The organism is Cellulomonas sp. P22 (assembly GCF_044392165.1).
Genome location: NZ_JBISBW010000009.1, coordinates 1 through 112,100, shown reverse-complemented (window position 1 = coordinate 112,100; position 112,100 = coordinate 1). Strand labels below are relative to the sequence as shown.

109 protein-coding genes, 4 tRNA genes and 1 pseudogene are annotated in these 112,100 nt (G+C 72.2%); 55 read left to right on the top strand and 59 right to left on the bottom strand.

The genetic code is table 11. From position 1 onward, the window contains the following. Window positions 1-9: 9 nt before the first annotated feature. Entirely contained in the window at window positions 10-387 is a 378-nt protein-coding gene (locus tag ACGIF2_RS12390; protein WP_396047039.1) for a VOC family protein, read from the bottom strand. Window positions 388-542: 155 nt separating this feature from the next. Between ACGIF2_RS12390 and ACGIF2_RS12385 the strand changes: the two genes are divergently transcribed. After that, window positions 543-1,682, top strand: a complete 1,140-nt coding sequence (locus ACGIF2_RS12385) for an RDD family protein (protein ID WP_396047037.1) — start codon at window positions 543-545, stop codon at window positions 1,680-1,682. 66 nt (window positions 1,683-1,748) lie between these two features. Here the strand turns inward: ACGIF2_RS12385 and ACGIF2_RS12380 are convergent, their stop codons facing one another. Beyond that, window positions 1,749-1,961: a hypothetical protein gene (locus ACGIF2_RS12380; protein ID WP_396047035.1), complete on the bottom strand. Its 213-nt coding sequence runs from the start codon at window positions 1,959-1,961 to the stop codon at window positions 1,749-1,751. A 118-nt stretch (window positions 1,962-2,079) separates the two neighbouring features. Continuing rightward, window positions 2,080-2,484 (bottom strand): hypothetical protein, encoded by a 405-nt coding sequence (locus ACGIF2_RS12375; RefSeq protein WP_396047033.1) that lies wholly within the window; start codon window positions 2,482-2,484, stop codon window positions 2,080-2,082. Between the two features lie 67 nt (window positions 2,485-2,551). Between ACGIF2_RS12375 and ACGIF2_RS12370 the strand changes: the two genes are divergently transcribed. Continuing rightward, complete coding sequence (locus ACGIF2_RS12370; protein WP_396047031.1) at window positions 2,552-4,015, top strand: wax ester/triacylglycerol synthase domain-containing protein; 1,464 nt, start codon at window positions 2,552-2,554, stop codon at window positions 4,013-4,015. Window positions 4,016-4,193: 178 nt separating this feature from the next. Next, window positions 4,194-4,427, top strand: a complete 234-nt coding sequence (locus ACGIF2_RS12365) for a hypothetical protein (protein WP_396047029.1) — start codon at window positions 4,194-4,196, stop codon at window positions 4,425-4,427. A gap of 91 nt (window positions 4,428-4,518) precedes the next feature. On the opposite strand, the gene ACGIF2_RS12360 is transcribed toward ACGIF2_RS12365, so the two are convergent. Both ACGIF2_RS12360 and ACGIF2_RS12355 read right to left on the bottom strand, forming a co-directional pair. Next, a complete protein-coding gene (locus tag ACGIF2_RS12360) occupies window positions 4,519-4,803 on the bottom strand; it encodes an acylphosphatase (protein WP_396047027.1) in 285 nt (94 codons plus the stop codon). 54 nt (window positions 4,804-4,857) lie between these two features. Beyond that, entirely contained in the window at window positions 4,858-5,523 is a 666-nt protein-coding gene (locus ACGIF2_RS12355) for a TetR/AcrR family transcriptional regulator (protein ID WP_396047025.1), read from the bottom strand. A 70-nt stretch (window positions 5,524-5,593) separates the two neighbouring features. Between ACGIF2_RS12355 and ACGIF2_RS12350 the strand changes: the two genes are divergently transcribed. Further along, window positions 5,594-6,967 (top strand): glycosyltransferase, encoded by a 1,374-nt coding sequence (locus ACGIF2_RS12350; RefSeq protein ID WP_396047023.1) that lies wholly within the window; start codon window positions 5,594-5,596, stop codon window positions 6,965-6,967. A gap of 24 nt (window positions 6,968-6,991) precedes the next feature. Here ACGIF2_RS12350 and ACGIF2_RS12345 read toward each other — a convergent pair whose 3' ends face one another. Beyond that, window positions 6,992-8,446 (bottom strand): MDR family MFS transporter, encoded by a 1,455-nt coding sequence (locus ACGIF2_RS12345; protein WP_396047021.1) that lies wholly within the window; start codon window positions 8,444-8,446, stop codon window positions 6,992-6,994. Window positions 8,447-8,559: 113 nt separating this feature from the next. Here ACGIF2_RS12345 and ACGIF2_RS12340 point away from each other — a divergent pair, with 113 nt between their 5' ends. Beyond that, a complete protein-coding gene (locus ACGIF2_RS12340) occupies window positions 8,560-9,162 on the top strand; it encodes a TetR family transcriptional regulator (protein ID WP_396047019.1) in 603 nt (200 codons plus the stop codon). A 38-nt stretch (window positions 9,163-9,200) separates the two neighbouring features. On the opposite strand, the gene ACGIF2_RS12335 is transcribed toward ACGIF2_RS12340, so the two are convergent. The 11 genes from ACGIF2_RS12335 to ACGIF2_RS12285 all read right to left on the bottom strand — a co-directional run bounded on the left by ACGIF2_RS12335 (window position 9,201) and on the right by ACGIF2_RS12285 (window position 20,199). Next, window positions 9,201-9,467, bottom strand: coding sequence for a type II toxin-antitoxin system RelE/ParE family toxin (locus ACGIF2_RS12335; protein ID WP_396047017.1), 267 nt, complete (start codon window positions 9,465-9,467; stop codon window positions 9,201-9,203). Further along, on the bottom strand, window positions 9,467-9,739 hold the full coding sequence (locus tag ACGIF2_RS12330; RefSeq protein ID WP_396047015.1) for a type II toxin-antitoxin system Phd/YefM family antitoxin: 273 nt from the start codon (window positions 9,737-9,739) through the stop codon (window positions 9,467-9,469). Before ACGIF2_RS12330 ends, ACGIF2_RS12335 begins: the two co-directional genes overlap by 1 nt. Window positions 9,740-9,870: 131 nt before the next feature. After that, the gene (locus tag ACGIF2_RS12325) at window positions 9,871-13,335 is read right to left on the bottom strand and encodes an FUSC family protein (protein WP_396047013.1); all 3,465 of its coding nucleotides are present in this window, start codon (window positions 13,333-13,335) and stop codon (window positions 9,871-9,873) included. Between the two features lie 38 nt (window positions 13,336-13,373). Continuing rightward, the gene (locus ACGIF2_RS12320; RefSeq protein ID WP_396047011.1) at window positions 13,374-14,300 is read right to left on the bottom strand and encodes an urea transporter; all 927 of its coding nucleotides are present in this window, start codon (window positions 14,298-14,300) and stop codon (window positions 13,374-13,376) included. Window positions 14,301-14,357: 57 nt separating this feature from the next. After that, the gene (locus ACGIF2_RS12315) at window positions 14,358-15,428 is read right to left on the bottom strand and encodes an urease accessory protein UreD (RefSeq protein WP_396047009.1); all 1,071 of its coding nucleotides are present in this window, start codon (window positions 15,426-15,428) and stop codon (window positions 14,358-14,360) included. Continuing rightward, window positions 15,395-16,030, bottom strand: coding sequence for an urease accessory protein UreG (gene ureG / locus ACGIF2_RS12310; protein ID WP_396047007.1), 636 nt, complete (start codon window positions 16,028-16,030; stop codon window positions 15,395-15,397). Before ureG ends, ACGIF2_RS12315 begins: the two co-directional genes overlap by 34 nt. A 46-nt stretch (window positions 16,031-16,076) precedes the next feature. Continuing rightward, window positions 16,077-16,802 (bottom strand): urease accessory protein UreF, encoded by a 726-nt coding sequence (locus tag ACGIF2_RS12305; protein WP_396047005.1) that lies wholly within the window; start codon window positions 16,800-16,802, stop codon window positions 16,077-16,079. Window positions 16,803-16,810: 8 nt separating this feature from the next. Then, complete coding sequence (gene ureC, locus ACGIF2_RS12300; protein ID WP_396047003.1) at window positions 16,811-18,535, bottom strand: urease subunit alpha; 1,725 nt, start codon at window positions 18,533-18,535, stop codon at window positions 16,811-16,813. Next, a complete protein-coding gene (locus ACGIF2_RS12295; RefSeq protein ID WP_396047001.1) occupies window positions 18,535-18,951 on the bottom strand; it encodes an urease subunit beta in 417 nt (138 codons plus the stop codon). The genes ureC and ACGIF2_RS12295 overlap by 1 nt, the downstream gene beginning before the upstream one ends. Window positions 18,952-18,994: 43 nt before the next feature. Continuing rightward, entirely contained in the window at window positions 18,995-19,891 is an 897-nt protein-coding gene (locus ACGIF2_RS12290; protein ID WP_396046999.1) for a sirohydrochlorin chelatase, read from the bottom strand. A 2-nt stretch (window positions 19,892-19,893) separates the two neighbouring features. Beyond that, complete coding sequence (locus ACGIF2_RS12285) at window positions 19,894-20,199, bottom strand: urease subunit gamma (protein ID WP_396046997.1); 306 nt, start codon at window positions 20,197-20,199, stop codon at window positions 19,894-19,896. Between the two features lie 223 nt (window positions 20,200-20,422). Between ACGIF2_RS12285 and ACGIF2_RS12280 the strand changes: the two genes are divergently transcribed. Both ACGIF2_RS12280 and crcB read left to right on the top strand, forming a co-directional pair. Next, window positions 20,423-20,962 carry a fluoride efflux transporter FluC gene (locus ACGIF2_RS12280; RefSeq protein ID WP_396046995.1) on the top strand — a complete coding sequence of 180 codons (540 nt, stop codon included), beginning with the start codon at window positions 20,423-20,425 and terminating at the stop codon, window positions 20,960-20,962. Further along, window positions 20,959-21,336 carry a fluoride efflux transporter CrcB gene (crcB, locus tag ACGIF2_RS12275; protein WP_396046993.1) on the top strand — a complete coding sequence of 126 codons (378 nt, stop codon included), beginning with the start codon at window positions 20,959-20,961 and terminating at the stop codon, window positions 21,334-21,336. The genes ACGIF2_RS12280 and crcB overlap by 4 nt, the downstream gene beginning before the upstream one ends. A 332-nt stretch (window positions 21,337-21,668) precedes the next feature. On the opposite strand, the gene ACGIF2_RS12270 is transcribed toward crcB, so the two are convergent. The 4 genes from ACGIF2_RS12270 to ACGIF2_RS12255 all read right to left on the bottom strand — a co-directional run bounded on the left by ACGIF2_RS12270 (window position 21,669) and on the right by ACGIF2_RS12255 (window position 26,207). Continuing rightward, window positions 21,669-22,715: a DUF2776 family protein gene (locus tag ACGIF2_RS12270; protein ID WP_396046991.1), complete on the bottom strand. Its 1,047-nt coding sequence runs from the start codon at window positions 22,713-22,715 to the stop codon at window positions 21,669-21,671. Between the two features lie 427 nt (window positions 22,716-23,142). Continuing rightward, the gene (locus ACGIF2_RS12265; protein ID WP_396046989.1) at window positions 23,143-23,586 is read right to left on the bottom strand and encodes a hypothetical protein; all 444 of its coding nucleotides are present in this window, start codon (window positions 23,584-23,586) and stop codon (window positions 23,143-23,145) included. After that, window positions 23,583-24,524, bottom strand: a complete 942-nt coding sequence (locus ACGIF2_RS12260; protein WP_396046987.1) for a cold-shock protein — start codon at window positions 24,522-24,524, stop codon at window positions 23,583-23,585. The genes ACGIF2_RS12265 and ACGIF2_RS12260 overlap by 4 nt, the downstream gene beginning before the upstream one ends. Before the next feature lie 204 nt (window positions 24,525-24,728). Beyond that, window positions 24,729-26,207, bottom strand: coding sequence for an OmpA family protein (locus ACGIF2_RS12255; protein WP_396046985.1), 1,479 nt, complete (start codon window positions 26,205-26,207; stop codon window positions 24,729-24,731). A gap of 347 nt (window positions 26,208-26,554) precedes the next feature. On the opposite strand from ACGIF2_RS12255, the gene ACGIF2_RS12250 reads away from it, so the two are divergent. Beyond that, a complete protein-coding gene (locus ACGIF2_RS12250; RefSeq protein WP_396046983.1) occupies window positions 26,555-27,130 on the top strand; it encodes a TetR/AcrR family transcriptional regulator in 576 nt (191 codons plus the stop codon). A 32-nt stretch (window positions 27,131-27,162) separates the two neighbouring features. Further along, a complete protein-coding gene (locus tag ACGIF2_RS12245) occupies window positions 27,163-28,338 on the top strand; it encodes a GDSL-type esterase/lipase family protein (protein WP_396046981.1) in 1,176 nt (391 codons plus the stop codon). 500 nt (window positions 28,339-28,838) lie between these two features. Here ACGIF2_RS12245 and ACGIF2_RS12240 read toward each other — a convergent pair whose 3' ends face one another. Further along, window positions 28,839-29,387, bottom strand: coding sequence for a helix-turn-helix domain-containing protein (locus tag ACGIF2_RS12240; RefSeq protein ID WP_396047046.1), 549 nt, complete (start codon window positions 29,385-29,387; stop codon window positions 28,839-28,841). 435 nt (window positions 29,388-29,822) lie between these two features. Between ACGIF2_RS12240 and ACGIF2_RS12235 the strand changes: the two genes are divergently transcribed. From ACGIF2_RS12235 to ACGIF2_RS12215, 5 genes are all read left to right on the top strand, one after another. Further along, a complete protein-coding gene (locus ACGIF2_RS12235) occupies window positions 29,823-30,005 on the top strand; it encodes a hypothetical protein (protein WP_396046979.1) in 183 nt (60 codons plus the stop codon). 350 nt (window positions 30,006-30,355) lie between these two features. Continuing rightward, window positions 30,356-31,627: a hypothetical protein gene (locus ACGIF2_RS12230; protein ID WP_396046977.1), complete on the top strand. Its 1,272-nt coding sequence runs from the start codon at window positions 30,356-30,358 to the stop codon at window positions 31,625-31,627. Further along, complete coding sequence (locus ACGIF2_RS12225; RefSeq protein ID WP_396046975.1) at window positions 31,624-32,199, top strand: hypothetical protein; 576 nt, start codon at window positions 31,624-31,626, stop codon at window positions 32,197-32,199. Before ACGIF2_RS12230 ends, ACGIF2_RS12225 begins: the two co-directional genes overlap by 4 nt. Then, window positions 32,196-34,127 (top strand): hypothetical protein, encoded by a 1,932-nt coding sequence (locus ACGIF2_RS12220; RefSeq protein WP_396046973.1) that lies wholly within the window; start codon window positions 32,196-32,198, stop codon window positions 34,125-34,127. The genes ACGIF2_RS12225 and ACGIF2_RS12220 overlap by 4 nt, the downstream gene beginning before the upstream one ends. A gap of 426 nt (window positions 34,128-34,553) precedes the next feature. Continuing rightward, window positions 34,554-34,697, top strand: coding sequence for a hypothetical protein (locus ACGIF2_RS12215; RefSeq protein ID WP_396046971.1), 144 nt, complete (start codon window positions 34,554-34,556; stop codon window positions 34,695-34,697). A 728-nt stretch (window positions 34,698-35,425) separates the two neighbouring features. On the opposite strand, the gene ACGIF2_RS12210 is transcribed toward ACGIF2_RS12215, so the two are convergent. Beyond that, the gene (locus ACGIF2_RS12210) at window positions 35,426-36,181 is read right to left on the bottom strand and encodes a DUF4145 domain-containing protein (RefSeq protein ID WP_396046969.1); all 756 of its coding nucleotides are present in this window, start codon (window positions 36,179-36,181) and stop codon (window positions 35,426-35,428) included. Window positions 36,182-36,507: 326 nt separating this feature from the next. On the opposite strand from ACGIF2_RS12210, the gene ACGIF2_RS12205 reads away from it, so the two are divergent. The 4 genes from ACGIF2_RS12205 to ACGIF2_RS12190 all read left to right on the top strand — a co-directional run bounded on the left by ACGIF2_RS12205 (window position 36,508) and on the right by ACGIF2_RS12190 (window position 41,850). Next, window positions 36,508-37,332, top strand: coding sequence for an abortive infection family protein (locus ACGIF2_RS12205; RefSeq protein WP_396046967.1), 825 nt, complete (start codon window positions 36,508-36,510; stop codon window positions 37,330-37,332). Between the two features lie 21 nt (window positions 37,333-37,353). Further along, entirely contained in the window at window positions 37,354-38,880 is a 1,527-nt protein-coding gene (locus ACGIF2_RS12200) for a ribbon-helix-helix protein, CopG family (RefSeq protein ID WP_396046965.1), read from the top strand. 748 nt (window positions 38,881-39,628) lie between these two features. Next, entirely contained in the window at window positions 39,629-39,871 is a 243-nt protein-coding gene (locus ACGIF2_RS12195; RefSeq protein WP_396046963.1) for a hypothetical protein, read from the top strand. 695 nt (window positions 39,872-40,566) lie between these two features. Beyond that, window positions 40,567-41,850, top strand: a complete 1,284-nt coding sequence (locus ACGIF2_RS12190; RefSeq protein WP_396046961.1) for a hypothetical protein — start codon at window positions 40,567-40,569, stop codon at window positions 41,848-41,850. A 206-nt stretch (window positions 41,851-42,056) separates the two neighbouring features. Here ACGIF2_RS12190 and ACGIF2_RS12185 read toward each other — a convergent pair whose 3' ends face one another. The 3 genes from ACGIF2_RS12185 to ACGIF2_RS12175 all read right to left on the bottom strand — a co-directional run bounded on the left by ACGIF2_RS12185 (window position 42,057) and on the right by ACGIF2_RS12175 (window position 45,243). Further along, window positions 42,057-42,452: a hypothetical protein gene (locus ACGIF2_RS12185; protein ID WP_396046958.1), complete on the bottom strand. Its 396-nt coding sequence runs from the start codon at window positions 42,450-42,452 to the stop codon at window positions 42,057-42,059. 407 nt (window positions 42,453-42,859) lie between these two features. Further along, window positions 42,860-44,335 (bottom strand): hypothetical protein, encoded by a 1,476-nt coding sequence (locus tag ACGIF2_RS12180; RefSeq protein WP_396046956.1) that lies wholly within the window; start codon window positions 44,333-44,335, stop codon window positions 42,860-42,862. Beyond that, window positions 44,332-45,243: a hypothetical protein gene (locus tag ACGIF2_RS12175; RefSeq protein ID WP_396046954.1), complete on the bottom strand. Its 912-nt coding sequence runs from the start codon at window positions 45,241-45,243 to the stop codon at window positions 44,332-44,334. The genes ACGIF2_RS12180 and ACGIF2_RS12175 overlap by 4 nt, the downstream gene beginning before the upstream one ends. A 160-nt stretch (window positions 45,244-45,403) precedes the next feature. Between ACGIF2_RS12175 and ACGIF2_RS12170 the strand changes: the two genes are divergently transcribed. The 3 genes from ACGIF2_RS12170 (at window position 45,404) to ACGIF2_RS12160 (ending at window position 48,667) form a co-directional block, all read left to right on the top strand. After that, window positions 45,404-47,083 carry a hypothetical protein gene (locus tag ACGIF2_RS12170; RefSeq protein ID WP_396046953.1) on the top strand — a complete coding sequence of 560 codons (1,680 nt, stop codon included), beginning with the start codon at window positions 45,404-45,406 and terminating at the stop codon, window positions 47,081-47,083. Window positions 47,084-47,204: 121 nt separating this feature from the next. After that, the gene (locus tag ACGIF2_RS12165; protein WP_396046951.1) at window positions 47,205-48,182 is read left to right on the top strand and encodes a hypothetical protein; all 978 of its coding nucleotides are present in this window, start codon (window positions 47,205-47,207) and stop codon (window positions 48,180-48,182) included. Between the two features lie 412 nt (window positions 48,183-48,594). Next, window positions 48,595-48,667 (top strand) — tRNA-Lys (locus ACGIF2_RS12160). A 55-nt stretch (window positions 48,668-48,722) separates the two neighbouring features. On the opposite strand, the gene ACGIF2_RS12155 is transcribed toward ACGIF2_RS12160, so the two are convergent. Then, on the bottom strand, window positions 48,723-49,676 hold the full coding sequence (locus ACGIF2_RS12155) for a zinc-binding dehydrogenase (protein ID WP_396046949.1): 954 nt from the start codon (window positions 49,674-49,676) through the stop codon (window positions 48,723-48,725). 88 nt (window positions 49,677-49,764) lie between these two features. Between ACGIF2_RS12155 and ACGIF2_RS12150 the strand changes: the two genes are divergently transcribed. After that, entirely contained in the window at window positions 49,765-50,400 is a 636-nt protein-coding gene (locus tag ACGIF2_RS12150; protein ID WP_396046947.1) for a TetR/AcrR family transcriptional regulator, read from the top strand. Between the two features lie 77 nt (window positions 50,401-50,477). On the opposite strand, the gene ACGIF2_RS12145 is transcribed toward ACGIF2_RS12150, so the two are convergent. Beyond that, window positions 50,478-51,665: a GNAT family N-acetyltransferase gene (locus ACGIF2_RS12145; protein WP_396046945.1), complete on the bottom strand. Its 1,188-nt coding sequence runs from the start codon at window positions 51,663-51,665 to the stop codon at window positions 50,478-50,480. Window positions 51,666-51,856: 191 nt separating this feature from the next. Next, entirely contained in the window at window positions 51,857-52,459 is a 603-nt protein-coding gene (locus tag ACGIF2_RS12140) for a hypothetical protein (RefSeq protein ID WP_396046943.1), read from the bottom strand. A gap of 201 nt (window positions 52,460-52,660) precedes the next feature. Between ACGIF2_RS12140 and ACGIF2_RS12135 the strand changes: the two genes are divergently transcribed. Then, entirely contained in the window at window positions 52,661-55,303 is a 2,643-nt protein-coding gene (locus ACGIF2_RS12135) for an LPXTG cell wall anchor domain-containing protein (RefSeq protein WP_396046941.1), read from the top strand. A 79-nt stretch (window positions 55,304-55,382) separates the two neighbouring features. Here ACGIF2_RS12135 and ACGIF2_RS12130 read toward each other — a convergent pair whose 3' ends face one another. Together ACGIF2_RS12130 and ACGIF2_RS12125 are read right to left on the bottom strand one after the other, a co-directional pair. Beyond that, window positions 55,383-55,655, bottom strand: a complete 273-nt coding sequence (locus tag ACGIF2_RS12130; protein WP_396046939.1) for a DUF2277 domain-containing protein — start codon at window positions 55,653-55,655, stop codon at window positions 55,383-55,385. Window positions 55,656-55,702: 47 nt separating this feature from the next. Continuing rightward, window positions 55,703-56,143 carry a nitroreductase family deazaflavin-dependent oxidoreductase gene (locus ACGIF2_RS12125; protein ID WP_396046937.1) on the bottom strand — a complete coding sequence of 147 codons (441 nt, stop codon included), beginning with the start codon at window positions 56,141-56,143 and terminating at the stop codon, window positions 55,703-55,705. 290 nt (window positions 56,144-56,433) lie between these two features. Between ACGIF2_RS12125 and ACGIF2_RS12120 the strand changes: the two are divergent. From ACGIF2_RS12120 to ACGIF2_RS12100, 5 genes and pseudogenes are all read left to right on the top strand, one after another. Further along, window positions 56,434-58,059, top strand: a pseudogene (locus tag ACGIF2_RS12120) (ABC transporter substrate-binding protein); the annotation flags it as partial. A 31-nt stretch (window positions 58,060-58,090) separates the two neighbouring features. After that, the gene (locus tag ACGIF2_RS12115; protein WP_396046935.1) at window positions 58,091-59,206 is read left to right on the top strand and encodes an ABC transporter permease; all 1,116 of its coding nucleotides are present in this window, start codon (window positions 58,091-58,093) and stop codon (window positions 59,204-59,206) included. 1 nt (window position 59,207) lies between these two features. Continuing rightward, a complete protein-coding gene (locus ACGIF2_RS12110) occupies window positions 59,208-60,266 on the top strand; it encodes an ABC transporter permease (protein ID WP_396046933.1) in 1,059 nt (352 codons plus the stop codon). Then, entirely contained in the window at window positions 60,263-62,053 is a 1,791-nt protein-coding gene (locus ACGIF2_RS12105; protein WP_396046931.1) for an ABC transporter ATP-binding protein, read from the top strand. The genes ACGIF2_RS12110 and ACGIF2_RS12105 overlap by 4 nt, the downstream gene beginning before the upstream one ends. Before the next feature lie 101 nt (window positions 62,054-62,154). Continuing rightward, window positions 62,155-62,400 (top strand): GlsB/YeaQ/YmgE family stress response membrane protein, encoded by a 246-nt coding sequence (locus tag ACGIF2_RS12100; RefSeq protein WP_396046929.1) that lies wholly within the window; start codon window positions 62,155-62,157, stop codon window positions 62,398-62,400. Window positions 62,401-62,506: 106 nt separating this feature from the next. Here ACGIF2_RS12100 and ACGIF2_RS12095 read toward each other — a convergent pair whose 3' ends face one another. Both ACGIF2_RS12095 and ACGIF2_RS12090 read right to left on the bottom strand, forming a co-directional pair. After that, window positions 62,507-62,788, bottom strand: a complete 282-nt coding sequence (locus tag ACGIF2_RS12095) for an adhesin (RefSeq protein ID WP_396046927.1) — start codon at window positions 62,786-62,788, stop codon at window positions 62,507-62,509. A gap of 129 nt (window positions 62,789-62,917) precedes the next feature. After that, window positions 62,918-64,528, bottom strand: a complete 1,611-nt coding sequence (locus tag ACGIF2_RS12090) for a mechanosensitive ion channel domain-containing protein (protein ID WP_396046925.1) — start codon at window positions 64,526-64,528, stop codon at window positions 62,918-62,920. 105 nt (window positions 64,529-64,633) lie between these two features. On the opposite strand from ACGIF2_RS12090, the gene surE reads away from it, so the two are divergent. Then, window positions 64,634-65,395 carry a 5'/3'-nucleotidase SurE gene (surE, locus tag ACGIF2_RS12085; protein WP_396046923.1) on the top strand — a complete coding sequence of 254 codons (762 nt, stop codon included), beginning with the start codon at window positions 64,634-64,636 and terminating at the stop codon, window positions 65,393-65,395. Window positions 65,396-65,417: 22 nt separating this feature from the next. On the opposite strand, the gene ACGIF2_RS12080 is transcribed toward surE, so the two are convergent. Genes ACGIF2_RS12080 through ACGIF2_RS12055 form a run of 6 tightly spaced genes read right to left on the bottom strand, consistent with a single transcriptional unit; the run spans window position 65,418 to window position 70,632 of the window. Next, complete coding sequence (locus ACGIF2_RS12080; protein WP_396046921.1) at window positions 65,418-66,287, bottom strand: prenyltransferase; 870 nt, start codon at window positions 66,285-66,287, stop codon at window positions 65,418-65,420. Next, window positions 66,284-66,628 (bottom strand): lycopene cyclase domain-containing protein, encoded by a 345-nt coding sequence (locus ACGIF2_RS12075; RefSeq protein ID WP_396046919.1) that lies wholly within the window; start codon window positions 66,626-66,628, stop codon window positions 66,284-66,286. The genes ACGIF2_RS12080 and ACGIF2_RS12075 overlap by 4 nt, the downstream gene beginning before the upstream one ends. Next, window positions 66,625-66,960, bottom strand: coding sequence for a lycopene cyclase domain-containing protein (locus tag ACGIF2_RS12070; protein ID WP_396046917.1), 336 nt, complete (start codon window positions 66,958-66,960; stop codon window positions 66,625-66,627). Before ACGIF2_RS12070 ends, ACGIF2_RS12075 begins: the two co-directional genes overlap by 4 nt. Next, complete coding sequence (gene crtI, locus ACGIF2_RS12065; RefSeq protein ID WP_396046915.1) at window positions 66,957-68,621, bottom strand: phytoene desaturase family protein; 1,665 nt, start codon at window positions 68,619-68,621, stop codon at window positions 66,957-66,959. Before crtI ends, ACGIF2_RS12070 begins: the two co-directional genes overlap by 4 nt. Then, entirely contained in the window at window positions 68,618-69,511 is an 894-nt protein-coding gene (locus ACGIF2_RS12060; RefSeq protein WP_396046913.1) for a phytoene/squalene synthase family protein, read from the bottom strand. The genes crtI and ACGIF2_RS12060 overlap by 4 nt, the downstream gene beginning before the upstream one ends. Next, the gene (locus ACGIF2_RS12055; protein WP_396046911.1) at window positions 69,511-70,632 is read right to left on the bottom strand and encodes a polyprenyl synthetase family protein; all 1,122 of its coding nucleotides are present in this window, start codon (window positions 70,630-70,632) and stop codon (window positions 69,511-69,513) included. Before ACGIF2_RS12055 ends, ACGIF2_RS12060 begins: the two co-directional genes overlap by 1 nt. Before the next feature lie 130 nt (window positions 70,633-70,762). Between ACGIF2_RS12055 and galE the strand changes: the two genes are divergently transcribed. Continuing rightward, window positions 70,763-71,722 (top strand): UDP-glucose 4-epimerase GalE, encoded by a 960-nt coding sequence (gene galE / locus ACGIF2_RS12050; RefSeq protein WP_396046909.1) that lies wholly within the window; start codon window positions 70,763-70,765, stop codon window positions 71,720-71,722. On the opposite strand, the gene ACGIF2_RS12045 is transcribed toward galE, so the two are convergent. Further along, entirely contained in the window at window positions 71,693-72,676 is a 984-nt protein-coding gene (locus tag ACGIF2_RS12045; protein ID WP_396046907.1) for an LLM class flavin-dependent oxidoreductase, read from the bottom strand. The genes galE and ACGIF2_RS12045 overlap by 30 nt on opposite strands. A 64-nt stretch (window positions 72,677-72,740) precedes the next feature. Further along, the gene (locus tag ACGIF2_RS12040) at window positions 72,741-73,094 is read right to left on the bottom strand and encodes a metallopeptidase family protein (protein WP_396046905.1); all 354 of its coding nucleotides are present in this window, start codon (window positions 73,092-73,094) and stop codon (window positions 72,741-72,743) included. A 145-nt stretch (window positions 73,095-73,239) separates the two neighbouring features. Between ACGIF2_RS12040 and ACGIF2_RS12035 the strand changes: the two genes are divergently transcribed. The 5 genes from ACGIF2_RS12035 to ACGIF2_RS12015 all read left to right on the top strand — a co-directional run bounded on the left by ACGIF2_RS12035 (window position 73,240) and on the right by ACGIF2_RS12015 (window position 75,107). Continuing rightward, window positions 73,240-73,312, top strand: a tRNA-Glu gene (locus ACGIF2_RS12035). A 34-nt stretch (window positions 73,313-73,346) separates the two neighbouring features. Beyond that, window positions 73,347-73,420: transfer RNA gene (locus ACGIF2_RS12030), tRNA-Asp, on the top strand. A 41-nt stretch (window positions 73,421-73,461) separates the two neighbouring features. Beyond that, window positions 73,462-73,534, top strand: a tRNA-Phe gene (locus ACGIF2_RS12025). A gap of 266 nt (window positions 73,535-73,800) precedes the next feature. Then, a complete protein-coding gene (locus ACGIF2_RS12020; protein WP_396046903.1) occupies window positions 73,801-74,847 on the top strand; it encodes an iron-containing redox enzyme family protein in 1,047 nt (348 codons plus the stop codon). Beyond that, window positions 74,844-75,107, top strand: coding sequence for a CDGSH iron-sulfur domain-containing protein (locus ACGIF2_RS12015; protein WP_396046901.1), 264 nt, complete (start codon window positions 74,844-74,846; stop codon window positions 75,105-75,107). Before ACGIF2_RS12020 ends, ACGIF2_RS12015 begins: the two co-directional genes overlap by 4 nt. Window positions 75,108-75,138: 31 nt before the next feature. Here ACGIF2_RS12015 and nrdI read toward each other — a convergent pair whose 3' ends face one another. Both nrdI and ACGIF2_RS12005 read right to left on the bottom strand, forming a co-directional pair. After that, a complete protein-coding gene (gene nrdI, locus ACGIF2_RS12010; RefSeq protein WP_396046899.1) occupies window positions 75,139-75,576 on the bottom strand; it encodes a class Ib ribonucleoside-diphosphate reductase assembly flavoprotein NrdI in 438 nt (145 codons plus the stop codon). A 162-nt stretch (window positions 75,577-75,738) separates the two neighbouring features. After that, complete coding sequence (locus ACGIF2_RS12005; RefSeq protein ID WP_396046897.1) at window positions 75,739-76,284, bottom strand: DUF1269 domain-containing protein; 546 nt, start codon at window positions 76,282-76,284, stop codon at window positions 75,739-75,741. A 350-nt stretch (window positions 76,285-76,634) separates the two neighbouring features. Between ACGIF2_RS12005 and ACGIF2_RS12000 the strand changes: the two genes are divergently transcribed. From ACGIF2_RS12000 to ACGIF2_RS11990, 3 genes are all read left to right on the top strand, one after another. After that, window positions 76,635-77,072, top strand: a complete 438-nt coding sequence (locus ACGIF2_RS12000) for a phage holin family protein (protein WP_396046895.1) — start codon at window positions 76,635-76,637, stop codon at window positions 77,070-77,072. Between the two features lie 93 nt (window positions 77,073-77,165). Next, a complete protein-coding gene (locus tag ACGIF2_RS11995) occupies window positions 77,166-77,576 on the top strand; it encodes a phage holin family protein (protein WP_396046893.1) in 411 nt (136 codons plus the stop codon). Continuing rightward, window positions 77,573-77,842, top strand: a complete 270-nt coding sequence (locus ACGIF2_RS11990) for a DUF3618 domain-containing protein (protein ID WP_396046891.1) — start codon at window positions 77,573-77,575, stop codon at window positions 77,840-77,842. Before ACGIF2_RS11995 ends, ACGIF2_RS11990 begins: the two co-directional genes overlap by 4 nt. Here the strand turns inward: ACGIF2_RS11990 and ACGIF2_RS11985 are convergent. Both ACGIF2_RS11985 and ACGIF2_RS11980 read right to left on the bottom strand, forming a co-directional pair. Continuing rightward, window positions 77,826-78,812: a DNA-3-methyladenine glycosylase 2 gene (locus tag ACGIF2_RS11985; protein ID WP_396046889.1), complete on the bottom strand. Its 987-nt coding sequence runs from the start codon at window positions 78,810-78,812 to the stop codon at window positions 77,826-77,828. The two genes, ACGIF2_RS11990 and ACGIF2_RS11985, sit on opposite strands and share 17 nt — an antisense overlap. Before the next feature lie 131 nt (window positions 78,813-78,943). Next, window positions 78,944-79,153 (bottom strand): BldC family transcriptional regulator, encoded by a 210-nt coding sequence (locus ACGIF2_RS11980; protein ID WP_066586452.1) that lies wholly within the window; start codon window positions 79,151-79,153, stop codon window positions 78,944-78,946. Window positions 79,154-79,610: 457 nt separating this feature from the next. Between ACGIF2_RS11980 and ACGIF2_RS11975 the strand changes: the two genes are divergently transcribed. Beyond that, window positions 79,611-79,817, top strand: a complete 207-nt coding sequence (locus tag ACGIF2_RS11975) for a DUF3073 domain-containing protein (protein ID WP_396046886.1) — start codon at window positions 79,611-79,613, stop codon at window positions 79,815-79,817. 167 nt (window positions 79,818-79,984) lie between these two features. On the opposite strand, the gene purM is transcribed toward ACGIF2_RS11975, so the two are convergent. From purM to purL, 9 genes are all read right to left on the bottom strand, one after another. Further along, a complete protein-coding gene (gene purM, locus ACGIF2_RS11970; protein ID WP_396046884.1) occupies window positions 79,985-81,109 on the bottom strand; it encodes a phosphoribosylformylglycinamidine cyclo-ligase in 1,125 nt (374 codons plus the stop codon). Next, window positions 81,106-82,653 carry an amidophosphoribosyltransferase gene (gene purF / locus ACGIF2_RS11965; protein WP_396046882.1) on the bottom strand — a complete coding sequence of 516 codons (1,548 nt, stop codon included), beginning with the start codon at window positions 82,651-82,653 and terminating at the stop codon, window positions 81,106-81,108. Before purF ends, purM begins: the two co-directional genes overlap by 4 nt. Before the next feature lie 67 nt (window positions 82,654-82,720). Next, window positions 82,721-83,086 (bottom strand): histidine kinase, encoded by a 366-nt coding sequence (locus ACGIF2_RS11960; protein WP_396046880.1) that lies wholly within the window; start codon window positions 83,084-83,086, stop codon window positions 82,721-82,723. Between the two features lie 77 nt (window positions 83,087-83,163). Further along, complete coding sequence (locus tag ACGIF2_RS11955) at window positions 83,164-83,547, bottom strand: sterol carrier family protein (RefSeq protein ID WP_396046878.1); 384 nt, start codon at window positions 83,545-83,547, stop codon at window positions 83,164-83,166. Between the two features lie 67 nt (window positions 83,548-83,614). After that, window positions 83,615-85,060 carry a glycoside hydrolase family 6 protein gene (locus ACGIF2_RS11950; protein WP_396046876.1) on the bottom strand — a complete coding sequence of 482 codons (1,446 nt, stop codon included), beginning with the start codon at window positions 85,058-85,060 and terminating at the stop codon, window positions 83,615-83,617. A 221-nt stretch (window positions 85,061-85,281) separates the two neighbouring features. After that, the gene (locus tag ACGIF2_RS11945; RefSeq protein ID WP_396046874.1) at window positions 85,282-86,634 is read right to left on the bottom strand and encodes a glycoside hydrolase family 6 protein; all 1,353 of its coding nucleotides are present in this window, start codon (window positions 86,632-86,634) and stop codon (window positions 85,282-85,284) included. A 166-nt stretch (window positions 86,635-86,800) separates the two neighbouring features. Beyond that, entirely contained in the window at window positions 86,801-87,829 is a 1,029-nt protein-coding gene (gene rsgA, locus ACGIF2_RS11940) for a ribosome small subunit-dependent GTPase A (protein WP_396046872.1), read from the bottom strand. A 72-nt stretch (window positions 87,830-87,901) separates the two neighbouring features. Continuing rightward, window positions 87,902-89,242, bottom strand: a complete 1,341-nt coding sequence (gene gdhA, locus ACGIF2_RS11935; RefSeq protein WP_396047045.1) for an NADP-specific glutamate dehydrogenase — start codon at window positions 89,240-89,242, stop codon at window positions 87,902-87,904. 153 nt (window positions 89,243-89,395) lie between these two features. Next, window positions 89,396-91,807 carry a phosphoribosylformylglycinamidine synthase subunit PurL gene (purL, locus tag ACGIF2_RS11930; protein ID WP_396046869.1) on the bottom strand — a complete coding sequence of 804 codons (2,412 nt, stop codon included), beginning with the start codon at window positions 91,805-91,807 and terminating at the stop codon, window positions 89,396-89,398. 212 nt (window positions 91,808-92,019) lie between these two features. Here purL and ACGIF2_RS11925 point away from each other — a divergent pair, with 212 nt between their 5' ends. From ACGIF2_RS11925 to ACGIF2_RS11890, 8 genes are all read left to right on the top strand, one after another. Further along, window positions 92,020-92,865 (top strand): DUF2599 domain-containing protein, encoded by an 846-nt coding sequence (locus ACGIF2_RS11925; protein ID WP_396046867.1) that lies wholly within the window; start codon window positions 92,020-92,022, stop codon window positions 92,863-92,865. Window positions 92,866-92,961: 96 nt separating this feature from the next. Continuing rightward, window positions 92,962-93,984: a DUF2804 domain-containing protein gene (locus ACGIF2_RS11920; RefSeq protein WP_396046865.1), complete on the top strand. Its 1,023-nt coding sequence runs from the start codon at window positions 92,962-92,964 to the stop codon at window positions 93,982-93,984. Then, window positions 93,981-94,778, top strand: a complete 798-nt coding sequence (locus ACGIF2_RS11915; RefSeq protein ID WP_396046863.1) for a phosphotransferase — start codon at window positions 93,981-93,983, stop codon at window positions 94,776-94,778. Before ACGIF2_RS11920 ends, ACGIF2_RS11915 begins: the two co-directional genes overlap by 4 nt. A gap of 412 nt (window positions 94,779-95,190) precedes the next feature. Continuing rightward, window positions 95,191-96,693: an ABC transporter substrate-binding protein gene (locus tag ACGIF2_RS11910; protein WP_396046861.1), complete on the top strand. Its 1,503-nt coding sequence runs from the start codon at window positions 95,191-95,193 to the stop codon at window positions 96,691-96,693. A gap of 3 nt (window positions 96,694-96,696) precedes the next feature. Then, the gene (locus ACGIF2_RS11905; RefSeq protein ID WP_396046859.1) at window positions 96,697-97,662 is read left to right on the top strand and encodes an ABC transporter permease; all 966 of its coding nucleotides are present in this window, start codon (window positions 96,697-96,699) and stop codon (window positions 97,660-97,662) included. Beyond that, window positions 97,659-98,567: an ABC transporter permease gene (locus ACGIF2_RS11900; RefSeq protein ID WP_396046857.1), complete on the top strand. Its 909-nt coding sequence runs from the start codon at window positions 97,659-97,661 to the stop codon at window positions 98,565-98,567. Before ACGIF2_RS11905 ends, ACGIF2_RS11900 begins: the two co-directional genes overlap by 4 nt. Continuing rightward, complete coding sequence (locus ACGIF2_RS11895; RefSeq protein ID WP_396046855.1) at window positions 98,564-99,364, top strand: ATP-binding cassette domain-containing protein; 801 nt, start codon at window positions 98,564-98,566, stop codon at window positions 99,362-99,364. Before ACGIF2_RS11900 ends, ACGIF2_RS11895 begins: the two co-directional genes overlap by 4 nt. Further along, a complete protein-coding gene (locus tag ACGIF2_RS11890) occupies window positions 99,361-100,149 on the top strand; it encodes an ABC transporter ATP-binding protein (RefSeq protein WP_396046852.1) in 789 nt (262 codons plus the stop codon). Before ACGIF2_RS11895 ends, ACGIF2_RS11890 begins: the two co-directional genes overlap by 4 nt. A 135-nt stretch (window positions 100,150-100,284) precedes the next feature. Here ACGIF2_RS11890 and ACGIF2_RS11885 read toward each other — a convergent pair whose 3' ends face one another. From ACGIF2_RS11885 to ACGIF2_RS11875, 3 genes are all read right to left on the bottom strand, one after another. Beyond that, entirely contained in the window at window positions 100,285-100,638 is a 354-nt protein-coding gene (locus ACGIF2_RS11885) for a UBP-type zinc finger domain-containing protein (protein WP_396046850.1), read from the bottom strand. 151 nt (window positions 100,639-100,789) lie between these two features. Continuing rightward, complete coding sequence (locus tag ACGIF2_RS11880; RefSeq protein WP_396046848.1) at window positions 100,790-102,937, bottom strand: acyl-CoA dehydrogenase; 2,148 nt, start codon at window positions 102,935-102,937, stop codon at window positions 100,790-100,792. Then, entirely contained in the window at window positions 102,934-103,824 is an 891-nt protein-coding gene (locus tag ACGIF2_RS11875; RefSeq protein WP_396046846.1) for a TetR/AcrR family transcriptional regulator, read from the bottom strand. Before ACGIF2_RS11875 ends, ACGIF2_RS11880 begins: the two co-directional genes overlap by 4 nt. Before the next feature lie 161 nt (window positions 103,825-103,985). On the opposite strand from ACGIF2_RS11875, the gene ACGIF2_RS11870 reads away from it, so the two are divergent. The 4 genes from ACGIF2_RS11870 to ACGIF2_RS11855 are packed head-to-tail and all read left to right on the top strand — an operon-like array spanning window position 103,986 to window position 108,232. Then, a complete protein-coding gene (locus tag ACGIF2_RS11870; RefSeq protein ID WP_396046844.1) occupies window positions 103,986-105,362 on the top strand; it encodes an acetyl-CoA C-acetyltransferase in 1,377 nt (458 codons plus the stop codon). Next, entirely contained in the window at window positions 105,359-106,732 is a 1,374-nt protein-coding gene (locus ACGIF2_RS11865; RefSeq protein ID WP_396046842.1) for a 3-oxoacyl-ACP reductase, read from the top strand. Before ACGIF2_RS11870 ends, ACGIF2_RS11865 begins: the two co-directional genes overlap by 4 nt. 47 nt (window positions 106,733-106,779) lie before the next feature. Then, a complete protein-coding gene (locus ACGIF2_RS11860) occupies window positions 106,780-107,748 on the top strand; it encodes a MaoC/PaaZ C-terminal domain-containing protein (RefSeq protein WP_396047044.1) in 969 nt (322 codons plus the stop codon). A gap of 40 nt (window positions 107,749-107,788) precedes the next feature. Further along, window positions 107,789-108,232, top strand: a complete 444-nt coding sequence (locus ACGIF2_RS11855) for a VOC family protein (protein ID WP_396046841.1) — start codon at window positions 107,789-107,791, stop codon at window positions 108,230-108,232. Window positions 108,233-108,271: 39 nt separating this feature from the next. On the opposite strand, the gene ACGIF2_RS11850 is transcribed toward ACGIF2_RS11855, so the two are convergent. Beyond that, window positions 108,272-108,640, bottom strand: coding sequence for a cupin domain-containing protein (locus tag ACGIF2_RS11850; protein ID WP_396046839.1), 369 nt, complete (start codon window positions 108,638-108,640; stop codon window positions 108,272-108,274). A gap of 139 nt (window positions 108,641-108,779) precedes the next feature. On the opposite strand from ACGIF2_RS11850, the gene ACGIF2_RS11845 reads away from it, so the two are divergent. The 3 genes from ACGIF2_RS11845 to ACGIF2_RS11835 all read left to right on the top strand — a co-directional run bounded on the left by ACGIF2_RS11845 (window position 108,780) and on the right by ACGIF2_RS11835 (window position 111,096). Then, window positions 108,780-109,568: a DUF1206 domain-containing protein gene (locus ACGIF2_RS11845; protein WP_396046837.1), complete on the top strand. Its 789-nt coding sequence runs from the start codon at window positions 108,780-108,782 to the stop codon at window positions 109,566-109,568. Window positions 109,569-109,640: 72 nt separating this feature from the next. Next, window positions 109,641-110,414: an LLM class F420-dependent oxidoreductase gene (locus ACGIF2_RS11840; RefSeq protein ID WP_396046835.1), complete on the top strand. Its 774-nt coding sequence runs from the start codon at window positions 109,641-109,643 to the stop codon at window positions 110,412-110,414. A gap of 31 nt (window positions 110,415-110,445) precedes the next feature. Continuing rightward, the gene (locus tag ACGIF2_RS11835) at window positions 110,446-111,096 is read left to right on the top strand and encodes a pentapeptide repeat-containing protein (protein WP_396046833.1); all 651 of its coding nucleotides are present in this window, start codon (window positions 110,446-110,448) and stop codon (window positions 111,094-111,096) included. Window positions 111,097-111,126: 30 nt separating this feature from the next. Here ACGIF2_RS11835 and ACGIF2_RS11830 read toward each other — a convergent pair whose 3' ends face one another. After that, a complete protein-coding gene (locus ACGIF2_RS11830) occupies window positions 111,127-111,588 on the bottom strand; it encodes a VOC family protein (protein ID WP_396046831.1) in 462 nt (153 codons plus the stop codon). A 110-nt stretch (window positions 111,589-111,698) separates the two neighbouring features. Here ACGIF2_RS11830 and ACGIF2_RS11825 point away from each other — a divergent pair, with 110 nt between their 5' ends. Then, the gene (locus tag ACGIF2_RS11825; RefSeq protein WP_396046829.1) at window positions 111,699-111,995 is read left to right on the top strand and encodes a hypothetical protein; all 297 of its coding nucleotides are present in this window, start codon (window positions 111,699-111,701) and stop codon (window positions 111,993-111,995) included. Window positions 111,996-112,100: the final 105 nt, after the last annotated feature.

The following is a 112,100-nucleotide window of genomic DNA, read 5'->3' as shown; positions in this document are numbered from 1 at the left end:
GGCAGCCGCTCAGGTCGTGGCGTCGGGCGTCGCCGTGGAGCCCTCGTACAGCCCGATCTCGTTGCCGTCGGGGTCCACGACCACCGCCCACCAGCTCGTCGAGTCGATCTGCAGCTTCGGGGCCCGGATCTGGCCGCCGAGCGCGAGGACCTGCCCCAGCACGTCGTCGATCGAGTCCACCTCGACGTAGCTGCGCGGCGCCGTGAAGTCGTCGGACCGCGGGGCCAGGCCACCGCCGCTGATCTTGTTGGGGGCCTGCCACATCGGGTAGCCCTCGAAGCCGACGACCTGCTGAATGTCCCACCCGAACAGGCCGTTGTAGAACGACGTCGACCGCCCGAAGTCCCCGACGGGGATGTCGATGTGCGTGATGTCACCGTGCGCCATGACCGCTCCTCCCGAAGGCCCGGCCACCGGTGCGACCGAGGCATCCTTCGCACGGTAGGTCCACCCGCGGCCGACCGCACCCCGCGGCCCGAGCGGAGTGGTCACGATCGCCTGAACCGCTGCGGGGAACGCGCACGCCGCGCCAAGATGTCCGGATGAGCGCACCGCCGCCCGCCCCCACCCCCACCCAGCAGTGGGACCCGGCGACGGACGACGCCCCGATCCCCGTGCCGTTCGCGACCTGGCCGATGCGGGCGCTCGCGCTGCTGCTCGACGGAGGGCTGCTCGCGGGTGTGGCCTTCCTCGCGGACGGCGGCCCCGGGTTCGACGGCCCGACGCTGCACCCCGGGCTGCCGACGTTCACCACGCCCGCGCCGGAGACCGTCAACGCGTCGGGCTGGGTCCTCGGGACGCTGGTGCTGATGGCCCTGCTGCAGGCCTACCTCGGTGCGACACCGGGCAAGTGGCTCGTGGGCATCGTCGTGGTGAGGACGTCGACCGGCCGACCGGCCGGCGCGCTGCGCACCGCCCTCCGCACGGCGGCGCACCTGCTCGACTCGATCCTGCTGATCGGGTACCTGCGCCCCCTGGTGAACCGCGAGCGCCGCACCTTCGCCGACAGCATCGCGGGGACGTACGTGCTCGGCACGCGACGCCCGCTGACCCTCCCGTGGGTGGCCTGGCTCGCGGACCCGCGTGGAGCCCCGCTCGAGCCGACCGGTCCCCCGCCGCCGTGGGAGGAGCCGTTCGAGCCCCGCTGGCGCCGCGTCGTGGGCGCGGTCGTCACCTCGGCAGGCGTCCTCGGCGTCGCCTACGGCTGCGCACCGCCCACTCAGACGATGAGCGGCACCGGCACCCTGACCTGCCGGCCGGTCTCCTCGGACGTCACCGGCAGCACCACCGACCCCACGCTGACGGAGGCGCAGGTCACGGCGTCCCTCCCGGCCGAGTGGACGCGGCTCGGGGTGACCCGCGTCGACCACGTGGCCCCCCGACTGGATGTGACGTGGCAGCTCACGGACTACGCCGCCGACGACGAGTCGTTCGCCGCGGACCACGGCTCCTGGTGGGCCACCGTGCGCGACGCGGACGGCACCCTGCTCCAGACGGTCAGGGTCAGCTCCGCACAGGCGGTCGAGGGCCTGGCCGGCGCCACGTACACCGGGGGCGCGGTGACCGCGACGGTCCCGTGGGAAGCGGTCGAAGCGGTCGACGGGCTCGACGTCGGCGACTGGACCCTCGAGGCGGGCCAGACCCGAGACGGGCGGACCGTCGCGAGCTGCAGCTCACCCTGACCGGGGGTCAGGCTCCCGCGGGCCCATCGAGTCGTCGAGCACGCTGCCCGGGGTCGCGCCCGGGTGTCACCCCGCCAGTGAGAGCAGCGCAGCCACGAGGGCGTTGCACGCCAGCCCGACGACCATCCAGCCCACCATGCTCGCCGCGACGTAGCGGACGTGCCGCGCCCGGTTTCCGCGCTCCCACGCCGGAGCCGGCGTGTACCGGAGCCTGTCGAACGCGGTCGGTCGGCGCCGGTCGCGGGAGGCGAACAGCGGCGAGGGCGTGAGGGTGGTCATGGGCTCTCCTCGTGGGTGAGACGCGATGCGGCCGGGGTTTCCGGCAGACCCACTCTGGCCGCCCAGCCACGACCATGTCTGGGCACAACGGCCCAAATCCGCTCGCCGGCGAACGCGCTCACCGTCGTCGCGAAGAACGCCGACGCAGCACCGCACAGGACGCCCCCGCGAGCGCCAGCACCAAGCCGGTCAGCCAGAGCCCGCTGACGAGCGACACCACCGCGCCGGCGCCGACCAGGGCCACGACACGGCCCAGCACCCATCCCCGCGTCCTCCCCGATGCACCGAGGGCGCCGATCCAGCCCAGCCCGATCGACAGACCCGCCAGCACCGCGGCGCGAGCGCCCGCCAGCCGTCCGCGCTCGAGCAGGTCGCCCGGCGTGAGCGGCTCGTCCATGACCTCGAGCACCCCGGACAGACGGAGCGGCACGGCCACGATGGCGAGTGCGACCGCGACGACGAGCAGGCCGACCGACAGCTGGCGCGCGGGAGCAGACGTGCTGGTGACGGCCCCGGCCTCCATCACTGCATGCTAGGGGCACCAGCCCTCGACGTCGGGGGTCGTCACCGACGAGGAGAGGAGCGGGATGGTGAGCACGCGGCGCACGATCGAACGGCTGAGCGGAGGCGACCTGGTCGAGCTCCGCTCGGACGTCGGCCCCGCGCCGAAGAACGTCGGCGCGCTCCTGGTGCTCGACGACGCGGACCTCGCCACCGTCGAGCGGGTGCTCAGCCGCCGGCTCGCGGGGATCGACCGGCTACGTCAACGGCTGGTCGCGCCGCCGTGGGGGCTGGGCCGGCCGTACTGGCTCGAGGATCCGGCGTTCGACGTCGCGGCCCACGTGACGCACGTGCGCTGCCCCGCACCCGCCGACCACGACGCCCTGCTCGACGTCGCCGCGGACGCGCTCACGCAGCCGCTCCGCCGCGACCGGCCGCTGTGGCGGGCCGTGCTGGTCGACGGGCTGCCGGGTGGTGCGGTGGGCGTCGTCCTCGTGATGCACCACGTGCTCGCTGACGGCGTCGGCGGCCTCGCGGTCCTCGCCGCGCTGGGTGATCCGGGGACGCCCGCACCCCGACCCCTCGGGCCGGCATCCGCCATCGCTGCTTCCACCGTCGCCGCGGCCGCCGTCCCCGGGGCCCCCGTCCCCGCGGTTGCCGTCCCCGCGGCCGGGCCGACGGTGACGGCGCTGCTCGCCGACCACGTCGTGCGGCTCGTCCGCGCCGCCGCCGCGCTGCCCGCGGGCCTGGCACGGGTGGGGCGTGGGCGCGTCGAGCTGCGCGGCCGCGACCGCGGGCGCGACCACGGGCACGGGCACGACCAGGGGCGGGGAGCGCCGCGGTGCTCGCTCAACGTGCCGACCGGTGCCCGTCGACGGCTCGCGACGGTCGACGTCGACCTGGCCGAGGTGCGGGCGGCCGCGCGGCGGCATGGCGCCACGGTCAACGACGTGCTGCTCGTCGCGGTCACCGCGGCGATGGGCACCGTGCTGCGCGCACGCGGCGAGGACGTGTCCACGCTCGTCGTGTCCGTGCCCGTGTCGGCGCGGCGGCCGACGGGGAGGGCGGGGACGGCGGGGACGGCGGGGACGGCGGGCCGCACGAGAGGCGGCGAGCTCGGCAACCAGGTCGGCGTCATGCAGGTCCGGGTCCCCGTGCGCGGCCCCCTGCCCGAGCGGCTCGCGCGGGTCGCGGCCACCACCAGCGCCCGCCGGCACGACGACCGTGGTGCGTCGGCGGGGCTCGTGGGGCCGGTGTTCCGGCTGCTGGTGGCGGTCGGCGCGTTCCGGTGGTTCATCGACCACCAGCGGCTGATCAGCACGTTCCTCACGAACGTGCGCGGACCCGCGGAGGCCGTCTCCGTGGCCGGGGCGCACGTCCGGGAGATCGTCCCCCTGACGTCGGCACCGGGGAACGTGGCGGTCACGTTCGCGGTGCTCTCCTCGGGAGGGCGTCTGGTCGTGACCGTGGTCACCGACCCGGACGTCGTCGCCGACCCGACCGCTCTCGCGGCCGGTACGGACGAGGCGCTGCGCGGGCTCGTCCGGGACTGAGCCCCGCCGGGAAGACGCCGGGCCCGCAGCACGCGGCGGCCCGGTGTTTCCCGCTGGGCGAACAGGTGCGCACCTGAGGAATGCGGGTGGTGGGTCCACCGTTCTCGATGGCATCGCCCGCCCCGGGAGCCTCCCGGGGTCGGACGAGCACCGATCACCGCAGCGAAACGAGGTCCCCATGACTGCATCCACCCTCGAGGGTTCCGCCCCCACCACAGAGCTGTCCCGCCACGACCGCTGCGACCGCTGCGGGGCGCAGGCCTACGTCCGGGCGACGCTCGCGGCCGGCGACGGCCTGGAGCTCCTCTTCTGCGGCCACCACTTCCGCACCTTCGAGCACGGTCTCGTCGCGTCCGGCGCGACCATCCACGACGAGCGTCACCGCATCGAGGCTCAGTCCACGGACGACTGAGCCGTGTGGTTCACCGGCACCCGCGGCAGCGTCGCCCGGGAACGTCGGGGACGCGCGCGCGGGACGCAGACCGGCAGCAGGTCGACCCGGATCAGCGCTCGACCGTGAACACCGAGCTGGTGAACGCCGGGCTGCCGTCCGGCGTCGCGTCCCGCACCTCGACGCTGCTCACCGAGGCGAACCGTGGGCCGCGGTGCGCCCACCCGACCAGGGCATCGACGGGCTCCCGGCCTCCGACCACGAGCGCCTCGACAGCGCCGTCGGCCCGGTTGCGCACCCATCCGGTCACACCGAGCCGCCGGGCCTCGGCGACGAGCGCCGCACGGAACCCGACCCCCTGGACGACGCCGCGCACGACGACCTGGCGAGCGATCACGGGTCCAGTCTGCGTCGTGTCACGCGAGTCCTCGCGCTGGGCGGCGCCGCTGCCTCAGGCCCGGACGGCCAGCCGCCGGACCGTGCTCCCCAGCCAGTCCTCGTAGTGCTCCATGGTCCAGCCCGACCGCCGGACGAGCTGGTCGTGGCCCTCCGGGGACATCAAGAAGGACAGCGCGTCCGCGAGGTCGTCGCGATCGACGTCGACCGGGACCATGTCGCGTTCGACGAGCGCCTCGACGGCGCCCCGGTAGTCGGCCCGCCGCCGCTCGAGCAGCTCGCTGAGCGCCGCCCCGACGTGCGGGTCGGACGCCCCGGCGCTCACGAAGCCGACCCACAGCGCGCTGGTGCGCGCGTTCGCCTGCGCGACCCAGTGGACCAGTCCGTCGAGGAACCGCTCGCCGTCGGTGAGGGTCAAGATCTCGGCGGCGGACTCGCGCGCTGTGACGCTCTCGGGTCCCTCCGTGCCGGTGAACGCCTGCTCGAAGGCTCCGAGCAGCAGGTTGCGCTTGGGTCCGTTGAGCTTGACCGTCTCGACCGACACCGAGGCCCGGGTCGCGATGTCGCCCAGCGAGGTGCCGGCATAGCCACATTCGGCGAAGCAGTCGGCGGCGGCCTCGAGGATCCGTCGTCGGGTGTGGGCGGCCTGCTCGGCCCGCAACGTCGAGCGGTACGGGCGGGACGGCGCAGAGGCCGACGGGGAAGACGACGAAGCAGACATATTGACCACCATGGCAGTGTGATGAATACTCGGGACCAGTAACCAATACTAGCCACTGGTGAGGAACCCGATGTCATCCCTGCTGATCTGCGCCACCCCCGTCCACGGGCACGTCACCCCGCTGCTCGCCGTCTCGAGGTTCCTCGTCGGCCAGGGGCACCACGTCCGGTTCCTGACCGGCGCCCGCTACCGGGGCGCCGTCGAGGCGACGGGAGCCACCTACCTGCCGCTCCCCCTCGAGGCCGACTACGACGACCGCGACATGGACGCCGCGTTCCCCGGGCGGGTGGGCCGCAGCGGCGCCTCCGGCATCCGGTACGACATGAGCACGATCTTCATCGCGCCGGTGCCCGCACAGGTTCGCGCCGTCGACCAGGCGCTCGCCGCCGAGCCGACCGACGCCGTGCTCGTGGAGAGCATGTTCTTCGGCGCGGCCGCGCTGCTCTCCCGGTCCCGCACCGCCCGCCCGCCCGTCATCACGCTCGGGATCATCCCCCTCGGGCTGGCGAGCACCGACACCGCACCGTTCGGGCTCGGGATCCCCCCGGTGCCCGGGCTCGCGGGACGCGTGCGCAACGCCGCCCTGCGGGTCGTCGCCGAGAAGATCGTCTTCGGCCCCGTCCAGCGCGACGCCGAGCAGGCGGTCCGTGAGGCGACCGGCTGCGAGCTGCCCGGCTTCTTCATGGACTACGGCAGGCTCGCCGACGCGCTCGTGCAGTTCACCGTGCCCGGCTTCGAGTACCCGCGCCCGGACCTGCCCTCCTCGGTCCGGTTCGTCGGGCCCGTGTCCCGCACCACGCCGTCCGACACGCCCGTCCCCTCCTGGTGGGGCGACCTCGACGGCACACGCCCGGTGGTCCACGTGACCCAGGGCACCGTCGCCAACCGGGACTACGACCAGCTCATCACCCCGACGATCACGGCCCTTGCCGAGGAGGACGTGCTCGTGGTCGTCAGCACGGGAGGCCGCGACGTCACCACGCTGCCGCCCCTGCCGGCCAACGTGCGGGCCGCGGAGTACCTCCCCTACGACGCGCTGCTGCCCCTGACCGACGTCTACGTCAGCAACGGCGGGTACGGCGGCGTGCACTTCGCGCTCGAGCACGGGGTGCCGCTCGTCGTCGCCGGAGCCACCGAGGACAAGGTCGAGGTCACGGCCCGCGTCGCATGGTCGGGCGCGGGCCTCAACCTCCGCACCCACCAGCCGACGCCCGCAGCCGTCCGCACGGCCGTCCGCACGGTCCTGGCCGACCACAGGTACCGCCGCGCCGCCGCCCGCCTGGGCTCCGAGATCACAGCGTCGCCCGGCCTGGCCGGCCTCGAGGCAGCGCTCGGCGACGTCCTGCACGCCCGGGCGACGACCCCGGGCATCCCCGCGGGACGTCGCCGGCAGGCCCGTGCCGCGACAGCGCCCGAACCGGCCGACCGCCGTCGCGGGCGGTGACCGGGGGACGCTGTTCCCGACGGGTCAGGCGTCCGTGCGCAGCCGCTTGACGAACGGGGCGGTGATCACGGCGATGAGGCCGATGCAGCTACCCAGGATGAAGGCGTGCCGCGTGCCGACCGTCTGCATCTCGGCGTCGCTGCCGCTCGCGGCCGCGGCCCCGATGGTCAGGGCCGCGACGAGCAGTGCGGTGCCCGCTGCACCGGCGAGCTGCTGCAGCGTGTTCAGGATCGCTGAGCCGTGCGCGTAGAGCTCACGCGGCAGGGCGCTCAGCGAGATCGTCATCAGCGGGGTCATCAGCAGGGACAGACCGAGGCAGAAGACCACGTGCCAGGCCACGACGACGCCCAGCGAGGTGTCGGCCCCGATCGTGCTCAGCAGCAACTGCCCACCGCAGAGCAGGATCGCGCCGGGGATGACGATCGGGCGCGGGCCAACCTTGTCGTAGATGCGGCCGACGAACGGCGCCAGCACCCCCTGGGCGAGGCCGCCCGGAAGCATGAGCAGCCCGGTGGTGAGGACGCTCACGCCCATCCCCATCTGCAGGTAGATGGGCAGCACCACGACGGTGCCGAGCAACGTGGCCATGACGACCATCAGGATGATGACGGAGTTCCGGAACGCGGGGACGGCGAACGGCCGCAGGTCCAGCAGCGACGATCCGGTGCGCTGCAGACGCGTCTGACGACGCACGAATGCCACCAGCCCGAGGACGCCGATCACCAGCGCCACGACGGGCGCCGCGGCCCCGTCGAGCAGCGCCTCGATCGAGGACAGCCCGTACACGATGCCGCCGAAGCCGAACACCGAGAGCACGACCGACCCGACGTCCAGGCGCGGGCGCGTCACCTCGTGGGTGGCCTTGATCATGAACAGGCCGCAGACGAACACGATCGCCCCGAGCGGGAGCATGAGCCCGAAGACCCAGCGCCAGCTGAGCGCCTCGACGACGATGCCCGAGATGGTGGGGCCGATGGCCGGCGCGACGGAGATCACGACGGAGTTGAGGCCCATGACCGCGCCGCGCTTCCACGCGGGCACGGTCGTCAGGGTGGTGGTCATCAGCAGCGGCAGGATGATCGCCGTGCCGCAGGCCTGGACGATGCGGCCCAGCAGGATCAGGGCGAAGGTGGGCGCGATGCCGCAGAGCGCGGTGCCCACGATGAAGAGCAGGAGCGCGGCGCTGAACAGCGTCCGGGTGGTGAAGCGCTGCAGCAGGTAGCCCGTGGTCGGGATGACCACGGCCATCATGAGCATGAACCCGGTGGTGAGCCACTGGGCCGTGCCGGCCGTGACCTCGAAGTCGCCCATGATGCTGGGCAGCGCGACGCTGAGCACGGTCTCGTTGAGGATCATGATCAGCGCGGAGAACATCAGGACGGCGATGACCGGGCCGACACGGCCGGTGGCCTTCTCCGTCTCGATCGCCGGCGAGAACGCGCCCGCCGGGGTCTCCTCGCGGAGCTGGACATCAGACATGGGACCTTCTTCCTAGACACAAGCGAAGGCAATTCTGTCACACTGTGACAAGATGGCAGCCACCGCCAGAGTGGTGTCTCTGGTCACACGTGTGCTCGTGCTAGGAAGGCCCCATGGACGACGTCCCCACCGACCTCCGCGCCCGACGCCGCCTCGACACGGCCGAGCAGATCCACCAGGTGGCCCTCGAGCTCTTCGAGAAGCAGGGCGTCCGAGAGACCACGGTCCAGCAGATCGCCGACCGCGCTGGCATCTCGTCGCGCACCTTCTTCCGGTACTTCGCCTCGAAGGAGCAGGCCGCCCTTCCAGGTCAGCAGCGGCTGCTGCAGGTGATCGACACGCTCGAGCTCTCCCCCGGCGACTCGCCGGCGACCGTCCTGCAGAAGGCCGAGAAAGCCGCCGAGTCGGCCATGTCCGGAGAGAACGACCCCGGCCTCGCGGAGCACCGGCGCATCGCGCGCCTCCTCGGCGAGCCGGAGCTCCAGGCGCTCGCCGCCGCACAGGAGCGGACCTTGACCATGCACCTGCACGCCCGGCTGAGCGCCCAGCTCGAGAGCAGCGACCCGACCACCGTGCGGCTCATCGCCGAGCTCGTTGTGGCGCTGTGGCGCACCAGCTGGGAACGCTGGGGCGAGCTCGCGCTGGAGGGCCACATGACGGACCCGGTGGAGGTCTACCGGCACTGCCGCAGGGAGCTCCGCCGCGTCGTCGAATGAGGGCATCGTCGACCGGGCGAACCGTCGACTGCGGCCGGTCAGTGCGGCCGATACACGTCTCGCCGATGGGCGATCGACAGGACGTAGACCGTGACCACCCGAGCGTTGATCGCGTAGATGACGCGATACTCCCCACGCCGGGCAGACCACTTTCCCTCGAGCTCGTTGCGCAGCGGCTTGCCGACCTTGAAGGGGTCCTCGGCCAGCGGCCCGGAGAGGAACTCGATGACGGCAACGGCAACCGCCGCGGGCAGCTGCGAGGCGAGCGCACGCTTCGCAGCGGGGGCCAGGGAGATCTCGTACATCAGACGTCGCGGCGCAGCTGCTCCAGCACCTCGCTGAGCGGCGTCACGTCACCTGCGGCCACGGCGGCGTCACCCTCGCGGATCTCGGCCATCAGCCGCGGGTCCGACAGCACGGCGATGGTCTCCTCCAGCGAGGCCAGGTCGTCGGGCGAGACCAGGACTGCGGCCGGCTCGCCGTGACGCGTGATGGTGACCCGCTCGTGGGTGCCGTGGACGGAGTCGACGTACCGCGACAGGTGCGCCTTCACATTCGCGAGCGATGTCGTCGTCATGACCCGAATCATAGTCATCACCGATCGGGCAGGGAAGCGGAACGATCGACGCTCACGCAGCGGACTGTCTCGGTTGGCGCCGATGAACCGGCATGTCCTAGATGGACGTCTCCACCGTGTCGGGCGGTGCGTCAGACGCCCGCGGGCGACGCCTCCTGACGCTGCTGCTGCTCGGCCGCACCGGGAGAGACCTCGCCGACGAGCAGCACGAGCGTGTCGTTGATCCGGTCGAGGTGGCGCAGCACGGCGGCCTGCGGACTGTCCGATGCGCCGCGGACGCCGTCGTCGAGGACCAGCGGCAGGTCCGGCTCGACCGACGTCGGCAGCCGGTCGGCGAGGACGTCGAGCAGCGCCGTGAAGTTGGTGCGCAGCGTGGTGCGCACGGCGGACCAGTCCTGCGCGCTCGGATCGGCACCGGCGTCGACCGCCTGCTGGGCGGCCCGCACCAGGTGCCGGGTGTCGTAGGTGAGCGACCACAGCGCCGTCAGCCTGCCCTCGACGCCGTCGGCGCCCGAGGCGCCCGCGGCCCGCCGCAGGGGCGCCGCGGTGGAGTTGACCGCCCGAGCCTCGCGCTCCACGACGAGCAGCCGGTCGCGCACCGACGCCGTCGAGACCGAGGTGCTGCCCTCGAGGCGTCCCACGGTGGTCGTCACGACCGTCGCGACGTCGCGCACGAGGGTCGCGGTGTCCTTGTTGAGCACGGTGCGGATCCGCGTCGGCAGCACGAGCCAGGCGACCAGCAGCGCGGCCGCCGCCCCCAGCAGGGTCTCCACGACGCGCAGCTCCAGCGCGACCGGCGTCAACCGGCCGAGGAACTCGTAGATGACGGCGAACAGCATCGTCGTCCACAGCGTCGACACCGCCGGGGACACGGGGCGGAAGTAGGTCGAGGCGAACACCGTGAGGGCGAGCAACGGCACCAGGACCCACGGCTCGTGCCCGGTGCCGATCGCGATCGCGAAGCCGACCGTGGCGCCCGCGACCGTGCCGGCGACCCGTTGCGCGCCCTTCATGAACGTCTCGGCGTCGGTGCCGCCGAGCACCTGGTACGCCGCGAGCGTCGCCCAGTACTGGTCGGTCGACGACACGGACTCGCCGACGCCCAGCGCCGCGCCCACCGCGACGCCGGCCTGGACCGCCCGGCGGCTCGTCGGTGAGAGCCGGTGCTGCGAGCCAGCCGGAGAGCCGTCGGCGCTCCAGGTGAGCTCGTCGAGCGCCTGGGCGTCCTCGTCGCCGTCGTCCGACGGCGCGGGCGGCGCCGACGGGTCCAGGGCCGCCGTCCGCGCCTCGGCGAGCGCGGCCGCCGCGCGGTACAGCTCGTTGGTCGCCACCTGCAGAGCGCGGGCGGCACGCGGCCAGTCCGCAGGCGGTGGGTCCGCGTCCCACGGCTCGAGGGTGGCGGGTGTCGCGTCGGCCGGGCCCGGCGCCGCATCCGAGCCCGGCACGGCCCCGGGACCCGCGGCGGCGAACCGCTCCAGGTGCGCCTGCAGGAGCTCGAGCCGCCCCGCGAGCCGGCCGCGCAGCTCGAGCGACAGGGTGGTACCCGTGGCGTCCTCCACGGTCCCGACCAGGTGCGCGGTCGCGAGCGTGGTGTCGAACAGCCGCAGGCGCAGCTCCACGGCCCGGACCGGGTCGACACCGGTCGCGTCGGCCTCGCCCGCCAGCTGCCCCGCGAGGAAGGTGCCGCCGCGCTCGAGGCGTCGCTGGTCCACCTCGACGCGGTGGCGGACGTCCGGGTCCCAGCGCGCCCACGACACGGCGTCGACGAGCGCGTCCATCGAGGCCACGAGCTCGCGGCCGTAGCCGGCGAGCCCCGCGCGCAGGACCCGCGCCGGGCGCTCCGGCAGCACGACGTAGTTGAGCAGGAAGCCCCAGGCGATGCCCACGGCGCCGGTCGCGACGTACAGCGTCACCTCGGACAGCTCCAGCTGAAGGATGAGCGCGAAGTAGTAGACCATGAACGTCACGCCACCGAGCGCTGCCCAGCGCGGGCCGAAGCGCCCGACCCAGGCGCCACCCGCCGCGACGGCGACGACGAGCACGCCCGTCCACACGGGCGACCCGGACACCAGTGCGCCCAGCACGACGACCACGCAGACCGGCACGATCAGCAGGACGCTCGTGAGCTTGCGCCCGCGCGCCGTCTTGTCGGCCGAGAGGCCCGTGCTGAGCATGGCCACGAAGGCGCCGAAGAGTGCCGGCCGCAGCTCGTCCCGGCCCAGTGCGTGCAGCAGGACGTACCCGGTCACCCCCGCGGCAACCACGGCCAGCAGCGCGCGGGCCGCCGCCCGCAGGCGCGCGAACCCCGGGTCGACCTGGGCGACGTGAGCGTCGACGAACGTCCGCCAGCGCGAGAGCCGGCCGTGGCCTGTCGCGGCGGCGTCCGGCGGCTGCGTCGGCCCTGGCAGGAAGAACTCCTCGACGTCACGCAGGGCGACCGCACCCTGCGGGTGCAGCATCGACACGGGCTGGTCCGTCACGATGATGGGCTGGTAGTCCAGGTCGCGACTGACGGCCAGCGTGACCTGGTGCGCCCGGTACGCGAACGGCAGCCACGCGACGTACCGGCGGTAGGTGTCGTCGACGTCGGTCAGCGGTTGGACGTCCACCAGGGCGGCCGTCTCGCGGTCGAGCTGCAGGAACCGGTTGACCCACTCGTCGCCCTCGTCGCGGTGCGCCTCACCCTGCGCGATCCGTGCGAACCGCTGGGGGTCGACCACCGAGGGCACGTCCACGCTGGTCCAGCGCACCCGGCCCTGCAGGTACTCGCCGAACTGGAGGAACTCGAACGTCAGCGGGACCAGGCGCGCCGTGGCGGTGGCCGGATGCCCGGTGGGCAGCCCCCAGCGCAACGCCCCGATCGTGCCGCCGATCATGCGCAGCGCGTACGGCAGCGCGAACCGGTCGCGTCCGCTCTGGAAGTAGTACGCGGCGTGGTGCAGGCGCAGCCCGTCGGTGTACGAGGAGAACGTGTCCCCCACGGCGTCGAGGTGGCCGTCGAGGTCGTTGGGCTGACCGTCGCGGAAGTACGGCGTCAGGCTCGCGACGGGTGAGCCGGCACCGCGCTCGGCCGTGAAGAACTGCGTGCACAGGCTGCTGAGGTCGCTGATCACCCCGTACACGCCGAGCAGGAACGTCAGGATGAGGGACAGCAGCAGCACGCCGGTGAGCGTCTCCGCGATGCTGAGGAAGCGCAGGACGTCGGTCTCCGCGGTCAGGGACGACCCGCCGACCGTGGCGAGCTGCGCGGCGCTGAAGTACAGGCCGTTGAACAGGTCGAGGTCCGCCCCGGTGCCGGAGACGGAGAACGACGTCGGTGTCATCAGACCGCGGTAGATGAGGCCGTAGCCGAGGATCGTCCCGCACACCCACAGCACGATGCTGAGCACGAGCTGCATCCCGGTCACCTGGCGCAGCGCTGCGGGCCGCCAGCGTCGCGGCAGCCGTCGCGTCACGCGCCGCAGCGACCGCCACTGCAGCCGCGTCAGCGGCCCGGCGAGGAAACCCGACTCGTCGTAGTTGAGCGCGGTGAGGAAGACGTCGAACAGCGTCGCGGCGAGGACGACGACGCCCAGCAGCAGCCACACGGTGTCCACGGGCGTCTCCTTCTACAGCACGAGCTCGGGCTGCAGGGTCACGGCCGTCGCAGAGCGCGGATGCCCGTGGCGATGATCAGCAGGACCCAGGTCGTCAGGATGTAGGGCCACGTGTAGTGCGGGGCGTCGGTCGCGTCGTTCATGGCCAGCGTGACGACCGCCGTCACCGCTGTACCGACGACCGCGTACAGCCAGGACGCGACGTTGCTGCGCAGGAAGACGACGGACAGCGCGATCGCGGTCAGCACGCCGGAGTAGCCGGCCAGCCCTTCGGCGACGTCCGCCTCGGCCCAGCCCAGGGCGAGCGCGCACAGGCTGCCGACCGCGCTGCCCATCACGGCCGCGAGCCCGACCTTCCACGACGCGATGAACAGGCCCAGCAGGATCAGCGCGCCGGACCACACGCTGCTGATCAGGACGACCTCGGACACGTTCGTCAGCAGCGACTGGAGGTACGTCACGCCGGTGTCCTCCACGACGTGCACGGCCGGGGACCTGACCTGCAGGCCCGAGGTGGTCGCGTGCATCACGCCGGCGACCACGCAGAACGGTGCGGTGGTCGCCGGAAGCCCGAACCGGGCGAGGGGATGGGTGGCGAACAGCCACACGAAGAACCAGGTCACGGGTGCGCACAGGATCCCGCCGAGCGCGGCGATCGGGTAGGCCCAGCCCTGGGAGCCGAGCGCGGTGTAGACGGCGGCGCCGAGCAGGGCGCCGCAGAACCCCTGCATCCCCAGCCGCACGTTCTGCGCCCCCATGAGAGCGCCCGTGAGGGTCGACGCGACGGTGCCGATCGCGACCAGCAGCGCCATCCGCCAGTCGGCCACGACGAACGCGGCCAGGATGAGCAGACCCGTCCACACGTTGCGCTGGAAGAAGATCTGCGAGAGGCCGTCGGAGAGGGAGCGCACGTCCAGGGCGGCACCGACCCCTCCGGTCGGCGTTGTGGCGTCTGTCGCTGCCATCGAGCTCTCCTGTCCGTGCTGGTGGTGCCGGCGGGCTCACCGTGGGCGGCGCCCGGTTCAGGTCTTGCGCACGACAGGTGCCGGCCGGCCTGTGAGCCGCAGGCGCAGCGCCCGCCACGCGAGAGCGGTGGCGTGCGCGACGGGTTCGGTCGCGTCGCCGAGGATCCGTACCCAGACGCCGACGTCCCCCGGCAGGGCGCTGACGCCCAGCACGACACCCTCGGCCCCGGCCAGCTCGGCGTGCAGCAGGTCGGCCAGGTCCGCGGCGGACGCGAGCGGGGTGACGACGTACAGCATCGCCAGCACGTCGTGGTCGGCGAGCACGGCGAGACCGCCCGTGCCGCGGTCCGTCGGGGTGAGCCGTACGCGGTCCACCGCGAGGCACGTCCCGTCCGGTCGGCTGATCTCGAGGTCGGCGGCGAGCGCCGCGTACCGGTGCCGTTCGCCGTGGGCCAGCCGCCCGGCGACGAGCGTCTCGCCCGCGACGACGGTGGCGGACTCCGCGACCGTCAGGCGCGTGCGCTGGTACAGGCGCGAGTCGACGAACAGGACGAGAGGTTCCGGCATGTACTCCACGTACGCGTGCTCGGCGGCGTCGACGTCGATCAGCGCGACGGCGTAGTCCTGCTCCATCCGCAGCACGCGCGTGTAGGCCGTCGTGGTGACGTACGCGCTCGTGCCGGGGCCGAAGCTCAGGTCGGTCCGCAGCCTGTCTCCCTGCAGGATCCCGGCGCCCGTCGACATCAGGTAGACGTACGGCATGTCCTGCCGCAGCGGGTCGTAGTACAGCGGCCGCATGATCTGCAACGGCGACTTCTGGTAGTGCGCCACCAGCTCCGTGCCGTTGGTTGTCCGCTCGAACCGCAGGTCCAGGATGCCGACCTTCCCCGGGCTCCCCGCAGGCAGCATGTCGGGCACGCCGGCGTACCGGGCCACCTCGGCCGGGACGTGGTCCGGCAGGTAGTAGGCCGGCTGGAGCCGACGCCCGCCGTACGCGGGTGCCACCTGCCCGGCGACGTCCGGCGGCGCGTCGGACGGTCCGGTCGCGCGGACCGCGGGGACCCCAGGGTCCGTCACGACGTCGGCGCTCACGATCACGAGACCAGGGCGCGCGTGCGGCCGTCCCACGCGGCGAGGATCTGGTCCTGCAGCGCGTCGACGCCCTCGCCGGTCAGGCAGTTGGTCAGCACCACGGGCCTGCCCTCGCGCACCCGGTGCGCGTCGGACTCCATGACGCCCAGGTCCGTGCGCACGTACTGCGCGATGTCGATCTTGTTGATCACGAGGATGTCGGAGTCCGTGATGCCCGGACCACGCTTGCGCGGCATCTTCTCGCCCTCGGACGTGTCCAGGACGAAGACGAACACGTCGACGAGCGCCGGGGAGAACGTGAGGGTGAGGTTGTCACCGCCAGACTCGTAGAGGAGCGTGTCGACGTCGGGGAACCGCTCGAGCATCTCGGCACCCGCCGCCAGGTTCATCGTCGGGTCGTCCCGGACGGCCGTGTGCGGGCACGCGCCGGTCTCCACCCCGATCACGCGCTCGGGGTCCAGCACGCCGGCCAGCTCGCGGCGCACGTGGTGGGCGTCCTCCTGCGTGTAGATGTCGTTCGTGATCACCGCGGGGTGCCTGCCGGCGGCCATCAGCCGCGGCACCAGGGCCTCGGTCAGCGCCGTCTTGCCGGATCCCACCGGTCCCCCGATGCCGATCCTCAGCACGTTCTCGCTCATCGCTCTCCCCTTCTCGTCCGGCGGTGCGTCCCCGCGCCGGTGCGTGCTAGCTCGTGAACAGACGCGCCTCGGCACGCTCGTGCTGGGCCGACATCACGTCCGCCATCGGGACGCAGCCCCCCAGGTCGGCCAGGTCGCGGGCGACGGCCTCCTCGGCCGCCTGCGCGATGACCGGACCCACGGCGTGCAGCATGACCTGGACCTGCCGGTGGTCGGCGAGCCGGAGCCGCAGGGCGGCACCGAGGACGCTGACCGCGAACGCCGACAGGTCCGACGCGACGGCCTGGGCCGTCCCGACCCCCGCGGCGGCGTAGGCCACCGCCGTGGCGACCGGCTGGCATCCCGGCGACTCTTTCGCCGCCAGGATCCGCGCCCACTCCGCGAGCACCGGCCCCCCGAGGGCCGCACCCGCCACGTCGGACAGCTGGTGGCCGCTGCGCACCGACGCTCGCCGCATCTCGGCGTTGAGCTTGGTGGCGTACAGCAGGTGATCCACCTGTCGGACGCGGTCCCAGTCGCCCACGGCCGCCGCCTCGTGGGCCCGAGCGAGCGCGGTCGCGTCGCCCGGGCCCACGGAGTGCAGCAGCAGCCCCCGCAGCAGGCCCTCGACGCCGCCCCGATCGACCAGCCGTGCCTGGCTGAAGCCCTCCAGCCCGTGCGACATCGTGTAGAAGCCGCTCGGGAACGCGGAGTCCGTCAGCTGCAGGCTGACGAGCAGCGCGCGCAGGTCGCTGCTCGGCAGGTCGGTCGTCGGCACGGCTGTCGTCGGCACGGCGCTCCTCAGGCCAGGAAGAACAGCTGGGTCATGGGCAGCGACTTCGCGGGCTCGATGTGGGCCGGGACCCCGTCGAGCGTCACCTTGTACGTCTCCGGGTCGACGTAGACATCGGGTGCCCGGTCGTTGCGGACCATGTGCGCCTTGCCCAGCTGGCGGGTACGGCGCACAGGCAGCACGGTGCTGCGCAGACCGAGCTGCTCGGGGACCCCGGCGTCGATCGCGGCCTGCGACATGAACGTCACACGGGTGCTCTGCTGCGCCCGGCCGTACGCCCCGAACATCGGACGGTAGAAGACGGGCTGCGGGGTCGGGAGCGACGCGTTCGGTTCTCCCATGAGCGCCCACTTGATGACGCCGCCCTTGATCACCATCTTCGGCTTGGCCGCGAACGAGCCCACCGGCCAGAGCACGATGTCAGCCAGCTTCCCGGCCTCCAGCGACCCGTAGTAGTCGGAGATGCCGCACGTGATCGCGGGGTTGATCGTCACCTTGGCCAGGTAGCGCAGCACCCGGAAGTTGTCGTGACGCTCGGTGTCCTCCGCGAGCCTGCCGCGCTTGTCCTTGTTGTGGTGCGCGGTCTGGAAGGCGCGCATCACCGACTCGCCGATGCGACCCATCGCCTGCGAGTCGGACGAGAACATCGAGATGACGCCCTCGTCCTGCAGCACGGTCTCCGCGGAGATCGTCTCGGCGCGCACGCGCGAGTCCGCGAACGCGACGTCCTCGGGGATGTCGTGCGACAGGTGGTGGCACACCATCACCATGTCGAGCAGCTCGTCGACCGAGTTGACCGTGTACGGCAGCGTCGGGTTGGTGGACGACGGCAGCACGTTGGGGTAGCTCGCGAGCTTCATGATGTCGGGGGCGTGCCCACCGCCTGCGCCCTCCGTGTGGAAGGTGTGGATCGTGCGCCCGTTGATCGCCGAGATCGTGTCCTCGACGAAACCGGATTCGTTGAGGCTGTCGGTGTGGACCGCCACCTGCACGTCGTACTCGTCGGCGACCGACAGGGCGTCGCTCAGCGCCGCGGGTGTGGCGCCGAAGTCCTCGTGCACCTTCAGCCCGGCGGCGCCGGCCTTGAGCTGCTCGATCAAGGCCTGGGGCAGCGACCCGTTGCCCTTGCCGTAGAACCCCATGCTCACCGAGACGTCCTCGGCGGCCTCGATCATGCGGTGCAGGTACCAGGCGCCGGGCGTGGTGGTCACGCCGTTGGTCGCGTCGCTGGGGCCGGTCCCGCCGCCGAACAGCGTGGTGATGCCGTTGCTGAGGGCGGCCTCGGCCTGCTGCGGCGAGATGTAGTGCACGTGGGGGTCGATGGCACCAGCGGTCGCGATGAGGTGCTCGCCGGCGATGAGCTCCGTCCCGGTGCCCACGACGAGACGCGGGTCGACGCCGTCCTGCAGGTGCGGGTTGCCGGACTTGCCGACGCCCGCGATCTTGCCGTCCTTGACGCCGATGTCGCCCTTGATCACGCCGAGCACCGGGTCGAGGATGATCGCGTTGGTGATGACGAGGTCCAGCACGCCCTGCGGGGCTGTCGCACGCGGGTCGGCGCCCATCCCGTCGCGCGCCGTCTTGCCGCCGCCGTAGACGATCTCGTCGCCGTAGTGCCCCTCGTTGTAGTCCTTCTCGATCTCGATGACGAGGTTCGAGTCGGCCAGGTGGATCCTGTCGCCCCGCGTGGGGCCGAACAGGTCGGTGTACTGCTTGCGTGACAGGATCGCCATCAGTGGTCCCCCCCATGGGTGGCGTCGGGCTTCGGCGTGCTCGGCGCGCCGTCCTTGAACTCGCACTCCGCCAGACGGCGCAGGGCGTCGAGCCGCGTCTGGCGGGCGTCGAGACCACCGTCGACGAGGTTGTTGAACCCGATGACGCGACGTCCGCCCCCGTAGGCGGCCAGCGTGACCTCGCGGGTGTCGCCCGCCTCGAGCCGCACCCCCGTGCCAGCCGGCAGGTCCAGGTGCATGCCGTACGCCTTCTCGCGGTCGAACAGCAGGGCGCGGTTGACCTCGAAGAAGTGGAAGTGCGAACCGATCTGGACGGCGCGGTCGCCGGTGTTGGCGACCTGCAGCGTGACCTTCGCGCGGTCGGCGTTGATCTCGATGTCCTTCTCGTTGTGGTCGTACTTGGGGCTGCCTAGCATCGTGTGTCCCTCCACGTGGTGGTTGGGGTCGGGGCGTGCGGCGTCACAGGTGCGCCGGCGCGGGTGCGTCGGCGCGCGTCGGGCCCGGTGCGACGGGCGCGAGGGCCGCCGCGACATCGTGGTGCTGGTGCTGGTGCTGGTGGCCGTGGGTGTGCGGATGAGCGCCCGAACCCGGCACGCTCTCGTGCGAGTGGGCGTAGCCGTGCCCGTGGTCGGCCTCCAGCCCCTCGTCGATGCCGTCGCGGCCGTGGTCGAGCTCGTGCACGGCCGTGGCCACGCGCTCCTCGACGATCCGCGCCATCGCACGGTCCGACAGCAGCGGGCCGTAGAACGACGCACCGTCGAGGGCAGCGGGAGCCGGGCTCGACTCGGCGAACCCCGCCGGGACCACCACCACGCCGTCGGCGCCCAGGAGCCGTTCGCGCCCGACGGCATGCGCGAGGTCGGCGTCGGTGTCGACGCACGCGACGGCCACCTCCAGGCCGGCGCCATGGGTCCGCACCAGGTGCGCGACGCGGTGCAGCTCGGCGTCGTCGAACGGGTCGGCCCGCGGGGCCGCGATCACCAGAGCGGCGTCGGGCTGCGCGGCCACGGTCCGTGTCGCCGCCATCCGCAGCAACGCGACGAGGTGGTCGATCGTGCCGAACGGCTCGCACAGGGCGAGCCGCCCACGGGCGGCGTCCGTGCCCGTGCCCGTGCTCAGCCAGTGCAGGGTGCGGGCCGTGTCGGCGACCGCCACCGGGTCCCGCCCCCAGGTCATCGGCAGGACCGCGATCGGCCCCGCACCCGACTCCAGCAGGGCACGCACCCGGTCGTGCAGGGCCCTGCCGGGCGCGGTCACCAGGGCACCGGGCAGGACGGCGAGCAGACGTTCCAGGTCCGCCCCCTGCCGGCTCTCGTGACCGCCGACCAGCACGGGTCGGAGCTGCGGCATCGACACGGTCACACCGCGACGGGGTCGTGACAAGACACGAGCTTGCTGCCGTCCGGGAACGTGGCCTCGACCTGCAGCAGGGCGATCCGCTTGCGGACGCCGGGCATGCAGTCGTGCTCCGAGACGACGTGCTTGCCCAGCTCCATGCACTCGGCGACCGACTTGCCGTCGCGGGCGGCCTCGAGGATGGCCTCGGAGACCAGCGCCTGCGCTTCGCTCACGTTGAGCTTGGTGCCGCGCTCGCGGCGGCGCCGTGCGAGGTCTGCGACCTGGTACACGTACAGCTTTTCCAATTCACGCGGGGTCAGATCCATGTCCTGGGACCTTTCGTGATGACGTGGCACCTCGGCTGTGACTGCGTGCTCGTTTTGACGATACGCCGAACCCCATTGACGACAACTCGTGGGCATATCCGCAGGTGGGCGGCGGATTCCCCGTGCGCGGGCTTTCTGAACGGCTGTACAAATGAATCGTTCTCGACGCCCGGCCCGGGCTCTAGTCGCGCGCGCGACGGCATTCCGGCCTAGCGTCAGAGACATGGCATCCGACAGCCACCACGAGCCAGGGCGTGCGCACGCGGCACCGCGCAGGCCCCACCGAACACCGCTGCACTGGTCCGGGCTCGGCCTGGTCATGATCGGCGGCATCCTGGGCGTCGCGGCGCGCGAAGGCCTGATGCAGGCCATCCCGAACGTCGACCAGGTGCCGGTGGTCGTGCCGGTGGTCAACCTGCTCGCCGCGTTCGCCCTGGGCTACCTGTACGAGGCACTCGCCCGCACCGCGCCCGGCACCGCGCTCACCGGCCGGCTCAAGCTGCTGATCGGTACGGGATTCTGCGGCGGCCTGAGCACGTACAGCTCGCTCGCGACCGACACGGCCGTCCTGCTGCACGATGATCGCGCCAACGTCGCGGTCCCGTACGCGCTCGGCACGGTGCTGATCGGCGCGCTCGCGACGCTCGCGGGCATCGCCCTGGGCACGCGGCTGCACCCGCACGAGCCGGACGAGGACGAGCTGCGTCACATCGAGGGGCACGCCCAGAAGACGACACCTGCGGCTCCCGGAGGTAAGTCATGACGCCCGGAGTGTTCGTCCTCGTGGTCCTCGCGGGCGGCCTCGGCGCCTGCACGCGCTACGTCGTGGACGCCCAGATCCGGAGCCGCGTCAGCTCGTCCTTCCCCTGGCCCACCGCGATCATCAACCTGACCGGCTCGTTCGTCCTGGGGCTGCTCACGGGGCTGGTCGCCGCCAACGTCGCCTCGCCCGTGGTCAGCGCCACGGTCGGCATCGGGTTCCTCGGCGGCTACACGACATTCAGCACCGCGAGCTACGAGACGGTCCAGCTGGTCCGGAAGAAGAACTACGGCGTCGCGCTGGCCTACGGGATCGGGATCCTCGTCGTGACCGTCGCGCTGGCCGCTGTCGGATATAGCTGGGGACTCTCGCTGTAGCAGCAACCCGAAGCTCCAGGAATGGTCCCAGCGAGGTTGTCGGCATTCTTCGCCGGCGACACGTCAAGCGCACGTCACGCGCATAATGCGACTCATCTGCCGCTGGCCCACGAACCCCCTCACGCCTGGGGACATGGTCGAAGCCCGCGCGAAGCAGGTTGTTCAGACCTGGCGCACCGACCAGGTGGACATTCCGCGATCAGATGGAGGCGAGATCGCGACAAACGGGTTCACCGGCCTCAAGAGCGTCGCGACCGAAGAACTCCCCGGCACCGAAGAGACCTCCAGCTCACCGGGGCCGACGAGACGACCCCCCAACGCGTTCCTGCGGGCTACGACGACGACGTCCCGGCCTCGAGGATGGACACGATCGAGAACAGCGTGAAGCAGACGGCCCCGAGCCCGACGAGGACGTGTGCGCCGACGAAGAAGCCGGGCTGTCGCGCGGTCGCCTCGAACAGGAACGCCGCGAAGAACAGGCAGGTGAGCGCTGTGCCCACGGGGATGATCGGGATGCGGTTGGCCAGTGGGAACACCTGGCGCCACACGAGCGCGAGCAGCACGACCTTGGACACGATGCTGAAGCAGATGAGCCCGAGCCCGATCAGCACCACGCCGGGGGCGAGCCGCGCCGGCTTGTCCGAGGCCAGGAGGACCCCGAGGCCGAGGAGGACGTTGATGGTCCCCATCGCCACGACCCACCACGTCCAGCGGTAGCGCTCGCCTTCACCGAACTCGTTGCGGACCTGGCGCACGATGCTGGCGACCAGCGCGACGAGAGCGGAGCAGACCAGGGACAGCCCGGTCACCACGTGCCCGGCGACGACCTCGGGCGTCGAACCGCGCGCGTACAGCGTGCCCGCGATCACCAGACCGATCACCGCGAGAACAGCCGGTACCGCGATGAGCACGGCGCGGACCCGCGATGAGTACGCCTCGGGAGGTGGACCGCTGCCGACGTCGCGCGCGGCGCTGGTCTGGATGAGCGTGAACCTGGTCGAGGCCGTGGCCACGGTGCTCACGCTCGCGGCGATGAACCCGATGCCGATCATCACGTACCCGGCGACGATGAACTGCGGCTCGTCGCCCCGCCGCACGATCGTGACGCCCCAGATCATCGTGGCCAGCGCGACCGCGTACCCCAGCACGGGCAGCAGGATCTCCCACACCCTGCCGTACCTGTGCACGAGCTGGCGGATGATCGTCGCGGCCGTGGAGAACAGCGCGATGCAGATCGCCGTGAGCGCCACGTTGACGTGGCCTGCCACGAAGTGGTTCGTGTCGTCACCGCCCGACAGGACGTACAACCCGAACGCGAGACACACCGCCCCCATGGCCAGCGGGATCGCCCGGAAAAGAATGCTGATCGTCAGGTTCATTCGTCCCCCCCACGTCGCTCCCCACAGTAAGGACAGCGAACGAGATCGGCGCGTCGAGCCGGCTCCCCGGCTGCTCACCGCGTTCCACCTGGCGGCCGTCGCCGGTGCGCAGCACGACGCCCACTCGTACGGGCCGTCCGTGCTCGACGGCGGCCGCGGTCACAGAGCAGAGAGCACGAAGCGTCCGATGAGGAACCATGCGGCCCCTACCCCGAGACCCCCCGATCAGCCTGCGCGACCGGGCCGGCCCTGGGGCGAGAACAAAACCACCGACGAGCGCAGCTCCAGAGAGCGCCCACAGGGCAGTCCCCTCGCCCGGGTGGGGCTCACCACCAGCCACAGCCGGTGTCCAGAGCCATCCCGCGAACGCGAGGCCGAGCGCCACCGGCAGCGAGATCACCGTCGCCACGGCCACCCAGCAGCAAGCTCAAACAGTGCGGAGCACGAGGAGGAACTGCCCACCGCCCGGTTCGACGGCGGCGGTCACGCGAAGGTCGGGGGCGAATCGCGAGAGCCGGTCCACGAGCCAGGCGGCGGCCTTCTCACCGTCCGCCTTGGTCGGGCAGCGGGCCACGACCTCACGCCCGCCCTTGCGGGTCAGCCGCTCGACGGTCGCCACGATCGGTGCCGGCTCCACGACGAACAGCGACGACGACCAGGCCACGACGGGCTTGACCGCACCCTTGCGCGTGTTGCAGGCCCGATGCGCGAGCCGCTCGGAGCCCGGTGCTGCCTTCTTGCCCTTGGGCGTCGCGCCGCCATCGATGCTCGGTCCGCGGTCGGAGTTGACGGACGCGTCGGGGTCGACCGGCTCGTCGCACAGCCAGCATCGCCAGGCGTCTCGCGTGCCGACCTCGTCCAGGGTGCTCACAGCAGCTCGACGCGGTCGGCCTGCGGGCCCCGGTCGCCCTGGCGCACGTCGTACCGGACCCGATCGCCTTCCTCCAGCGCCTCGGTGCCCCTGATGACCGACACGTGCACGAACAGGTCCGCGCCCCCGGCATCGGGGGTGATGAAGCCGAAGCCGCGCTCCGCGTCGTAGCGCGCGACCACGCCCTCGCCGCCGCGCACAGGCGCGTCGGAGGACGACCGGCCGCCAGGCCGCCCGGCCGGCGCCCACGCCGGCGCCGCCTGAGGCGCCGAACCGCGCACGAGCTGCACGTCGCGGGCCTGCGGGCCCCTCTCGCTCGGGGCGACGTCGTACGTCACCCGGTCGCCCTCGTACAGCTCGGCGAGCCCACCGGCCAGAGCGCGGTGGTGGACGAAGACGTCCGCGCCGCCGGAATCGGGGGCGACGAAGCCGTAGCCCTTGTCCACGTCGTACCAGGACACGGTGCCGTCTGCCCCGTCGGACCCGCCGGCCTGCGCGGCGGCGTCGGCGCCGAGCGGCAGCAGGTGGTCGGCCTGCGGCCCCTTCTCGCCGTCGACGACCATGAACGCGACCCGCTGCCCTTCGGAGACGACACCGCCGCCCACGATGGCCGAGCTGTGCAGGAAGATCTCCGCGCCGCCACGGTCGGGCGTGATGAAGCCGTACCCCTTGGCCGGCTCGTACCAGGTGACCGTGCCGAGCACGCCGACCGGCGCGTCAGCGGCCTGGTCGCCGGTGACCCGGACCCGGCGCGCCTGCGGGCCGCGGTCCCCCTCGCCCAGCTCGAACTCGACCGTCTGCCCCTCGCGGAGCACCTTCGGCCCGTCCTCGCCGACGATCTCGGACGCATGCACGAACAGGTCCTCGGCCTCGTCCCCGAGGGCGATGAATCCGAACCCCCGATCGGTGTCGAACCAGCGGACAGTCCCCTGGGGCACGTTTGACTCCTCGTCGAAACTACGGTTGATCTCCCTAGTGTCCCTGACGGAACCGCCGGCGGGTGTCCGCGGGCGACTCTCGGACGGTAGTTCCATGCCCCCGCGAGACCCAGGGCGGCCTGACCTGCGCCGGCACGACAGGCAGACACCTCGTCTCGTGCAAGGAGTCCGATGCGCGCATCGCCGCGATGCAGGGGGTCCGCCCTACTCTGCGTCCACGACAGGGACGTCGGTGAGCCGGAACGCCGCCCCGCCCACGGTGACTCCGCCGAACGCCGAGATCTGCCGCGGGGCGACCTCCACCGCGACGGACGTCGTGCCGGTGTCCGGCCACACGACGGTGACCACGCGCGTCGTGCCCGCGTCGACGGTGACCCCCCGGTCAGCCAGCGGCTCCCGCATGTCGACCGCTGGCCGCACGTAGTCGACCGGGTAGACGCGGCTACGGCCGACGAGCAGGCTCACGTTCGTAGCCGCCAGCTGGAGGCTGGGGTCGAACTGCCCCCTCGTGTCGGACACACCAGAGGCGAGCACTCCATCGGTCAGGTCCTTGGGCCCCAGGTTCGTCAACTCGAGCTCGCCCACCAGGTACGGACCGACCCGGCGCACCTGCGGGAGTCGCACCGAGTAGTTGTTCTTACCGTCCTGCACCGTCACGCCGGCAGGCCCGGTAGCGGCAGGCCCGGTGGCCTCGGGCAGCGCCGCGGAGTCACCCGGCGCCGCGGGCGCGGGCGCGGCCTCCTCTGCGGGCACCAACGTGATCGTCACCCGGCGGTTCAGCGCTCGCGCTTCGTCGCTCGTCCCGGCCATGGCGGGTTCGCTCTCGCCGCGCCCCTCGACGGACACGTCGAACCCCGAGAGGTCGACCAGAGTGCTCAGCTGCTGCTCCACGCTCGCGGCCCGGCGCTGCGACAGGTCGAGGTTGTGGGCCTCGTCGGCGACGTCGTCGGTGTGCCCCACGATCGTGATCTGCCCGCCGGAATACGTGCTGACCTGCGCGCCGGCCGCGGCAAGAGCCGCCTGCGCATCGGCACCCAGCTCGGCGGAGTCGACTGCGAAGAGCACGTCAGAGGCGATGTCGAGGGTGACCTCCGTGGGGGTCTGCCGCGCCCGCACCAGCCCGTCGACCTGCTCGGTGTAGAACTCCAGCGGGAACGGCGCCTGGTCCGTGATGTCGTTGTCCGTCAACTCGGCCGGAGGGACGGTCAATGCCCCGGCTGCCGCGGCGTCCACGACGGGGACGCCCTCGAACCAGCCCGCCTCGGGCAGGAGGACGTCGACCGTGTCACCGTCCGGAACGGTGAATGCGGCGTAGACCACCTCGGTGTCCTCTCCCGCGGCCTGCTGCGCGGCCTCGGTTGCGGGACCCTCCGGGCTGCCGTTCCTGCTCGTCACTGCGAGGTCTCTGCTGTCGCGCAGGGTTGTCATCACGGTGCCCTCGGCGACGTCGATCAGTCGGGCGCCGTTCGGGCCTGGGGTGCTGATGCCCTCGAAGGCCTCCCAGAAGGCCATGCGCAGAGCGGGCGGATCGGTGGGCGCCGCGAGCCGCAGGACCGCGACGTCCCCGTGGACGGCCACCGGGCCGACCGCGAGCTCGACTTGGTCGCCGCCGATCGTCACCGTGCGCACCACGGGCGCGACCACCGTCCCTGCCACGGCTCCGGTGGCCGACGGCGTCGTCATCGGCGCGACGCCCTCCCCCGGGGTGCAGGCGGCGCAGCTCAGCGCAACCAGCATGCCTGCCATGACCGCGCGTGCACGCGTGGGCGTGGTCAGCGCGGGCAGTGCGCCAGCAGGTCGAGCGCGGTGCGAGTGCATTGGGCTCCCAGTGTGTGTTGACGATCCCGCATCTGCCCGGATTGCGACCGATGCGACGTGTGTACTCCCGCGACCACGCGAGCGTAGAGCGTCAGGGCCTTCCTGGCAGGACGCGCCGATCGTGCCCCACGTGAGCAGATGCGCACTCCAAGCGTGGCCGTGTCTACGAGGTGTAGTCTAGGAACACCGATCCGTAGACAAGGAGCCCGCACATGGCCGCACGCGCCGGGTTAACCGTCGACGCCGTCACCGACGCCGCCGTCGACCTCGCGGACGCCGTCGGGTTCGAGCAGGTGACAGTTTCGGCGCTCGCTCGACGCCTCGGCGTGCAGCCCGCCAGCCTGTACGCGCACGTCCGCGGAACCGACGACCTGCGCACCCGGATCAGCGTCCGCGCGCTGGAGGAGCTCGGCGACGGCCTGTCGATGGCCCTGGCCGGCCGGTCCGGGCGAGAGGCCGTCCAGGCGCTGGTCGGCGCCGTGCGCGGCTACGCCGACGCGCACCCCGGCCGGTGGGCGGCCACGCAGGCGCGGGTCGACCTCGCCCAGGCGGGCGCCGCTGGCACCCGGGTGTCCGCGCTGATGCGCGGTGCCCTGCACGGCTACGGGCTCGCCCCCGACGAGCAGGTGCACGCGGTGCGGCTGGTAGGCAGCACCGTCAACGGGTTCGTCCGGCTGCAGGCGAACGGCGGGTTCGACCACTCGACGCCCGACGCGGAGACGTCGTGGCGCCGGGTGACCGACGCCCTCGACGCCGCCCTCCGGCACTGGCCGTCCCCGGCCGCGTGACCCCCCACCCCGACGACACGAGAACGAGACCGATGGACGACCGCACCACCCAGGACATCCCCCTGACCGACGCGCTGCTCCGCGGCGCCGTCGAGCTGGAGCGCACCGCCGACGGCGTCCGGCCGCACCGGCTCCCCGCGTGGGCACGCCGGCAGTACCCCGACCCGCAGCTGCTGATGGCCGAGGCGCAGCCGTCGGGCGTCCGCCTCGTGCTGCGCACCCGGGCGACCGTGCTCGCGCTGACGACCCGGCCGACGAAGATCGCGTACCTCGGCGCCCCTGCCCGCCCGGACGGCGTGTACGAGCTGACCGTCGACGGCGTGCGCACCGCCGAGGGGGTCGTGCGCGGTGGCGACGTGCTGGCGATCGACCTGCAGACGGGATCGCGCGAGGTCCGGCCGGGGGCGCCGGGCACGGTGACGTTCGGCGGCCTGCCCGACAGGGACAAGACCGTCGAGATCTGGTTGCCGCACAACGAGCTGACCGAGCTGGTGGCGCTGCGCGCCGACGCCCCGGTCGACCCGGCGCCGACGGCGGGCCGCCCGGTGTGGCTGCACCACGGCAGCAGCATCAGCCACGGCTCCAACGCCGCGACCCCCACGGGCACCTGGCCAGCCGTCGCCGCCGCGACCACCGGCGTGGACCTGGTCAACCTGGGGTTCGGGGGCAGCATGCTGCTCGACCCGTTGACCGCGCGGACCATGCGGGACACGCCGGCCGACCTGATCAGCGTGAAGATCGGCATCAACATCGTGAACGCCGACGCCATGCGGCTGCGGGCGCTGGTGCCCGCGGTGCACGGGTTCCTCGACACGATCCGCGACGGCCACCCGGACACCCCGCTGCTGGTGGTCGGGCCGATCCTCTGCCCCATCCACGAGCGGACGCCCGGGCCGGGGGCGGTCGACCCTGCGTCGCTCGGCACCGGCACCGTGCGGTTCCTCGCCACCGGCGACCCGGCCGAGGTGCCCGCGGGCCGGCTCACGCTCGAGGTCATCCGCGAGCAGCTGGAGCGCGTGGTGGAGCAGCGCGCGGCCGACGACCCGCACATCGCGTACCTCGACGGGCGTGAGCTGTACGGCCCGGCCGACGAGGCAGCCCACCCGCTGCCGGACGGGCTGCACCCGGACGCCGCGACGCACCAGCTCATGGGCGAGCGGTTCGCGCGGCTGGCGCTCGGCACTCACGGCGCCCTGACCGGGCTCTGACGGCCGCACGCCACCACCCGAGCGTCCCGCCGACACCGAGCCTCCTCGTGCCGACGGGGCGCTGGGTGGTCGAGACACCGGCCAGAACTGCACCGCAGCTATCCGGAGGGTTCCACCGACCCGCCACCGACGGCCATCAGTGCGCGCCAGCGCCAGCAGAACAGCCCCCTGACGAGGCGGTACCTTGGATCCCGTCGGCACCAGGGCGGCCCCACCGCCCCGGCGAACGACACGGGTGTTCTCCGGTGGGTTCCACGAGTGAATCCACTCATCACCCGGGCCTCTGGGTGATGAGTGGATTAACTCTGACCTGCGACACCGCACCCGAGCTGCGACGCGGCGCGGAATCTCCAAGACCGTGGCCATGCCGCTTCGGGAACGTCAGGTGTCGGCGAACGCGGAACGCGGCGTACCCACACTGGAACGTCCCCAGTGCCCGGGGATCGGCAACCAGCACGCAGCGGTGTGAGGCAGCAGCGCGCTACAGCGGGGGTGCAAGCTCAGCCACCAGACCGGGCCGAGAAGCGGCAGCGGCGGCGGCGGCGAGATCGATGCACAACACTCGAGCGCGCCCAAGCACCCGCGAGTCGACAGGGAAGACACCAGTCAGCTCTGCCAACCGAGCAACGAGTACCTGATCGACGTGCCGCTGGAGGCGGTCGGGGCTTCGTGGATCGACGACCCCGGAGAGCACGAACCGAGGATCTGAGATCACACCGAGACAGAGGACTCGAAGGCTCGCATCGGCTGCTTCCTGTGGCGGCGCCGCGGACTCCGCCACAGCGGAGAGTTGCGTCTCGCGGCTCGCGTCGGAGGAGGAAGCAGCGAAAGCGCTGGAGGACTGCTGCAACTCGCCTGTCGGCGTCATACGCCCGGTAGGCGTCGTGGCCGCCGTTGCGAGCCACCTCCCGCGACACCGTCGACGGTGGCCGGCCCAGCGCGTCGGCGATCTGCCGCATGCTCCGTCCAGCCGCCAGCCCCCGCGAGATCTCCTCACGCTCTCGCAGCAACAAGTGCCGCGCCGAGCGCCCCGCTGGCCGAGGCCGCACCCCGCCGGTCTGCGCCACGTACCGGCGAATGTGATGCACCGGCGCCCCCAGCTGGCGGGCGACGCTGCGCAGCGCCTCACCCTCCCGCCACCGTCGCCACAGCTCGTCCTGCTGCTCAACCGTCAACCCGCACGCCTGCACGTCTGCCTCCACGAAGTGATCATCGTGGTGCGTTGACCCACTGAGACCGCGGCCTTTCACGCGCAAGCCAGTACCGCGCTCGCAGGATGCAGGCGGCGATGGACGGTCGCTGGAGCGTCCCGCAGGACGTGTTCGACACGATTGCCGAGATGATGTTTCGAGCCCTCTTCGCAGGATCGCAACGTCCAGTTTGCGAACCTGGCGAGCGAGCTCGGTCAGTCGGACCTACACGTGGCGTGGCTGCACGAGACCGGCTACTGCCACCCCAGCCTCTTGGGGGCTGAGGCATACGTGATGAGCTCACCCGACGCGTCCCAGATCCTGCTCAGCGAGTCGCAACGCGCGACCAACGTCCCGGAGGAAGTCGCGACGATCCTGCTCGTCGCGAGCATCGGGTTCAACCACTTCGTCGAGGGCCAAACTTGGACGCACGCTCTTGGAGAGCTCAGTGAAGAGCTTCGCTCGCTCGTCACCTAACTCGGACTCAGCACTGGTCCGAGCGAAATCGAGCCCGCACCGCTCCTCAGGCATCCACGGTCGGCGATACTCGTCCGACGCGTCCAATGCCGACGTGCCGATGGCGGCGCTACCTGGCCTCGCCCTGGCCAACGCGGTGGCTGGGCCGGCGCAAGCGGACCAGCGGCTGACGCACGTGCCGCTCGGGCACCACGACTCTCCTGAACTCCCGAAGCGGCCTGCACCAAGCGCGCTGCTCGGCAGGCGGCGCGGCCCGCCGAGTACGCGAACCCTTGCCTCATGCGCCGCCCCTTAGAGGCCAAACGAGTGATCTGTTCCACGCATGCCACTTTCGACCCTAGATTGGCCAGATGAGCGGCGCGGCATCGACAGCACTGGGAGCCGCCCTGCATCCCGCGACGCCACCAGACGACGCAGGCGCCGAGACACTCGACCGGTACGAGTGGCAAGCGATGATGGCCACCGCGGATCTCCTGGCACTGTACCTCGAGGTACTTGACCAGGGAATGGATCCGAGCGCCGCCATCGACCGCGGCTTGGTGTGTGAATACCACGAAGACTGGGTGCGAATCCGACCCGGCCAAGTTCAACTCGTCTCGGCCAAACACAAGGATCCTCAATTCGGAGCGTTCACAACCACAGCGAGCCTCCTGACCGTTGGCGGCGTCTATCACCTATTCGACCGGTGGCACGAACTCGGGGGTTCTCTCGAAGCGCGACTGGTGACAACCGCGGGTCTCGCAGCCGACGCTGGCCACATTCTCGATCTATGCGGGACATCGGATTCTCCGCCAGCCGACACCGCAGCCCACCGGGCATACACCCGACTGATCCAGGGCGTCGCGGATCGGCGGAAAAGCGATGGTCATCCCGAGATCGATGATCTGCCCGCCACTATTTCTCGGTTCATCAACCGCCTCACACTAGACCACGGACTGCCACGCAGAGAGCACGTTCCCGACTTTGCCCCGACCGGGTACGCCGAACCGATCGCGAAGGCCATCGGCCAACCTCAACACGCCGCTGCCGTATGGGAGGCGGTCCTCTCGCTGGTTCGCGGTCGAATGCGAGCGGCAGGCCCGAGGCGCCGGGGTCTCCTTCCAACCCTTGACCCTTCCACCACTCCTGACCTCGAGCGCCGGACCATCACCGTCGCCGACGCACACATCGCGATGTCCTTCGCCGTCAGCTCGCCTGCCGCCTTCATGCCCTTGCCGCGCGTCACCGTCACAAATCGACTTGCGGTGAAGATGAGCGAAGGGCGGTGTGCGGCCACCTCGATCGAACGAGCCGAAGCACTCCGCCGTCAGTTCGCCTCTTGGCGGCGCGAGCAGAGGTCGCAACCAGGTGCGCGCGTTGCCGAGGTCGAACTACTTCTGCTGCGCGTCGCGGATCACGCCACCGCCGCTGTGCGTACGAGTACTGGCCACTGGGGTGCAGCGCTCTGGGCGGAGCTCGAAGACCGACTGACCCGCGAGGCTGGGACCGGACCGGTGGCGAGCATCGACAGTGACATGCTGCTCGGCGGGGTCTCGTACCTCACGAACGCGTGCAAGGTGTGGTACTCCGAACCGTTCGACGCCGCGGACCGCCTGCGGCAACTCACCGAGGACCGCCTGTGACGGCCCCAAGCGCGGCCGCTGAGGCCCTCAGCTCTGCGGTGGACGACCTCGTCTATCACCAGACCCGGATCCTGCTCCTCGTCACGGCGGTAGCCGGCGAGCCCGGGAACGCGGGCAAATTGGACGGCCTCACCAAACTCGCAAAACTCGACTTCCTCGTTCGCTACCCCGGCCTGGCGCCCGTCGTCCTTGACTCCTTGGAGGACAGCGACCCCAAACTGCACCTGACGTCGTACGAGCTCGCCGAGCCGACATCGGTGGCAGACCCGATGATTCGCTATAAGTATGGGCCCTGGGACGACAAGTACTACCCAATCATCGGCGCCCTCGTTTCGAAGGGACTGCTCCGCTACACAAAAGGCAGACAGGGAAGCGTAGCCCTGGCTCCGACCACCCATGGCCGAAGACTCGTCCAGGACATAGTCAAGGAAAGCACTTGGTCCGCCGTTCACGACCAGTGCTCCGCGGTGGCCGCGGCTGCGGCCGGAATGACAGGAAACGCTCTCAAACTCCTGATCTATGAACGCCTTCCTCATCTGATGGACCGAGCCCATCGAAAGTTGATCACATGACGACGACGTTCCGCATAGACGAGATCGAACTCCAGACTTCCGGCGGCCCCGTTCGCTATACTTTTGGTACCGATCTGACGGTCCTCGCCGGTCCGACTGGCGTCGGCAAGACGTCGCTGCTGGAGTTGGTGAAGTACGCACTTGGGGGCGATGGCCTGCTCGCGTCGGTCGCGGAGGCGGCCGTATCGACGGTGCGGGTCTCGGTTCGCCTCGGAGCCGAGAAGTACCTTCTCTCGCGCTCGCTACGTGCCGAAGACCAGAACAAGGTTGAGGTGTTCGACGCGATCGCGGGGCGCAGCCTCGAGGATCACTTCGTCGATCGGCTCCAGCCGAGAGTTAGCGACCTTCTGATGAAGGCCCTTGATCTGCCGACCGGTTTGCGCGCCGCCCCTCGCTCAAGCGGAAGCAGCAAGCCGGGAGCCCCAATCACGTTCAATGACGTCTTCCGCTTCCTCTACGTCCCTCAAATTGCGATAAACCGCGAGATTGCCGGCAGCTCGCAAGGCTACTACGAGCCGAAGCGTCGAACCGTGTTTGAGTTGTTGTTCGGCCTAACGTCTGATGAACTGGTCTCTCTCAGGACAGACCTAAATCTGAAGAACAGCCAGGTCGGCGAGGCGGCAGCCCAACTGTCCGCAGTCGAGAGGTTCCTGGTCGAGAGTGGCACTGAGAGCCGTTTCGAGGCTGAGCGGCGTCTTGGCCAAGCCCAGAGCCAGGGCGCTAGTGCGGCGTTGGAGCTTGAGCGCTTGTCGGCGGCGATGACTGAAACCGGAGATCGCGAGACCCAGGTGCTGCGAGATCTGTTGGCTGACACCGAACGTGGTGTCGCGCAAGCCCGCGCGCTATCTGCCGATCTGACGAGACAGCATGCCGAGTACGCGGTTGAACGCCGCCGCGTCCACGTGGACATCTCCCGACTCGAGCGGATGGCGTCGGCGGGCATAAAGATGGCGAACATCGAATTCATGGCCTGCCCGCGGTGCCTGCAATCACTGGACCGCGAGGTGCCCGAGGGTCGTTGCCGCGTGTGCTTGCAAACAGACGTCGTCGCCAACCTGCCCGACACTGGTCAATACGAGATGGCACAACTCCGGTCCCAGCTCGACGAGATCGATCAGCAACTTGAGGAGCTTTCATCTGCTCAGACAGGTGTGCGGAGAGCCGAATCCGAGCGCACGGGTCTAATCAGACGCCTCACCCTACAGATCGATCAGCGCACGGAACAGCGCGTTTCGCCCAGGCTTCAGGCCTACACCGATGCCGCACGCCGAGTAGAGCGCAGCGCCGTCGAGACCGCTGCCATCGAGGCACTTCTTCGGCAGTGGGATCGAGTTCAAGATCTTCGCACCCAGGTGGAGCTTTTGAATGAGGAGAAGCGGTCCCTCGAGGCACGCGTTCTCTCGCTCGAGTCGAACGAAAAGGAGCGCCGGACCGAAGTGCTCACTGAGCTCTCCGAAGAATTTCAGAGGACAGTTCAGAACTTTGGTGTACCCAACGGCCAAATGGCGTCGATCAACCCCACAAACTACCTCCCAGAGCTGAACGGAAGGCGGTACGAGAAGGTTAGTTCCGCGGGCGGAATTGCTACCGCGACGCAGGTGGCGTACTGGATCTCGCTCGTGACTGTCGCGACAAGGCGCCGCGACACACGCTATCCCAGTTTCTTGCTTATCGACAGCCCGAGACTCGCGCTAAACACCGCGGAGGGTATGGCTGCGCAAATGTACCGACGCTTCGTCGCGCAAGTCGGCACCAACCCCGGCCGGCTGCAGTTCATCGTGGCGGATAACGAACTGCCGCGGGAGTACAAACGTGAGTTCGCCGAGTTCGTTTTCGACTACGGCAATCCGACAGTCCCGACGGTTCCTCACCCCGGTCCCGCAAACGTGAACACGATCGGATCCGGGGAATCGATCCAGGCGGTGTAGGTCGGCGTAGCGTGCCAGTCATCCGGCGCGCTTTTCCAGGGGGAACAGAAGCTCGCTGTCGGCGCTGAACGCGCGTCGGCGCGCCACGACCCGATGGCTTTTTGCCTCCTACCGCCCCCTATGCCGGCTTCGCATGGGCCGCTCCGCCGCCACGGCCGTGCCACAGCCACGCCAAAGCCGATCGACTGAAGTGCCGGCTGATGCAACGGTTCCACGGACGGCCGATGGGTTGAGGAGGACACATGGCGAAGCACCGCGCCACTGTGCGAGTCGACCTCGTGGATGACTGGCCCACGTTCGCCGAGCTGGTTATCGAGTCGATCGACCGTGCGGCCCGTCACGCGGCATGGTCCGTGGACGGGTCGCGGCTCGCATCGCTCGAGGCAGCCGCCTCGCTGTCAGTGGATCTTCTTCGAAGCGCGGGTCATGGGCCTGAGCGAGGCGATGCTCCGCGCCGCCGGGTTTGAACTGCGCGGGGGCTGGACGATCGACCGCGCGAGCGTTCCTGCTGAGGAGGGTGGCACGTGCGGATCGATCGAGGCCAGCGCACCCGTCTCGGGCGAGCTCTGAACTACTCGGTGCCGATGCCAGCAGGGGTCGCTTCCAGATCATCGTTGTCGATCATGCGAACCTCGATGCCCCGCGGTTCCAACGCTCAATCGTCGACAACTGGCGCGCCGATGAGTCCGGCGAGGTACGCAGACTCGTGCCTGCCCACTGGATCCGAGAAACGCGCTGGTAGGGACAGGGGCGAAGTCGGTTTGCCAGAGATTGCAAGCATCATCGACGCCTCACGTACGCGGCGTCCTAAGTAGGGCGCGATCCTCAGGGTTGGCCCGGCTTAGGCAGGAAGATGCGCGCCTCAACCGCGGTCCGCCCCTGAAAGACCTCCGCCTTACAGGCCACGGCGTCGGCCCGCGACAAGAACGACGCATGCCGCGCGCCCCTGCGCGGCGGTGAGCGCGCCCACCCGTCGACCGTCGATCCGTACCTCGAAGGTCACCGCGCCTACGGAGGTGCCGCGCTCGACCTCGGCAGTGTGAAGCCTGACCCGCACCGGCACCCACGCAGTCGAGGCGTCGCACCTGCCGCCCGCACGGCCCATCTCGGCGATCCACGAGCCGCCGCGATGGGACCACGAGCTGCGGCCGATCGACTACCCAGGTCGACGGCCCGCCATCACCACGGTGTCGGGTCCTCGTCCTGCGCCGTGCCACCGCAGGGGGATGGTTTGCCCCAGCGCCGGTCCGGGTTCCGGCCCACGCTTCCACCATCTCCCCGCAGACTTCCGCCCACGTTCAAGGCCGTGCGTCCGGCCGCGGAACGCGCTTCGCCGTGTTGATGACCTCCACACGCCGTCTGAGCTCCTCCTGCTTCGTGTCATAGAGCAACTCCAGCGCGTGGGCAAGGATCTGAGCGCCCGCCACGACATCGGCGCGAGTAAGCGAGTCTTCGTGGCTACCCTGATTGCCAATCCATTTGACGGCCTCGAGCGCGTCCGCGACGCGCGCATTCTTGCTCCGGAATCGCTCGATCCGGGCATGGGTCTTCAGTTGGTGCCCGTTGTGCGCCACCCGGTCGATCGACTGATCGTCGAGGACCTCTTCGACCGCCAGTCGCAGTCGGTTCGCCGCTGCATTCGCATCGGACCAGATCACAAGAGCGGCCTCGTTGAGCCGGTCTCGAACCGGCTCAGGGCAGGCTTCGACGACTTCGACGAGGGGCGGGGCAGGCAGGACGTGACGCAACTGGAGGAACGTCGCGTACTGACCATCCCACGTATCGTCCGGATGATTGCTGTAGTCGACCTTCATGTCCCCAAGCGCGACCGCCGTCTCGTCGCAGCCCCCGCGCTGGCACTTCAGGTGCGCAGTAAAGAAGCCGGCGATCCACTCGGGCTCGAACGCCTCATGCGCGCGCAGCCGCTGCGAGATGCCCGTATCGATCGGCAGGACGGACACTGGGGCGAGGTCTCCTCTCAGACACACAGGACACGAGATCGTCGGCCAGGCGTCCTCTTCGAACCAGTCAGCGAGCTTGTCCAGTTCCGTCATCGTTCGTCTCCAGCCAGGGGCGCAGATCGCGCCAAGGGCGGCCCCGCCGACCCGCTCGCCGGCAGGTCGGTTGGCCGGCCGGGGCGCGGGGTACATCGTCGCGCAACGTAGGACCGCTCGACGCAACTTCGGCCGCTGAGCAGCCTTCCCGCTCGAGCGAGTCTTGGCGGGGTTAGGTCAGCGTCGATGCAACGCCGCCCTCGCTCTCGCCCAGGCCGCGGATTGCGACGCTCAGAACGGACCTTCGCGGTGCCGATCGCGAGAGACTATGAGATCACGCCCGAGAGCGGCGGCTGTGTCGGATCTGCGAAAGGGCGTGGGGCCTCATGGATCTCATCGGGCTCGGTGCTGTGATCGGCGATTTCTTCGAGGATGGCGCCGGACCGTCCCACGATCAGCTCGACCAGGCCTTCTCGCGCGCGGGACTGAGCGCTGGCGATCCGGCGCCGAGCGGTCGCACGCCGGGCGGCCCACCGTTAGGCAAGGCGAAGCGGGTGCGGCACGTGTTCGTGCACGCCACAGACCACGCACCGAAGGCCGGCTTGGCACTCGGCGCGCACCTGGTTGCTTTGCTGCGCGCTGACGGGTGCTTGTCAGAGTCGTCAGCGTCGTTCGCAGGGGCGGTCAAGGTTGGACGCCTTCGCGACGCGTACGACGCGTTGGGCTTCACAGTCGACGGCACGGGTGCGCTGCGGCCCAAGGTGATCGACAACCTGACGGGAACGGAGCTAACTGCGGCGCTCCGGTCGTATGTCGACCGCTTGAACCTGAATCCGGATGATCCTCCGTTGCAGGTCGGCACCGGCAAGGAACTCGATGAGGCGGTCGCGCGTCACGTGCTCGAGCAGATGACGGGCTCGTATCCGGTGGGTGGGCGTGAGGGGAACTTCCCGGTGACGTTGGCGAGTGCGTTCACGACAGTGGGGTACGCGGTGCCTGGGCGTGTGGAGCTCGACCCGGATCCACACAAGGCAGTGCAGCAATGCCTGTTCCTCTTGGCAACGCGGGTCAATCAGCTGCGCAACGATGTGGGGACTGGTCACGGGCACCCGTCGGGTCCTCGCAAGACTCAGCCGTTGTCGCCGGCGGAGGCTCGCGTGGTGGCGCGTGCGACTGCTCTCGTTGCCGGTGCGCTACTCGACGCCTTGTAGGTCGATGTGGCGACTGGGTGGATGCAGACGAGCGTCCGGCTCTCACCGCCCGCAGTTGCGGCGCTCGAGGCGATCAAGATCGACCGCGGTGTGAGCCGTGACGCCGCGGTTCGAGGCTTGCTGGAGGAGTACGTCGCCGCGCAGTCGGTACGCAGCGAGGACGAGCGACTGACGCACATCTCGACGGTCCTTCGGTACCCGCCTCGACCGGTGGCTCGCACTGAAAAGGACGATCGGGTTCGCGTGGCGTTCCGTGCGAGCGCGGAGACGGTGGCGCTCGCGATGTCGTTCGCCCTGCGGCTCCCGGGTCAGCCGGTGCGGCGTGGCCCGAGGGACTACTCGGCCCGTCCGTTGACCGATGCGTTGAACGTGGCAATCGTTTCGGTGCGACCGTTCATCGACGTCGGACTCGAAGACCTTCCGTCCGTGATCTCGCAGGCTGCTGCGTTAGGGCTGTGGCGTCTGACGGTTGCGGCGACCTTGTCCAGAGCGGAGCAGCGGGTGGTGCTGACAGCGCCGTCGTCAGACGTGGCCTTGATCCTTCAGGATGAGGATGTCGCGTGGCACGCGCCGATGCGGTTCGAGGTGGCTTTGCACATCGCGCGCAAGTTGTTCGCCGGTGATGACGGTGCCGCGAAGCTGCGCATGCTCGAGGCGCAGCGCGACGACTTCGCCGCACTGCTGCACGAGTTCGCTCGCACAGAATGGGAGGACTCGACTCTCCTGCGGGACTGCCCGGCCGCGGGTCGTTTGCGATACGAGGGTCGTGGTGGCGCAGCGGTTTGGCGCGCGGAACGCAAGCTGACGATGACCCACCTGGCACGGTGGGTAGTCCACGACGGTGCCATTGGTGAGTTCCGCACGCTGCAGCCGCAGTGGACGGTGGCGTCGGTGCCGGGCTGGTTCGCCATTAGCCTCGGGCGCCATCAGCCCTTGGCGCCGTCGCGTCAGCGCGACATCGATGCCCGACGTGTCCTGCAGGTGCGCGCTGGGTCATGGTCGGCCCTATGGCCATGTGCCGCTGACGGAACTCTGGTTCCAGGCTTCGGCGCGGTACTTGAGGCCGCAGGTGCGTTGGAGACTGCGAGCATCGTTGAGCTGGTGCTGCTCACCGAGGAGCACATCGGTGATCCATGGGTGCCGGCCGAGCTCGCGTGCGACTGGGGATTCATTTCGCCGGAGACCCGCGACCGGTTGATCCGCGAGGCCGCGGTCAATCGTCATCGCGCGGTCAAGGAAGCGCCTCGCCACCACCCCCGCGACGAGATCAAGCTCGAGGCGGAGCTACACAGGTACCGCGACGACCCGGATCGGTTCGTCGCAGTCGCCCGCCAGCAGGGGGTACGCGGCGGACCCTTCCGCGCGGCTTATCGCTGGGAGGTTGGGTCCGTCGGGGCACTCCTCGAGCGAGGCGCACCTGTCGAGCAGGTGAAGTGGCTCGTCGGGGCGGTCTCGGCGATGCGCACACGGCTACTCGAAGGGTCGATGCAGCACGCGGCGATGACGGCGTACTGGCACGGGCAGCCGGACGCGGACGAGATCGTGTGACATCGACCGTATGTCCCAACAGCGACGCGCGCTCGATGGTGGATGTGTACGCACGTCGCCACGAGAAGGGATCTCCTCAACATGTCAACGATCACCTCGAAGAATGCCTCGACGACCGGTACCACCCTGGCTGCTCGTAGGCCGCTGCAGCGGAACGTCCGACGGTGCCGTGAGCACGACGTCGACGCTGTCTTCGACTTCGACTGCTTCCGCTGTCCCGTCGACAACGCGGTCATCGGTCCACCGATGCGGTGGCGCGTGGGGCCGTTTGCGGCGCGGCCCTCCCCGGCTCGCGCCCCGCGGTAGCGACCGCCGTGGCTCGATGCAGTCCAGGTCTCGCGGGAGTACGTGGAGTGGACGCCCCGGGTGCGATGTTCGCTATCTCGGCCCACCTTCGGCAGGAAGAGGCGCAACTCGACCACGGTCCGTCCCTGGAAGATCTCCGCCTCACACGCCACGACCTGGCCGCGCGACATCAGCGGCGCGTATCGCGCGCCCTGTGCGGCCGTCAGCACGCCGTCCCGTCGGCTGTCGATCCGCACCTCGAGCGTCTCGGCCCCGGCGGATCCCCCCAACTCGATCTGCGCCGCGTGCAGCGTCGCCATGCCGGCCCGAGCCGCGTCCCGATCGCGTCTTGGTGCGTGCTCTCGCCCGTGACCGCACACTCCCGCTCCGGCTCGAGCAGTACCGCTCCTGCCGGCGGCGCGTTGAGCGCGACCGCCCGCTCTGGCGGCGCGAGCCGCAGCACATGAGTCTCGACCACCTCGTCATCGCGGTCAGCGAGCTCACCGTCCGTGTCCAGGTCCAGCAGGGCCTCCCTTGGATCGAAGCCGCCGTGAGCGCCGCCGGGCCCGAATGCGCAGATACGGTCACGCTTCCCGAGTGGCTCCATGCGCGCCGCCCCGACCTCACGATGGAAACGGACATCGCCAGTTGGCAGCGCGTCGTCGACTTCCTCGTCGTCGCCGGCGACACGAGAGTCGCCGACTAGCACTGGCCAAGGAGCGACGGGTCTTGCCCCGATGCCGAAGCCGACGCGAGCAGGCCAACGACTCCGGCGGGCAGTCGCGGAACGAGGCATCACCTCCGGCTCGCGTGGCCTGCCCGCTCCTGGTCCCTCGTGGTTTGGGGCGGTTGGGTGTCTCTTCGCAACGGGGGCCCTATTGGCGGTCGGGGCGGGGGAGGTCGTTTGGGGCCTTGTCCTCACTGGGGGCAGCCTCGCAATCAGCCCCCACTCTCACCCTCATCGTTCGCGCTCAACTGGTGACGAACGTGCCTCAGCTCCACGCGATCGTCACACTTGTGCCTCCGACGGCCGCTGCTGTGTGGGCGGGGCGTGATTCTCTGCTCGCATGTCAGAGACGCCAGCGGCGGAGGTACTCAACGCCGTGGCGAGAGGCAGGACCGCTCGCATCGCGCGCTGGGCTGAGAAGACCACGCCGGAGTCGAGCCACCACGGTTGTACACGAGCAGCCAGCACGCGGCCGTCGAACGCGCCTACCCGGACCTCCCCCGAGACGCGATCCTGCTCGACCGAGTGGTCGAGGACCTTGAGCGACAAGACCTCTGTCCATCGCGCTGCGGACGATGATGACCGGTGAGGGCGTCTTGTCGGCACGCACGTGTCCTGTGGGCGCTGAGTTGCTGGCATCCTTCTCCGAGCCCGCGTCCTGATCGGCGTCGGGGGTGCTGAACTCGCGCGAGTGGGCGATCGTCACCCTGCTCGTCTCGTTCGCCGCCGTGGTGCTCACCAACCCAAGTGCACGCAAGACGCTCCGCGAGAGCGTGGAGCGACGCTGGGTCTGGGCCGTCGTCGTCCCGCTCCTGGCGCTCACCGCCTGGGTGACCCTTCTCGTCGCGGGCGCCTCACGCATCGGGCTCTGGAACTCGGGACTGGCAAAGGACACTGTCGTCTGGTTCGTAGCATCAGCCCTCGGGGCGGTCTTCGCCGCACTGAATGCCGCGAAGACCGACCGATACTTCCTCATCATGGCAAGGCAAGCGGTCGGGGCGGCGATCTTCCTCCAGTACGCGATGAATCTGTACACCTTCAACTACCTCGCTGAGCTGGCACTCCAGGCCGGTCTCGTCCTTCTTGCCATGCTCACCGCCGTAGCCGAGCGCTACACGTCGGCATGGCGACTCCTGGTCACTCGCCTCAATGCGCTCGTGGGCGTCGCGCTGCTCGTCCTGACCGTCCGCGAGCTCACCGCGAACTGGCAGGCGCTCGACACTCGCCAGGTCCTCCTCGGACTCGCACTGTCGATCTGGCTCCCGCTCGGAGTCCTGCCGTTCATCTGGGTCCTGGCGCTTTGCCTCTCGTACGACGAACTGCTCCGACGGCTGCGCAAGCCACTCTTCGGAATCCCCGCACCCCTGAAAACCCGCGTCGCGACCGTGGCGGCCCTGGGTCTGGACCTACGAACCGCTCACGACCTGTCGAACGACCACGACCACCTGCAGACAATCGCCCGCACCGAGACCTGGCGCGAGACGCTGGAGGCAGTGCGTGTCTACCGCATGCGGCGAGGTCGTCGACGCGCCCAGCCAGTGCTCACAGCGCAGCGTCTGCGCCGGCTCGCAGGCGTCAAGGGCGTCGACGCGAACGGGCGGCAACTCGACCAGCGCGAGATAAAGGAGACTCGCGAAGCCCTGGACTGGCTCGCCATGTGCCACATGGGCCACCACCGCAACCGCGGTCACTATCGGGCGGACCTGATCGACGTACTCGGGGACTTCACACGGAAGGGCCTGCCTGAGGACCACGGAGTCCAAATGACCGTCGCTGAAGACCGCCGGCACTGGCACGCGTGGCGACGCACGCCGAGCGGACTGGTGCTCGGGATCGGAGCGCAGTCCGATCCGTCCGAGCGCTGGTTCTACGCAGACATGCAGCCACCAGACGGCCCTCCACCGCACGGCGGGCGCTGGGAGCATCGGGCGTCGGGCGTCCCGGACTGGCGCGAGTAGCCCCACGACGCTCGCTGATCAGGGCGGGCGCTGGATCTAGCGCGGCGCGGCGGCAACCTGCGTCAGCCTGCGGGCTGACTGCCTGAGGTCGGCCCCTTTTTGTGTTCTTTAGAGTCTTTAGACTCCGTACCCGGACAGGCGCGGTGGAGAGCGCCAACCGGGTTCAGCTCCGGGAGCTTGATCACAGACGCGCGTCGCTCACCGGGTCAGTCATCGTCTCGGGGCCTGTGCAAGCCTCGGAGCGTTCGTGCCGCGTCGGGTGCCACCTGCTCGATGGTCGTCACGGTCCGTTGCAGCCGCCACTCGTAGTCATGCGCGCCGCCGCGGGGGTCGGTCAGGTATCGGGGACGCCACCCCGTGCGGATCTGGTTCGCGGCCGATTCACCGGTCATGGGATCGAAAGAGATGACCTCAACGAGTCGGACCCATTCGTCGTCGAAAGGGAAACTCTGCGAACTGGGGCCGCGTGCGCGCATCACCAGTCCGGGGAGGTCGAGGTAGTAGACCGCCGTTGACTCGGAGCGGATAGCCCACACGCCAGATGCGGTCGCCAGGTCGAGCACGTCCGGCGTCGTGAGAGGCGAGACCCCGTCACTGTCCATGCCGCCAGCGTGACGCCGACGGTCGCGGCCTGGCAGCGCGGGAACGCCGTGGGCGGCAGACCGGCATGGAACACAGCCCCCGTCGGCGCCGCCGCGGGTCGTTCAGCACCCGGCCGTGGGACTACTGCGCGAGCCAAAGCTCCCGGGACGGTGCCGTGCGTCGACCGGCTCCGGACGTGGGCTGCCGCACCTTGACAACAGCACAGGACACACAGAGGCCTCACGGAGGCGTCCCATCGCTGCCGTGCCTCTCGAATGGAGGTGATACCGCACGGCGCAGCAGCGAGCGGACCCACCACGCGCACTTGCTCGGCCCCTTGCCCACCGCGCCTCCCGATAGGAGGTGATACAGCACGGCGCGGCGGCGAAGGGCTCCCCGGACTGAGCTGGAGTTGGGTTGGCCGTGGTCACCTGCGCGCCGCGGCGGTGCGCCAGGCGCCGCGCGTCTGCGCTCCCTCGGCGACCATCTCCGTGAGGGCGTTGTTCAGCAGCGCGTAGGCATAGGTGTCGAGCAGCCCACGCCGCCACCCCAGGCTCATCGCCCGCTCGGTGAGCAGGGTGCGTTTGAGGCTGGCGTGGAAGGACTCGGCGTCCGAGCGCAGGCCACGCAGGCGAAGGGAGTCGGGGTCGTCGTCGGGGATGGCGCGCAGGTTCTCCGGGCGCGCGGCGCTGTCCGCGTTCCCGTGGGGGGCGACCCACACGGTGAACTCCCCGCGAGGGCAGCTCACGTCGTAGCCGAGGTTGAAGTGGAACTGGCCGTTGGTGCGGCGTGAGCGCTTGACCGGTCCGCGCCGTGGGATGGCGACGACGACCGGGTCGCCGGTGTCGTCGAGGTCGAGCTGCACGACACGCCCGCCGATCGCCGCCAACGGGTGGCCGCACGGCCCGTCCGGGGTGTCGTGGGTGGCGATGCCCAGCGGGTAGCTCTTGGCCATCCGGCCCTCGCTCGTCCGCACGGCCTGGACGGCGCCGTCGTCGTCCTCGTGAGTGGGCATCTTGCTGATCACCAGGTAGCCGTGGCGGCGCATGACGTGGTCGATGTGCACGCCGCGGAAGGCGCCGTCGTAGACCACGAGCTGGATGCCGCTGCCTGCGTGCCGGGCGATGTCCGCCAGCAGCCGCAGCGCGCACGCCGCCTCGTGGCCGGGTGCGTCGATGTGGTCGACACCTAGGACGACCCGCTGGTTCGGGGAGGGGCCGCGGGTGTGGAAGGCGACGTACCCGTGCCCGAGGACCGGGCCAAGGTGGCCGTGGTGCTCGGCCAGGTCGGGGTCGAACCTGCCCGGCGGCTTGAGCGCGAGCTCACCGGTCCTGGGGTCGGGGTACATGGGCATGATCGCGCCGTCGTCGTCGTGCACCCGCACCGCGCGGGGCGGGTGGTAGATGGGCCGCACGATGGTGCCGTCTCCGTAGACGGTGCGGGTGGCGTCGGGGTGGGTGAGCGAGCCGGCGCCGTGCGGGTCGAGCTGGCCGATCCGCCGCGCGAGGTCGACGGCGAGCTGCGGGAAGGTCCGCGCCAGGACGCCCAGGCCCTCGTCGGTGGCCAGCCGCTGGTCGCGGAACCACCGCCACTGCTCCCAGGTGGGCGGCAATGGGCCGGGCGCTGGGACGTCCAGGGAGTGCGCGTGGATGGACTCGAGGGTGATCGACCTGGCGAAGTCCCAGGTCGCCGGGTTGGCCAGGTCGAGCTCGACGCGCACCCCTGAGCGGGCCAATCGGGCCAAGGCGGCGAACTGCAGCATGACGTAGGGCGGGTGCGCGGGCCGGCGCCCGACCCGGTGCTCGGTGGCGAGCTCGGCGCCGAGCCGGATCAAGGTGGGCGAGGCCATCACGGCGCTCAGGCGGTCGATGGTGCCGATCCGGCCGGCGATCCGGGCGGTCATGAGGGGTGCCAGTCGAGTGCGATGTCCGCGGCGACGGCGTCCAGGCTCCGCGCGCCGAGCCGGACCGCGACCTGCTCGATGGGCATCCCGTCGAGGTACAGGCGCCTACCGGCCCAGTTGCGCACCGAGGCGGGCCGCACGTCGGGCTCCTCGCCGAGGCCGGCCGCCCGCAGCGTCTCGGCGATGGCGTTGGCCGCCGAGGCCTGGGCGACGTGCTGGCCCGGAACCGCACGGCCGCGGTAGGTCAGCAAAGTCGATGTCGGGGCGCCCTGCTCGACGAGGTCCTCCACCTGGCGCGCCACGATGCGCGCGCCCCAGTCGGTGAGCCTGCCCAGGCGAGGTGCCGCGCGCTTGGAGCCGCGCAGATGCACCCAGCGGGGTTGGCACTGGTCGTCGAGATCGGCGATGCGGACCTGGGTGATCTCGCTGGTGACGGCCGTCGCCTCGGCGAGCGCCCAGCAGGTGGCGCGCTGCAGCGAGGTGGAGCCCGCGCGGCCCAGGCGCACGGCGAACCTGCACGAGATCACCTCGTCCTCCGCGAGCGGGCGTGCCGCCACGGTGGTGCGGGCCGGCAGCCGCAGGTCGAGGGTCGGGTCGCCCACCATCACCCCGAGATCACGCAGGGTGCGGAAGTACATCCGCAGGATCGTCCGGCGCGCGTGCTGGGTCGCGAGCTGCGGAGGGCGCCCGCTCTGGCCGTGGGCGAGCACGAAGCCCTGGCACGCCTCCGGTGTCAGATCCGCGACGTGCCGGGCGCCCTGGACCAGGGCGCGGGTGCTGAACCGGGTGATGGTCTCGAGGCTGCGCAGCCGCGTCTGCGGGGAGAAGGCGTCGTCCGCCTCCCACGCTCCCCTGACCAGCTCGAGGGCGTGGCCGAGATCGAGCTCCTGCGCTGGGACGTGTGCCATGTCGCCTCCGGCTTCGACGCTAACCCGGGCGGCGCCGGCGGACCGGGGTGGAACGGGCGGCTCGGCTCGGGAGAACGAGTGCTGCGTGCGGCCACTGCGCCGCGCGCCCGGGGCTGAACCGTGCGGAGCGTCCTCCTCGTCGCGACATCCGGAGCTCCCCATGACCATCACCGCCGGGCCTGCCCGCGCCGCCGTCCACCCGTCCCACCGCGCGGGGTCCAGGCCCAAGCAGGCGTCCATCGACCTGCTGACCGCGTGCTTCTCCTTCCCCGGTCTGAGCAACCTCGCCGACGCACTGACCGCACATCGACCCACGCGCGCCGGAGCCCGTGCGCAGCACCCCGACATCTGCATGCTCGCCGTGCTGGCCGCGGCGCGCGCCGTCGGTGGTGTCCAGCCGGTCGTGCGTGAGTTGAACGCCGCCGACCGGTTCGCGTGGAAGAAGTGCTCCGCGCTGTTGATGGCCAGGATCGAAGGCCTGCGGCTGCCGCCCACACCTCCCACGCGGGACCAGATCACCTCCTTCCAGCGGCGCGTGACCGAGGACGGCGGCATCGACGTCCTCGAGCAGGCGTTCATCGACGCGTCGGTCAAGATGGCGAAGTGGATGGGCCATTTCGATGTCTCCACCGCGCCGGACTGGGTGCGGCCCGACCCGAAGCACGCGATCTACGGCGACGGAACGGTGATCGCCCCGTTCAGCGGGGCGAGCGAGTGGGTCCACCCCCTCACCGGGGAGGTCGTGATCCGCGACTCCCGGGCGCGGGACGCGTCGACCGCCCGCATCCAGCGCGTGCGCACCGACACGACGATCGACGGCAAGGCCGATCTGCGGGGCATCAACTTCGTCTCGATGCACACCTGGACCAGCTCCGGCAGGGTCATGCTCGCCACCGGGCACGCGCTGGGCGCCGAGACCCTCACTGCGGTCGACCTCATGCGGGCGGTGCAGGAGCGCGCCCAGGGTGGGGTGCACACCGTGATCTATGACGGTGTCGTCACCGGGTGGATCGTCGATTGGCTGATGGGCTCGCTTCGCATCCAGGCCGTGAACAAGATCGCGGCCGCCAGCACGACAGACCCGCATGTGCCTTCTGCCGATCACCCCCTTCGCCGGCGGCCCGCGCTGGAGGCTTCGGCCGAGCGCGCGCAGCGCGCCCTCGTGGCGGCGGGCCTGGCCGTCACACCCGAGCTGGTGAGGTACGAGCAAGACGCAGCCCTCGACCGGCTCTACACCTCGGACGTCCCACTGCCGGTCGGCCTGTGCCTCTACCCACGGTCGAAGAGCAACTCCTACGAGATCGTCTACTCCCAGCACCACGAGATCGAGACCGCCGAGCACACCGTGGACGGCGAGCGGTGCGCCCACCGCCTGGTGGTGGACGACGGCGCGCTCTACGTCGCAGAGGAAGACATCGAACGCGAACACCTCGTGAAGACGGCGATGCCGGTCTGCACCGAGGCCACCGCCCACCTCGACCGCGGCACATGGAACCGCCGCACCACCTGGCAGATCCCGTGCGAGCGCGGCGCGTTCGCCCACGAGCTCACGTGGCGCCCCGCGGGCACGTTCCACCCCAAGAGAACGACGGGCCGCACCCCGCGCGTGGACCCCCTCGCCGAGCTGCGTCCGCTCGCTCGCGCCCACGAGGGCTACGGCGAGGTCTTCGGACGTCGCAACGACTCGGAGTCCTACAACCAGTGGTTCCAAGCGGGCCTGCGCCACCCCGGCGTCGCCATGAGCCTGTCGCTGGGCGGCCAGCGCCTGGACTTCCTGATGGGAGCCGTCCTGAACAACGCCATCACCTATGGCAGGGAGATGGCCACCCGCCGCGGCTGAGACAGCCTTCCCACCGCGGATGCGCGTAGTCCCCGTTCGCCCCCGGGCGTGCGGGGATTGCGCGCACGCCGCAACATCGGACCTTCCCGTTCGTCACCCACGACGAACGAAGGAACCGCTCATGTCCGCCATCACGATCACCCGCCTCGGCGCAGCCGCCGCCCTCACCATCGACGAGGCCATGGACGCCTTGCAGCGCCTGCACGACGAATACTCGATCATCCCCGCCCACGCCCTCGACACGACCGCACAGTGGCTGGACATCATCCGCTCGAGCGCGCACGCCGCGGGCGCGACCGATGTCGGGGACCTCCTGACAGAGTCCAGCTCCCTGATCAGCACGGCAGCAGGCGTCAAGGGCGTGACCGCGTTCCACTCCGACGCGGACTCGGCGAAACTGCACGCCGCCCGCAACACCCTGGCGGCGCTGGCTGCGGCCGCGTACGTCAACCACCGGCATGACCCGAGCGCGGCGTACCGGGATCTGCCGCTCTTGAAGATGCGCACCAACCTGCCCCGCCGCCCCCTGGAGGACGACGAGATCCTGCTGTGCCGCATCCAGGCCCTGCACCTGCTCCGCACCGGCAACCCGACCGAGCGGCGCAACGCGGCCGCCTACGTCGCCGCAGACGCGGGCCTCCCGCCCACCGAGGCTACCGCCCTGCGCACGAGCGACCTGCACCTCGACGCCCCGCTGCTCACGATGGCCCCCACCCGCGGGTTCCAGGCCCGGGCCATCCCGCTCGAGCCGTTCCACACGGCCACGTTCGCCCTGCACCTCCAGCGCCTGGAGTCCACGCTGCTGGCATACGCGCCCCGCAAGAACACCCCCGGATCGGACCAGGCCGCCTGCTCCATGCACGGGGTCCTGGGCCGGTTCCTCAAGACCCTGGGCATCACCGGCGCCGACCTGACCGCAGGCAGCGTGTACCACTGGGGAATCCGCCGCATCCTCGACCACCACGGACTCGCATCGGCGCTGTGCGCGGTCGGATACGCGGACAACCAGGATGACCGACTCCTGAAGCTCATCGGCACAGCGGCGCAGGTCCCCCAGGTCACGCCGACGACCGCACCCGAACACCACCACGGCTTCTGACCCGTGGCACACGCCTCCGGCCATCACCCGAGCGTCCCGCCGGCACCGAGCCTCCTCGTGCCGACGGGACGCTCGCGTGGTCGAGACGCCGGCCAGAACTACACAGCAGTTATCCGGAGGGTTCCACCGACCCGTCAGCGCCGACCGGCGTCGCCCGAAGGGTTCACGCCACGCTGCCCCGACCCCTCACCGCGACGAGACTCGCCACCGGACACCGGCCCGAACCACACCGCAGTTATCCGGAGGGTTCCACCGACCCGCCACCCACGGCCATCAGCGCGCCAGCGCGAGCAGAACGGCCCACTGACGAGGCGGTACCTTGGATCCCGTCGGCACCAGGGCGGCCCCACCGCCCCGGCGAACGACACGGGTGTTCTCCGGTGGGTTCCACGAGTTAATCCACTCATCACCCGGGCCTCTAGCTCAATCGGCAGAGCAGCGGACTTTTAATCCGCGGGTTGTGGGTTCGATCCCCACGGGGCCCACCTGGAAGCGTCCACAGTTCGCCACGGCGTGATGCCTCTGCCTCGGCAACGACCCTCAGGGGGTCAGCACGATCCGCCCGAGCACCTCCCCAGCGTCCATTCGCCGGTGCGCGTCGGCAGCCTCTGCGAGGTCAAGGACGTCGTGGACCACGGCGTGGAGCTCACCGCGGGATGCGGCAGCGAACAGCTCGGTCCGCACGTGCTGGAGGTCGGCCTGGGGCACCGTGTCGAGACTGAAGGTGCTGACGGTGAGCGAGCGCTGGAACCCGTTGAGCAGAGCTGTGCCGAAGTCTGCGGGCGGGTATCCACCGACGATGCCGAGGACGACCATCCGGCCGTCGGGAGCGAGCCGCTCGATGAAGCTGGGCATCGACGGTCCCGCGACGATGTCGATGATCACGTCGAACTCGCGGGGTGCGACGCCGTGACCGGTGCGGTCGAGCACGTGCGTGGCGCCGTAGGCGCGGAGGCGATCGCCGCGTCCGGGTGAGGAGGCCGTGACCGCGACCGCTGCCGCTCCGGCTCGCGTGGCGAGCTCGACGGCCGCGATGCCGAGGCTTCCGGCTGCCCCTCGCACGAGGACGGTCTCCCCCTCGGCCAGATGCGCGCGGGCGAGCGCGAAGTGCGCGACGGGGCCTGCGGTGCCGAGCGTCACGGCATCGATCGAGGAGAGCGCACCGGGGAGCGCGACGACGTCCTCGACGCGGGCGGTGGCTTCGTCGGCGTATCCGCCGCTGGTGCCGGTGAACGCCCACACTCGCTGGCTCACCCACGACGGGTCGACGTCGGATCCCGTGGCGGTGACGACGCCGGCGATCTCGCTGCCCGGGACCATGCCTTCGCTGAAGCCGCCGCCGAACGCACCGCGACGGATCACGGCATCCAAGCCGCCGACGCCGATCGCCTCGGTGCGGATCAGGACCTCGCCTGCCGCCGGTTCGGGAGAGGGCAGGTCGACGACCTCCATGCCGTCCGGGTCGCCGAACGAGCGGATGGTCACTGCGCGCATGTCGTCCTCCTTGTCACCGTGCGCGGCGTGTCGCCGCCCCGGGGCGACGTTAGTGGACGGGGGCGTCCACTTCGCTAGAGTGAGAGAGATGAGCCCGACAGTGCCCCAGCGGCTCCGCTCTGACGCGCAGGAGAACCGCGACCGCATCGTGGAGGCCGCGCGCGAGCTGTTCGCGGAGTCGGGTCTCGACGTCACGATCCGGCAGGTCGCGCGCCGCGCCGGTGTGGGGCCGGCGACCCTCTACCGGCGGTTCCCCTCGAAGCAGGACCTGGTCCTCGCGGCATTCCGGAGCGAGCTCGTCGCCTGCCGGACGATCGTGACGGAAGGCGCCGCCGACACCGACCCGTGGCGGGGGCTCTGCGCTGTCATCGAGCGCATCACCGTGCTCAACGCGCGCAACCAGGGATTCACGGACGCGTTCCGTGCCGAGCACCCGGGCGAGGCGGACTTCGTGGAGCACCGACGCGAGCTGGTGGGCGAGCTGTCCGTGCTCGCACGCCGCGCCCAGTCGGCGGGCATGCTCCGCGCGGACTTCGCCCTCGACGACTTCGACCTCATCCTGCTCGCCGGCCGGGGGTTGGCCAGGGCGCCGATCGCGACCCGGGCGGACGCTGCGCGACGCTTCGCCGCCCTCACCATCGAGGGGCTCCGCGCCGCGCCGACGAACACGCCGCTGCCCGCGCCGGCCCGCCTCGCGTCCACCATCGCCGACCCGACCCTGTGACGGGGGCGGTCGTGAACCTGACCTGCGGCATGAGCCCGGACTGAGGACCTCCCGCGCGGATCGGCGTCCCCGCCCTCTCAGGTCCGCGCGGTGCCGACGCTGGGGACGTGGCGCCTGACGTCGCTGGCTCGCAACCGTCGGGCCAGGGGCACCGCACGCAGCACGGTGCGCGCGGTCAGCCCGCTGGTGGCGACGAGCAGGTCGACCTGGGTGCGCCGGTCGGGGAAGATCCGCGCGGCTGTGGCGTACCGCGCGTCGAAGGCGGGGTCGAAGAACGGCGCGTCGGTGGCGCTGAAGACCTGTGTCATCTCCGCGGTGCGGCCGATCGACCCCGGGCTGTACCTGGCGTGCTCCTGGGCGTACGCGTCCAGGAGCCCGAAGCACGCGCCCCCCGATCGCAGGACGTAGCCGATCCAGAGCGTCTGGCCGCCCGCCGCGAGCTGGGTGACGAGCAGGTCGCCGTCGCGCCGGAACCGGGACGTGACCTCACGGAACCATCGCTCGTTCCGCGGGTTCAGCCGCAGGGCAGCACCGCCACGGCTGCTGTCGCCCTTCCATCCCGACACCTGCAGGTCGAGGAACTCCTCGTCGACGGTGGGATCCGCGCTCCGGTTGTGCAGCTCCAACGGGCCGCCCGTGGCACGCTCCAGCCCGCGCACGCATCGGCGGGTCTGCCTCCGCTCGTCCGTGGCCATGTGGTCGGTGGCCAGCACGGGACGGGCGATCGGGGACGGCACGGAGCCGCCGCGCGCGTCGAGGTGGTCGGGCGTCGCGGGTCCGTCGTCCGCCGGCACCGGCAGGCTGGCCCGGCGCGCGAAGGCGGTGACCTCCCGACGCCGCTCGTGGACGAGCATGGGGGTCCGGTCCACGGCCTCCGCGAGCGCCTCCGCGAGGACGCCCTCGGCGGGGAACCGCTGGAGCTGGACCAGCCCGGGCAGGCCCACGGAGGTCATCCCCCGCAGCAGCGCCGTGAGTGCCGCGACCACATCCCCCTGCCGCACGAGCGGGTGGTGCCGGTCGGAGTGCGGCGTCATGAACGCCCCGCCCGTGGTCGCCGCCCGCATGCGGGCCCCGCTCGCCACCTGCTTGGTGGTGACGGCCAGGGCAGCGAGCCACTCGCCGTCCTCTTCCACCACGACGATCTGCATGCCGTCGGACTCCGGACGCGCGTGAGCGGGGATGAGGAACCGTGGGTCCAGGTACACGTTGGGCTCGACCGCCAGGTCGGCGAGTCGCCGCCAGGCCTGGGCATCGGTCTCCGTCACCTGGGACAGCGGGATGAGCCGTAGGTGCACGATGTCCTCCGTCGGGCGTCGCGGGCGGGCAAGTGGGACAATTCGGGCGCGATGCCCTGTCTACCCTCTTTCGCCGCCCGCCGGGCACGATTCGGCCGCATGTCGCGGAGCTCATGAACTTCACCTTCAGGATGAGCCCGGACCGAGGACCTCACCCGTGGTCAGGTCGCGGCGGCGATCCCCGCGACGACCGACGCGGCGGCGATGTCCTCGGCGATCATGCGCCGCTTCGACGCCTCGATGCGCCATGCCGGCCCGGCCTGGAGGTACGACGGGAACACGCGCACCCCGTCCAGCTCATAGACCCCGCCGCGGATCCGGTAGGTCGAGCCGGCCGGGACCGCGCGCCGGCCGGTCCGTTCACGGGCGATGTGGTTGATCGCGGCGATCGCGACGTCTCCCATGAGCAGGTAGGCGCGAGCGTCGGGCAGCTGGGCGAGCTCGTCGGCGAGGACCCGCGCGTGGGTGCGCACCGTGGTCGCGCTGATGCCCGGGGCGGTCTTGGGGTGTCGCACGGCGACGGTGCGGTGGATGCCGAGGGCGGTCAGGTCGGACACGGTCGTCACGGGCAGGCCTGCGGCGGCGAACGCCTCGAGCGTCGTGGTGTCGAACAGCGAGTCCGGCGAGCCGTCGTAGTCGTCGCGCGGGTCGGGGGCCGCGCACTCGGAGATCAGGACGAGGCGCACGTGGGCCGCGTCGGGCGCGGCGGGTTTCCACGTCCGGCCGAGGTCGATGTCGGTGATGCTCGGTTCGCGCCCGCCCATCTCGTCACGTTATCGACGCGATCGGCAGGCGGTCATCAGGCGTTGGTCCCGGGTCGGGGCCCACCGAGCGGGTGATCTATTCCGGACGGAGCACCCCGAATGGTGCACCATTTTGGGACCAACGTCCCAGGTCAGCCGGTCGGCCCATACCCTCAGCCGACTCGGCGATGCCGCCGAACCCCCGACTCGACCGAGGATTCCGTGGCGACATCGACGAGCTCTCCCCTTCCCCTGCGCCCCGCGGGCACGGCACGCCGGCGCGCGACGACCGGCGCGCTGCTGACGGGCCTGCTGCTGGTCCCGACCTCGTGGGCGTCGGCCGCCGGCGGCCCGGGGGCGTCCTACACCGAGCAGGACCCGCCGACGTCGATCGGCGCGGGGGTGACGTTCACCGCGGCGACTGACTCGCGGGCCGTCGAGTTCTCGGTGCTGAGCGGGACCGCGGCCGAGAGCCTGCAGCTGGCGACGGCGGCCACCGCGGACGTCACCGCGGGGGCGGTGTCGGTCGTGGGCAGCGGCGTGTGGCGGGGCGACGGCACGACGGCGCTGCGGATCGGCACGGTGGACGCCGTGTCCGACGGGAAGGACGGCCGGCCGCTCCGGGTGTCGTTCGCGACGGCGGGCACCGTCCCCAACGGAGGCTTCGAGTCGGGGACTTCCGACTGGACGGTCCTCAACGGCCGTGTCGACCTGGGCGTGACCGAGATCGCCGGGTTCGTGTCGCAGGACACCACCACGTACCCGGCGGGCGCGGGTGACGACGACGCGGGGGCTCCCTGGGAGACCTACGCGGTCACCACAGGGCAGCCCAGCGAGGGAGCAGCCGCGGTCCTCCTGAGCTCGACCCTGAACACCTCGTGGCCGTTCGGCGTCGTGCACGGCCCAGCGATCTACTCGGCGCCGTTCGACATGACGGCCGGCGACCTGCTCCAGTTCGACTGGCGCGCCGATTGGAGCCAAGACGCCCACCACGTGCTCGGGTACCTGCTCGACACCTCGGACGGCACCCAGGTCGAGCTGCTCGACTCGGTAGGCACCGACTCCTCCCCCACGCCGTGGGCGACAGCGGGCGGGGTCGCGCCGCGTGACGGCGAGTACCGGTTCGTGTTCGTGGCCGGCAGCTACGACCTGACCGGCGGGCAGGCTGCCGGATCGGTCCTCCTGGTCGACGACGTGCGGCTCTCCCGGCCGCTGGCCGACGACTCCGTCGTGCAGGGCGTCGCACGGCTGCTGCAGTACTCGTCGACCAGCGACGCCCCGCCCCCGGCGGTCCAGGTCGCGGTGGACGTGGTGGGTCCGGCCACCACCGTGCGCGCTGCCACGGTCGACGTCGCGGTGGCTGCCGTCGACGACGCACCGACCGTGTCGGGCCCCGGTGCCGTCCGGCTGACCAACTCCGCAGGCGCCCAGACGTTCGCCCCTGTCGTGGGCGCCCTCTCGGTGAGCGACGCCGACGGCGATGCGATGACGTTCACCCTGACCGGGTCGCGGGTCGCGCAGGTCGCCGTCGGAGGCGTCTCGTACACCCACGCCCTGGTGTCGGATCTGGGCACGCTGCGGATCGACGCCGCGACCGGGCGGTTCCGGTTCGAACCGGACCCGGCCGCGGTCGACGCGGTCGTCCGCACCGCGAGCCGTTCGTTCCCCGTCCAGGTCACCGCGGGGGCCCTGACGACGCCGACGACCATCGACGTGACCGTCGACATCGCACAGTCCGCCCCGGGCACGCCGACGGGGCTGACGTCCACGCCGCTGCTCGGCGCGACCAGCGTCTCGTGGGTCGAACCTTCGTGGCTCGGCGGCGGGACCGTCGACTACGGCGTCGAGCTGTCGGTCGACGGCGGCGCCACGTGGACGGTGGCCACCACCGTCGCGACCACGTCGACCACCCTCCCCGGCCTGGCCGCCGGGCAGGACGTGCTGGTGCGCGTCCGGGCGGTGAACGCGTTCGGGTCGAGCAGTGCCGCCCAGGTCGCGGCGAGCGCGATCCCGGCGCCCGGTGTCGTGCACATCGACTCGATCACGGCCGCCAACCGCTCCGTGACCGTGGCCTACACCCTGCCCGTCACCGGCCCGTCCCCCGTGACGGCCGTGCAGCACTCGGTCGACGGGGGCACGACGTGGGTCACGACCGCGCCCGTGGGTTCGGTCGCGGTCGGCGGCCTGACGAACGGTGAGGCCCGCACGCTGCTGCTGCGGGCGGTCAACGCCGCCGGTGAGGGGCCCGCCACGTCCGCGACGGTCACCGCCCTCCTCGCGCCGGTGCTCGTGCCGGGCGTCGGCGGCTCGAGCGTGCTCCCTCACGTCGCGCCCGGCCAGGCGGTCGTGCGGGACGACGGGGGTTCGGCACCGGCCACGGTGTCCACGCCCGGCGGGCTGTGGACGGTGTTCGGCGGCCGTGTCGGCATGAGCATCGCGACCACCGTCGGTGACGGGGCGCCGTCCTCGGCCACCGGCCCCGACGGGTTCCTGGACCTCCAGGTCGGCGGGAGCATGGCGGTGTTCGGCACCGGCTTCATGCCGGGCTCCCGGGTCGACCTGTGGATCTTCTCCACACCTCACCTGCTCGGCGAGGCAGTCGTCGGCGCCGACGGCACGTTCTCCGCGCGGTTCACGCTGCCGGCGGGGGTCGTGGCCGGCGACCACACCGTGCAGCTCAACGGGACGGCGCCCGACGGCTCGCTCCGCAGCCTGATGGCCGGTGTCGTGGTGCAGTCCGTCGGCTCGTCGCGGCTGCCGGCCACGGGTTCGGACGTCACAGGGCTGCTCGCCCTGAGCGCGGGTCTGCTCGTCGCGGGAGCCGGTGCGCTCGCGGTGCGCCGACGCGGGGGTGCGCGCGGCTGACAAGCACGGAACGTTCGACGGGGCACCGGTCGGTCGACCGGTGCCCCGTCCTTGCGCCGGCCGGTGCCGCCGTGGCCGCTCAGGCCGTGGCGAACCGCCGCGCGGACCGTTCGCGGTGCTTGGCGGCCTCGACCTCGCGGTCCTTGGGCGGTGCCGTGGTCACGAGGTCGGCGAGCAGATGGCGTGTGGCGTGCGCGATCTCGGCGACCGCGTGGTCGAACGCCTCCTGGTTGGCCCGGGAGGGGCGGTTGGTCCCGCTGATCTTGCGCACGTACTGCAGCGCCGCGGCATCGATCTCGTCGTCCGTGGCACGGGGCTCGAAGTTGTGGAGGGCGTGGATGTTCCGGCACATGCTTCGAACGTACGGCCGGCCCCCGGCGGTCGCCAGATCAGGCCAGATCAGTCCTCGATGCGCTCGAGCACGAAGACCGGGATCTCGCGGTCGGTCTTGGTCTGGTAGTCGGCGTAGTCGGGGTACGCCTCGACCGCGCGCTGCCACCACAGGGCCTTCTCGTCGCCCGTGACCTCGCGCGCGACCATGTCCCACTTCTGCGGGCCGTCCTGCAGCTCGACATGCGGATCGGCCACGACGTTGTGGTACCAGACGGGGTGCTGGGGTGCGCCGCCGAGCGACGCGACCACGGCGTACGTGCCGTCGTGCTCGACGCGCATCAGCGGGGCCTTGCGAAGCTTGCCGCTGCGGGCCCCCCGGGTCGTGAGGATGACGACGGGCATCCCGCGCATCGTCGTGCCCCGGGTGCCGCCCGAGCTCTCGTACTCCTCGACCTGCCGGGCGGACCACTCAGTGGGGCTGGGCTCGTATTCACCGGTGAGAGGCATACCCCCTCTCTACCGTGTCCCGACCTCGTTTGTCACGGGTGCCGCGCGCTCGTCGACGAGGACCCAGGAGCCGCGCGTTCCCGAACCTCGATCCGGCAGGGTCCGACCAGTGGTCACCCGATCCCGATGAAACCGCCGATGCGCACCGGATCGAGACCTCATCGGAACCGAAACGTTACGTGCCAGTAAGACAGTGATTTCTCACGACACGCGGGTGTGCTACCCATGTGCTCTCATCACCAGCCGGGGTGACCCACACCACGCCCCGGCCCGACGGAAGGGGTTGCCGGATGGCATCCGCTGCACCACGACGCCTGTGGGCGACGACCGCAGGACTCGCAGCCACCGCTCTCGTGCTGGCCGGCTGCGCCGGCAACGCATCCGACGACTCCACCTCGGACGGCGGCTCGTCCGGCGGCACGCTCACGATCGGCACGACCGACAAGATCACGTCGCTCGACCCGGCCGGCTCGTACGACAACGGCTCCTTCGCCGTGATGAACCAGGTCTACCCGTTCCTGCTCAACAGCCCGTACGGCTCGTCGGACGTCGAGCCGGACATCGCCACGTCGGCCGAGTTCACCGCTCCCACGGAGTACACGGTCACGCTCAAGCCCGACCTGAAGTTCGCCAACGGCCACGACCTGACGGCCTCGGACGTCAAGTTCACGTTCGACCGCCAGGTCGCGATCGCGGACGAGAACGGCCCCTCGTCGCTGCTCTACAACCTCGACGAGGTCGAGGTCGTCGACGACACCACTGTCGTCTTCCACCTCAAGTCGGGCAACGACCAGGTCTTCCCGCAGATCCTCTCGAGCCCCGCCGGCCCGATCGTCGACGAGGAGGTCTTCGCGGCCGACGCGGTCACCGCGGACAACGACATCGTCGCGGGCAAGGCGTTCGCCGGGCAGTACTCGATCACGTCGTACAAGGTCAACGACCTCATCGCGTACGCGGCCAACCCCGACTACGCGGGCATCCTGGGCGCGGCGAAGACCGGCGCGGTCAACGTGAAGTACTACGCCGAGTCCTCGAACCTCAAGCTCGAGATCCAGCAGGGCAACATCGACGTCGCGTTCCGCTCGCTCTCGGCGACGGACATCGACGACCTGCGCGGCTCGGACAAGGTGAAGGTCGTCGACGGTCCCGGCGGGGAGATCCGCTACATCACCTTCAACTTCAACACCCAGCCCTACGGTGCCTCGACGGGCGAGGCCGACCCGGCCAAGGCGCTCGCTGTGCGGCAGGCCGTCGCGGACCTGATCGACCGCGACGCGATCTCCGAGCAGGTCTACAAGGGCACCTACACCCCGCTGTACTCCTACGTCCCGGCGGGCCTGACGGGTGCGACCGAGTCGCTCAAGAGCCTGTACGGCGACGGCAGCGGCGGGGCCGACGCGGACAAGGCGGCGGAGACGCTCTCGGCCGCGGGCGTCAGCACCCCCGTCAAGCTCAGCCTGCAGTACTCGAACGACCACTACGGCCCCTCCTCGGCCGACGAGTACGCGCTCATCAAGGACCAGCTCGAGAAGAGCGGCCTGTTCGCTGTCGACCTGCAGACCACCGAGTGGGTGCAGTACTCCAAGGACCGCACCTCCGACGTCTACCCCGCGTACCAGCTCGGCTGGTTCCCGGACTACTCGGACGCCGACAACTACCTCACGCCGTTCTTCCTGGTCGACAACTTCCTGGCGAACCACTACGAGAACCAGGAGGTCAACGACCTGATCCTCGAGCAGGCGATCACCACGGACGCCGCTGAGCGCACCGCGGCCATCGAGAAGATCCAGGACCTGGTCGCGGCCGACCTGTCGACCGTCCCCTACCTCCAGGGCGCGCAGGTCGCCGTCGTCGGGACCGACGTCTCCGGCGCCGACACCACGCTCGACGCGTCGTTCAAGTTCCGGTACGGCGCCCGCGCACATCTCCCGGAACCAGGCAGGAGCCATGACCTCAGCCACCACCGACGCGGCGACCGACGCCGCACCCGGACCGCTCGGCACCGATGCCGCGCCCGCCACCCGCACCCGACGACGGGCAGGAGGTGGCCTGGGCCGCTACCTGCTCGTGCGGTTCCTGCTGATCTTCCCGACGGTCCTCATCCTCGTGACCACCGTGTTCGTGCTGATGCGGGCCACGGGCGACCCGATCACCGCCGCGCTCGGCGGACGGCTCACCCCGGACCAGCTCACGGAACGCATCCACGCCGCGGGCTACGACCGCCCGATCCTGGTGCAGTACGTCGAGTACCTCGGCAACATCCTGCGCGGAGACTTCGGCACCACGCTGTCCGACAACCGCCCCGTGACCGAGGTCATCGCCACGTACGGCGCGGCGACGCTCGAGCTCGCGGCGTACGCGCTGGTCGTCGCGTTCCTGGTCGGGATCCCGCTGGGCCGCATCGCCGCCGCCCGCCGCGACCGGACGCCCGACGCGGTGCTGCGCGTCTCGGCGATCCTCGCGTACGCGACGCCCGTGTTCTTCGCGGGCATGCTCCTCAAGCTGGTCTTCGCGGTGGGCCTCGGCTGGCTGCCCGTCGCCGGGCGGGCCACGACCAGCACCGAGATCCAGCTCCAGACGCAAGGTGCGGGCACGGGCATCTACCTCATCGACGCGATCAGCACCGGCGACGGCGCCGTCATCGGGGACGTGCTCGAGCACGCCGTGCTGCCCGCCCTGGCCCTCGGGCTGCTGACCGCCGGGGTGTTCCTGCGCCTGGTGCGCACCAACGTGATCGGCACGCTCGCCACCGGCTACGTCGAGGCGGCACGCTCGCGCGGCGTCTCCGAGCGGCGGCTGCTGCGCAAGCACGCGTGGCGACCCGCGCTCGTGCCCATCATCACCGTGATCGGCCTGCAGGTCGCGATGCTCCTCGCGGGCGCTGTGCTGACGGAGACGACCTTCGAGTGGAAGGGCCTCGGCTTCCAGCTGGTGCAGTACCTGCTCGCCCGTGACTTCGTCGCGGTGCAGGGCATGGTGGTGCTGCTCGCCGTGATCGTCGCGCTGACGAACTTCGTGGTCGACGTGATCGCCGCGCTGGTCGACCCGAGAGTCAGGTACTGACATGACGACCCCCCTCACCCCGGCCCCCACGCTCACGACTCCCCCGGCCGACCTGGCCCCCGAGCACGTCGCCCGTTGGAAGCGGCTGCCCGTGGTCCACCAGCTGCGTCAGAGCATGGGGCTGCAGCGCGGGATGCTCGTCGCGGGCCTCGTGATCACCGCGTTCTTCGTGCTCGTCGCGGCGCTGGCCCCCGTGCTCGCGCCCTACGGCTACAACCAGCTGCGTGACGGCGACGTCTCGTTCGGCGCGCAGCAGGCACCGTCGGCGGCGCACTGGTTCGGCACGACCGTCGGCGGCTACGACGTGCTGTCGCGCGTCGTGTGGGGCGGCCGCACAGCGCTGCTCGTGATCGTCGTCGCTGTCGCCCTGTCGCTGTTCGCGGGCGTCGCGCTCGGCGTGCTGTCGGGCTACTTCGGCGGTTGGCTCGACCGCGTCCTCGTGGTCGTCGCCGACGCCGTGTACGCGTTCCCGTCGCTGCTGCTCGCTATCGTCGCGGCCATCGTCATCAGCGGCGGGCAGTCGTCGATGTGGGGCGGCGTGCTGGCCGCGGCCATCTCGATCACCGTGGTGTTCATCCCGCAGTACTTCCGGGTGGTGAGGGCCGAGGTGGTCCGGATCAAGGCCGAGGCCTTCGTCGAGTCGGCCCGCGTGGTCGGCGCGAGCCACGTCCGCATCATGAGCCGGCACGTGCTGCGCAACGCGACGCGGACGCTGCCGCTGATCATGACCCTGAACTGCTCGGAGGCGATCCTCACGCTCGCCGGGCTGGGCTTCCTGGGCTTCGGCATCGAGCCGTCGGCCGCGGCCGAGTGGGGCTACGACCTCAACAAGGCGCTGTCGGACGTCACGAGCGGGATCTGGTGGACGGCCGTCTTCCCGGGCGTCGCGATCGTGCTGACCACCCTCGGCGTCACGCTCGTGGGCGAGTCGCTCAACGACCTCGCCGACCCGCGGCTGCGGCACCGCCGCGCGGCCGCGTCCACCGCGAGCACCTCCGCGTCGGCGCCGGCCGAGGTGGACGCGCTCGAGGACCTCATCGACGACGGAGCACGAGCATGAGCGCACCCCCGACCGACCACGACGAGACCCCCACCCCGGGCCCTACGGCCACCGCGGACGCCGGCACGGGTGACGCGCCGCGCACCGTCGTCGAGATCCAGGACCTGCGGGTCACGTTCGCGACCGACGGCGGCGACGTCCCCGCGGTCGCGGGCGTCAGCCTGCACGTCGCGGCGGGCGAGGTGCTCGCGATCGTCGGCGAGTCCGGGTCGGGCAAGACCGTCACGGCCCGCTCGGTGCTCGGTCTGCTGCCAGCCACGGCCACCGTGGACGGCGCGGTGCTGCTGACCCGCAAGGACGGCTCGGCGACGCACGACGTCGTGACGCTGCGCGGCACCGGGCTGCGCGACGTGCGCGGCCGTGACGTCGCGATGGTGTTCCAGGAGCCGTCGACGGTGCTCAACCCGGTGTACCCGGTCGGCTGGCAGATCGCCGAGGGGCTGCGCGCGCACCGTCGGCTGTCACGGTCGCAGGCCCGCGCCGCGGCGATCGACGTGCTGCGCCAGGTCGGCATCCCCGACCCCGAGGAGCGGGTCGACCACTACCCGCACCAGTTCTCGGGCGGGCAGAAGCAGCGCATCGTCATCGCTCAGGCCCTCGCGCTCGACCCGGGCCTGATCGTCGCCGACGAGCCGACCACAGCGCTCGACGTCACTGTGCAGGCCGAGATCCTGGACCTGCTGCGACGCCTGCCCCGCGAGCTCGGCACCGCCGTCGTGCTCATCACCCACAACATGGGGGTGGTCGCGGACCTCGCCGACCGGGTCGCCGTGATGTACCGCGGCGAGATCGTCGAGCAGGCCGACGTGCGCACGCTGTTCGCCGACCCGCAGCACCCCTACACGCGCGCGCTGCTCGACGCCGTGCCACGGGTGGGCGGCGAGCGGCTGCGCGACCGGGTCCCGGTGCCCGTCCACGTCCAGGACCGCCCCGAGGCCCCGGCCCCCGACGAGGCGGTATCCCCGGTGGTCGAGGCCCGCGACCTGCGCGTCGTGTACCCGGGCCGGTTCCGCCGCCCCGGGTTCACAGCCGTGGACGGGGTCGACCTGACGATCCGCCCGGGCGAGGTGCTCGGGCTCGTGGGTGAGTCCGGATCGGGCAAGACGACCATCGGGCGGGCGATCGCCGGGCTCACGCCCGTGACCGACGGATCGCTGCGTGTGCTCGGGGTCGAGATGAACGGGGTGCGTGAACGGCAGTTCCGGCCCGCACGACGCCGGCTCGGCTTCGTGTTCCAGGACCCGGCCACGAGCTTCAACCCGCTGCTGACGATCGCGGAGTGCGTCGCCGAGCCGCTCGTCGTGCACGGCCTGGCGGGCGACGCCGTCGACGCCCGCGAGCGCGTCGACCAGCTGCTCGAGGCTGTGCAGCTGCCCAAGGCCTACGGTGCCCGGTTCCCGCACGAGCTCTCGGGAGGTCAGCGGCAGCGCGCGAGCCTGGCCCGCGCGCTCGCGCTCGACCCCGAGCTGCTGGTCGCGGACGAGCCCACGTCGGCGCTCGACGTGTCGGTGCAGGCCCGGGTGCTCGACCTGTTCGGTCGGCTGCAGCGTGAGCTCGGCTTCGCGTGCCTGTTCATCAGCCACGACCTGGCCGTGGTGGACATGCTCGCGGACCGCATCGCTGTGCTGCACCGCGGCGTGCTGGTCGAGGAGGGCACGGGCGACGAGGTGCTCGGCGCGCCGAAGCACCCGTACACGCAGCGCCTGCTGACCTCGCTGCCGGTGCCGGACCCCGTCGAGCAGGCCGCCCGGCGGGACGCGTGGCGGAGCCTGGCTGTCGGCACCTGACGCCCCTCGGCCGCCGCCCAGCGGATGCGTGGGATGCCCCCTGGTGAGAGGTTCGGAGCACCAGGGGGCATGCGCCGCCCCCGCAGCGGAGGGGGCGTCGCATGAGCTTCATCGCATTCCTGATCCTCGGCCTCATCGTCGGGGCCATCGCCAAGAGCATGCTCGGCGAGGGTGCTGGATGGTTCCTCACGCTGGTGCTCGGCGTGCTGGGCGCGATGGTCGGGGGCTGGCTCGGCGGCATCCTGTTCGGGGTCGAGCTCGGGTCGTTCTTCTCGTTGTGGACGTGGCTGCTGGCGATCATCGGCGCGGTGCTGGTGTTCCTGGTGTACGGCGCGCTCAGACGCTGATCCCGCCGCGATCCGCGGTGCCGTGCTGCGCGACGAGGGGCGACGTCCGGGTGGACGTCGCCCCTCGCGATGCGTGCGGGTTCGGGTGGGTCAGGCTTCGGGTGGGTCAGACCTGGGGGCTGAGCGTGAAGCCCGCACCGCCGACGGCGGCCTCCACGTCGAGCTGCTGGTCGGCGAGCGTCGTGGAGGTCTCGGGGGCGATGAACACGTGCGCCGCGCCCTCCGTCACGATGTCGTCGCCGGGTGCGGGCTCGGTCACGAGCGCGAGCTCGAAGCTGCCGATCTGGTCAGCCGACTCGGCGATGCGCAGACCTCCCGAGGCGGGAAGCCCGGCCTGGGTGGTGAGGTCCTCGACAGCACTCGCGGCGTTCTCGGTCAGGGTGAGCACAGGGGCTCCTCTCGATCTCCGGTGAGGACGCCGTTCCCCGAGGGGTGGCGCCTTCGGACCCGTCCACCGTCACAAGGGCATCCGGGGGATGCAACCGGGTGTCCGCTGGGCGAGACCGTGTCTCGGACGTCAGGCGCCGCTGTGCCCGCCGCCACCGCCGGGCCCACCGCCGTGCCCACCGTCACCATCGCCGTCGCCACCGTCGCCGCCCGTGTCGCCGCCCGCGCTGTCGCCGGTGGCCAGGCGCCGGTCGTCGGGCGGGGGGATCACAGCCGTGCCGTCGGGCCCCAGCACGGGCTGCTCGCCGGTGCGGCCCGAGGCCTGGTCGGCGGCGTTCGCCTCGCGCTCGGCGATGACGTCCTCACCCGGCCCGGCGAACGCCCGCGACCGCTCGATCGCCTCGATGCTGCCCGTGAACATGCTCGAGTCGCTCGCGATGTCGATGCGCTGGGTGTCGTCGGGCCGCGGCCCGGGAGGCACCTCGGCCCCCGCGCGGGTCGCGACACGGGCGCTCCGCCGCCGGACGACCCCGGGCGGCAGCGAGCTCGGCTCGGCGTCAGCCGGGCGCGGCCCGCGCTGGTCCGGCTGACGTGGCTCGGTCCGCGCCGGTGGGAAGCGGGCAGGCATCGATCGTTCGGGGCGCGCGGTCGGCTGGGGCGAGGGCATGGCGCGACCCTCGTCGCCCTCCATGCGCACGAGCGAGGCGGTGCGGGTGCGGGGCAGCGCCTGCGGCGCGTACTCGTGGAGCCACGCGATCAGCCCCTCGCGCACGAAGCAGCGCAGGTCGAACAGGGTCGGGGCGTCGCGGGCGCTCGCGAGCCCCCGCAGCCGCACGTACCCCTGGACCGCGTCGGTGACCTGGAGCACCCCGACCCGCTTGTCCCACAGGGGTGTGCTCATGAGCAGCCGGGTCAGCTCGCCGCGGACCTCCTCGACGGGCACCTCCCAGTCGACGTCGATCTCCACGGCGCCGATCAGGTCCGCGGCGCGGCGCGTCCAGTTCTCGAACGGGGTCGTCGTGAAGTACGTCGAGGGCAGGATCAGCCGGCGGTCGTCCCACACGTGCACCACGACGTAGGTGAGGGTGATCTCCTCGATGCGGCCCCACTCCTCGGCGACGACCACGACGTCGTCGACGCGGATCGCGTCGGTGAACGCGAGCTGCACGCCCGCGAAGAAGTTGGCGAGGGAGCTCTGCGCGGCGAGGCCCGCGACGATCGACAGCAGACCGGCCGAGGCGAACAGGCTCGCACCCACCCCCCGGGCCTCGGGGAACGTCATCAGGATGCCCGCCGACGCGCAGATCACGAGCACCACCACCGTCATGCGGCGGAGCACGATGATCTGGGTCCGGATGCGCCGGGCCTGCCGGTTGTCGGGCACGTCGACCCGGAAGCGGTGCAGCATCGCGTCCTCGACCACGAACGCGAGCGTCCCGATGAGCCAGGCGACCGAGACGACGAGCGCGATGAACAGGCCGTGGAGCACGGCACGCGTCCACCGCGCGGGGTCGGTCGAGATCGCGATCCCGACCCAGATCGAGATCAGCAGGAACGTGACGCGCAGGGGGGTCCGCGAACGCCTCGTCACCTCGGTCGTGATCGCGGACCGCCGCGCCAGCCTGCGGGCCACGACGGACACGATCCCGGCGGCGAGGAACGACGCCACCGCGCACCCCACCAGCACGAGGATCGGGACGACGACCTCGCTCGGGTCGGAGACCGCCGCAGCCAGGATCACCTCGACAGGGTAAGCGCGGCGTGCGCCGACCGCTCGGCCACGCAGCCCGGGCGCCGAGGCCGAGGGCGTGGAAGGGTCGACGCAACCCGACGAGGAGGTCGCACGGTGCGCGTGCTGGTGACGAACGACGACGGGATCGCCTCGCCCGGTCTCGCGGTGCTGGTCCGCGCCGCGCGGGCCCTCGGGGCCGAGGTGCTCGTCGCGGCCCCCGGGCACGACGCGTCGGGCTCGAGCGCGGCCCTCACGGGCGCCGAGCACCTCGGCCGGCTCGAGGCGGCCGAGGTCCGCGCGCCGGGGGTCCCCGAGGACGTGCCGTGCCTCGCGGTCGACGCGACCCCGGGGCTGATCACGCTCGCCGCGGCACGAGGCCGGTTCGGCCTGCCGCCCGACCTGGTGCTCTCGGGCGTCAACCGCGGGCCCAACACGGGCCGCGCCGTGCTCCACTCGGGCACCGTGGGGGCCGTCTTCACGGGCTCCACGCACGGCATCGAGGGCCTCGCCGTGTCGCTCGCCGCCCCCGATCCCGTGCACTGGGACACCGCCGAGGCGTGCGCGCTCGCGGTGCTGCGGGTCCTCGTCGCCGACCCGGCCCGGGCCCGCGTGGTCAACCTCAACGTGCCCGACGTCCCGCTCACCGAGCTCCGGGGCGTGCGGCGTGCGCGGCTCGCGTCGTTCGGCGCGGCCCAGGCCCACGTCGAGGAGCGTGACGGCGGCGAGGTCGTGGTGACCTACTCCCGACCCGACGAGTCGCCCGACGACGACACCGACGCGGCGCTGCTCGCCCGCGGCTGGGCCACCGTGAGCCTGGTCAACGCGCCCACGTCGGACGACGTGTCACCGCTGGCCCCGGTCGTGCTGCCGGGCTGACCACGCTGCCGGGCGGACAGCCTCAGCCGAGGGCGGTGGCGATCAGCAGCATGGTCACCAGGAACCCGGTCACGAGGTTGAGCCACAGGAACCGTCGCCAGCCCCGGTTGGCGCGCTCGCAGTCGTCGTCGCGCACGGTCCACGCGGCGGCGCTGTTCAGCGCGTAGGGCAGCGGCAGCAGCGCGGCGATCCGCCCGGGCCACGGCAGGGCCACCAGCACCCCGGCCGCGAGCGCGTATCCCACGGTCGCCGCGACGACCGTGGGGTGGGCACCGAGCACGGTCGCGACCGACGCGATGCCGCCCTCCCGGTCCGCCCGCACATCCTGCACCGCGCCGAACGCGTGCGAGGCCATGCCCCACAGCACGAACGCGACGAGCACGGGCCACACCTGTCTGCTCGCGAGGTCCTCGCCCACCAGCACGAGCGCGTACAGCAGCGGCCCGACGAAGTGCATGGCCGAGGTGAACGAGTCCAGCACCGGGCGCTCCTTGAACCGGAGCACGGGTGCCGAGTAGGCGACGACCAGGAACAGGACGCCGAGCAGCGTGACCCCGGCCGCCACCGAACCCTGCGCGAGCAGCCACACCACGAACGGCACCGTCACCACGACGCAGGCCCACAGGATGCGTCGGTGCACCCCGCGGGCCACGGCCGGGTCGGCGAGCGCGCCCTCGATGCCGCCCTTGCGCGGGTTGCGCAGGTCGGACGCGTAGTCGAAGACGTCGTTCACCCCGTACATCAGCAGGTTGTACGGCCCGAGGAAGAACAGCGTGCCGACCACGAGCGTCACGTCGACGCGCCCGCCCGTGGCCATGACGTAGCCGGCCGCGAACGGGTAGGCGGTGTTGACCCACGAGAACGGCCGCGACGCCGCGAGCAGCTGCTTCACGCGTCCGTCCCGTCGGCGGCCTCGCGCTCCTCCGCGGGCCCGCGCTGGGTCGCCGGCCCCCGGCGGCCCAGCACCGTCCACAGCACCGGCATCGCCAGCCCCGCCGCGACCGGGTACGCGAAGTCCTCGAGCGGCGCACCCCACACGTAGACCCCGAGGATCTTCGCGGGGTCGTACGCGTACAGCCCGACATCGATCATGAGCGTGTCGAACACGAGGGTCAGGACGACCAGGTGCGCCACCGTCCACACGATCGGCCAGCCGCGCAGGCGTCGCAGCACCGGGGCGCACACCAGCCCGAGGACCCCCAGCACGATCACGTTGAGCAGAGCGTTGGTCATCGGGCACGCTCGCGCTCGCGGCCCTGCGCCGCACGGTCGAACCAGCGCCACGCGAGCAGCGCGACGTAGCAGAGCAGCGTGAGGAACACGGCCTCCTCGACGGGCAGCTCAGGGGCCAGCAGCAGGCCCGTCATGTGCGGGCTGTCGCCGCGCGCGAAGATCCGCAGCGCGAGGCCCGCGCCGTCCCAGAGCAGGAACCCCACGACGCCGACACCCAGGCACAGCGCCGTGCGCCGCCAGTCGGCCCAGAACGCGAGCCGGTGGGTGCGGTCGATGGCCGCGAGACCGGCGAGCGAGACGAGCAGGGCAGCGAGGTAGACGAACCCGATCACCGGTGTCCGCCCTGACGGGCCGTGCGCCAGAGCCCGCGGGGCCGGGCGGCGTCGAGATAGCCGGGCCGCAGCGGCGCCGGCAGCGGGCGCGCGGACGTCTCACCGAGCAGCCGCTTGACCACGAGCTCGGCGCTGATCAGGCACATCGGCAGCCCCACACCGGGGATCGTGCCACCGCCGACGTGCAGCAGGTTGGGGACACGCGCCGAGGCGTCCCCGGGACGGAACATCGCGCTCTGCCGCAGCGTGTGCTCCATGCCGAGCGCGGTGCCGCGCCACGCCGAGAAGTCTCGGGCGAAGTCCGCCGGCCCGATGACCCGCCGGGTCACGACACGGGCACGCAGGTCGGCGACGCCCGCCCACGCACCCACCTGGTCGAGGTACCGGTCGGCGTGCGCCTCGAGCTCGGCGCGCGACGCGGGGTCGGCGCCGAGGGCCGCGTCGGCCGGGAACGGCACGAGCACGAACAGGTTCTCGTGGCCGGCGGGGGCCGCACCGGGATCGGTCGCGCTCGTGCGCGAGACGTACAGCGACGCCGCGTGCGGCACACGCAGCGCGGCCGGGTCGGTGCTGCGGCCGTCGCCGAGGATGTCCGTGAAGTTCCCGGGCCAGTCGCGCGTGAAGAACAGCGAGTGGTGCGCGAGCTCGGGCAGCTCGCCGCGCACCCCCGCGAGGACGAGCAGCGCGGAGATCCCCGGGCCGCGCCGTTCCCACCAGGGCTCGGGCAGCGAGCGGTGGGCGTCCGAGAGGAGTGCGGTCTCGGTGTGGTGCCGGTCGGCACCCGAGACGACGACGTCGGCCTCGACGAGCTCGCCCGTGGCGAGCCGCACCCCGCGTGCGACCCCGGTGCGGCGCGGGTGGCGCACGGTGCGCGGGGCGTCGTCGACCTCGATCGCTGTGACGTCGGCCCCCGTGCGTATCGCCACCCCGTGGGCGCGCGCGACCCGCTCGAGCGCCTCCACCAGCGTGTACATGCCGCCGCGCGGGTAGCGCACGCCGTCGACCAGGTCGAGGTGGCTCATGAGCGAGTAGAGCGCGGGCACCCGGTACGGCGAGGAGCCCAGGAACACGGCGTGGTAGCCGAGCACCTGGCGCAGCACCGGGTGCTCGACCGCCCGGGCCACCTTGTCGGCGAGCGGCCGGGTGAGCAGCGCCGCGAGCGTGCCCGCGCGCCGCAGCACGTCGGCCGAGAGCGCGCGGTCGGGCCGCTCGAACGTCGTGTACAGGAAGTGGTCGAGCGCGGTGCGGTACGCCTCGGTCGAGTCGGCCGCGTAGGCGCGCATCGCCTCGCCCGCACCGGGTTCGAGCCCCTCGAACGTCTTCCAGTTGAGCTCGGGATCGGCCAGCACGTCGAGCGGCACGGCAGGTCCCGCCCCGGCCGGCTCGGGGAACACGCGGTACGCGTGCTCGAGCTGCACGAGGTCGAGGTGGTCCTCGACCCGCTCGCCGAGCAGCGCGAACAGGTGCTCGACGACCTCGGGCATGAAGTACCAGGACGGACCGGTGTCGAAACGGAAGCCGTCGAACGTGGTGGTCCCGACGCGCCCGCCCACCTGGTCGTGCCGCTCGAGGAGGGTGACCTGCGCGCCACCGCGGGCGAGCAGCGCGGCCGTGGCCAGGCCTCCCACTCCCCCGCCGACCACCACGACGCGGCCCCTCATGCGTCGACCCTCGCAGCCCCGGTGCCACCGGTGCGCAGCTCCCCGGCGACGGACCGGGCGACCACAGCGAGCTTGCGTGGCCCCGCGAGCCGGACGCGCCGCGCGAGCAGCTCGTCGGGCGGGGTGCAGGCCAGGACCCCCAGCAGCCGGTCGTACAGCCCGAGCGTGGCCGCGACCGCGAGCCGGGCCCGCCGCGGCAGCCCGGGCAGCGCGGCGCGGGCGGCGGCGAGGTCGTGCCCGATCTCGGCGAGGATCTCGTCGAGCTGCTCCTGGTCGAGCGTCCCGGCCTCGACCCCGGGGAAGTAGCTGCGCCCCAGGTCGTCCGTGTCGGCACCGAGGTCGCGCAGGAAGTTGATCTTCTGGAACGCGGCGCCGAGCGCGCGGGCGCCCGTGACCAGCGTCGGCGCCGGGCGGCGCACCGGCTCGCCTGGCTGCCGGTCGGCGTTCAGGAAGACCGCGAGGCACATGAGCCCCACGACCTCGGCCGACCCGTACACGTAGCGCTCGTACGAGCCCCGGTCGTGGACGCGCACGGTCAGGTCGGTGCGCATCGACGCGAAGAACGGGTCGACCTCGTCGTGCCCGATGCCCGTGCGCGCCGCTGTCCGGGCGAACGCGTGCACCACGAGGTTGGTCGAGTGCCCCGAGACCAGGGCCCGCGAGGTCTGCGCCTCGAGCTCGTCGAGCAGCGCACCCGCGTCCGGGCCCCGGTAGGTGTCCACCACCTCGTCGGCGATCCGCACGAGCGCGTACACAGCCTCGATGTCCCGCCGCGCCCGGCCCCCCAGCAGCCGGGTGCCGAGCCCGAACGACGTCGAGTACTCCGCCAGCACGGCGCGGCTCGCGCGGCGCGCCGTCACGTCGTACAGCTCGTCCGCCCGACCACCCATCAGCGTCCCCGTCCGTCGAGCTCGTCCACGAGGCCGACCAGGTACCCGGCGAGCGGATCGGGCAGGGCCTGCTCGGCCCGTTCGCGCGCGGACCGCGCCGCCCCGGCCGCCAGTGCCAGGGTCCGGTCGCGCGCACCGCTGGCCGTCATCACCGCGCGCACCCGGTCGGCGCCGTCCTCGTCGAGGTCGGGGTCGCCCACGAGAGCGTCGAGCAGCCGCCGGCCCGCGTCGTCGGCCAGCACGTACGTCAGGCGCAGCAGCTCGGTGCGCTTGCCCTGGCGCAGGTCCGAGAGCGTCGACTTGCCGGTCCACGCCGGGTCGCCGAACACGCCCAGGTCGTCGTCGACCAGCTGGAACGCGATGCCGAGCGCGCTGCCGAACCGTTCGAGGTGCACGTGGGTGGTGCTCGACGCGTGGGCGAGCATCGCGCCGGCGGCCAGCGGCCCCGAGCACGAGTACGCGGCGGTCTTGAGCTCGGCGACGAGCATCGGGTCGACCTCGGACGGTTCACGCAGCTCGGCCGCCACGTCGAGCAGCTCGCCCGCGACGGTGGTGCCGATGCTGCGGGCCAGCAGGCCCACGATCGCCACCCGCAGCGTCGCGTCCACGGGGGCCGAGGCGACGAGCTCGAACGCCGACACCAGCGCGAGGTCGCCCCCGAGCAGCCCCGCGGCGACGACCTGGTCGTCGGCCGCACGGCCCACCACCCCGTCCCGCGCGAGCTGTGCGCGGTAGGTGCCGGCGAGGTTGGGGTGGCCGCGGCGGACCTCGTCGTGGTCGAGCAGGTCGTCGTGCGCGAGCATCGCGGTGTGCACGAGCTCCTGCGCGGCCGCGACCGGCGTCACAGCGTCGACGTCGGTGCCGCCGAGGCCCAGGTAGGCCGCGAGGGTCAGGCGCGGGCGCAGCAGCTTGCCGCCCACCTGGTCGGCGAGCACGTCCCAGAGCTGGGCGTAGGGCAGCGCGACGTGCGCGGCCTGGTCGCGTCGACCGGCGAGGTACCGGTCGAGCACGGCGGTGGTCTGGGCGAGGGCATCGCCGACGTCGGCCGCGAACGACCCGGCACGGGCGTCCGCGCCGGAGCGGTTCGTCCGGGAACCTGTGGTGCTGACGTGCTCTTTCACGGCACCCTCCCCTCGATCGGCGAATGCTCAGCATACTGAGCATCTCCCCTGTCGCCACCGAGTTCTCAGGCTCTCACCTCTGCGCCCGGTATGGGAGGCCTGCACGACGGTCGCGAGTAGGGTGCGTGCCATGACATGGCTGGTCACCGGCGGTGCCGGGTACATCGGGTCGCACGTCGTCCGCGCGTTCCGCGAGGTCGGGCTGGGTGCGGTCGTCCTCGACGACCTGTCGAGCGGCCACGCCTCGTTCGTGCCCGACGACGTGCCGTTCGTCCAGGGCTCGATCCTCGACGCCGAGCTCGTCGCCGCGACGCTCGCCGAGCACGGCGTGACCGGCGTCGTGCACCTCGCGGGCTTCAAGTACGCCGGCGTGTCGGTCGACCGACCCCTGCACACGTACGAGCAGAACGTCACCGGCACCGCGCACCTGCTCGCCGCGATGGCCACGAGCGGCGTCGACAAGATCGTGTTCTCGTCGAGCGCGGCCGTGTACGGCACCCCCGACACCGACCTGGTGACCGAGCAGACCGCGACGGCCCCCGAGTCGCCCTACGGCGAGTCCAAGCTCATCGGCGAGTGGCTGCTGCGCGACCAGGGCCGCGCGACCGGCCTGCGCCACACGTCGCTGCGCTACTTCAACGTGGTCGGATCGGGCACCCCCGAGCTGTTCGACTCGAGCCCGCACAACCTGTTCCCGCTCGTGCTCGACGCGCTCGCGGCCGGTCGCACGCCCCGCATCAACGGCGACGACTACCCGACGCCGGACGGCACGTGCGTGCGCGACTACGTGCACGTGGCCGATCTGGCCACCTCGCACGTCGCCGCGGCGCGCGCGCTGGCGGAGGGCCGCGCGCTCGACCCCGTCTACAACCTGGGCTCGGGCGACGGCGTCTCGGTGCGCCAGATCATGACGGCCATGGCCGAGGCGACGGGCATCGACTTCGAGCCCGAGGTCGCCCCGCGGCGTCCCGGTGACCCGGCCCGCATCGTCGCCTCCGGCAAGAACGCCGCCCGCGACCTCGACTGGACCATGCGCCACACCCTCGCCGACATGGTCACCTCAGCCTGGCGCTCCCACCCCACCCCCTGACCCCACCCCCCATTCGCCGGGTGGTGGGTCGGTGGGGTGGAGGTGGGTGGCCAGGTGGTCGAGGGTGGACTCGGAGCCGGCGTAGACGCCTTCGGGGCGGGGCCAGTGGACGACGACGTCCGTGAAACCCAGGGCAGCGGCGCGCTCGACGCCCTCGAGGGCGAGGCCCGGCGAGCTCAGCGAGTACAGCGGGGCGCCGTCGAGGTTCAGGTAGCGGCGCGTCGGACCCGCACCGGGCCCTGAGACCGCCTGCTCTCTCGCGACCACGTCGTCGAACACGCGCACCATGTCCGCGAGACCCGCCCACCACCGCTCCTGCGCCTGGCCGGGCGTCAGCCCCGGGTCGTCGGGCTCGGGGCCGAACGTCGGCCCGAACGTCGCCCAGCCCTGACCGTGGCGTGCCGCGACCGCCATGGCCCGCGGCCCGTTCGCCGCGACCACGAACGGCACCCGTGGCTGCGTGAGCGTGCCGGGCACCATGCGCGCGCCGTGGGCCTCGTAGAACTCGCCCGCGTGCTCGGTCACGGGTTGCGTGAGCAGCGCGTCGAGCAGCCCCACGAACTCCTCGAACCGGCGCGTGCGCTGCGGCCGGGTGAGCGGCGCACCCAGCACGGACGCGTCGAAGCCCTCGCCTCCCGCGCCGACGCCGAGCACGAACCGGCCGCCGCTGATGTCGTCGAGGCCCAGCACGTCCTTGGCGAGCGGCACCGGGTGCCGGAAGTTGGGCGAGGTGACCCACGTCCCCAGCCCGATGCGCGTCGTCACGGCCGCCGCGGCGGCCAGCAGCGGCACCGTCGCGAACCAGGGCTCGTCCGCGAGCGAGCGCCACGCCAGGTGGTCGTAGGTCCAGGCGTGGTCGAACCCGTACTCCTCGGCCCGCTGCCACCGTTCCCGCGCGACGGCCCAGCGCTCCTGCGGCAGCAGGACGACACCCACACGAACACCCAGATCCATACGAGAACGCTAACCGCCGCCCGCTGAGCCCCTGCCACGGCGGCGGCGGCGGGGCCCCGGCGCCTCAGGCCCAGCCGAGCTCGTGCAGACGCGCGTCGTCGATGCCGAAGTGGTGGGCGATCTCGTGCACCACCGTGACCGCGACCTCGTCGACCACCTCGTCGCGGTCGGCGCAGATCGCGAGCGTCGGGTTGCGGAAGATCGTGATGCGGTCCGGGAGCGAGCCCATCGCCCACGAGTCTCCGCGCTCGGTCAGCGGCGTCCCGTCGTACACCCCGAGCAGCTCGGGGTCGTCCGCGGGCGCGTCGTCCTCGACCAGCACCACCACGTTGTCGATCTGCGCCGCGAGCTCGGGCGGGATGAGGTCGAGAGCGTCGCTCACGGCGAGCTCGAAGTCCTCGCGGGACATGTGCACCATGGACCCATCTTCCCTCGGTTATGCTTGTCCAGGTTCGCAGCGGGAGACCGCTGAGAACCCGGTTGACCTGCGCTTTTGGTGTTTGGCGCAGCAGACCGTATGGTTAACACCGGTCTGAAGACGCCTCGACGTCAGGGGCAGTCCCGCCCCCATCGTCTAGCGGCCTAGGACCCCGCCCTTTCACGGCGGTAGCACGGGTTCGAATCCCGTTGGGGGTACGAGCAGTACTGCAGGAACCTTGTCTCACCACAAGGCCCCGTAGCGCAGTTGGTTAGCGCGCCGCCCTGTCACGGCGGAGGTCGCGGGTTCAAGTCCCGTCGGGGTCGCTCGATACGCACCCGGTCATCTGACCGGGTGTTGTCGGTTCGGCCACTTAGCTCAGTTGGTAGAGCGTTCGACTGAAAATCGAAAGGTCGGCAGTTCGACCCTGCCAGTGGCCACAGAGAACGTCCACGAGAACGAGCCCCGCCCGGGATCCGGTGCGGGGCTTCGTCGTTCCCGGGGCCGTCCTGGCGCCGCGGTCGCCCCCGTCCACCGGATGCACGGTCGGCACTTCCGGGCCAGGGTTGGCAGCGGACCTCGGCACCCCGACCGGCGGCCGACGACTCAGCGCTGAGGAGACGGCCACGTCCCCCCACCCCCCGGAGGACCACGTGATCGATGAGACACGTCGCACGACAGCACCTGCACAGCAGGGAGGACACCGATGAAGATGCCTGAGGTGCGCGGCGAGGTCGGAGCTGCCGTCGGGACGCTGCTGAGCTCCGACCCCGGCCAGGCCGGCACGGGCGCGGCCCACGCCGCCGTCGACGCGGCGCTCGCTCGTTCGCAGGACGTGCTGCGCGACGAGGACCTGCAGGCGACGCTGTTCACGCTCTACGCGCTGCACTACCGCGGCGTGGAGGGCGTGGACGACCGGTGGGAGTGGTCGCCGGAGCTCCTGGGCCTGCGGGCGCGGATCGAGGAGGCGTTCGAGTCTGTCCTGCGCGCCCAGGTCGACGTCCCGGAGGACGTCGGTGCCAGCGGCGACGACGTCGCCACCGCCCTGTTCGCCCTCGCGGCGGCTGACGGTGGGCCCGGCCTGTCGGGCTACGTGGCCAAGCGCGCCACCGACGACCAGCTCCACGAGCTGCTGATCCACCGCTCGGTGTACCAGCTCAAGGAGGCCGACCCGCACACCTGGGCCATCCCCCGGCTCGCGGGCGGACCCAAGGCGGCGCTGGTCGAGATCCAGGCGGACGAGTACGGCGGCGGCGACCCGGAACGCATGCACTCGGCACTGTTCGCCGGCACGATGCGCGGCCTCGGCCTGGACGACACCTACGGCGCCTACGTCGACCAGCTGCCCGCTGTCACCCTCGCCTCGGTCAACATGATGTCGATGTTCGGGCTGCACCGCCGCCTGCGCGGGGCGATCGTCGGGCATCTCGCCGCGTTCGAGATGACGTCGTCGCTGCCGAACAGGCTCTACGGCAACGGCTTCCGTCGGCACGGGTACGACGCGGCCGTCACGTGGTACTTCGACGAGCACGTCGAGGCGGACGCCGTGCACGAGCAGATCGCCGGCCGCGACCTCGCCGGCAAGCTGGTCGAGCAGGAGCCGGCCCTGCACCATGACGTGCTGTTCGGTGCGGCCGCGTGCCTGCACGTGGACGGGCTCGTGGGCGCCCACCTCGTGGAGCGCTGGGAGCGCGGGGAGACGGCCCTGCGGCAGCCGTCGGCGGCGGCCCAGACCCTGGGGCGACGCGCATGAGCGACCGCGACGACGCGAAGGCGCGCGTCTCGGCGGGAGAGGTGCCTGCCCCGAGGCCCCGGCCCACCGTGGTCGTGCCCTGCCCCGACGGGCCCCTCCTCGTGCGGGGAGACGTCGAGATCCGCACACCGTCCGGTGAGCCCGTCCCCCGCCGTCGTCGGACGGTGGCGCTGTGCCGCTGCGGGGCCACCGGGATCGCACCCTTCTGCGACGGGTCGCACAAGGCCGTCGGGTTCCGCACCACGGAGCCCCCGGCCTGAGGTCCTGACCGCCGCGCGGGGGGCGCCGGCCTCAGCGGGCGTCGGCCCCCGGGTGCGCGGCGTCGAGGGCCACGTCGAGGTCCTCGAGGATCCGGCGCCCCTCGTCGACGTCCCACGGGGTGCCCGAGAGCTCGAACTCGAACAGCATGGGCCGCCCCGAGCGACGCGCGATCTCCCGCGCGGCCATCTGGTAGTGCCGCCCGAAGTTCCGGTTGCCCGATCCCATGACCCCCACGAGCCGGCGCCGGTTCACGTCCGAGCGCAGGAAGCGGCGCACAGCCTCGGGGATCGTGTCGTTGCTGTCGTTGCCGGTCTTGTACGACGGGGTGAGCAGGACCCACGGCCCGTCGACCTCGCTGAGCCGGTGCTCGCGCTCGGCGAGGTTGAAGACGGGCCGGTCGAGGCGCTCGGCGAACGCGCGCACGAGCCCGCTCGCGCTCGAGTAGTAGTAGAGCGGGGTGGGACGCATCGTCCGATGCAACCAGCGCGCGAGGGCGCACCGGCCGGACGATGGTCCCTGCGGCGCGGTGTCGTGCACCACGCTGTCGTCCACCACGCTGCGTACGCCCGTGCGCACGCCCGTCGACCGGACGACGTGCCCCGCCGCACGTCGTCCGGTCGACGCGGCGGCTCAGGCGGCGGCAGCAGCCTCGGCGTGGGCCTCGGCGATCGCCGCCTCGACCTCCTTCTTGTCCGCCTTGAGCTGCTTCTTGAGGATCTTCCGCCCCCGCGTGAGCGCGGCGTCGACGCGGGCCTGCACGTCCTCCGCCGCGACGATCAGCACCGCGCTCTGCCCCGCGTCGAGCTCGTCTCCGAGCTCCTTGATGTCCTTGCGGCTCACCCCGCCCGCGACGTGCCCGGTGATGGCCCCCAGCACGAGACCGCCGCCCGCACCCCAGGCGAGCCCTGCCCCGATCGCGACGGCCGGGAACAGCGCCGAGAGGGCACCGACGGCCAGGCCGATGCCGAGACCGGCCACGCCGCCCTGGACCACGGGCTGCTCGTGCCGCTTGACGATCTTGACCTTGCCGTCGTCGCGGTGGGTCACGACCGCGGCGTCGTACGTGTCGCCCAGGTCCCAGTCCTCGTAGAGCGCTCGTGCGGCGTCGTAGTCCGCGAGGGCGTCGTCCACGTTGTCGTAGGTGTTGACGATGATGACGAACTCGTCCAGTGCCATGGTGTGACTCCGTTCGATGTGCTCCGTCGGGTGGCGCGGTCGCCGGCTGCTGCCGACCGGGACGCGGTGGATGTCGGGAGGTTCACGGGCGCGGGTCGCGCCGCGTCACGGGCGGCGCACGGCCGCACGTCCTTCGCCATCGAAGATCCCCCGGTCTTCTGCACGGACTTCTGCACCACCCCTGGATCTCCATCTAAGGCGAGTCCCCACGGCCCGCAACCGCCCGGCCCCGGCGGCCCACGTCCCAACGGCCGGACCGACATGTCTTGCCGCGTCCCGGCTCACCGTCGTCGCAGGTCCGCGGGCCTAGGCTGTCGCGCGCGACGACAACGACGACGGAGGCACCCCCTGTGAGCGAGACCACCGGCACCGAGCGACCGCGCTCTGGCCGATTCTTCGACCGCTTCGCCGAACCGTTCACGGGCATGGCACGCGACAAGATCACGCAGGTCGAGGACAAGGTCCGGGCGTCCCTGCAGGCCGAGATCGACGCGGTGAGCCGATCGGTCAAGGCCCGTGCCGTCGAGATCCGCCCGAGCGCGATCGCGTTCGGGGGGGCGGCGCTGCTGACGCTGTTCGGCATCGCCCTGTTCCTGGCTGCCGCGGTCGTCGCCCTGTCGGCGGTCGTGTGGCTGTGGCTCGCGCTCCTGATCATCGGGGCGGCCGTGGTGCTGGCCGCCGCCGGGCTGGCCGCGTGGGGGCGGCACCGCCTCCCCCAGCCGACCCGCGTGGTTCCTCCGCCCCTCGAGCCGGAGCTCGAGGAGCTGATCCACCCCTGGGCCGACTGAGCGGTTACGGCGTGCTGAACGCGCATCCGGCGGCCAGGACCACCAGACTGTGACCAGCAACGCACACACCGCGTGCGGACGGAGGGTGAGGTCATGTCCACGGGATCGCAGTGGGAGTCCGACGAACGACGTTCGATCGGCAAGCTCGTCGGTCAGCTGAGCGAGCAGGGTGCACGTCTGGTGCGCGCCGAGATCGACCTGGCCAAGGCCGAGATGGCGGCGACCGCGAAGAAGGCCGGCGTCGGGATCGGGCTCCTCGTGGGTGCCGGGTTCTTCGGCTTCTTCGCGTTCGCGACGCTGGTGGCCACGGCGGTGCTGGGTCTGGCGAACGCGGTCGACGCCTGGCTCGCCGCGCTGATCATCGCGGTCGTGCTGCTGGTCATCACCGCGATCCTCGCGCTGCTGGGCAAGAACAAGCTGCAGTCGGGGACACCGCCGGTCGAGTCCACCAAGGAGAACCTCAAGCTCGACGTCGACGCCGTCAAGGGAGGAATGCACTCGTGAGCACCGACCCCAAGATCACAGCCCTCGAGGCCGAGCTCGCGGCCACCCGTGCCGAGCTGGCCGCCACGGTCGACGAGCTGAGCACCCGCCTCGACCCGCGCACCCAGGCCTCCGAGGCGGTCGAGAACGGCCGCAAGCTGGTGCGGGACGCCGTGGGCACCGACCCGAAGGCGGACCCCTCGGCCCGCAAGCGGGCCCGCATCGTCCTCGGCGCGGCCGCCGGGGTGGTCGGGCTCGTCGTGACGGGCATCATCCGCCGGCACTGACCGCCCGTACTCGGGGGGCGCGGGCCGACCAGGCCGACCACAGGTGCTGCGCGGCATACCCGCGCCAGGGGCTCCATCGCAGCGCGTGCGCCGCCGTCGCGCGCACGTCGACCGGTGCACCGGTGCCTCCGGGCAGCTCGGCCAGGGCGCGCCGCAGCACGAGGTCGCCTGCGGGGAACACGTCGGCGCCGCCCCACGCCCGGAGCTCGACGTAGTCGACGGTCCACGGGCCGATGCCGGGCAGGGCGAGGAGCTGGGCGCGCACCCGAGCGGGGTCGACGTCGGGTCCGGGTTCGAGCGGGAGGCCGCCCAGGACCGCGCGGGCGAGCACGCCGACGGTCGATGCACGTCCGGTGTTGAGCCCGAGCTCGCGCATCGCCGCGACGGGCAGCCCGGCGAGCCGTGCGGGGCTGGGGAAGGCCAGGAGCCCGCGGGGACCGGGAGAGCCGTAGGCCGCGACGAGCCGACCGGCCACGGTGCGGGCCGCGGCCGTCGAGACCTGCTGGCCGAGGACCGCCCGGACCGCGAGCTCGAACGGGTCGCAGGTGCCGGGCACCCGGAGCCCGGGCCGGGTGGCGAGCAGCGGTCCGATCAGCGGGTCGTCGCCGAGCGCGGCGGCGACGTGCGCGGGGTCGATGTCGAGGTCGAGCCAGCGCCGCAGGCGCCCGCAGGCCCGCTCGTGCGCCGCGAGCGGGCCGCCCTCGAGCCGCACCTCGACCCGCGTGCCGTCGGCGCTGAGCAGCACGGTCGCGACCACGGCGTCCTCGCCAGGGACGCCGTGGACGATCCGCGTGACGGCGTAGGCGTGCGGGCCGGGCGCGGCGAGGACCTCAGCACGCTCGAGACCAGGGATCGCGCGGTCCGCGACGTGCCGGAACCACGCGCCCGCGTCGAACGGCCCGCGGTGCGGGAGCTCGACGAGCGACGTGCCGCCGGGGTGGTGCGTGGCGGCAGAGACGGCGTGGCTCATGCCTCCAGCATCGACCACTGGACTGACACGTGGACTGACACGCAGGTCACGACCAACGCGTGATGTGCGCGCTCACATGCCGCGCTGACGCGCGACCTTCAGCGAGGCGGACGGTGCGCGCGGAGCAACGCTCAGGCCTTGCCCTCGCGCGGCTGCGGGACGCCGTTGAGGAGCTCGCGGACCTCGGACTCGCGGTATCGGCGGTGTCCACCGAGCGTGCGGATCGAGGACAGCTTGCCCGCCTTCGCCCACCGGGTCACGGTCTTCGGGTCGACGCGGAACAGCGTGGCGACCTCGGACGGGGTGAGCAGGGCCTCGGACTCTGCGGGGTGTGCGGACATCGACTGCCTCCAGGTGGCGCACGACCCGCGGTCCGGGACATCGTGTCCCGTGGGTCGTGCAGTCTCGTGTGTCGTACTTCCAACCGAGGCACCACCGGTGAGCTCCGCGAGCGGAAGCTCAGGTGATGCCCTGCCCCCTGCAGCGCTGCCGCTCAGCATGACGTACCTGGTCGAAAGCCGCATATGGTTCGCGGGTCGAACGGCTGATTCTCACGAACGTCTCATGCAGACAGTGCGTATCGGTCACAACCAGAGTAATCCCTACCGTCCGGTCGGTGCAGCCCCAGTCCACCCAGACCGACCGTGTGAGCACCGTCGCCCCCCACGGGTCGGACGCGAGTGGTAGGAATAGCGGCCGAGCATGTACCGTTGCCCCACGAAGAGACGATTCAGCACCCCGGGGCCGCACGTGTACGCACGGTGCCGCCCCGCATCCACGTAAGAGGGGGTCGATGCCATGGGGCGCGGCCGTCAGAAGGCTAAGCAGACGAAGGTCGCTCGGGAGCTGAAGTACTTCAGCCCGGAGACCAATTACCGAGCTCTCGAGCAGGAGCTCACGTCGCGAGGCCGCAACGATGTCGTGACCGACAGCCGCCGTGCTGTGGACACAGACGATGACGCGGATGGGCCAGGCGAGCACCGTTCCTGGCCTGACGAGCGCTGACCCTCCGAACGAGGTTCAGCGCAGCCACGTCGCTGTCCCCGACGCACCGCGCACCTGCGCTGTGCGGCGGGACGGCGACGGTCTCTTCGGATCGCACCCACTGACCCCGCCCGGCGCCGCGCAACGAACCGCGCGGCCACCGGGCCGGACCTCTCACGCCGGACCTCTCACGCCGTGCGGTAGCTCCCGGCCATCCGCACGGCACCTGCCTGCACACCCTTGGTCCCTGTGACGAGCTCGCTGTCGCCGGCCACGTCGCGCAGCGGGTCGAGGTCACGGACGGCTCCGAGCTCCCAGGCCGGCAGCCCGAGCTCGGCGGCGTGCGCGAGCACCCCGTCGACTGCCTCGGGAGCGACGATCGCCACCATGCCGACACCGAGGTTCAGCGTGCTCTCGAGGTCGCCCCACGGCACCTGGCCGAGCGTGCGCACCATCTCGAAGACCGGCGGGAGCACCCAGCTGCCCCGCTCGACGTCGGCCACCAGCCCGGCCGGCAGCACGCGCGCCACGTTGGCCGCGAGCCCGCCGCCGGTGACGTGCGAGAACGCGTGCACCCCGCCCGCTGAACGCTCCACGAGCGCCAGGCAGTCGGTCGCGTACACCCGCGTCGGGACCAGCAGCTCCTCGCCGAGCGTGCGACCCAGATCGGGCACGTGCCGCTCGAGCCCCCAGCCCGCGATCTCGATGACCTTGCGGACCAGCGAGTAGCCGTTCGAGTGCAGCCCGCTCGACCCGAGCGCGACCAGCACGTCGCCCGCGCGCACCCGGTCGGGGCCCAGCAGCGCGTCGGCCTCGACCACGCCCGTCGCGGCACCGGCCACGTCGTACTCGTCGGGGCCCAGCAGACCCGGGTGCTCGGCCGTCTCGCCGCCCACGAGCGCCGTGCCGGCCACCTCGCAGGCCGCAGCGATGCCGCGCACGATGCCGGCGATGCGCTCGGGGACGACCCGGCCGCACGCGATGTAGTCGGTCATGAACAGCGGCTTGGCGCCGACCACGACGATGTCGTCCACGACCATGCCGACGAGGTCGAAGCCGATCGTGTCGTGGATGTCGAGCGCCTGCGCGATCGCGACCTTGGTGCCCACGCCGTCGGTCGAGGTCGCGAGCAGCGGACGCCGGTAGCCCACGAGCGCCGAGGCGTCGTAGAGACCCGCGAAGCCGCCGACCCCGCCCAGCACCTGGGGACCGTGCGTCGCACGCACCGCGTCCTTCATGAGCTCGACGGCCTTGTCGCCCGCGTGCGTGTCGACCCCGGCGGCGGCGTACGTGACGCCCTGCGGCGCGGTCACGGGTGTTCCAGGGCGGTCGATCCGCCAGGTCCGGTCAGCAATGTCGACAACCCGTCCTCCGGGGCCCCCAGCGGGAGCTCGTTCTGCTCGAGCAGGTTCTTCCCGAGCCGCGACTCGGGAGGGAGCTCGATGGGATATCTGCCGCTGAAGCACGCTGTGCACAGCTGCGAGGCTGGTTGCTCGGTGGCGGCGATCATGCCCTCCATCGAGATGTACCCGAGCGAGTCGGCGCCCAGCGACGACGCGATCTCGTCGGGTGACAGGCCGTTCGCGATGAGCTCGGCGCGGGTCGCGAAGTCGATGCCGTAGAAGCACGGCCACTTCACGGGCGGCGAGCTGATGCGCACGTGCACCTCGGCGGCGCCGGCCTCGCGCAGCATCCGCACGAGCGCCCGCTGGGTGTTGCCGCGCACGATCGAGTCGTCGACCACCACGAGCCGCTTGCCGCGGATCACGTCGCGCAACGGGTTGAGCTTGAGCCGGATGCCCAGCTGGCGCAGCGTCTGCGACGGCTGGATGAAGGTGCGTCCCACGTAGGCGTTCTTGGTCAGCCCCTGACCGAACGGGATGCCCGACGCGGCCGCGTAGCCGACGGCCGCGGGCGTCCCTGACTCGGGCACGGGGATGACCAGGTCGGCCTCGACGGGGTGCTCGAGCGCGAGCCGGCGGCCCATGTCGACGCGCGCGGCGTGCACGGAGCGGCCCGCGATCGAGGTGTCGGGCCGGGCCAGGTACACGTACTCGAACACGCAGCCCGCGCGCTCGACGGGGGCGAACCGCTGGGTGCGCAGGCCGTCCGCGTCGATCGCGATGAACTCGCCGGGCTCGACCTCGCGCACGAACGACGCACCCACGATGTCGAGCGCGGCGGTCTCCGAGGCCACGACCCAGCCGCGCTCGAGACGGCCCAGGACGAGCGGGCGCACGCCCTGCGGGTCGCGCGCGGCGTAGAGCGTGTGCTCGTCCATGAAGACGAGGCAGAAGGCCCCGCGCAGCCGCGGCAGCACCTCGAGCGCGGTGGCCTCGAGCGTGTGGTCCGGGTCGCCCGCGAGCAGGGCCGTGACCAGCGCGGTGTCGGTCGTGTTGCCGCGGGCCAGCTCGCCGCGTCGCTGCGGGCCGTACCGCTCGGCGACGAGGTCGACGAGCTCGGCCGAGTTGGTGAGGTTGCCGTTGTGCCCCAGGGCGATCGTGCCGCCCGAGGTCGCGCCGAGCGTCGGCTGGGCGTTCTCCCACGTGCTCGCGCCGGTCGTGGAGTAGCGCGTGTGCCCGATCGCGATGTGCCCGGTCAGGGCGTTGAGGGCCGTCTCGTCGAAGACCTGGGACACGAGCCCCATGTCCTTGTAGACCAGCAGCTGCTCGCCGTTCGAGGTCGCGATGCCCGCGGACTCCTGCCCACGGTGCTGCAGCGCGTACAGCCCGAAGTAGGTGAGCTTGGCGACCTCTTCACCTGGCGCCCAGACCCCGAAGACACCGCAGGCGTCCTGGGGGCCTTTCTCGGCCGGTAGAAGGTCGTGGGTCAGAAGTCCGTCTCCGCGAAGGGCCACGTGCTCCATGGTCGCACAGGTGACTGAGGCCACGTTCCCGCGATCCGAGGATCGGAAGGGCGCGCGCTCAGCGGCCGCGCAGGCTCCGGCGGTCCGCCAGGACGGCGAGCGCCCCACCCACGAAGGCGCCCAGCACACCGAGCCCGAGCGCCATGAGGAGCCGCACCGAACCGCGCCCGTCGAGCACCGAGACGAACCCGGTGCCGTCGGCCTCGAAGTAGTCGCCCGTCGCCAGGACCTGCACGAGCACCACGGCCACCACGACCCCCACGAGGGCGCCGGCGGTCATGAACGGCCGGTAGCGGGGCGCGCGGCGCACAGTGACGGGGGTGGCGACGCGCGCCAGCTCGGCCTCGGTGGGGAGGCGTGGCTGGTCACCCACGGGCTGGTCGCTCACGGGCGGTTCGCTGTGCTGGGGCTGCGGCTCGGACACCCGACGATGGTAGGTCAGCCGCATGAGACCGGACGAACCTCCCGGCGCCGCGGTGCGACCTGCGTCTCAGGGCGCCCTCAGGACGTGCGGCGCCGCGTCGCCTGGAGCGGGAGCCACGCCGTGAGGTCGGCCCGCTCGCCCGAGGCAGAGACCGCGCCCGACGCGACAGCCTCATCCCACCCGAGCTCGCCCGTGGCGAGGGCCAACCACGTCTGCGGGTCGGTCTCGACGACGTTGGGCGGGGTGCCGCGGGTGTGCCGCGGACCCTCGATCGCCTGCACCGCGCCGTCGGGGGGCACCCGCACCTCGACCGAACGCCCCGGGGCGACGTCGGCCAGCTCCTCGAGCGTGAACCGCACCGCGGTGCGCCGTACCGCGACCGGCACGTCACCGCCCGCGTCGCGCCACTGCCCGACGGCCACGCGTCCCTCGGCCGGATCCGTCCGTCGTCGCACACCCATGCCCCGATCATGCCCGAGCCGCCGCGGCCCGACGGCGACCGTTGTCACGGGGCCCGGAGCGGGCCGCTCACCACGCCGCGTTGCGGGCCAGCTCGAGCGCGCCCGCCTCCCACCACGTCCCGGCCTCGGGTCCCCCGTTGCACGGGCCGTCGCTCTCCCCCGGCAGCTTGACCCACAGCAGCGCGTCGAGCCCGCGCTCGCCGACCACGCGGGGCCGTTCGCCGAGCGCCCGGCCTGCCGGGTTGCACCAGTTCCCGCCGTCGCCGCCGTTGCCGTTGCGCGAGGTGTCGATCACGAACGGCTTGCCCCCGACGCGCGCCGAGACCTGCTCGCCCCACGCCCGCGAGGCGTCGGTGGGCTGGAAGTTCGACGTGTTGAACGCGAACCCCGCCGCATGGTCGAAGCCCACGAGGTCGAGCTTCTCGGCGGCCTGGTCGGGGGTGAGCCACGCCGAGTTCCCGATCTCGAGGTAGACGCGCGCCCCGGCCCGCTCGGTGAGGGACTTCGCGGCGTACCTGAGGTACCCCGCGCGGTCGCCCTGCCCGTCGCACGTGCCGATCTGGGGGAGGGCGTCGGGCTCGAGGACCACCCACGGGTGCCCCACCATGCTGTCCGCGACCGCGTCGACCCAGGCCGCGTACCTGCTCTGCTCGATGCCGCCCTGCGAGTACCAGCCGCAGTCGCGGCCGGGGATGGCGTAGACGACCACCACCGGCGTCTTGCCCGCGGCGACCGCGCGCGTGGTGTAGTCGCGCACCTCCGCGCGAGCCTGCTCCGCCCCGTTCCAGTCGTCGACCCAGAAGGCCTGGGGCGTCTGCGCGATCTTGTCGAGCAGCCGCTTGGTCTCGCCTGTCGCGGCAGCGGCCGCGCGGTACGCCTGGGTGTCGGGGTTGACGTAGAACCGGGCGCCCGCCACGGTCTCGGTGGCGGTGGGGGCGGCTGCGGTGGGCGCATCGGGCGTCCCCGACGGGGTCCCGGTCGTGGCGTCGGGGGCGTCGGGTGCGGTCGGGCTCGCGGACGGTTCGGCGGCGGGTGCGACCGGGTCCGCCGCGGACGCGGTCGTCGTGGGGGTCGACGGGACCGACGTGGCGCTCGGGTCGCCGGTGGTGCACGTGCGGCCGTTGAGCCGGAACGACGTAGGGGCTGTGTTCGCGCCCTTCCAGGACGCGTCGAACGAGAAGCTCGCCGTGCCGCCCGTCGGCACCGGGGCGTCCCGGTGCTGGCTCGCGACCCGCACCGCGGTGTCCGTGGTCGTGGCCGTCCCGTTCGCGACCGAGGTGATCCGCTGGCCGCTCGGCCACGTCCACCCGACGGTCCACGAGGTGACCGGGTCGCCGAGGTTCGTCACCGACACGTCGGCCGAGAAGCCCCGGGCCCACTGGTTCGTCACCGTGTAGTCGACCCGGCACCGGGTGGCCGACCCCTGCGCGGCCTCGGACACGAGCGCGACCGACCCGGCCACGACCAGCACCCCCGCCACCGCGACCGCGATGGTCGTGGTCCTCCGCCTCATCCCGCTCCCGTCCGCGTCGTCCGACGCACCTCGACCACACGGTGCGCGCGACCCCGGTCGAGGATGAGGAAACACGACGGCGGGCCCGCGCACCAGGGCTTCGGCGAACTCTCATCAGAACGCCATCTGGGAGGACACCCTCGCACGACGGACGCCGGTCGACCCGCCCGGGGGGCTGCGGGTCGACCGGCGTCCGTCAGGGGTGCGCCGTCAGCGGCGGCTCACCACTTCGCGTTGCGCGCCATCTCCAGGGCGATCTCCTGCCACCACCGGCCGGCGGCGGGGCCGCCGTTGCACGTGCCGTCGCTCTCGCCGGGCAGCTTGACCCACAGCAGCGCGTCGAGCCCGCCGCTGCCCACCGCCGTCGGCCGCTCACCGAGCGCCCGGCCCCGGGGGTTGCACCACTCGCCGTTCGAGCCGTTGCCGTTGCGCGAGGTGTCGATCACGAAGGTCTTGCCGCCGGTCAGGCCCGAGATCGTCCTGCCGTAGGCCGTCGATGCCGCTGTGGTCTGGTAGTTCGACGTGTTGAGCGCGAAGCCCACGGCGTACTCGAAGCCCACCAGGTTCAGGCGCCGCGCCGCCTCGGAGGCACCCAGCCAGCTCGAGTGCCCGACGTCCAGGTACACGCGGGCGCCCTTCAGCGTCAGGGCCTTCGCGGCGTACTGGAGGTACGCCACCCGGTCGCCCTGGCCCGAGCAGTCGCCGAGCTGCGCGAGCGCGTCGGGCTCGAGCACGACCCACGGCTTGCCCTTGATGCCCGCCGCGACCGTGTCGATCCACCGCGCGTACTCGCTCGTCGCGACCCCGCCGCCCGAGTACGAGCCGCAGTCGCGGCCGGGGATCGCGTACACCACGAGCAGCGCGGTCTTGCCCGCGGCCAGCGCCCGTCCGGTGTAGTCCGCGACGCCGGCCGCCGCGACCGCGGAGTCCGCCCAGTCGCCGACCCAGTAGCCCTGCGGCGTCTGCCCGATCTTGTCGAGCAGCGTCTTCGTCTCGCCCGACGCAGCGGCCGCCGCACGGGCTGCCTGCGTGGTCGGGTCGACGTAGAAGCCGCTCGTGACCGGCGGCGGCGTGACAGTCGGGGTGGGGGTCGGTGTCACGGTGGGTGTGGCGGTGGAGGTGGGCGTGGCGGTGGCGGTGGCCGTCGGCGAGGTGGTGGTCACCGTGCCCGTGCAGGCCGTCCCGTTGAGCCGGAACGACGTGGGCACCGGGTTGGACCCGCTCCATGAGCCGTTGAACCCGAAGCTCGTGCGGGCGCCCGTCGAGAGCGAACCGTTCCACGGCAGGCTCGCGACCGACACCGTGGTGCCGGTCTGGGTCGCCGTGCCGTTCCACAGCTGGGTCACCTTCTGCCCGGCCGCGAAGGTCCACTCGACGGTCCAGGACGTCACGGGGTCACCCAGGTTCGTGACGGCCACGTCGGCGCCGAACCCGCTGCTCCACTGGTTGGTGATGCTGTAGTCGACACGGCAGCCGGGGGCCGCCTGGGCCGTGGTGGCGGTGACGAGACCGACTCCGGTCACGGTGAGCAGGCTCGCGCTCAGCAGAGCGGCGGCCTTCCTGCGCTGGGACATGGATCTCTCCGTCGACGAGGGGAGCGACCGACGGGACGTCGTCCGGACCCGCGTCGCTGCTGTCGGGAGTCGACACAACCGTCTCTGGGCGGTGGACGCCAGGCCTCGTGCGACATCCGCGACGTCCGAAACGTTTCGCCTCCGTCGCGCCCCTGCTCTCCGCCGCTCAGGCGGGCGGACGCGTCCGCGAGCGGTAGGCCCGGGCCTGCTTCTTGACGCGCGCCCGGTCCTGCGCCGCGAGGGCCGCGTCGGCGCGGCGGGCCTGGAACGCCATCTCGCGGCCGAGCCGCTGCCAGCTGTCGAACCGGCGCTCGGGCAGGCTGCCGTCGTCGAGCGCCGCCCGCACCGCGCACCCCGGTTCACGGCCGTGCGCGCAGTCCGCGAACCGGCACCCCTTCGCGAGCGCCTCGACGTCCGCGAAGGTGGCGTCGAGCGCGTCCTCGTCCGCGACCACCCCGACGCCGCGGATGCCCGGGGTGTCGATGAGCATCGCGCCGTGACCCAGCGGCACGAGCTCACGGTGGGTCGTGGTGTGCCGCCCGCGGCCGTCCGCGCGACGCTCACCCGTCTCCATGACCGGCGCCCCGGCGAGCGCGTTGACGAGCGTCGACTTCCCCGCCCCCGAGGGTCCGACCAGCACGATCGCGACGTCGGGCGCGAGCAGGGCACGCAGCGGATCGAGCCCCTCGCCGCAGCCCGCGCTCACCACGTGCACGTCGACGCCGAGCGCCACCTCGCGGACCTCGGCGGCCAGCCCCGACGGGTCCGGGACCAGGTCGGCCTTGGTGAGCACCACGACGGGCCGCGCGCCCGAGCGCCACGCCAGCACCAGCAGCCGCTCGATGCGCCCCAGGTCGGGATCGGGGTCGAGGTGCTCGGCGACCAGCACCACGTCCACGTTCGCGGCCATCACCTGGGTGCGGGACGTCCCCCCTGCGGAGTCCCGCACGAGCGCGCTGCGGCGCCGCACCAGCGCGGTGACGACCGCCGTGCCGTCGGCCCGCTCCCCCACCACCACCAGGTCGCCGACGGTGGGTGCGGTGCGCTCGCCGTCCGGCCCCGGCACGAGCCCGTCGTGGTCGAGCCCCACCCGCACGGGCTCGACATGCACCTCAGGCGCGTGCAGGGCGCCGTCCGGCACCAGCAGGACGGCGCCACGGTCGACACGGGCGACGCGTCGGGCTCCAGGGACCATGCCGCGACGCTAGGACGGCGAGCACCCACCGGCCACCGAATTTCCAGGGTGCCGGCACGACCGCCGGGAGGATCAGATGATGCCGAGCGCCAGCATCGCGTCGGCGACCTTGGTGAAGCCCGCGATGTTCGCGCCCATCACGTAGTTGCCCGGGTGGCCGTACTCGTCAGCGGTGAGCGCGCACCGGTCGTGGATGCCCGACATGATCGCGGCCAGCCGGTCCTCGGTGTAGTCGAAGGACCACGAGTCGCGGCTCGCGTTCTGCTGCATCTCGAGGGCCGACGTCGCGACCCCGCCCGCGTTGGCGGCCTTGCCGGGGGCGAACAGAACGCCGGCCTCCTGGAACAGGGCCACGGCCTCGGGCGTCGTCGGCATGTTCGCGCCCTCGGCGACCGCCACCACGCCGTTGGCGAGCAGCCGGCGGGCGTCCGACGCGTCGAGCTCGTTCTGCGTCGCGCACGGCAGCGCCACGTCGGCCTTGACGTCCCACACCCGGGCCCCGGCGCGGAACGCCGCCCCGTCACCGCGGCGCTCGGCGTACGTCGCGAGGCCAGCTCGCTCGACCTCCTTGACCTGCTGGAGGAGCGCGACGTCGATGCCCTGCTCGTCCACGACCGAGCCGGTCGAGTCTGAGCACGCGACGACGTGCGCGCCGAGCTGCTGGGCCTTCTCGATCGCGTAGATCGCGACGTTGCCCGATCCGGAGACGACGACCCGCCTGCCGTCGAGGTCCTTGCCGGCCGTGCGCAGCATGTTCTCGGCGAACAGCACGGTGCCGTAGCCGGTGGCCTCGGTGCGCACGAGCGAGCCGCCCCACGACACGCCCTTGCCCGTCAGGACCCCGGACTCGTAGCGGTTCGTGATGCGCTTGTATTGGCCGAACAGGTAGCCGATCTCCCGGCCACCCACCCCGATGTCGCCCGCCGGGACGTCCGTGTACTCGCCGATGTGGCGGTACAGCTCCGTCATGAACGACTGGCAGAAGCGCATGACCTCGCCGTCGGAACGACCACGCGGGTCGAAGTCCGAGCCGCCCTTGCCGCCACCGATGGGCATGCCCGTGAGCGAGTTCTTGAAGACCTGCTCGAAGCCGAGGAACTTCACGATGCCCAGGTACACCGACGGGTGGAACCGCAGCCCGCCCTTGTACGGGCCGAGCGCCGAGTTGAACTCGACGCGGAAGCCGCGGTTGATCTGCACGCGACCCTGGTCGTCGACCCACGGCACCCGGAAGATGATCTGCCGCTCGGGCTCGCAGATGCGCTCGAGCACAGCGGCGTCGACGTACTGGGGGTTCTTGCGGAGCACGGGACCGAGGCTGTCGAAGACCTCGCGGACCGCCTGGTGGAACTCCAGCTCACCGGGGTTCCGGCGCAGCACCTGCTCCAGCACGGTCTCGAGCTGTACGGTCACGGTCACGACTGCACTCCCTTCGTCCTCGCCCGCAGCCGGGCGCGCCCCGTTGCTGGGGGGCGCCGGCGCGAGGACGTCCGTCCTCTGAGCGTGGCACGACGCGGCGCGCCGGGCCTCTGGGCCCCCGACGGTCAGCCGGGGGCTCCGGTCATCTCACCCGAAGTGCGCCGGGAGAGTCTGTGCGGCGGCCGCACGGGCCTCGTCGAGCGGCAGGGTGAACAGCCCCTCGACCTCGACCGCGGGCACGTGCGCGTGCTCGGTGACCGAGGCCCCCGACACGGCGCCGGCGCCGGCGCTGCACGTCTCCGCCGTCACGCCGATGCGCAGGGCCGGGACGCCGCGCGCGGTGCACAGGTCCGCGAACCGGACCTCCTCGCTGCGCGGGACGGCCACGAGGGCACGAGCGCCGGACTCGGAGAACAGCGCGGCGAACGGGCTCACCCCGTCGCGCTCGCACAGCCCGGCGAGGCTGACCTGCGCACCCGTGCCGAAGCGCAGGCTCGCCTCGACGAGGGCCTGCGCGAGGCCGCCCTCGGAGAGGTCGTGCGCGGCGTCCACCAGGTCGTCGCGGCTCGCGTGGGCCAGCACCTCGGCCAGCCGGCGCTCGGCGTCGAGGTCGACGCGCGGCGGCAGGCCACCCAGGTGCTCGTGCACCACGTCGGCCCACGCCGAGCCGTCGAGCTCGTCGCGCGTGGTCCCCAGCAGGTAGATGGCCTGGCCCGGCGTGGTCCAGCCCGACGGGGTCGCGTCGGCCACGTCGTCGATCACGCCGAGCACGCCGACCACCGGGGTCGGGTGGATCGAGGAGTCGATGCGGCCGGGCTCACCCGTGCCGTTGTAGAGGCTGACGTTGCCGCCCGTGACGGGCACCCCCAGCACCTGGCACCCGTCGGCGAGCCCGCGGATGGCCTCGACGAGCTGCCACATCGCGTCGGGGTCCTCCGGGCTGCCGAAGTTCAGGCAGTCGGTCACCGCGAGCGGGCGGGCGCCCGTGGTGGCGACGTTGCGGTACGCCTCCGCGAGCGCGAGCTGCGCACCGGTGTACGGGTCGAGCTTGGTGTAGCGGCCGTTCGCGTCGGTCGCGAGCGCGACCCCGAGCCCGGTCTCCTCGTCGACGCGGACCACGCCCGAGTCGTCGGGCTGGGCCAGGGCCGTGTTGCCCTGCACGAAGCGGTCGTACTGGTCGGTCACCCACGCCTTCGACGCGAGGTTCGGCGAGGCGAGCAGCCGCAGCAGGGTCGCGCGCAGCTCGTCGGGAGTCGAGGGACGCGCGGCGCGGTCGGCCGCGTCACCGCTGATCGAGTCCGCGTTGAGGCCGTCCTGCCACGCGGGCCGGGCGAACGGGCGGTGGTAGACCGGACCCTCGTGCGCGACGGTCTTGGGGTCCACGTCCACGATGCGCTCGCCGTCGTGGTCGATGGTCAGTCGGCCGGTGCCGGTGACCTCGCCGATGATCGCCGTCTCGACGTCCCACTTGCCCGTGATGGCCAGGAACTCGTCGAGCTTCTCGGGCGTGACGACCGCCATCATGCGTTCCTGCGACTCCGACATGAGGATCTCGCCGGCCGTCAGGGTCGGGTCGCGCAGCAGCACGTTCTCGAGGTCCACGTGCATGCCGCCGTCACCGTTCGACGCGAGCTCGCTCGTGGCGCACGAGATGCCCGCGGCGCCCAGGTCCTGGATGCCCTCGACCACGCGCGCGGCGTAGAGCTCGAGGCAGCACTCGATGAGCACCTTCTCCATGAACGGGTCGCCCACCTGCACCGACGGGCGCTTCGAGGGCTTCTCGTCGTCGAACGTCTCGCTCGCGAGGATGGACGCGCCGCCGATGCCGTCGCCGCCCGTGCGCGCCCCGAACAGGACGATCTTGTTGCCGGTGCCCGACGCGTTCGCGAGGTGGATGTCCTCATGCCGCAGCACCCCGAGACACAGGGCGTTGACGAGCGGGTTGCCCTGGTAGCAGGCGTCGAACACGAGCTCGCCGCCGATGTTCGGCAGACCGAGCGAGTTGCCGTAGCCGCCCACGCCCGCGACCACGCCGTGCACCACGCGCGCCGTGTCGGCGTGGTCGATCGCACCGAACCGCAGCTGGTCCATGACCGCCACGGGACGCGCGCCCATCGAGATGATGTCGCGCACGATGCCGCCGACGCCCGTCGCCGCACCCTGGTAGGGCTCGACGTACGACGGGTGGTTGTGCGACTCGACCTTGAACGTGACCGCCCAGCCGTCACCGATGTCCACGACGCCCGCGTTCTCGCCGATGCCCACCAGCAGGTGCTTCTTCATCTCGGGGGTGGTCTTGTCGCCGAACTGGCCCAGGTGCACCTTGGACGACTTGTACGAGCAGTGCTCGGACCACATCACCGAGTACATCGCGAGCTCGGCGGCCGTGGGGCGCCGGCCCAGGATGTCGCGGATCCGCTGGTACTCGTCGGGCTTGAGGCCCAGCTCCGCGAAGGGCTGCTCCTGCTCGGGGGTCGCTGCGGCGTGCTCGACCGTGTCCGAGTGACGTCGGGCGTCGGTCGCGTGCGGGGCGGGGGCGTTCTGAGGCGCGCTGGTCATCGATTCCCTCGAGTGGGTGGCCCGGACGGCAGGGTCCGCGGGGTCCGTCGGAAGACCAGGCCAGGCTACCGGCGTCCCCGGGTCCCCGGGCCCGGCGACCAGGGTGCGGGCACGCCGTCGAGGCGGGACGGACGGACCGGCAGTCATGGTCTGGTCGCGTCCGAGCCGTCGAGTGCTCCAGCCGCTTCTCGACGGCGGGTTACGGTGCCACCGTGCTGAGGAGGACGAGGACCGAGCGACGTGCCGCGGTGCCGGCGGTGACGCTGGCGCTCGGGGCGGCCCTGCTCGCGGGATGCACCGGCACCGCCACGCCGGCGCCGTCACCGCCGACGGTCACGACGCCCGGTCCGGCCCGGACGCCCTCCCCCGGGCCGCGCACAGCCGACGACGTCCGGGCGCACGGCGCTCCGCTCACAGCGGGTGACGTGACGCTCACCGCGGCGGCCACGGCCGGCGACCCGCGCACCGAGACGCTCGACGACGGGTCGGTGCGACTCACCCTCGCCGTGGCCGACGCGACCGCCGCACCCGCGCTCGTCGTGACCCTGGCGGCGCCGTCGGGCAGCACGTTCGACGTGCTGGGGGACGGTTCGGTGGAGCTGCGCGACCCCGACGGCGCGTTGACGGGCGGGCTCGCGGCTCCGACGACGACCACGTCGGGCGACGCGCTCAAGGCCCGGTTCACGGCCGTCGGCGACGACATCCTCGAGCTCAGCGTCACGGCACTCACCAGGGCGGCGACCCTGCCCGCGGGCACCGTGACGCTGTGGTTCGGCACCCGGATGCTGGACGACCCGGCCGACTGGGGCGAGCGCGAGGGGGGCAGGTCGCTCGCGGTGCGCCCGACCACGTGGGCCCGCGCCGGTGGGCTCGCCGCGCAGGAAGGCGTGTGGGCGGCCGTGATCGCGCAGGAGCCCGAGGCCGACACGAACGGCATGCACGACCAGCTGCTGTGCCACGCGGTCGGCGCCCCCGACAAGGCCGCCTGGAACCTCGAGCCGTGGCGGCCCGACGTCGGTTCGCTCGCGACACTCGCGGCCCGCTGCAACCCCACCTGACCGGGCGGGCTCTCGTGGGCTGATGCACCGCACCGCGAGCCTGTCCGCCGCCCCTGCCGAGCCGCTACGGTCGTGGCCACCCGACGAAGGAGTCCCGTGCCCACCGACCGTGACGTGACCGCGACCGAACGCGAGATCACCGAGCCCGTCGACCTGTGCCTGCCCTCCGGGCGGCTCAACCCCGCCGCCGTCGGTTGGAGCCGGCGCCCGCTGCACGGCACCGCGCTGCGCGGCTGGGGTCGCACGAAGCGCTGGGAGTACTGGGGCGTCATGACCCCGACCCACGTGGTCGCCCTGACCGTCGCGAGCCTCGACTACGCGGCGCAGCACCAGGTGTGGGTGCTCGACCGCACGACGGGCGAGGAGATCGACCGGGTCGCGGTCGTGCCCTTCGCGCGCGGTGCGGTGCTGCCCGCCAGCTGCGGTACCGGGCCGTCGCGGGCGACCGCGCGCGGCCTGGAGATCGCGCTCGACGAGGGCGACCGGCGCACCCGGCTGCGCGCCCGCACCGACCGGGTGCAGGTCGACCTGCTGTCGACCTCGGACGAGGGGCACGAGAGCCTCGGGGTCGTGGTGCCGTGGAGCGCGCGCCGGTTCCAGTACACCGTCAAGGACGTGGCCCGGCCCGTGACGGGCACGCTCGTGGTCGACGGCGTGGCGCACCACGTGCCCGACGGCTCGTCGTGGGCGGTGCTCGACCACGGCCGCGGGCGGTGGCCGTACTCGATGCGGTGGAACTGGGGTGCGGGCAGCGGGCTGGTCGACGGGCGCACCGTGGGCGTGCAGGTGGGTGGCCGATGGACCGACGGCACGGGCTCGACCGAGAACGCCCTGCTGCTCGACGGCCGGCTGCACAAGAACAGCGACGAGCTCGTGTGGGAGTACGACCGCGCGGACTGGCTCGCGCCGTGGCGGGTGCACGACGTCGCCCGCGAGCGCGTCGACCTCACGTTCACGCCGTTCCACGAGCGGGCCTCGCGCATGAACCTGGGCGTCGTGGCGGGCGAGACGCACCAGTGCTTCGGCACCTGGACGGGGTGGATGAGCACCGACGCGGGTGAGCGGGTGCGCGTCGACGGAGTCGAAGGCTGGGCCGAGGAGGCCCGCAACCGCTGGTGAACCGCACGGAGAGTGACGGTCGAGACGTCGCGGAGGTGCCGCTCACCGGCGGCAACGTGACGACCGGGATCGTGCGGGTCGGTGACACCGTGCGCCGCCCGGCCGGGCCGTCGACCCCCGCGGTGCACGCGGTGCTGCGGCACCTCGAGGACGTGGGGTTCCGCCACGCGCCGCGCTCGTTCGGCCTCGACGCGCAGGGTCGGCACGTCCTGGAGTTCGTGCCGGGGCCGATGGCGCACCCGGCGGTCCCCGGCTCGCCGGAGGTGGACCTGCACGAGGTCGGCCGGGTGGCCCGCGAGCTGCACGACGCGCTCGATGGGTGGGAGCCGCCGCCCGACGCGGTGTGGCAGACGGCCATCCCGCCGGACGGCACGGACCTGGTGATCCACCACGACCTCGCGCCGTGGAACCTCGTGCTGGCCGAGGACCGCCTGGTGCTCATCGACTGGGACGGGTGCGGGCCGGGCACCCGCGGCTGGGACCTGGCGTACGCGGCGCACGGGTTCGTACCGCTGGCCCCGGCGGGCGCGGGCGGTCCGGGGGCCGAGCTCTCGGGGGTGCGGCTCCGGGCGCTCGCCGACGGGTACCGGCTCGACGGCCCCGGTCGAGAACGCCTCGCCGACCTGCTGGCCCGGCGCTGCTGGAGCATGTTCGACCTGCTCGACCAGGGTCACCGCAGCGGTGAGCAGCCGTGGGCACGACTGTGGGACGAGGGTCACGGCGGGTACTGGCGGCGCGACGCCGAGTGGGTCGAGGCGCACGCGGTGGGTCTGCGCGCGGCTCTGCTCGACTGACCCGATCCTCGCCCGGCGATGGGTATGGCCGAGGGAATGACCGAGGCGATGGGCCAGATCGACGCCCACGGGGCGTCTCGCTCCCCGATCGCCTGGGCGTCGTCACCCGACCGCCTGGTAACCTCGCCGCATCATGCGCTCCCTGACCCTCACCCCGTGCCTCCGCAGCTGTCGCCCTGCGTCGAGCGCCGCCCGGTGTTGTCGCTGACCGCACGCTGAGCGTGGGTCGCTCGCGACCCCCCAGCCCCTGAGGCCCCGGCCTCCCACCGCCGATCCGTCGGCTCCTCGCCGTACCCCGCCCCACGCCCCGCCGTGGTGCGCGCCGCGGCACCCCCGCACCTCCCTTCCCCGCCACCCGGCTCCGTTGCCGGCCCGGCGGTGCCTTGACCCACCCCTCACCAGGACGGACACCATGAGATCTCGTGCGATACCCGCCGTTGCCCTCGCTCTCGCCGCCTCGCTGATCCTCGCGGCGTGCGGCGGTTCGTCGTCCGAGGGGTCCAACGCCGCCGCGACGTCCGAGGCCGAGATCGTCATCGGCTCGACCAACGAGCCCACCGGGCTGGTCCGCAACGTGGGCGGCAGCTCGGGCGTCTCGCAGACCATGACCCGCAACGTCTTCGAGGGCCTGACCTCGGTCGACGTCGACGGCGCGGTGATCCCGACGCTCGCCGAGAGCTGGGACGCGTCCGAGGACGGCCTGACCCTCACGTTCCACCTGCACAGCGGCGTCGTCTTCCACGACGGCACGCCGTTCACCTCGGCCGACGTCGCGTGGAGCATCTCCCAGGCCATCGCGCCCGAGTCCAAGAGCGCCCGCAAGGCCGACCTCTCGGTGATCCAGGACATCGCCACGCCCGACGACACCACCGTGGTGCTCACGCTGGGCCGCCGCAGCCAGGCGCTGCCCTTCTACCTGGCGTCCGTCACGATCGTGAAGGACGGCGACACCGAGCTGACCACGGACAACGGCACCGGCCCGTACCGGTTCGTCGAGTGGACGCAGGGCGACCACCTGACCATCGAGCGGTTCGACGACTACTGGGGCGAGCCCGCCCAGAACGTCGGCGTGACGTTCCGGTTCTTCAAGGACACGACCGCGCTCAACAACGCGCTGCTCACGGGTGACCTCGACCTGGTCATCGCGGAGGACTCCCCCGACCAGCTCGTGCAGTTCGAGGGCAACCCCGACTTCACGATCACCGAGGGCACGTCGACCACCAAGCAGATCTGGACGTTCAACAACCGCGTCGCGCCGTTCACCGACGTGCGGGTGCGCCAGGCGCTGTACAAGGCGCTCGACCGCGAGAAGATCCGCTCGGCCGTGTGGGACACGTACGGCCAGGTCATCGGCTCGATGGTGCCCCCGACCGACCCGTGGTTCGTGGACCAGGCCAACGTGCACGCGTACGACCCCGACGCCGCGAAGGCCCTGCTCGCCGAGGCCGGGGTGAGCGGGCTGACGTTCTCGCTCGACTACGTCGCGGGCGACAACGAGGAGACCATCGTCCAGCTCATCAAGACCGACCTCGCCGCGGTCGGCGTGACGGTGGACCTGCACCCGATCGACGACGCGACCTGGTACCAGAAGGTCTACACGGACAAGGACTACGAGACGACGCTCATGGGTCACGTGAACCCGCGTGACCTGGTCTGGTACGCCAACCCCGACTTCTACTGGGGCTACGACAACCCGCAGGTGCAGCAGTGGGTGGCCGAGGCCGACCAGGCTCCCACCGAGGCCGAGCAGGTCGCGCTGCTGCGTCAGGTCAACGAGACCATCGGGCTCGAGGCGCCGTCGGCGTGGCTGTACCTCGACCCGCAGATCCGCGTCGCGAAGTCCGAGATCAGCGGCTTCCCCGTCAACCAGGTGACCGAGTCGTTCTACGTCGCCGACATCGTGCGGGCGGGCTGACCCGTGGCCCGTCACCTGCTGCTGCGCGCCCTCGCGCTGCTGGTCTCGCTCGTGGTCGCTGCGGTCGTCGTCTTCGCGGTGCTCCGGCTGCTGCCGGGCGACTCCGCCGGGACGTCGCTCGGCGTGGGGACCACGAGCGACCAGCTCGCGCAGCTGCGCAGCGAGCTCGGCACCGACCAGTCGGTCGGCGCCCAGCTCACGCAGTGGGTGACGGGCCTCGCCTCGGGCGATCTCGGGTCCTCGTTCGTCTCACGGCTCCCGGTCGGCGAGCTCGTCGCGGCCCGCCTCCCGGTCACCCTGCCGCTGAGCCTCGCCGCGTTCGTCGTGTCGGTGCTCGTGTCGGTGCCGCTCGGCGTGGTCGCGGCCGTGCACCGTCGCGGCCCCGTCGGCGTCGCCGTCTCGGCCGTCTCGCAGCTAGGCGTCGCGGTGCCGGTGTTCTGGGTCGGGGTGATGCTCGTGTGGGTGTTCGCGCTGCGTGCGGGGGTGCTGCCGCCCGGCGGCTTCCCCCGGCAGGGCTGGTCCGACCCGGCCGCCGCGGTCCGCTCGCTCGTCCTGCCCGTCGCGACCGTCGCGATCGCGATGTCGTCGGTCATGGTCCGCTACGTGCGCTCGGCCACGCTCGACGTGCTCGACCAGGACTACGTGCGGACCGCGCGCTCGCTCGGCTACGGCCGCGTGCGGGCCCTCGCCCGGCACGGTCTGCGCAACGGCGCGGTGCCGGTCGTCGCGATCCTCGGCATCGAGCTCGCGACCTCGCTGCTGGGTGCCGTCGTGGTCGAGAACGTCTTCGCGCTCCCGGGCCTGGGCACGCTGCTGCTCGACTCGGTCAAGGCCCGCGACCTGCCCGTGGTGCAGGCCCTCGTGCTGGGCATCACCGCGATCGTGCTGATCGTGAACTTCGTGGTCGACCTGGCCCAGCAGGCGATCGACCCGCGGCTGCGCGGAGCCACGGCCGGAGGTGCCCGATGACTCTCGACCCGGTGACTCTCGACCTGACCGACCACCCCGCTGCGCCGGGCTCGGCGCCGACCCCGACCATCCCTGCCCGCGCGGGCCGCCCCCGATGGAGCCCCTCGCTCGTGGCCGGCACGGTGCTGGTGGGGCTCGTGGCCCTCGTCGCGCTCGTCGCGACCTTCTGGACGCCCTACGCCGCGGACGCGGCGGGCACCGGGCCGCGACTGTCCGGCCCCACGGCCGAGCACTGGGCCGGCACCGACCGCCTCGGCCGCGACCTGCTGAGCCAGCTCATGGGCGGCGCGCAGGCGGCGGTGATCGTCGCAGTGTGCTCGGTGCTGGTCGCCGCGCTGCTCGGCCTCACGCTCGGCGTCCTCGCCGCCGCGACGACCCGCTGGCTCGACCTCGCGCTGGTCAACGTGGTGGACCTGCTCATCGCCTTCCCGACTCTGCTGCTCGCGATGCTGATCGTCACGGTGCGGGGCGCGTCGCTGACCTCGGCGGTCGCCGCGATCGGCATCGCCGGGTCGGCCGTGATCGCGCGGGTCACGCGCGTCAACGCGGCGCGCGTGCTGCGCGAGGACTACGTGACCGCCGGGCGCGCGTCCGGCACCGGCTGGTGGGGCACCGTGCTGCGGCACGTGCTGCCCAACATCGCCCCCACGCTCGTGGTCCAGCTCATGCTGCTCGCCGGCAGCGCGATCCTGGCCGAGGCGTCCCTGTCCTACCTCGGTCTCGGCGCGCCGCCGCCCCAGGCGTCGTGGGGCCGGCTGCTGCGCGAGGCGCAGGCCACGATGCTCGTCCAGCCGTGGGGCGCGATCCTGCCCGGCCTCGCGATCGTCGCCACCGTGCTCGGCCTCAACCTGCTCGGCGACGGCCTGCGGGAACGCAACGACCCGAACCTGCGAGGTGACCGATGAGCCTGCTCGAGGTCCGTGACCTGACGGTGCGCACGTCCACCGGACTCACCCTGCTCGACTCCGTGAGCTGGGAGGTCGACGCGGGCGGGCGGCTCGGCATCATCGGCGAGTCCGGCTCGGGCAAGTCCCTCACCGCGCTCGCGATCCTCGGCCTGCTGCCCGAGGGGATGGTCGCGAGCGGCCAGGTGCTGCTCGACGGCACCGACCTGCTCGCGCTGACCGGCCGCCGGCTCGACCGGGTCCGTGGCGCGCAGGTCGCCATGGTGTTCCAGGAGCCGCTCACCGCGCTCGACCCCCTGATGACCGTCGGGCGCCAGATCGCCGGGCCGCTGCGGCTGCACCGCGGGCTGGGCCGGGCCGAGGCCCGCGCGCAGGCCGCCGAGCTGTGCCGGCTGGTGCGGCTCGACGACGCCGACCGCATCCTGCGGTCCTACCCGTGGCAGCTCTCGGGCGGGCAGCGTCAGCGCGTCGCCCTCGCGATGGCCCTCGCGTGCGGGCCGCGCGTCCTGCTGGCCGACGAGCCGACCACCGCGCTCGACGTCACGGTGCAGGCCGAGGTGCTCGACCTGCTCGACGAGCTCGTGGACCGCACCGGCACCACGCTCGTGTTCGTCACGCACGACCTTCCCGTGATCGCACGCGTCGCCCACGATCTCGTGGTCATGCGCGAGGGCCGGGTCGTCGAGACCACGACCGTCGCGCAGGCCCTGGCGGCCCCCGCCGAGCCCTACACCCGCCAGCTCCTCGCCGCGGCGCGCGCCGTGACCCGGCTGCCCGTCGCGCAGGAGGCGCCGTGAACCAGCACGCAGAAGCCGCCGCTCCCCTGCTCGAGCTCGTCGGGGTCGGGCGCACCTACGGCTCGGGCCGGCGCACCACCACCGCGCTCTCGGGCGTCGACCTCGCTGTGCGCCCGGGCCGCAGCGTCGGCATCGTCGGCGAGTCGGGGGCGGGCAAGTCGACCCTGCTGCGGCTGCTGCTGGCGCTCGACCGGCCGACGCAGGGCCAGGTGCTCTACCGCGGCGAACCCCTCGCGCACCGCGACCGGGCCGCCGTGCGCCGGTTCCGGCGTGACGTGCAGATCGTGTTCCAGGACCCGCGCTCGTCGCTCGACCCGCGCATGACGGTCGGTTCGGTCGTCGCGGAGCCGCTGCGCTCGCTGCGGGTCCCGGGTGATCGGCGTGCCCGCGTGACCGAGGTGCTCGGCTGGGTGGGGCTCGAGCCCGACGCGGCCGACCGCTACCCCGCGCAGTTCTCGGGCGGTCAGCGCCAGCGCATCGCGATCGCCCGGGCGCTGGCCCCGTCCCCCTCGGTGCTGGTCGGCGACGAGCCGGTGAGCGCGCTCGACGTGTCAGTCCGCGAGCAGGTCCTGGACCTGCTGCGGCGGCTGCGCACCGAGCTGGGCCTGACCCTGGTGCTGGTCAGCCACGACATCGCCGTGGTCGGTCAGCTCTGCGAGGAGACGGTCGTGCTGCACGACGGCCGCGTCGTCGAGCAGGCCCCGACCCCCCAGCTCCTCACCCACCCCCAGCACCCGTACACCCAACGCCTCCTCGCCGCCGTCCCCCACCTCCCCGCCCCTTAACCCGTCCCGCGAGACCCCCCGTTCCCGCGAGACCCCCCGTTCCGCGAGATAGAGCCTGCGCGCCGAGATAGAGCCATGCGGGGCTCTATCTGGACGCGCAGGCTCTATCTCGGCGAACGCTTGAGGTCGTTGGGGTTAGTGGAGGAGGTCTTGCCAGTTGGGGGGGACGTTGGCGGTGGGGGCGGGGACGGGTTGGTCCAGGGGGTGGCTGGTGGGGGCGGCCAGGGTGGGGCCCTCCTCGAAGAAGTCCTGGCTCGGGTAGTCCCAGAACCAGTCCTCACCCGGCTCGTACGACTGGATCACCGGGTGCCCGGTCGCTGCGCTGTGCGCCGTGGCGTGCTGCGAGGGCGACGTGTCGCAGCAGCCCACGTGCCCGCACTCGGCGCAGCGCCGCAGGTGGAACCACCACCCGTCGGTCTGCAGGCACTCGACGCAGCCCGCGCCGCTCGGAGGGACGCCCGGGTCGATCCCGGGGAACGGTTCGCTCATGGTCGGGGACCTTCCTCGTGCGCTCACGCCAGGCCGCTGCCCGATGCCGGGCTCCAGCGAGCGTACGTTCGCCCGCCCCCACCAGCACGGCGACGACGGAGCCCCCGCCCGACGCCGCCAGGGCGCACGCAGGACGGGGGCTCCGGGTCGCTCAGGCGGGCGTGGCCTCCGCGGGGACCTCGTCGACCGCGGACCGGGCGGCCGCCGGTCGGGCCGAGCTCCGCGCGATCTTGCCCGAGGGCACCTGCTTCTCGGAGACCGGCGCGTCACCCGACGCGCGCTGCGCCCGGTAGTACGCCCGCGCCTCGTCCTGCCGCGCCCGCTCCGCGCCTGACGCGATGGTCGCGCGCACGTGCTCGGGCCCGTACCCGAACGCGTCGACCAGGTCCTGCGCGTGCGGCCGCAGCCGCCGCAGCAGCCGGTCGAGGTACGACGTCACCGTCCGCGCCCGACCCGCCGAGAGCCGGCCGTGGATGAGGTACCAGGCGAGGTTCCGCTCGATCACCGAGAGCCCGAACAGGTCACGCAGCCACGTGAGCACCTTCTGCGTTCCCGGGTCGTCGACCCGGGCGATCCCCGCGGTGAACGCCTCCCACTGGACCAGCTCGGCGTGCGCCCGCGCCAGCTCGATCAGGTCGTGCTGGTGCTCGTTGAACAGGTCGGCGGCCTGCGCGCGGGGGGCCTTCGTCGCGGGACGCAGCGCCTGCGCCACCTCGGCCACCATCGTCTCCACGCGGTCCACGAGCAGGGCGTGCTGCGTCTCGGCGTCGCGCAGCTGACCTGCCGAGCGCCGGGCGTCGCCCACGTCCGCGACGGTCTGCACCGCGCGCAGCAGCGGGGTGCGGTGCAGCGCGGCCGACGCCGCCTGCCCCGCCACGTACCGCGCCACCCCGCCCGCGTCGATCTTCGCGAACTCGCGCCCGTAGTCGGTGAGCAGCCGCTTGGCGACGAGCTGCAGCAGCACGGTGTTGTCGCCCTCGAACGTGGCGAACACGTCGAGGTCGGCGTAGAGCGACGTGAGCCGGTTCTCCGTCAGGAAGCCCGCGCCCCCGCACGCCTCACGGCTGGTCTGCAGCGTGCGCAGCGCGAGCCAGGTGGACGTCGGCTTGAGCGACGCCGCGAGAGTCTCGAGGTCCTGGCGCGTCTCCTCGGTGTCGTTCTTTCCCGAGAACACGCCGTCGAAAGCCTTGAGCAGCTCCTCGTGGGCGAACGTCGACGCGTAGGTCTCGGCCAGCAGCGGCAGCAGCCGACGCTGGTGCTCGCCGTAGTCGAGCAGCACCATCTCGTCGGTGTCCGAGCCGCCCGTGAACTGCCGACGCTCGTTGCCGTAGGTCACCGCGATGATCAGCGCGAGCTTGCAGGCGTTGACCGCGGCGCCGTCGAGCGAGACGCGCCCCTGCACGAGTGTGCCGAGCATCGTGAAGAACCGCCGCCCGGGGCTCGAGATCGGCGAGGAGTACGTGCCGTCGGGCGCCACGTCGCCGTAGCGGTTGAGCAGGTTCGTGCGGGGCACGCGCACGTGGTCGAAGTGCAGCCGCCCGTTGTCGATCCCGTTGAGCCCGCCCTTGAGCCCGTCGTCCTCGCCGCCGATGCCGGGCAGGAACTCCCCGGTCGCCGGGTCGCGCAGCGGCACGTAGAACGCGTGAACCCCGTGGTTGACGGCTGGGCCGCCGGGCGCCGCCGTGATGAGCTGCGCGAACAGGACCGACGCCGTGCCGTGCAGCGCCGCGTTGCCGAGATAGTCCTTCCACGCCGCCCGGAACGGCGTGTGGATCACGAACTCCTCGGTCGCCGGGTCGTACGTCGCCGTGGTCCCGATGCTCGCGACGTCCGAGCCGTGGCCCGTCTCGGTCATGGCGAACGCCCCCGGGACGTCCACCGACATCGCATCGGGCAGCAGGTTCTCGTGGTGCGCCTCGGTGCCCAGGTGCATGATCGCCGAGGCGAACAGCCCCCACTGCACGCCCGCCTTGATCTGCAACGACGGGTCCGCGACGACGAGCTCCGCGAAGCGCGAGACGCTGCCGCCGTGGTCGTCGCGACCGCCCAGCGCGGTCGGGAACGCCCGGAGCACCTCGCCCTCGCGGGCCAGGGTGCGGAGCTGCTCGAGCACCCGCGCGCGGTGCTCGGCGACGGTGAGACCCTCGATGCGCTGGAAGCGCGGGTCGCCCGCGACGGCGCGGGCGCCACGGCGCAGCTCGGCGTACGGGCCGAGCATCGCCGCTGTGAGCGCGTCGACGTCGACGGTCGGTTCGTGACCCGGCGTCGCGTGTGCCGGGCGGGCGGTGCTGGCGGTCATCGGGACTCCTCGATGGTGAGTGCGTCGGATGCTGCGTCGTGCGGGGGGTTCGGGGTGCCTGCGGTGCGGCCGCGCTCGCGGGCGAGGAGCCCGACGGGCCCGGCCCAGAGCCAGGCGGTGATCTGGGCGGTGACGGTCTCGCGGTCGGGGTTGCCCGGCTGGTCGCGGTGCGCGAGCCACCACTCGCCGGCGCCGCGCACGAACCCGACCGCGCCGGCGGCCCACGCCTCGGTGAGCGCGCGCTGCGTCGCGTCGGGGCCGCTCACGGGCGCAGCGTCGGGCAGGTGGTCGTGCCGCGCGGCGGGGCGGACGGCGGTGCCCGAGTCGTCGGTCAGGCCGCGCAGGAACGGGGCGGCGACGAGCTGGGTCACCGAGTCGAGGAAGTGCCCGAGCGGCCCGCCCGACTCGACCGAGCCGTCGCGGGTGACGAACGCGTAGACGTGAGGCGAGGACTCGATCATCTCGAGGTAGACCGCGACCATCGCGCGGAGCCCTTCGCGGGGAGTGGGCGCGACGCGGAGCACACCTTCGAGCGCTCCCTGGATCTGCAGCACGACGGCCTCGGCGACGGCGATCTGCAGGCCGGTCTTGTCCGCGAAGTAGCGGTAGACGATCGACTTGGAGGTGCCCGCCGCGACGGCGATCTCCTCCATCGAGACGTCGGGACCGTGGTGGTGCACGGTGCGGCGGGCGACACGCACGAACTCGGCGCGCCTGGCCTCGCGGTGATCCGCCCAACGGGTCGAGCGGCCGTCCGCACCGGCGTCGGTGAGCGGCCCGGGGCGCTCGTCTGCGCGCGCCGAGAATGCGGCGGAACCGGGCACCTGCCGAGGCAGGAGCGACGCGGTGCCCGTCGCCGTCGACGGAGCAGGTGTGATCTCGCTCACGAAACCGAAGGTATCAGGTACTGTGGGTTTCGGACACATATCACCGGGCAAAACCGGTCCCCTGGGCCAGACGTCCCAGGTCAGGGCAGGCTGAGACCTCTGCACGCAGGCACTCCGGCACAACGGCACACCACACTCAGCGACGACGCGAGAGGACGGCCATGGCCAGCACACCCACCGGCGCCACGGCGGACGAGCAGCAGACGAGCACGCCCGACGCCCAGGAGCGCCCCCGGCTCCCCCGCCGCGCGCTCGTGCTCGGCGGCAACCGCATCCCGTTCGCCCGCGCGGGCGGCCCCTACGCCCACGCGAGCAACCAGGACATGCTCACCGCAGCGCTCGACGGGCTCGTGGCCCGCTACGGCCTGCAGGGCGAACGCCTCGGCGAGGTCGCGGCGGGGGCCGTGCTCAAGCACAGCCGGGACTTCAACCTGACGCGCGAGGCCGTGCTCGGCTCCGCGCTGTCGGACGAGACGCCGGCCTACGACGTGCAGCAGGCGTGCGCGACGGGCCTCGAGGCGATCGTCGGGCTGTCCAACAAGATCCGCCTGGGGCAGCTCGACTCGGCCATCGCGGGGGGCGTCGACACGACGTCCGACGCGCCGATCGCGGTGAACGACCACCTGCGCCGCATCCTGCTCGACCTCTCGCACGCCAAGACCGCGGGGCAGAAGCTCGCCGCTGTCTCGCGCCTCCGCCCCACGGACCTCGTGCCGGTCACGCCTCGCACGTCCGAGCCGCGCACCGGGCTGTCGATGGGTGAGCACCAGGCACTCACCACCGCCGAGTGGGGGATCTCGCGCGAGGCACAGGACGAGCTCGCGCTCACGAGCCACCAGCGCCTGGCCGCCGCCTACGACGCCGGGTTCTTCGACGACCTGGTCACGCCGTTCCGCGGCCTGACGCGCGACGCGAACCTGCGCGCTGACTCCTCGCTCGAGAAGCTCGCGAAGCTCCGACCCACGTTCGGCCTGGGCCTCGACGCCCCCGCGACGATGACGGCGGGCAACTCCACGCCCCTGTCCGACGGCGCCTCGGTGGTGCTGCTCGGATCGGACGAGTGGGCCGCCGAGCACGACCTCATGCCCCTCGCGTCCGTGGTCGACGCGGAGTCCGGCGCGGTCGACTTCGTGCACGGTGTCGACGGTCTGCTCATGGCCCCCGTCTTCGCGGTGCCGCGCCTGCTGGCCCGCAACGGGCTCACGCTCGCCGACCTGGACTACGTCGAGATCCACGAGGCGTTCGCCTCGACCGTGCTGACCACGCTCGCGGCGTGGGAGGACGAGGAGTTCTGCCGCACCCGGCTCGGGCTCGAGGGCGCGTTCGGCAAGGTCGAGCGCGAGCGGCTCAACGTGCACGGCTCGTCGCTCGCCGCGGGGCACCCGTTCGCCGCGACCGGTGGGCGCATCGTGGCGACCATCGCCAAGGAGCTCGCCCGGCGCAAGGCCGAGCAGGGCACCGACGCCCCCGTGCGGGCCCTCGTGTCCATCTGCGCCGCAGGTGGTCTCGGTCTGACGGCGATCCTGGAGGCAGCGTGAGCGACACGTACCTGAACCTCGTCAACTCGGGGTTCACGAAGAAGGTCGCCCAGCAGCTCGGGCTGCCGCGACCGGCCCAGCTGCGCCGCTTCCGTCCGGGTCAGCCGCTGGTCGACGGACCTGTGCTCGTGCTCGGATCGGGCACCGAGGCGGAGTCGCTCGCGCACCTGCTCTCGGGCACCGGGCTCGACGACGGCGGCGCGGTGCGGGGCTGGGACCTCGACGTGCGCCGCACGCCCGCGGCCGACGAGCGCTACGCGGCTGTCGTGCTCGTGCTGACCGACGTGCAGCACCCCGACGACCTCGCCGGCCCGGTGCTCACCGCGGGCGGCGTGCTCAAGGGGCTGGCACCCGGCGCCCGCGTCGTGACCCTCTCGCGTCCTGCGACCGCCGACGACGGTCCGGCGCTCGCCGCCGCACGCCAGGGCGTCGACGGGGTGCTGCGCTCGCTCGCCAAGGAGCTGCGCGGCGGCGCGACCGCGAACGGTGTGGTCGTGGCGGACGGCGTCCCGGTCGACGCCCCGAGCGCGCTCGGGGCCCTGCGGTTCTTCCTGTCGACGCGCTCGGCGTTCGTCGACGGCCAGCTGCTGACGGTCGGCTCCGACGCGGGCACGCTGCCCGCCGACTGGGACCAGCCCCTCGCGGGGCGTGTCGCGGTCGTCACCGGGGCGGCCCGCGGCATCGGCGCCTCGATCGCGGCGACGCTGGCCCGGGACGGCGCGACCGTCGTCGCGGTGGACGTGCCCGCTGCCGGTGAGCAGCTCGCGGCGGTCGCGAACTCCGTGCGGGGCACGGCGCTGCAGCTCGACGTGACGGGACCCGACGCCGGGCAGAAGATCCTCGACCACGCGACGGCCCGGCACGGGCGGCTCGACATCGTGGTGCACAACGCCGGGATCACCCGCGACAAGCTGCTCGCGAACATGACCCCCGAGAAGTGGGACCCGGTGCTCGCCGTCAACGTCGACGCCCCGCTGCGCATCAACGAGGCGCTGGTCGAGTCGGGAGACTTCACCGACGCGCCCCGCATCGTCGCGCTCGCGTCCACGTCGGGCATCGCGGGCAACCGCGGGCAGACCAACTACGCGGCGTCCAAGGGCGGGGTCATCGGCATGGTGCGGGCCACCGCGCCGCTGCTCACCGCGTTCGGCGGCACGGCCAACGCCGTGGCCCCCGGCTTCATCGAGACCGAGATGACCGCGCGGATCCCGGCCCTGACCCGGCAGGTCGCGCGGCGGCTGAACTCGCTCCAGCAGGGCGGTCAGCCGATCGACGTCGCCGAGACCGTCGCGTTCCTCGCGTCCCCGCAGGCCGGCGGCATCATGGGCCAGACGCTGCGGGTGTGCGGGCAGAACATGGTGGGCCAGTGAGCACGGACGCCCCGGCCACCGACGACCCCACGGTGCCGCTCCCGGCGATCGCGGGGATCCTCGGGGCGTCGGGCGGGCGCACCCCCGTCGTCCTCCCGGGGGTCCCGGCGCTCGGCGGGCTCTACCGTCGTGGCTTGGTCGCGTCCGGGCGGCGCGCGCTCGACCGCCGGTTCGGGCGCACGGCCCCGCGCACCCTGCCCGACGTCGCGTACGCCGTCGCGGGCGTGCGGGCCGACGCCGAGCACCTGACGGCCTACCAGCACCTGCTCGGCGAGAGCGCGTCCGACGTGCTGCCCGCCGGGTTCGTGCACGTGCTCGCGTTCCCCGTCGCCACGGCCGTCATGGTGCGGCCCGACTTCCCGCTGCCGCTGCTCGGGATGGTGCACCTCGCCAACCACATCGAGCAGCTGCACCCGCTCACGCTCGGCGACCGGCTCGACGTGCTCGCCTGGGCGCAGGGCCTCACGCCGCACCGTGCGGGCACGCAGGTCGAGCTCGTGACCGAGGTGCGTGTGGCCGGGCCGTCCGACGACGTGCTGGCCGGGCCCCTCGCGTGGCGCGGGGTCTCGACCTACCTGGCCAAGGGGGTGCGGCTCGGGGCGGACGCGTCGGCGTCCGAGGACGTCGCGCCTTCCCTGCCCGACGACGGAGCGCGCGAGCCGTTCACCGCGCCCCTCCCCACGGGTCGCTGGCACCTCGCCGCCGACACCGGCCGCCGGTACGCGGCCGTCTCGGGCGACCAGAACCCCATCCACCTGTCGAAGGTCAGCGCCAAGGCGCTCGGCTTCCCGCGGGCCATCGCGCACGGCATGTACACCGCCTCCCGCGCTCTGGCCGACGTGGGCGCCGGCCGCGGCGACGCGTTCACGTGGACCGTCGAGTTCACCAAGCCGGTGCTGCTGCCCGCCACCGTCGACGTGCGGGTGGCCCCCGACGACGACGGCGGGTTCACGTACGCCGCCTGGCACGGCCGCACGGGCAAGCCGCACCTGACGGGCGCCGTCGTCCCGCGCTGACTGCTCGCGGGCGTCGGTGCCAGGTGGCAGGGTGCTGGGCATGGACCCACGACTCACGCTCATCACGCTCGGCGTCGCCGACGTCGAGGCCGCACGCCGGTTCTACGTCGACGGCCTGGGCTGGGATCCCGCGTTCGACGTCCCCGGCCAGGTCCTGTTCCTGCAGGTGGGGCCCGGTGTGCTGCTCTCGTTCTTCGGCGCGCAGGACCTCGCCGCCGACATGGGCGACGCGCGCGGCTCGGCCCCCGCCACACCCCAGGGCGTCACGCTCGCGCACAACGTGGACTCCCCCGCCGCGGTCGATGCGGCGATCGCCCGGGCCGTGGCCGCCGGGGCCCGGGTGGTCAAGCCCGCGCAGCGCGCCGAGTGGGGCGGCTACCACGGGTACGTCGAGGACCCGTGCGGCGTGCGGTGGGAGATCGCGCACAACTCCGGGCTCACGATCGCCGCTGACGGGACCGTGAGCCTGGGCGCGGTCGAGTAGCGCTCGGCTCGGCTCGGCTCCGACTGTGCCCGGCTCTGCTCAGCTCAGCTCGCGGAGCGGCGCGGTCATGTCGCCGCCGGCGTCGCCGGTGTTCACCGTCCCCTGGTGCTCGAACAGCAGCGCGTGGACCTCGGCATCCGCCCGGGGACAGTGCTCGACCCCCTTCGGGACCACGAACACGTCGTTCGGTCCGAGCACCACGTCCCGGTCGCGGAGCTGGATGGTGAGCGTGCCGCTGACCACCAGGAACAGCTCGTCGGTGTCGGGATGGGTGTGCCAGACGAACTCGCCCTGGACCTTGACGACCTTCACGTCGTAGTCGTTCACGCTCGTCAGCCGGTGCGGCTGCCAGTGCCCGGAGACGGCGTCGAGCGCCGCCTGCACGTTGCGCACGTCGCCGCCGCTCATGGTCGGAGCCTAGTCAGGTGCGCTGTCGGTCAGCAGAGCGGGCGGATGCGCAGGTCGTGCGCTTCCGGTCGCCGTCGTGGGGTGTCGGTGTCACGATCGGGCCGCGACCGCGGACGCCCGTCCGCGACGAGGAGGTCTGATGAGCGCCATGACGTCAGCTGCGGTGAGCAGCGCTCGGCAGCGACCGTGGGAGCTGGCCGCGCGCTGCGGCTACGCGGTGAGCGGTGTGCTGCACGTGCTGATCGGGCTGCTCGCCGTCCAGGTGGCCCTGGGCAGCGGTGACGAGAGCGCCGACCAGTCGGGCGCGCTCGGTCAGATCGCCGGGACCCCGTTCGGCGGGGCCGCGCTGTGGTGCGGGGCGGTCGCGCTGCTCGCGCTCGCCGCCTGGCAGGGAGCCCAGGCGATACGTGGCGGCGAGGTCGCCGACCGGGTCAAGGCCGCGGCCAAGGCCGTGGTCTACGTCGCGCTGGCGGTCAGCGCCGTGGCGTTCGCCGTCGGATCGGGCAGCTCGAGCGAGGGGCAGACCGAGGGCGCCACGTCGGGCCTCCTGGGTGCACCCGGCGGCCGGGCACTCGTGGTCGCGGTCGGCCTCGTGGTCCTGGGGGTGGGTGGCTACCACGGGTACAAGGGCGTGACCCGGAAGTTCCTCGACGACCTGCGGGCCCTGCCCGGTGCGCAGCTTGGCACCACGGTGCGCGTCGCGGGCACGGTCGGCTACGTCGCCAAGGGCGTCGCGCTCGTGCTGGTCGGCGGTGCGTTCGTGCTCGCGGGCCTGACCGCCGACCCGCAGCGGGCGCAGGGCCTCGACGGCGCGCTCCACGACCTGCGCGAGCAGCCCGCCGGGGTCGTCGCGCTGCTCGCCGTCGCGGTCGGGCTCGCCTGTTACGGCGGCTACTCGTTCGTGCGCGCACGGTTCGCACGCATGTGACCGCGCGTGCCCGGCTCGGGCGGCGGAGCCGTGGCGCGCGACGAATCGGTCGAGCGCTGCCAGGATCGGGGCATGACGAAGCCCGTGCGCATCGGCGTTCAACTCCAGCCGCAGCAGGCCGACTACGCCCAGATCCGTGACGCGGTCCGCCGCGCCGAAGACATGGGCGTCGACGTGGTCTTCAACTGGGACCACTTCTTCCCGTTGTACGGCGACCCGGACGGCAAGCACTTCGAGTGCTGGACGATGCTCGGCGCGTGGGCCGAGCAGACGAGCCGTGTCGAGATCGGCGCGCTCGTGACCTGCAACTCCTACCGCAACCCCGAGCTGCTGGCCGACATGGCGCGAACCGTGGACCACATCTCGGGCGGGCGGCTGATCCTGGGCATCGGCGCAGGCTGGTTCGAGAAGGACTACGACCAGTTCGGCTACGAGTTCGGCACGGCCGGGTCGCGGATCGCGGCGCTGGGTGAGGCGCTGCCGCGCATCAAGGCGCGGTGGGCCGCGGGGAACCCGGCACCGACGCGTCAGATCCCGATCCTCATCGGCGGGGGCGGCGAGCGCAAGACGCTGCGGATCGTCGCCGAGCACGCCGACGCGTGGCACTCGTTCGGCGACCTCGAGACGCTGACCCGCAAGAGCGCGATCCTCGACGAGCACGGCGCGGCCGTGGGGCGGGACGCGACCGTGATCGAGCGCTCGGTCGCCGTCGACGCTCCCCCGTCCCAGGTAGCCGACGCCCTGGTCGCCGCGGGCGTCACGCTGTTCACGATCGGCGCGGGCGGCCCCGACTACGACCTGTCGCTGCTGCAGCAGTGGATCGACTGGCGCGACTCCCGCGGCTGATCGTGCCGCGGGCAGGTGGCAGGCTCAGGGCATGACCCGCCGAGCCCAGACCCTGGCTGCACCACGCCTGTCGCTGCCCGCCCTCATGCCGTTCGACGGCGCGCTCGAGGACGAAGGCGACTACGAAGGGCTGTCGTTCGACGGGCTGGACCTGAGCGGGCAGGACGGTCGGCACGCCCGCCTCATGGACTGCGTCCTGACGGGCTGCCGGCTCGACGGCACCGACCTGCGCCACTCCCACATCGCGGAGAGCAGGTTCGCAGAGGCCAATGCGGGGAGCCTCGACGCGGCGAGCTCGTCCTGGCGCGACGTCGAGCTGGTGGGCTGCCGCCTCGGTGCCGTCACGGCCTACGCGAGCACCTTCACGCGCGTGCTGGTGCGTGGCGGCAAGATCGACTACCTCAACCTGCGCGACGCGTCGCTCGTGGACGTGCGGTTCGACGGCTGCGTCATCGGCGAGCTCGACCTGATCGGCGCGAAGCTCCAGCGGGTGGCGTTCGACGATTGCCGCATCGGCCGCCTGGACGTGACCCGGGCGACGCTCACGCAGGTGGACCTGCGCGGCGCCGACCTGTCCGGGCTCAACGGCGTCGCAGGGCTCGCGGGCGCGACGATCAGCGGCGACCAGCTCCTCGAGCTCGCCCCGGCGATGGCCGAGCACCTGGGCATCGTCGTCGACTGACGGCGATGCACGTCGGGCACGACGAGCGCGTCACGCTCCCGTGGCGAGCCGTCCGAGCGCGGGCACCCGCCAGGCGCCCGCCGGCAGGTGCCCGGGGGCGGGCACCCGCGCGGTGTGGCTCACGAGCCCGACGGTGTTGCCCTCGCTGTCGCGCACGAACGCCATCCACTCGTCGGATCCCGCGGGCCCGAGGGTCGCGTCCTCGTGCTGGTAGATGACCGCGGGCTCACCCTCGATGACGACGCCGTCCGCACGCAGCTCGGCGACCCGCGTGCGCACGTCGTCGACCCGCAGGTAGACGAGCGAGCTCGACGCCTCACGGTCGAGCAGCAGCCGGACCCCGTCGAGCACGAAGAACGCGAGCCCGGGCGGGTCGAAGACCGCGTCGGCCGGCTGGCCCAGCAGTCGTTGGTAGAAGACGACGGCCCGCCGGAGGTTCTCGACCCGCTGCGCGACCTGGACCACGACGCCATTGTCCGATTTGTCCATCATCTGACGAGGGTACGTGGTTCCTCGCACGGGGAGAAGCCGAGCGTGTGACCAGGACGGACGACCAGGGCGGACGAGTACGCTCGCCGGACCTATCGAAGGCAGGTGCACGGATGTCGAGCCTCTCCGACCCGCAGGACGAGACGCCCTCGCGGCTGGGCGCCCCGCTCGTGCTGCGCAACCCGCGGGCCACGGCCGGCCTCGCGCTGGGCATCGCGAGCCTCATCGTGAACCCCGTGCTGCTGACCTCGATCATCGGGATCGTCGTGTCGGCCCTGGGGCTCAGCCGCGCCACGCGCATGACCGAGGTCGGCTACGCGCCCGTCGGCCGCAGCAAGGCGATCTGGGGACTGGGCCTGTCGATCCTCGGCCTGGTCTCCTCCCTCGCCCTCAAGTCCGGCATGTTCTGACCCCCGGCCCCCCCTGACCTCGAGATAGAGCCTGGGGGGGGGGGGGGGGGGAGGGGGGGGGGGGGGGGGGGGGGGGGGGGGGGGGGGGGGGGGGGGGGGGGGGGG

Coding starts and splice junctions, on each gene's coding strand:
- ACGIF2_RS12390 (WP_396047039.1), bottom strand. CDS start 387: ATGGCGCACGGTGACATCACGCACATCGACATCCCCGTCGGGGACTTC.
- ACGIF2_RS12385 (WP_396047037.1), top strand. CDS start 543: ATGAGCGCACCGCCGCCCGCCCCCACCCCCACCCAGCAGTGGGACCCG.
- ACGIF2_RS12380 (WP_396047035.1), bottom strand. CDS start 1,961: ATGACCACCCTCACGCCCTCGCCGCTGTTCGCCTCCCGCGACCGGCGC.
- ACGIF2_RS12375 (WP_396047033.1), bottom strand. CDS start 2,484: ATGGAGGCCGGGGCCGTCACCAGCACGTCTGCTCCCGCGCGCCAGCTG.
- ACGIF2_RS12365 (WP_396047029.1), top strand. CDS start 4,194: ATGACTGCATCCACCCTCGAGGGTTCCGCCCCCACCACAGAGCTGTCC.
- ACGIF2_RS12355 (WP_396047025.1), bottom strand. CDS start 5,523: ATGTCTGCTTCGTCGTCTTCCCCGTCGGCCTCTGCGCCGTCCCGCCCG.
- ACGIF2_RS12350 (WP_396047023.1), top strand. CDS start 5,594: ATGTCATCCCTGCTGATCTGCGCCACCCCCGTCCACGGGCACGTCACC.
- ACGIF2_RS12345 (WP_396047021.1), bottom strand. CDS start 8,446: ATGTCTGATGTCCAGCTCCGCGAGGAGACCCCGGCGGGCGCGTTCTCG.
- ACGIF2_RS12340 (WP_396047019.1), top strand. CDS start 8,560: ATGGACGACGTCCCCACCGACCTCCGCGCCCGACGCCGCCTCGACACG.
- ACGIF2_RS12335 (WP_396047017.1), bottom strand. CDS start 9,467: ATGTACGAGATCTCCCTGGCCCCCGCTGCGAAGCGTGCGCTCGCCTCG.
- ACGIF2_RS12330 (WP_396047015.1), bottom strand. CDS start 9,739: ATGACGACGACATCGCTCGCGAATGTGAAGGCGCACCTGTCGCGGTAC.
- ACGIF2_RS12320 (WP_396047011.1), bottom strand. CDS start 14,300: ATGGCAGCGACAGACGCCACAACGCCGACCGGAGGGGTCGGTGCCGCC.
- ureG (WP_396047007.1), bottom strand. CDS start 16,030: ATGAGCGAGAACGTGCTGAGGATCGGCATCGGGGGACCGGTGGGATCC.
- ureC (WP_396047003.1), bottom strand. CDS start 18,535: ATGGCGATCCTGTCACGCAAGCAGTACACCGACCTGTTCGGCCCCACG.
- ACGIF2_RS12295 (WP_396047001.1), bottom strand. CDS start 18,951: ATGCTAGGCAGCCCCAAGTACGACCACAACGAGAAGGACATCGAGATC.
- ACGIF2_RS12285 (WP_396046997.1), bottom strand. CDS start 20,199: ATGGATCTGACCCCGCGTGAATTGGAAAAGCTGTACGTGTACCAGGTC.
- ACGIF2_RS12280 (WP_396046995.1), top strand. CDS start 20,423: ATGGCATCCGACAGCCACCACGAGCCAGGGCGTGCGCACGCGGCACCG.
- crcB (WP_396046993.1), top strand. CDS start 20,959: ATGACGCCCGGAGTGTTCGTCCTCGTGGTCCTCGCGGGCGGCCTCGGC.
- ACGIF2_RS12270 (WP_396046991.1), bottom strand. CDS start 22,715: ATGAACCTGACGATCAGCATTCTTTTCCGGGCGATCCCGCTGGCCATG.
- ACGIF2_RS12255 (WP_396046985.1), bottom strand. CDS start 26,207: ATGACGACGCCGTCGGCCACCGGAGCCGTGGCAGGGACGGTGGTCGCG.
- ACGIF2_RS12250 (WP_396046983.1), top strand. CDS start 26,555: ATGGCCGCACGCGCCGGGTTAACCGTCGACGCCGTCACCGACGCCGCC.
- ACGIF2_RS12245 (WP_396046981.1), top strand. CDS start 27,163: ATGGACGACCGCACCACCCAGGACATCCCCCTGACCGACGCGCTGCTC.
- ACGIF2_RS12235 (WP_396046979.1), top strand. CDS start 29,823: ATGAGCTCACCCGACGCGTCCCAGATCCTGCTCAGCGAGTCGCAACGC.
- ACGIF2_RS12230 (WP_396046977.1), top strand. CDS start 30,356: ATGAGCGGCGCGGCATCGACAGCACTGGGAGCCGCCCTGCATCCCGCG.
- ACGIF2_RS12220 (WP_396046973.1), top strand. CDS start 32,196: ATGACGACGACGTTCCGCATAGACGAGATCGAACTCCAGACTTCCGGC.
- ACGIF2_RS12215 (WP_396046971.1), top strand. CDS start 34,554: ATGGGCCTGAGCGAGGCGATGCTCCGCGCCGCCGGGTTTGAACTGCGC.
- ACGIF2_RS12210 (WP_396046969.1), bottom strand. CDS start 36,181: ATGACGGAACTGGACAAGCTCGCTGACTGGTTCGAAGAGGACGCCTGG.
- ACGIF2_RS12205 (WP_396046967.1), top strand. CDS start 36,508: ATGGATCTCATCGGGCTCGGTGCTGTGATCGGCGATTTCTTCGAGGAT.
- ACGIF2_RS12200 (WP_396046965.1), top strand. CDS start 37,354: ATGCAGACGAGCGTCCGGCTCTCACCGCCCGCAGTTGCGGCGCTCGAG.
- ACGIF2_RS12195 (WP_396046963.1), top strand. CDS start 39,629: ATGAGTCTCGACCACCTCGTCATCGCGGTCAGCGAGCTCACCGTCCGT.
- ACGIF2_RS12185 (WP_396046958.1), bottom strand. CDS start 42,452: ATGGACAGTGACGGGGTCTCGCCTCTCACGACGCCGGACGTGCTCGAC.
- ACGIF2_RS12180 (WP_396046956.1), bottom strand. CDS start 44,335: ATGACCGCCCGGATCGCCGGCCGGATCGGCACCATCGACCGCCTGAGC.
- ACGIF2_RS12175 (WP_396046954.1), bottom strand. CDS start 45,243: ATGGCACACGTCCCAGCGCAGGAGCTCGATCTCGGCCACGCCCTCGAG.
- ACGIF2_RS12170 (WP_396046953.1), top strand. CDS start 45,404: ATGACCATCACCGCCGGGCCTGCCCGCGCCGCCGTCCACCCGTCCCAC.
- ACGIF2_RS12165 (WP_396046951.1), top strand. CDS start 47,205: ATGTCCGCCATCACGATCACCCGCCTCGGCGCAGCCGCCGCCCTCACC.
- ACGIF2_RS12155 (WP_396046949.1), bottom strand. CDS start 49,676: ATGCGCGCAGTGACCATCCGCTCGTTCGGCGACCCGGACGGCATGGAG.
- ACGIF2_RS12150 (WP_396046947.1), top strand. CDS start 49,765: ATGAGCCCGACAGTGCCCCAGCGGCTCCGCTCTGACGCGCAGGAGAAC.
- ACGIF2_RS12140 (WP_396046943.1), bottom strand. CDS start 52,459: ATGGGCGGGCGCGAACCGAGCATCACCGACATCGACCTCGGCCGGACG.
- ACGIF2_RS12130 (WP_396046939.1), bottom strand. CDS start 55,655: ATGTGCCGGAACATCCACGCCCTCCACAACTTCGAGCCCCGTGCCACG.
- ACGIF2_RS12125 (WP_396046937.1), bottom strand. CDS start 56,143: ATGCCTCTCACCGGTGAATACGAGCCCAGCCCCACTGAGTGGTCCGCC.
- ACGIF2_RS12115 (WP_396046935.1), top strand. CDS start 58,091: ATGACCTCAGCCACCACCGACGCGGCGACCGACGCCGCACCCGGACCG.
- ACGIF2_RS12110 (WP_396046933.1), top strand. CDS start 59,208: ATGACGACCCCCCTCACCCCGGCCCCCACGCTCACGACTCCCCCGGCC.
- ACGIF2_RS12105 (WP_396046931.1), top strand. CDS start 60,263: ATGAGCGCACCCCCGACCGACCACGACGAGACCCCCACCCCGGGCCCT.
- ACGIF2_RS12100 (WP_396046929.1), top strand. CDS start 62,155: ATGAGCTTCATCGCATTCCTGATCCTCGGCCTCATCGTCGGGGCCATC.
- ACGIF2_RS12075 (WP_396046919.1), bottom strand. CDS start 66,628: ATGACCAACGCTCTGCTCAACGTGATCGTGCTGGGGGTCCTCGGGCTG.
- crtI (WP_396046915.1), bottom strand. CDS start 68,621: ATGAGGGGCCGCGTCGTGGTGGTCGGCGGGGGAGTGGGAGGCCTGGCC.
- ACGIF2_RS12060 (WP_396046913.1), bottom strand. CDS start 69,511: ATGGGTGGTCGGGCGGACGAGCTGTACGACGTGACGGCGCGCCGCGCG.
- galE (WP_396046909.1), top strand. CDS start 70,763: ATGACATGGCTGGTCACCGGCGGTGCCGGGTACATCGGGTCGCACGTC.
- ACGIF2_RS12045 (WP_396046907.1), bottom strand. CDS start 72,676: ATGGATCTGGGTGTTCGTGTGGGTGTCGTCCTGCTGCCGCAGGAGCGC.
- ACGIF2_RS12040 (WP_396046905.1), bottom strand. CDS start 73,094: ATGGTGCACATGTCCCGCGAGGACTTCGAGCTCGCCGTGAGCGACGCT.
- ACGIF2_RS12020 (WP_396046903.1), top strand. CDS start 73,801: ATGAAGATGCCTGAGGTGCGCGGCGAGGTCGGAGCTGCCGTCGGGACG.
- ACGIF2_RS12015 (WP_396046901.1), top strand. CDS start 74,844: ATGAGCGACCGCGACGACGCGAAGGCGCGCGTCTCGGCGGGAGAGGTG.
- nrdI (WP_396046899.1), bottom strand. CDS start 75,576: ATGCGTCCCACCCCGCTCTACTACTACTCGAGCGCGAGCGGGCTCGTG.
- ACGIF2_RS12005 (WP_396046897.1), bottom strand. CDS start 76,284: ATGGCACTGGACGAGTTCGTCATCATCGTCAACACCTACGACAACGTG.
- ACGIF2_RS11995 (WP_396046893.1), top strand. CDS start 77,166: ATGTCCACGGGATCGCAGTGGGAGTCCGACGAACGACGTTCGATCGGC.
- ACGIF2_RS11985 (WP_396046889.1), bottom strand. CDS start 78,812: ATGAGCCACGCCGTCTCTGCCGCCACGCACCACCCCGGCGGCACGTCG.
- ACGIF2_RS11980 (WP_066586452.1), bottom strand. CDS start 79,153: ATGTCCGCACACCCCGCAGAGTCCGAGGCCCTGCTCACCCCGTCCGAG.
- ACGIF2_RS11975 (WP_396046886.1), top strand. CDS start 79,611: ATGGGGCGCGGCCGTCAGAAGGCTAAGCAGACGAAGGTCGCTCGGGAG.
- ACGIF2_RS11955 (WP_396046878.1), bottom strand. CDS start 83,547: ATGGGTGTGCGACGACGGACGGATCCGGCCGAGGGACGCGTGGCCGTC.
- ACGIF2_RS11950 (WP_396046876.1), bottom strand. CDS start 85,060: ATGAGGCGGAGGACCACGACCATCGCGGTCGCGGTGGCGGGGGTGCTG.
- ACGIF2_RS11945 (WP_396046874.1), bottom strand. CDS start 86,634: ATGTCCCAGCGCAGGAAGGCCGCCGCTCTGCTGAGCGCGAGCCTGCTC.
- rsgA (WP_396046872.1), bottom strand. CDS start 87,829: ATGGTCCCTGGAGCCCGACGCGTCGCCCGTGTCGACCGTGGCGCCGTC.
- purL (WP_396046869.1), bottom strand. CDS start 91,807: ATGACCAGCGCGCCTCAGAACGCCCCCGCCCCGCACGCGACCGACGCC.
- ACGIF2_RS11910 (WP_396046861.1), top strand. CDS start 95,191: ATGAGATCTCGTGCGATACCCGCCGTTGCCCTCGCTCTCGCCGCCTCG.
- ACGIF2_RS11900 (WP_396046857.1), top strand. CDS start 97,659: ATGACTCTCGACCCGGTGACTCTCGACCTGACCGACCACCCCGCTGCG.
- ACGIF2_RS11895 (WP_396046855.1), top strand. CDS start 98,564: ATGAGCCTGCTCGAGGTCCGTGACCTGACGGTGCGCACGTCCACCGGA.
- ACGIF2_RS11885 (WP_396046850.1), bottom strand. CDS start 100,638: ATGAGCGAACCGTTCCCCGGGATCGACCCGGGCGTCCCTCCGAGCGGC.
- ACGIF2_RS11880 (WP_396046848.1), bottom strand. CDS start 102,937: ATGACCGCCAGCACCGCCCGCCCGGCACACGCGACGCCGGGTCACGAA.
- ACGIF2_RS11870 (WP_396046844.1), top strand. CDS start 103,986: ATGGCCAGCACACCCACCGGCGCCACGGCGGACGAGCAGCAGACGAGC.
- ACGIF2_RS11855 (WP_396046841.1), top strand. CDS start 107,789: ATGGACCCACGACTCACGCTCATCACGCTCGGCGTCGCCGACGTCGAG.
- ACGIF2_RS11850 (WP_396046839.1), bottom strand. CDS start 108,640: ATGAGCGGCGGCGACGTGCGCAACGTGCAGGCGGCGCTCGACGCCGTC.
- ACGIF2_RS11845 (WP_396046837.1), top strand. CDS start 108,780: ATGAGCGCCATGACGTCAGCTGCGGTGAGCAGCGCTCGGCAGCGACCG.
- ACGIF2_RS11840 (WP_396046835.1), top strand. CDS start 109,641: ATGACGAAGCCCGTGCGCATCGGCGTTCAACTCCAGCCGCAGCAGGCC.
- ACGIF2_RS11835 (WP_396046833.1), top strand. CDS start 110,446: ATGACCCGCCGAGCCCAGACCCTGGCTGCACCACGCCTGTCGCTGCCC.
- ACGIF2_RS11830 (WP_396046831.1), bottom strand. CDS start 111,588: ATGATGGACAAATCGGACAATGGCGTCGTGGTCCAGGTCGCGCAGCGG.
- ACGIF2_RS11825 (WP_396046829.1), top strand. CDS start 111,699: ATGTCGAGCCTCTCCGACCCGCAGGACGAGACGCCCTCGCGGCTGGGC.